At 45.6% G+C, this 113,151-nt stretch carries 119 protein-coding genes, 8 tRNA genes, 3 rRNA genes and 2 pseudogenes (1 of these 132 only partly in view); 113 read left to right on the top strand and 19 right to left on the bottom strand.

The genetic code is table 11. The features are described from left to right. From ICN23_RS04315 to priA, 12 genes are all read left to right on the top strand, one after another. Positions 1 to 532: the 3' portion of a ParB/RepB/Spo0J family partition protein gene (locus ICN23_RS04315; protein WP_216231069.1), read on the top strand. 359 nt of this gene lie to the left of the window's left edge; the window shows 532 of its 891 coding nt (coding positions 360-891); its start codon lies beyond the left edge, outside the window; its stop codon occupies positions 530 to 532. A 69-nt stretch (positions 533 to 601) separates the two neighbouring features. Beyond that, entirely contained in the window at positions 602 to 1,096 is a 495-nt protein-coding gene (locus ICN23_RS04320) for an ATP synthase subunit I (protein WP_216231070.1), read from the top strand. A gap of 40 nt (positions 1,097 to 1,136) precedes the next feature. After that, the gene (gene atpB / locus ICN23_RS04325) at positions 1,137 to 2,012 is read left to right on the top strand and encodes a F0F1 ATP synthase subunit A (RefSeq protein WP_068320055.1); all 876 of its coding nucleotides are present in this window, start codon (positions 1,137 to 1,139) and stop codon (positions 2,010 to 2,012) included. A 45-nt stretch (positions 2,013 to 2,057) separates the two neighbouring features. Then, on the top strand, positions 2,058 to 2,324 hold the full coding sequence (gene atpE, locus ICN23_RS04330; protein WP_012357116.1) for a F0F1 ATP synthase subunit C: 267 nt from the start codon (positions 2,058 to 2,060) through the stop codon (positions 2,322 to 2,324). 63 nt (positions 2,325 to 2,387) lie between these two features. Then, entirely contained in the window at positions 2,388 to 2,858 is a 471-nt protein-coding gene (locus tag ICN23_RS04335; protein WP_072582048.1) for a F0F1 ATP synthase subunit B, read from the top strand. Between the two features lies 1 nt (position 2,859). Continuing rightward, positions 2,860 to 3,396 carry a F0F1 ATP synthase subunit delta gene (locus ICN23_RS04340; RefSeq protein WP_216231072.1) on the top strand — a complete coding sequence of 179 codons (537 nt, stop codon included), beginning with the start codon at positions 2,860 to 2,862 and terminating at the stop codon, positions 3,394 to 3,396. Positions 3,397 to 3,441: 45 nt separating this feature from the next. Beyond that, the gene (gene atpA / locus ICN23_RS04345; RefSeq protein ID WP_215348165.1) at positions 3,442 to 4,983 is read left to right on the top strand and encodes a F0F1 ATP synthase subunit alpha; all 1,542 of its coding nucleotides are present in this window, start codon (positions 3,442 to 3,444) and stop codon (positions 4,981 to 4,983) included. 17 nt (positions 4,984 to 5,000) lie between these two features. Continuing rightward, entirely contained in the window at positions 5,001 to 5,870 is an 870-nt protein-coding gene (gene atpG / locus ICN23_RS04350) for a F0F1 ATP synthase subunit gamma (protein WP_216231073.1), read from the top strand. Positions 5,871 to 5,925: 55 nt separating this feature from the next. After that, positions 5,926 to 7,326: a F0F1 ATP synthase subunit beta gene (gene atpD / locus ICN23_RS04355; protein ID WP_071467468.1), complete on the top strand. Its 1,401-nt coding sequence runs from the start codon at positions 5,926 to 5,928 to the stop codon at positions 7,324 to 7,326. 12 nt (positions 7,327 to 7,338) lie between these two features. Then, on the top strand, positions 7,339 to 7,755 hold the full coding sequence (locus tag ICN23_RS04360; RefSeq protein ID WP_215299186.1) for a F0F1 ATP synthase subunit epsilon: 417 nt from the start codon (positions 7,339 to 7,341) through the stop codon (positions 7,753 to 7,755). A gap of 9 nt (positions 7,756 to 7,764) precedes the next feature. Then, positions 7,765 to 8,883, top strand: coding sequence for a uroporphyrinogen decarboxylase (gene hemE, locus ICN23_RS04365; protein WP_216231911.1), 1,119 nt, complete (start codon positions 7,765 to 7,767; stop codon positions 8,881 to 8,883). A 266-nt stretch (positions 8,884 to 9,149) separates the two neighbouring features. Then, positions 9,150 to 11,276, top strand: a complete 2,127-nt coding sequence (priA, locus tag ICN23_RS04370) for a primosomal protein N' (protein ID WP_216231075.1) — start codon at positions 9,150 to 9,152, stop codon at positions 11,274 to 11,276. A 3-nt stretch (positions 11,277 to 11,279) separates the two neighbouring features. Here the strand turns inward: priA and gcvH are convergent, their stop codons facing one another. Next, positions 11,280 to 11,672 carry a glycine cleavage system protein GcvH gene (gcvH, locus tag ICN23_RS04375; protein WP_255532699.1) on the bottom strand — a complete coding sequence of 131 codons (393 nt, stop codon included), beginning with the start codon at positions 11,670 to 11,672 and terminating at the stop codon, positions 11,280 to 11,282. An 82-nt stretch (positions 11,673 to 11,754) separates the two neighbouring features. On the opposite strand from gcvH, the gene ICN23_RS04380 reads away from it, so the two are divergent. After that, positions 11,755 to 12,399 carry an MBL fold metallo-hydrolase gene (locus ICN23_RS04380; protein WP_216860540.1) on the top strand — a complete coding sequence of 215 codons (645 nt, stop codon included), beginning with the start codon at positions 11,755 to 11,757 and terminating at the stop codon, positions 12,397 to 12,399. 21 nt (positions 12,400 to 12,420) lie between these two features. Here ICN23_RS04380 and ICN23_RS04385 read toward each other — a convergent pair whose 3' ends face one another. From ICN23_RS04385 to ICN23_RS04395, 3 genes are all read right to left on the bottom strand, one after another. Further along, positions 12,421 to 12,606, bottom strand: a complete 186-nt coding sequence (locus tag ICN23_RS04385) for a hypothetical protein (RefSeq protein ID WP_041396810.1) — start codon at positions 12,604 to 12,606, stop codon at positions 12,421 to 12,423. Positions 12,607 to 12,647: 41 nt separating this feature from the next. Beyond that, positions 12,648 to 13,682 (bottom strand): fatty acid desaturase, encoded by a 1,035-nt coding sequence (locus ICN23_RS04390; RefSeq protein ID WP_216231913.1) that lies wholly within the window; start codon positions 13,680 to 13,682, stop codon positions 12,648 to 12,650. Between the two features lie 190 nt (positions 13,683 to 13,872). Then, a tRNA-Arg gene (locus tag ICN23_RS04395) sits at positions 13,873 to 13,948 on the bottom strand. 102 nt (positions 13,949 to 14,050) lie between these two features. On the opposite strand from ICN23_RS04395, the gene ICN23_RS04400 reads away from it, so the two are divergent. After that, a complete protein-coding gene (locus tag ICN23_RS04400) occupies positions 14,051 to 14,551 on the top strand; it encodes a cytochrome c5 family protein (protein ID WP_216231078.1) in 501 nt (166 codons plus the stop codon). Positions 14,552 to 14,605: 54 nt separating this feature from the next. On the opposite strand, the gene rsmI is transcribed toward ICN23_RS04400, so the two are convergent. Further along, positions 14,606 to 15,499, bottom strand: coding sequence for a 16S rRNA (cytidine(1402)-2'-O)-methyltransferase (rsmI, locus tag ICN23_RS04405; RefSeq protein ID WP_216231079.1), 894 nt, complete (start codon positions 15,497 to 15,499; stop codon positions 14,606 to 14,608). 103 nt (positions 15,500 to 15,602) lie between these two features. On the opposite strand from rsmI, the gene ICN23_RS04410 reads away from it, so the two are divergent. Genes ICN23_RS04410 through ICN23_RS04420 form a run of 3 tightly spaced genes read left to right on the top strand, consistent with a single transcriptional unit; the run spans position 15,603 to position 17,261 of the window. Beyond that, positions 15,603 to 16,205, top strand: a complete 603-nt coding sequence (locus tag ICN23_RS04410) for a phosphoheptose isomerase (RefSeq protein ID WP_216231080.1) — start codon at positions 15,603 to 15,605, stop codon at positions 16,203 to 16,205. Positions 16,206 to 16,238: 33 nt separating this feature from the next. Beyond that, positions 16,239 to 16,889: a BON domain-containing protein gene (locus ICN23_RS04415; RefSeq protein ID WP_216231081.1), complete on the top strand. Its 651-nt coding sequence runs from the start codon at positions 16,239 to 16,241 to the stop codon at positions 16,887 to 16,889. Positions 16,890 to 16,907: 18 nt separating this feature from the next. After that, the gene (locus ICN23_RS04420) at positions 16,908 to 17,261 is read left to right on the top strand and encodes a c-type cytochrome (RefSeq protein ID WP_216231082.1); all 354 of its coding nucleotides are present in this window, start codon (positions 16,908 to 16,910) and stop codon (positions 17,259 to 17,261) included. A gap of 11 nt (positions 17,262 to 17,272) precedes the next feature. Here the strand turns inward: ICN23_RS04420 and ICN23_RS04425 are convergent, their stop codons facing one another. Then, on the bottom strand, positions 17,273 to 17,929 hold the full coding sequence (locus tag ICN23_RS04425) for a GNAT family N-acetyltransferase (protein WP_216231083.1): 657 nt from the start codon (positions 17,927 to 17,929) through the stop codon (positions 17,273 to 17,275). A 491-nt stretch (positions 17,930 to 18,420) separates the two neighbouring features. On the opposite strand from ICN23_RS04425, the gene ICN23_RS04430 reads away from it, so the two are divergent. The 53 genes and pseudogenes from ICN23_RS04430 to dsbD all read left to right on the top strand — a co-directional run bounded on the left by ICN23_RS04430 (position 18,421) and on the right by dsbD (position 58,522). Further along, positions 18,421 to 19,953: ribosomal RNA gene (locus tag ICN23_RS04430) — 16S ribosomal RNA — on the top strand. Between the two features lie 59 nt (positions 19,954 to 20,012). Next, positions 20,013 to 20,089, top strand: a tRNA-Ile gene (locus tag ICN23_RS04435). A gap of 30 nt (positions 20,090 to 20,119) precedes the next feature. Next, a tRNA-Ala gene (locus tag ICN23_RS04440) sits at positions 20,120 to 20,195 on the top strand. 266 nt (positions 20,196 to 20,461) lie between these two features. Next, a 23S ribosomal RNA gene (locus tag ICN23_RS04445) occupies positions 20,462 to 23,335 on the top strand. A gap of 106 nt (positions 23,336 to 23,441) precedes the next feature. Continuing rightward, a 5S ribosomal RNA gene (rrf, locus tag ICN23_RS04450) occupies positions 23,442 to 23,555 on the top strand. Together the 16S, 23S and 5S rRNA genes with 5 tRNA genes alongside form the textbook arrangement of a ribosomal RNA operon. Positions 23,556 to 23,660: 105 nt before the next feature. Then, a tRNA-Tyr gene (locus tag ICN23_RS04455) sits at positions 23,661 to 23,745 on the top strand. 5 nt (positions 23,746 to 23,750) lie between these two features. Next, positions 23,751 to 23,824: transfer RNA gene (locus ICN23_RS04460), tRNA-Gly, on the top strand. Between the two features lie 21 nt (positions 23,825 to 23,845). Beyond that, positions 23,846 to 23,920, top strand: a tRNA-Thr gene (locus tag ICN23_RS04465). 64 nt (positions 23,921 to 23,984) lie between these two features. Next, complete coding sequence (gene tuf / locus ICN23_RS04470) at positions 23,985 to 25,175, top strand: elongation factor Tu (RefSeq protein ID WP_071464430.1); 1,191 nt, start codon at positions 23,985 to 23,987, stop codon at positions 25,173 to 25,175. A gap of 14 nt (positions 25,176 to 25,189) precedes the next feature. Next, positions 25,190 to 25,265 (top strand) — tRNA-Trp (locus ICN23_RS04475). Positions 25,266 to 25,285: 20 nt separating this feature from the next. Continuing rightward, positions 25,286 to 25,663: a preprotein translocase subunit SecE gene (gene secE / locus ICN23_RS04480; protein WP_216231084.1), complete on the top strand. Its 378-nt coding sequence runs from the start codon at positions 25,286 to 25,288 to the stop codon at positions 25,661 to 25,663. Between the two features lie 7 nt (positions 25,664 to 25,670). Next, positions 25,671 to 26,243, top strand: a complete 573-nt coding sequence (nusG, locus tag ICN23_RS04485) for a transcription termination/antitermination protein NusG (RefSeq protein WP_114637484.1) — start codon at positions 25,671 to 25,673, stop codon at positions 26,241 to 26,243. A gap of 178 nt (positions 26,244 to 26,421) precedes the next feature. Then, a complete protein-coding gene (gene rplK / locus ICN23_RS04490) occupies positions 26,422 to 26,853 on the top strand; it encodes a 50S ribosomal protein L11 (protein ID WP_068320088.1) in 432 nt (143 codons plus the stop codon). Positions 26,854 to 26,855: 2 nt separating this feature from the next. After that, a complete protein-coding gene (gene rplA, locus ICN23_RS04495; protein ID WP_215348179.1) occupies positions 26,856 to 27,557 on the top strand; it encodes a 50S ribosomal protein L1 in 702 nt (233 codons plus the stop codon). A 237-nt stretch (positions 27,558 to 27,794) separates the two neighbouring features. Next, positions 27,795 to 28,310 (top strand): annotated as a pseudogene (gene rplJ, locus ICN23_RS04500) (50S ribosomal protein L10); the annotation flags it as partial. A 153-nt stretch (positions 28,311 to 28,463) separates the two neighbouring features. After that, positions 28,464 to 28,841 (top strand): 50S ribosomal protein L7/L12, encoded by a 378-nt coding sequence (gene rplL / locus ICN23_RS04505; RefSeq protein WP_216139832.1) that lies wholly within the window; start codon positions 28,464 to 28,466, stop codon positions 28,839 to 28,841. Positions 28,842 to 29,067: 226 nt separating this feature from the next. Beyond that, positions 29,068 to 33,168 (top strand): DNA-directed RNA polymerase subunit beta, encoded by a 4,101-nt coding sequence (rpoB, locus tag ICN23_RS04510; protein ID WP_216231086.1) that lies wholly within the window; start codon positions 29,068 to 29,070, stop codon positions 33,166 to 33,168. Position 33,169: 1 nt separating this feature from the next. Continuing rightward, positions 33,170 to 37,432, top strand: a complete 4,263-nt coding sequence (gene rpoC / locus ICN23_RS04515) for a DNA-directed RNA polymerase subunit beta' (RefSeq protein ID WP_215360610.1) — start codon at positions 33,170 to 33,172, stop codon at positions 37,430 to 37,432. A gap of 177 nt (positions 37,433 to 37,609) precedes the next feature. Next, positions 37,610 to 37,990 (top strand): 30S ribosomal protein S12, encoded by a 381-nt coding sequence (rpsL, locus tag ICN23_RS04520; protein WP_072582063.1) that lies wholly within the window; start codon positions 37,610 to 37,612, stop codon positions 37,988 to 37,990. 161 nt (positions 37,991 to 38,151) lie between these two features. Then, positions 38,152 to 38,622, top strand: a complete 471-nt coding sequence (gene rpsG / locus ICN23_RS04525; protein ID WP_015420229.1) for a 30S ribosomal protein S7 — start codon at positions 38,152 to 38,154, stop codon at positions 38,620 to 38,622. A 27-nt stretch (positions 38,623 to 38,649) separates the two neighbouring features. Beyond that, a complete protein-coding gene (fusA, locus tag ICN23_RS04530) occupies positions 38,650 to 40,752 on the top strand; it encodes an elongation factor G (protein WP_215360611.1) in 2,103 nt (700 codons plus the stop codon). A gap of 50 nt (positions 40,753 to 40,802) precedes the next feature. After that, positions 40,803 to 41,993: an elongation factor Tu gene (gene tuf, locus ICN23_RS04535; RefSeq protein WP_071464430.1), complete on the top strand. Its 1,191-nt coding sequence runs from the start codon at positions 40,803 to 40,805 to the stop codon at positions 41,991 to 41,993. 117 nt (positions 41,994 to 42,110) lie between these two features. Then, a complete protein-coding gene (rpsJ, locus tag ICN23_RS04540) occupies positions 42,111 to 42,422 on the top strand; it encodes a 30S ribosomal protein S10 (RefSeq protein WP_011901899.1) in 312 nt (103 codons plus the stop codon). Positions 42,423 to 42,619: 197 nt separating this feature from the next. Continuing rightward, positions 42,620 to 43,276, top strand: coding sequence for a 50S ribosomal protein L3 (rplC, locus tag ICN23_RS04545; protein ID WP_011901900.1), 657 nt, complete (start codon positions 42,620 to 42,622; stop codon positions 43,274 to 43,276). A gap of 11 nt (positions 43,277 to 43,287) precedes the next feature. Then, entirely contained in the window at positions 43,288 to 43,908 is a 621-nt protein-coding gene (gene rplD / locus ICN23_RS04550; RefSeq protein WP_011901901.1) for a 50S ribosomal protein L4, read from the top strand. Further along, positions 43,905 to 44,219: a 50S ribosomal protein L23 gene (gene rplW / locus ICN23_RS04555; protein ID WP_068320111.1), complete on the top strand. Its 315-nt coding sequence runs from the start codon at positions 43,905 to 43,907 to the stop codon at positions 44,217 to 44,219. The genes rplD and rplW overlap by 4 nt, the downstream gene beginning before the upstream one ends. 2 nt (positions 44,220 to 44,221) lie before the next feature. Next, positions 44,222 to 45,052 (top strand): 50S ribosomal protein L2, encoded by an 831-nt coding sequence (gene rplB, locus ICN23_RS04560; RefSeq protein WP_216231087.1) that lies wholly within the window; start codon positions 44,222 to 44,224, stop codon positions 45,050 to 45,052. A 19-nt stretch (positions 45,053 to 45,071) separates the two neighbouring features. Next, entirely contained in the window at positions 45,072 to 45,350 is a 279-nt protein-coding gene (rpsS, locus tag ICN23_RS04565) for a 30S ribosomal protein S19 (protein WP_011901904.1), read from the top strand. Positions 45,351 to 45,357: 7 nt separating this feature from the next. Then, a complete protein-coding gene (rplV, locus tag ICN23_RS04570; RefSeq protein WP_198929325.1) occupies positions 45,358 to 45,690 on the top strand; it encodes a 50S ribosomal protein L22 in 333 nt (110 codons plus the stop codon). A gap of 8 nt (positions 45,691 to 45,698) precedes the next feature. Further along, positions 45,699 to 46,526, top strand: coding sequence for a 30S ribosomal protein S3 (gene rpsC / locus ICN23_RS04575; protein WP_072582068.1), 828 nt, complete (start codon positions 45,699 to 45,701; stop codon positions 46,524 to 46,526). A gap of 2 nt (positions 46,527 to 46,528) precedes the next feature. Continuing rightward, positions 46,529 to 46,942: a 50S ribosomal protein L16 gene (gene rplP, locus ICN23_RS04580; protein WP_011901907.1), complete on the top strand. Its 414-nt coding sequence runs from the start codon at positions 46,529 to 46,531 to the stop codon at positions 46,940 to 46,942. Positions 46,943 to 46,956: 14 nt separating this feature from the next. Then, on the top strand, positions 46,957 to 47,151 hold the full coding sequence (gene rpmC, locus ICN23_RS04585) for a 50S ribosomal protein L29 (RefSeq protein ID WP_068320118.1): 195 nt from the start codon (positions 46,957 to 46,959) through the stop codon (positions 47,149 to 47,151). Between the two features lie 12 nt (positions 47,152 to 47,163). Continuing rightward, entirely contained in the window at positions 47,164 to 47,433 is a 270-nt protein-coding gene (gene rpsQ, locus ICN23_RS04590) for a 30S ribosomal protein S17 (RefSeq protein ID WP_011901909.1), read from the top strand. Positions 47,434 to 47,616: 183 nt separating this feature from the next. Continuing rightward, positions 47,617 to 47,985, top strand: a complete 369-nt coding sequence (gene rplN / locus ICN23_RS04595; protein ID WP_015420241.1) for a 50S ribosomal protein L14 — start codon at positions 47,617 to 47,619, stop codon at positions 47,983 to 47,985. A gap of 9 nt (positions 47,986 to 47,994) precedes the next feature. After that, the gene (gene rplX, locus ICN23_RS04600) at positions 47,995 to 48,303 is read left to right on the top strand and encodes a 50S ribosomal protein L24 (protein WP_011901911.1); all 309 of its coding nucleotides are present in this window, start codon (positions 47,995 to 47,997) and stop codon (positions 48,301 to 48,303) included. A 16-nt stretch (positions 48,304 to 48,319) separates the two neighbouring features. Continuing rightward, positions 48,320 to 48,862, top strand: a complete 543-nt coding sequence (rplE, locus tag ICN23_RS04605) for a 50S ribosomal protein L5 (protein ID WP_046329383.1) — start codon at positions 48,320 to 48,322, stop codon at positions 48,860 to 48,862. 9 nt (positions 48,863 to 48,871) lie between these two features. Continuing rightward, positions 48,872 to 49,177 carry a 30S ribosomal protein S14 gene (gene rpsN, locus ICN23_RS04610; RefSeq protein WP_071464445.1) on the top strand — a complete coding sequence of 102 codons (306 nt, stop codon included), beginning with the start codon at positions 48,872 to 48,874 and terminating at the stop codon, positions 49,175 to 49,177. A 24-nt stretch (positions 49,178 to 49,201) separates the two neighbouring features. After that, entirely contained in the window at positions 49,202 to 49,597 is a 396-nt protein-coding gene (gene rpsH / locus ICN23_RS04615; RefSeq protein WP_011901914.1) for a 30S ribosomal protein S8, read from the top strand. A gap of 10 nt (positions 49,598 to 49,607) precedes the next feature. Next, positions 49,608 to 50,141, top strand: a complete 534-nt coding sequence (gene rplF / locus ICN23_RS04620; RefSeq protein ID WP_216231088.1) for a 50S ribosomal protein L6 — start codon at positions 49,608 to 49,610, stop codon at positions 50,139 to 50,141. 13 nt (positions 50,142 to 50,154) lie between these two features. After that, positions 50,155 to 50,508 (top strand): 50S ribosomal protein L18, encoded by a 354-nt coding sequence (rplR, locus tag ICN23_RS04625; RefSeq protein ID WP_215360615.1) that lies wholly within the window; start codon positions 50,155 to 50,157, stop codon positions 50,506 to 50,508. Between the two features lie 18 nt (positions 50,509 to 50,526). Continuing rightward, positions 50,527 to 51,045 carry a 30S ribosomal protein S5 gene (gene rpsE / locus ICN23_RS04630; RefSeq protein WP_011901917.1) on the top strand — a complete coding sequence of 173 codons (519 nt, stop codon included), beginning with the start codon at positions 50,527 to 50,529 and terminating at the stop codon, positions 51,043 to 51,045. 24 nt (positions 51,046 to 51,069) lie between these two features. Next, on the top strand, positions 51,070 to 51,258 hold the full coding sequence (gene rpmD / locus ICN23_RS04635) for a 50S ribosomal protein L30 (RefSeq protein WP_015420249.1): 189 nt from the start codon (positions 51,070 to 51,072) through the stop codon (positions 51,256 to 51,258). Positions 51,259 to 51,285: 27 nt separating this feature from the next. Then, positions 51,286 to 51,726 carry a 50S ribosomal protein L15 gene (gene rplO / locus ICN23_RS04640; protein WP_068320126.1) on the top strand — a complete coding sequence of 147 codons (441 nt, stop codon included), beginning with the start codon at positions 51,286 to 51,288 and terminating at the stop codon, positions 51,724 to 51,726. 17 nt (positions 51,727 to 51,743) lie between these two features. After that, positions 51,744 to 53,081: a preprotein translocase subunit SecY gene (secY, locus tag ICN23_RS04645; protein WP_216231089.1), complete on the top strand. Its 1,338-nt coding sequence runs from the start codon at positions 51,744 to 51,746 to the stop codon at positions 53,079 to 53,081. 4 nt (positions 53,082 to 53,085) lie between these two features. Further along, the gene (infA, locus tag ICN23_RS04650; RefSeq protein WP_068320132.1) at positions 53,086 to 53,304 is read left to right on the top strand and encodes a translation initiation factor IF-1; all 219 of its coding nucleotides are present in this window, start codon (positions 53,086 to 53,088) and stop codon (positions 53,302 to 53,304) included. A gap of 34 nt (positions 53,305 to 53,338) precedes the next feature. Beyond that, positions 53,339 to 53,455, top strand: coding sequence for a 50S ribosomal protein L36 (rpmJ, locus tag ICN23_RS04655; RefSeq protein WP_012357167.1), 117 nt, complete (start codon positions 53,339 to 53,341; stop codon positions 53,453 to 53,455). Between the two features lie 24 nt (positions 53,456 to 53,479). After that, entirely contained in the window at positions 53,480 to 53,845 is a 366-nt protein-coding gene (gene rpsM / locus ICN23_RS04660) for a 30S ribosomal protein S13 (protein WP_015420253.1), read from the top strand. An 18-nt stretch (positions 53,846 to 53,863) separates the two neighbouring features. Next, the gene (gene rpsK / locus ICN23_RS04665; RefSeq protein WP_015420254.1) at positions 53,864 to 54,271 is read left to right on the top strand and encodes a 30S ribosomal protein S11; all 408 of its coding nucleotides are present in this window, start codon (positions 53,864 to 53,866) and stop codon (positions 54,269 to 54,271) included. Between the two features lie 118 nt (positions 54,272 to 54,389). Continuing rightward, positions 54,390 to 55,013, top strand: coding sequence for a 30S ribosomal protein S4 (rpsD, locus tag ICN23_RS04670; protein WP_011901924.1), 624 nt, complete (start codon positions 54,390 to 54,392; stop codon positions 55,011 to 55,013). A gap of 23 nt (positions 55,014 to 55,036) precedes the next feature. Then, complete coding sequence (gene rpoA, locus ICN23_RS04675) at positions 55,037 to 56,017, top strand: DNA-directed RNA polymerase subunit alpha (RefSeq protein WP_068320137.1); 981 nt, start codon at positions 55,037 to 55,039, stop codon at positions 56,015 to 56,017. A gap of 16 nt (positions 56,018 to 56,033) precedes the next feature. Next, entirely contained in the window at positions 56,034 to 56,429 is a 396-nt protein-coding gene (gene rplQ, locus ICN23_RS04680) for a 50S ribosomal protein L17 (RefSeq protein WP_087908811.1), read from the top strand. 69 nt (positions 56,430 to 56,498) lie between these two features. Then, entirely contained in the window at positions 56,499 to 56,849 is a 351-nt protein-coding gene (cutA, locus tag ICN23_RS04685; protein ID WP_216231090.1) for a divalent-cation tolerance protein CutA, read from the top strand. After that, positions 56,846 to 58,522: a protein-disulfide reductase DsbD gene (dsbD, locus tag ICN23_RS04690; protein ID WP_216231091.1), complete on the top strand. Its 1,677-nt coding sequence runs from the start codon at positions 56,846 to 56,848 to the stop codon at positions 58,520 to 58,522. The genes cutA and dsbD overlap by 4 nt, the downstream gene beginning before the upstream one ends. Positions 58,523 to 58,554: 32 nt before the next feature. Here the strand turns inward: dsbD and hemB are convergent, their stop codons facing one another. Continuing rightward, entirely contained in the window at positions 58,555 to 59,577 is a 1,023-nt protein-coding gene (hemB, locus tag ICN23_RS04695) for a porphobilinogen synthase (RefSeq protein WP_216231092.1), read from the bottom strand. Further along, on the bottom strand, positions 59,561 to 60,226 hold the full coding sequence (yihA, locus tag ICN23_RS04700) for a ribosome biogenesis GTP-binding protein YihA/YsxC (RefSeq protein WP_216231094.1): 666 nt from the start codon (positions 60,224 to 60,226) through the stop codon (positions 59,561 to 59,563). The genes hemB and yihA overlap by 17 nt, the downstream gene beginning before the upstream one ends. A gap of 114 nt (positions 60,227 to 60,340) precedes the next feature. Between yihA and ICN23_RS04705 the strand changes: the two genes are divergently transcribed. Next, entirely contained in the window at positions 60,341 to 61,066 is a 726-nt protein-coding gene (locus ICN23_RS04705) for a cytochrome c (protein ID WP_216231096.1), read from the top strand. A gap of 91 nt (positions 61,067 to 61,157) precedes the next feature. Here ICN23_RS04705 and lysA read toward each other — a convergent pair whose 3' ends face one another. Together lysA and ICN23_RS10090 are read right to left on the bottom strand one after the other, a co-directional pair. Beyond that, positions 61,158 to 62,456 (bottom strand): diaminopimelate decarboxylase, encoded by a 1,299-nt coding sequence (gene lysA / locus ICN23_RS04710; RefSeq protein ID WP_216860542.1) that lies wholly within the window; start codon positions 62,454 to 62,456, stop codon positions 61,158 to 61,160. Beyond that, entirely contained in the window at positions 62,456 to 62,647 is a 192-nt protein-coding gene (locus ICN23_RS10090; RefSeq protein ID WP_223146560.1) for a lipoprotein, read from the bottom strand. Before ICN23_RS10090 ends, lysA begins: the two co-directional genes overlap by 1 nt. Positions 62,648 to 62,649: 2 nt before the next feature. Between ICN23_RS10090 and cyaY the strand changes: the two genes are divergently transcribed. Beyond that, positions 62,650 to 63,072: an iron donor protein CyaY gene (gene cyaY, locus ICN23_RS04715; RefSeq protein WP_370624753.1), complete on the top strand. Its 423-nt coding sequence runs from the start codon at positions 62,650 to 62,652 to the stop codon at positions 63,070 to 63,072. Here the strand turns inward: cyaY and aroB are convergent. The 4 genes from aroB to ICN23_RS04735 are packed head-to-tail and all read right to left on the bottom strand — an operon-like array spanning position 63,069 to position 66,537. Further along, positions 63,069 to 64,151: a 3-dehydroquinate synthase gene (gene aroB / locus ICN23_RS04720; RefSeq protein WP_216231916.1), complete on the bottom strand. Its 1,083-nt coding sequence runs from the start codon at positions 64,149 to 64,151 to the stop codon at positions 63,069 to 63,071. The two genes, cyaY and aroB, sit on opposite strands and share 4 nt — an antisense overlap. A gap of 8 nt (positions 64,152 to 64,159) precedes the next feature. Beyond that, positions 64,160 to 64,684, bottom strand: coding sequence for a shikimate kinase (locus ICN23_RS04725; RefSeq protein WP_216231097.1), 525 nt, complete (start codon positions 64,682 to 64,684; stop codon positions 64,160 to 64,162). Positions 64,685 to 64,696: 12 nt separating this feature from the next. Beyond that, entirely contained in the window at positions 64,697 to 65,809 is a 1,113-nt protein-coding gene (locus tag ICN23_RS04730) for a secretin and TonB N-terminal domain-containing protein (protein WP_370624754.1), read from the bottom strand. Further along, a complete protein-coding gene (locus tag ICN23_RS04735) occupies positions 65,806 to 66,537 on the bottom strand; it encodes a hypothetical protein (protein WP_216231099.1) in 732 nt (243 codons plus the stop codon). Before ICN23_RS04735 ends, ICN23_RS04730 begins: the two co-directional genes overlap by 4 nt. Before the next feature lie 105 nt (positions 66,538 to 66,642). Between ICN23_RS04735 and ICN23_RS04740 the strand changes: the two genes are divergently transcribed. The 16 genes and pseudogenes from ICN23_RS04740 to hisD all read left to right on the top strand — a co-directional run bounded on the left by ICN23_RS04740 (position 66,643) and on the right by hisD (position 85,173). Continuing rightward, positions 66,643 to 68,979, top strand: a complete 2,337-nt coding sequence (locus tag ICN23_RS04740) for a penicillin-binding protein 1A (protein ID WP_216231100.1) — start codon at positions 66,643 to 66,645, stop codon at positions 68,977 to 68,979. 12 nt (positions 68,980 to 68,991) lie between these two features. Further along, entirely contained in the window at positions 68,992 to 69,696 is a 705-nt protein-coding gene (locus tag ICN23_RS04745) for a transposase (protein WP_216231101.1), read from the top strand. Between the two features lie 193 nt (positions 69,697 to 69,889). Beyond that, positions 69,890 to 74,635, top strand: a complete 4,746-nt coding sequence (locus ICN23_RS04750) for a glutamate synthase-related protein (protein WP_216231104.1) — start codon at positions 69,890 to 69,892, stop codon at positions 74,633 to 74,635. A gap of 47 nt (positions 74,636 to 74,682) precedes the next feature. Then, entirely contained in the window at positions 74,683 to 76,146 is a 1,464-nt protein-coding gene (locus ICN23_RS04755; RefSeq protein WP_216231105.1) for a glutamate synthase subunit beta, read from the top strand. Positions 76,147 to 76,156: 10 nt separating this feature from the next. Next, a complete protein-coding gene (locus tag ICN23_RS04760; protein WP_216231106.1) occupies positions 76,157 to 77,011 on the top strand; it encodes an ABC transporter ATP-binding protein in 855 nt (284 codons plus the stop codon). Beyond that, the gene (mlaE, locus tag ICN23_RS04765; RefSeq protein ID WP_215360631.1) at positions 77,008 to 77,796 is read left to right on the top strand and encodes a lipid asymmetry maintenance ABC transporter permease subunit MlaE; all 789 of its coding nucleotides are present in this window, start codon (positions 77,008 to 77,010) and stop codon (positions 77,794 to 77,796) included. Before ICN23_RS04760 ends, mlaE begins: the two co-directional genes overlap by 4 nt. 21 nt (positions 77,797 to 77,817) lie before the next feature. After that, positions 77,818 to 78,300, top strand: a complete 483-nt coding sequence (gene mlaD, locus ICN23_RS04770; protein WP_216231107.1) for an outer membrane lipid asymmetry maintenance protein MlaD — start codon at positions 77,818 to 77,820, stop codon at positions 78,298 to 78,300. Then, positions 78,297 to 79,049, top strand: a complete 753-nt coding sequence (locus ICN23_RS04775) for a VacJ family lipoprotein (RefSeq protein ID WP_255532701.1) — start codon at positions 78,297 to 78,299, stop codon at positions 79,047 to 79,049. Before mlaD ends, ICN23_RS04775 begins: the two co-directional genes overlap by 4 nt. Before the next feature lie 69 nt (positions 79,050 to 79,118). Beyond that, the gene (locus tag ICN23_RS04780; protein ID WP_216231108.1) at positions 79,119 to 79,760 is read left to right on the top strand and encodes a phospholipid-binding protein MlaC; all 642 of its coding nucleotides are present in this window, start codon (positions 79,119 to 79,121) and stop codon (positions 79,758 to 79,760) included. Between the two features lie 18 nt (positions 79,761 to 79,778). After that, positions 79,779 to 80,036, top strand: a complete 258-nt coding sequence (locus ICN23_RS04785) for a lipid asymmetry maintenance protein MlaB (protein WP_216231109.1) — start codon at positions 79,779 to 79,781, stop codon at positions 80,034 to 80,036. Continuing rightward, positions 80,036 to 80,725 (top strand): annotated as a pseudogene (locus ICN23_RS04790) (ABC transporter ATP-binding protein); the annotation flags it as partial. The gene ICN23_RS04785 and the pseudogene ICN23_RS04790, both read left to right, overlap by 1 nt. Positions 80,726 to 80,790: 65 nt before the next feature. Then, positions 80,791 to 81,579, top strand: a complete 789-nt coding sequence (locus tag ICN23_RS04795) for an ABC transporter permease (RefSeq protein WP_216231111.1) — start codon at positions 80,791 to 80,793, stop codon at positions 81,577 to 81,579. 32 nt (positions 81,580 to 81,611) lie between these two features. Next, positions 81,612 to 81,860, top strand: a complete 249-nt coding sequence (locus ICN23_RS04800; protein WP_068320176.1) for a BolA family protein — start codon at positions 81,612 to 81,614, stop codon at positions 81,858 to 81,860. 42 nt (positions 81,861 to 81,902) lie between these two features. Then, positions 81,903 to 83,177 (top strand): UDP-N-acetylglucosamine 1-carboxyvinyltransferase, encoded by a 1,275-nt coding sequence (murA, locus tag ICN23_RS04805; RefSeq protein ID WP_216231112.1) that lies wholly within the window; start codon positions 81,903 to 81,905, stop codon positions 83,175 to 83,177. Positions 83,178 to 83,197: 20 nt separating this feature from the next. Continuing rightward, positions 83,198 to 83,824, top strand: a complete 627-nt coding sequence (hisG, locus tag ICN23_RS04810; RefSeq protein WP_216231113.1) for an ATP phosphoribosyltransferase — start codon at positions 83,198 to 83,200, stop codon at positions 83,822 to 83,824. Between the two features lie 26 nt (positions 83,825 to 83,850). Then, entirely contained in the window at positions 83,851 to 85,173 is a 1,323-nt protein-coding gene (gene hisD / locus ICN23_RS04815) for a histidinol dehydrogenase (protein WP_216231114.1), read from the top strand. Positions 85,174 to 85,203: 30 nt separating this feature from the next. Here the strand turns inward: hisD and hisC are convergent, their stop codons facing one another. After that, positions 85,204 to 86,271 carry a histidinol-phosphate transaminase gene (gene hisC / locus ICN23_RS04820; RefSeq protein WP_216231115.1) on the bottom strand — a complete coding sequence of 356 codons (1,068 nt, stop codon included), beginning with the start codon at positions 86,269 to 86,271 and terminating at the stop codon, positions 85,204 to 85,206. Between the two features lie 116 nt (positions 86,272 to 86,387). Here hisC and hisB point away from each other — a divergent pair, with 116 nt between their 5' ends. The 10 genes from hisB to tatC are packed head-to-tail and all read left to right on the top strand — an operon-like array spanning position 86,388 to position 92,080. Then, positions 86,388 to 86,975, top strand: a complete 588-nt coding sequence (gene hisB, locus ICN23_RS04825; protein ID WP_216231117.1) for an imidazoleglycerol-phosphate dehydratase HisB — start codon at positions 86,388 to 86,390, stop codon at positions 86,973 to 86,975. A gap of 49 nt (positions 86,976 to 87,024) precedes the next feature. Continuing rightward, positions 87,025 to 87,681, top strand: coding sequence for an imidazole glycerol phosphate synthase subunit HisH (gene hisH / locus ICN23_RS04830; RefSeq protein ID WP_216231119.1), 657 nt, complete (start codon positions 87,025 to 87,027; stop codon positions 87,679 to 87,681). Positions 87,682 to 87,698: 17 nt separating this feature from the next. Continuing rightward, on the top strand, positions 87,699 to 88,460 hold the full coding sequence (gene hisA / locus ICN23_RS04835; protein ID WP_215400629.1) for a 1-(5-phosphoribosyl)-5-[(5-phosphoribosylamino)methylideneamino]imidazole-4-carboxamide isomerase: 762 nt from the start codon (positions 87,699 to 87,701) through the stop codon (positions 88,458 to 88,460). Continuing rightward, positions 88,460 to 89,218, top strand: a complete 759-nt coding sequence (gene hisF / locus ICN23_RS04840) for an imidazole glycerol phosphate synthase subunit HisF (protein ID WP_216231120.1) — start codon at positions 88,460 to 88,462, stop codon at positions 89,216 to 89,218. The genes hisA and hisF overlap by 1 nt, the downstream gene beginning before the upstream one ends. Before the next feature lie 51 nt (positions 89,219 to 89,269). Beyond that, entirely contained in the window at positions 89,270 to 89,683 is a 414-nt protein-coding gene (hisI, locus tag ICN23_RS04845; RefSeq protein ID WP_216231122.1) for a phosphoribosyl-AMP cyclohydrolase, read from the top strand. A gap of 37 nt (positions 89,684 to 89,720) precedes the next feature. Next, positions 89,721 to 90,122 carry a phosphoribosyl-ATP diphosphatase gene (locus ICN23_RS04850; protein WP_215362482.1) on the top strand — a complete coding sequence of 134 codons (402 nt, stop codon included), beginning with the start codon at positions 89,721 to 89,723 and terminating at the stop codon, positions 90,120 to 90,122. A gap of 35 nt (positions 90,123 to 90,157) precedes the next feature. Beyond that, on the top strand, positions 90,158 to 90,514 hold the full coding sequence (locus tag ICN23_RS04855) for a histidine triad nucleotide-binding protein (RefSeq protein WP_216231123.1): 357 nt from the start codon (positions 90,158 to 90,160) through the stop codon (positions 90,512 to 90,514). A 16-nt stretch (positions 90,515 to 90,530) separates the two neighbouring features. Further along, a complete protein-coding gene (gene tatA, locus ICN23_RS04860; protein ID WP_216231124.1) occupies positions 90,531 to 90,752 on the top strand; it encodes a Sec-independent protein translocase subunit TatA in 222 nt (73 codons plus the stop codon). Between the two features lie 57 nt (positions 90,753 to 90,809). Further along, the gene (gene tatB, locus ICN23_RS04865) at positions 90,810 to 91,286 is read left to right on the top strand and encodes a Sec-independent protein translocase protein TatB (RefSeq protein ID WP_216231126.1); all 477 of its coding nucleotides are present in this window, start codon (positions 90,810 to 90,812) and stop codon (positions 91,284 to 91,286) included. A gap of 11 nt (positions 91,287 to 91,297) precedes the next feature. Next, on the top strand, positions 91,298 to 92,080 hold the full coding sequence (tatC, locus tag ICN23_RS04870; protein WP_216231128.1) for a twin-arginine translocase subunit TatC: 783 nt from the start codon (positions 91,298 to 91,300) through the stop codon (positions 92,078 to 92,080). Here the strand turns inward: tatC and ICN23_RS04875 are convergent. After that, positions 92,077 to 93,540, bottom strand: a complete 1,464-nt coding sequence (locus ICN23_RS04875) for a tetratricopeptide repeat protein (protein WP_216231131.1) — start codon at positions 93,538 to 93,540, stop codon at positions 92,077 to 92,079. The two genes, tatC and ICN23_RS04875, sit on opposite strands and share 4 nt — an antisense overlap. 208 nt (positions 93,541 to 93,748) lie before the next feature. On the opposite strand from ICN23_RS04875, the gene ICN23_RS04880 reads away from it, so the two are divergent. Next, positions 93,749 to 94,993, top strand: a complete 1,245-nt coding sequence (locus ICN23_RS04880) for a porin (protein WP_216231132.1) — start codon at positions 93,749 to 93,751, stop codon at positions 94,991 to 94,993. Positions 94,994 to 95,126: 133 nt separating this feature from the next. Then, positions 95,127 to 97,208, top strand: a complete 2,082-nt coding sequence (locus ICN23_RS04885; RefSeq protein ID WP_216231133.1) for a tetratricopeptide repeat protein — start codon at positions 95,127 to 95,129, stop codon at positions 97,206 to 97,208. On the opposite strand, the gene ICN23_RS04890 is transcribed toward ICN23_RS04885, so the two are convergent. Then, positions 97,205 to 98,911, bottom strand: coding sequence for a tetratricopeptide repeat protein (locus tag ICN23_RS04890; protein ID WP_216231134.1), 1,707 nt, complete (start codon positions 98,909 to 98,911; stop codon positions 97,205 to 97,207). The two genes, ICN23_RS04885 and ICN23_RS04890, sit on opposite strands and share 4 nt — an antisense overlap. Positions 98,912 to 99,116: 205 nt before the next feature. Here ICN23_RS04890 and ICN23_RS04895 point away from each other — a divergent pair, with 205 nt between their 5' ends. The 4 genes from ICN23_RS04895 to ICN23_RS04910 are packed head-to-tail and all read left to right on the top strand — an operon-like array spanning position 99,117 to position 102,303. Then, positions 99,117 to 100,037 carry an amino acid ABC transporter substrate-binding protein gene (locus ICN23_RS04895; protein ID WP_216231135.1) on the top strand — a complete coding sequence of 307 codons (921 nt, stop codon included), beginning with the start codon at positions 99,117 to 99,119 and terminating at the stop codon, positions 100,035 to 100,037. A 23-nt stretch (positions 100,038 to 100,060) separates the two neighbouring features. After that, positions 100,061 to 100,852, top strand: a complete 792-nt coding sequence (locus ICN23_RS04900; protein ID WP_216231136.1) for an amino acid ABC transporter permease — start codon at positions 100,061 to 100,063, stop codon at positions 100,850 to 100,852. 11 nt (positions 100,853 to 100,863) lie between these two features. Further along, positions 100,864 to 101,532: an amino acid ABC transporter permease gene (locus tag ICN23_RS04905; RefSeq protein WP_216231137.1), complete on the top strand. Its 669-nt coding sequence runs from the start codon at positions 100,864 to 100,866 to the stop codon at positions 101,530 to 101,532. 36 nt (positions 101,533 to 101,568) lie between these two features. Next, on the top strand, positions 101,569 to 102,303 hold the full coding sequence (locus ICN23_RS04910) for an amino acid ABC transporter ATP-binding protein (RefSeq protein WP_216231138.1): 735 nt from the start codon (positions 101,569 to 101,571) through the stop codon (positions 102,301 to 102,303). A gap of 23 nt (positions 102,304 to 102,326) precedes the next feature. Here the strand turns inward: ICN23_RS04910 and ICN23_RS04915 are convergent, their stop codons facing one another. Continuing rightward, positions 102,327 to 103,505 (bottom strand): Do family serine endopeptidase, encoded by a 1,179-nt coding sequence (locus ICN23_RS04915; RefSeq protein WP_216231139.1) that lies wholly within the window; start codon positions 103,503 to 103,505, stop codon positions 102,327 to 102,329. Between the two features lie 21 nt (positions 103,506 to 103,526). After that, complete coding sequence (gene mscL, locus ICN23_RS04920) at positions 103,527 to 103,949, bottom strand: large conductance mechanosensitive channel protein MscL (protein ID WP_216231140.1); 423 nt, start codon at positions 103,947 to 103,949, stop codon at positions 103,527 to 103,529. 137 nt (positions 103,950 to 104,086) lie between these two features. Between mscL and petA the strand changes: the two genes are divergently transcribed. From petA to ICN23_RS04965, 9 genes are all read left to right on the top strand, one after another. Further along, positions 104,087 to 104,689: a ubiquinol-cytochrome c reductase iron-sulfur subunit gene (gene petA / locus ICN23_RS04925; RefSeq protein WP_216231141.1), complete on the top strand. Its 603-nt coding sequence runs from the start codon at positions 104,087 to 104,089 to the stop codon at positions 104,687 to 104,689. A gap of 10 nt (positions 104,690 to 104,699) precedes the next feature. Continuing rightward, the gene (locus ICN23_RS04930; protein WP_216231143.1) at positions 104,700 to 106,100 is read left to right on the top strand and encodes a cytochrome bc complex cytochrome b subunit; all 1,401 of its coding nucleotides are present in this window, start codon (positions 104,700 to 104,702) and stop codon (positions 106,098 to 106,100) included. Between the two features lie 41 nt (positions 106,101 to 106,141). Then, positions 106,142 to 106,915: a cytochrome c1 gene (locus tag ICN23_RS04935; protein ID WP_370624755.1), complete on the top strand. Its 774-nt coding sequence runs from the start codon at positions 106,142 to 106,144 to the stop codon at positions 106,913 to 106,915. A gap of 99 nt (positions 106,916 to 107,014) precedes the next feature. Beyond that, complete coding sequence (locus ICN23_RS04940) at positions 107,015 to 107,626, top strand: glutathione S-transferase N-terminal domain-containing protein (protein WP_068320223.1); 612 nt, start codon at positions 107,015 to 107,017, stop codon at positions 107,624 to 107,626. A gap of 29 nt (positions 107,627 to 107,655) precedes the next feature. After that, complete coding sequence (locus ICN23_RS04945) at positions 107,656 to 108,063, top strand: ClpXP protease specificity-enhancing factor (RefSeq protein ID WP_216231145.1); 408 nt, start codon at positions 107,656 to 107,658, stop codon at positions 108,061 to 108,063. Between the two features lie 18 nt (positions 108,064 to 108,081). Further along, positions 108,082 to 108,157, top strand: a tRNA-Thr gene (locus ICN23_RS04950). Positions 108,158 to 108,226: 69 nt separating this feature from the next. Continuing rightward, positions 108,227 to 109,720: a tetratricopeptide repeat protein gene (locus tag ICN23_RS04955; RefSeq protein WP_216231147.1), complete on the top strand. Its 1,494-nt coding sequence runs from the start codon at positions 108,227 to 108,229 to the stop codon at positions 109,718 to 109,720. A 93-nt stretch (positions 109,721 to 109,813) separates the two neighbouring features. After that, positions 109,814 to 110,890: a hypothetical protein gene (locus tag ICN23_RS04960; protein ID WP_216231149.1), complete on the top strand. Its 1,077-nt coding sequence runs from the start codon at positions 109,814 to 109,816 to the stop codon at positions 110,888 to 110,890. A gap of 331 nt (positions 110,891 to 111,221) precedes the next feature. Then, complete coding sequence (locus tag ICN23_RS04965; protein WP_216231150.1) at positions 111,222 to 113,102, top strand: tetratricopeptide repeat protein; 1,881 nt, start codon at positions 111,222 to 111,224, stop codon at positions 113,100 to 113,102. Positions 113,103 to 113,151: the final 49 nt, after the last annotated feature.

The raw sequence follows: 113,151 nt of genomic DNA on the forward strand, positions 1-113,151 counted from the left end.
TATGCAGCGTGAAGATTTAAATCCTCTTGAAGAGTCCCAAGGCTTAGCCAGGTTGATCGAGGAGTTTGGTTTTACGCATGAGCAGGCCGCTAAGGCGGTAGGAAAATCTCGCAGCGCCATTACAAACTTGTTACGGCTGGCCCAGCTGGCAAAGCCGGTGCAAGCCATGCTGCTGGCTGGTGACATAGACATGGGACATGCCCGCGCGCTACTTCCGCTTCCAGGTTCTAGTCAGGTTGCTCTAGCCCAAAGAATTTCTGCTCAAGGCCTATCAGTGCGAGAAGCCGAAAGAATGACCGCAGCTTTGGTGATTGCTGGCGGTCAAATAGGCGACAAAAAGGCTAAAAGTAAACCTGGTAGCCCAGCAAAAAGCACCGATCCCGATATGCAGCGTTTAACCCAAGAAATAGCGGATTTAATTGGTTTAAGTACGGAATTTAAGCTTAAAGGCAAGGGCGGAGAGCTCAGAATCCGCTTTAGTCAATTTGATGAGCTTGATTCCTTATTAAAAAAGTTGGGTATTGAGTCATAAATAAGGGCGAAAAATGTCCCCAAATCCTTTGACATATTGCAGTGCACACATTAAACTTTCGGGGCTAAATTGATTCCTCAAAAAAATCAATTTTCCGAGGTAAATGAGTGGGATGAGCCCGAAGAAGAAGTAATTCGGGTCTACAGCAAGGAAGAGATTGTTGCGTTGCAGCAAAGCAATGCGACAAAGTACCGAGCGCTTTCACCTTGGAAAATAGTGTTGGCTCAAATGTTGATTACGGCTATCAGCATGGTGTTTTGGTCAATTTTTGGGGAGCCGGTAGGGGTAAGCCTTTATACTCAGTCGGCCTTTTTAGGTGGTTTAATTAGCGTCTTGCCCGCAACCCTATTTTTAATCAGGTTGGAGTTGGCAAAAAAATCGCAAATATTGAATCCAGGAAGATTTTTGGCGGCATTAGTTTCAGGCGAATTTATCAAAATCGTCGTGACTTTAATGCTGTTTATTGGGATTGCGTATTTAGTCCCAGGCGTGCTTTGGGTCCCATTATTGGTGACTTACCTGCTTGCCTTGAAGTGTGTTTGGCTGGCGTGGTTGTGGCGCTAAGTAGTGACAATTGAGATTGAAACAAAGGACTAGTTAAGAGATGTCTAGCGAAGTAAACCAAGCCCACGGGGCAGCAGAGCAAATGACGCCAACAGCGTATATTTCTGAGCACTTACAAAACCTCAACAATTCAGGTGGACCACAGACGTCTATTATTGATTTCAGCATTATCAATTTAGACACGATTTTTTGGGCATCCCTCATGGGTTTGCTCGCTGTATTTATTTTGTTGATTGCGGCTCGTCGCGCAACCCCTGGCGTACCAGGTCGTTTCCAGTGCTTTGTTGAAATGATTGTTGAAATGGCAGAGACACAATCTAAGAGCATTGTTCATGGCGATCGTTCTTACATTGCTCCGCTTGCACTATTTGTATTCTTTTGGATCATCTTGCTCAACACTTTGGACTTAGTGCCGGTGGATTGGGTGTTAGGCGTAAATCATTTCATTGAAAGTTTTGGCGTGCATGTGCCACACCATAAAGTTGTGCCAACAACTGATCTCAATGCAACGATGGGCATGTCTATGTCTGTTTTGCTCTTAGTCTTCTTTTACAGCTTCAAGGTAAAAGGTTTTGGCGGATTCTTGCATGAGCTCGTTTCTGCACCGTTTGGCGCTAAGTGGTACTTGGCCCCATTTAACCTTGCTTTGAACATCATCGAATATCTTGCAAAAGGTGTTTCATTGGGAATGCGACTTTTCGGCAACATGTATGCCGGCGAGCTGGTTTTCTTGTTGATCGCACTGCTAGGTAGTGTGTGGACATTTAATTTAGATTTATCCCTGTTCGGATTGGTGGGCCATGTTATTGCTGGATCAGCTTGGGCCATCTTCCACATTTTGGTTATTTTGTTGCAAGCCTTTATTTTCATGATGTTGACCTTGGTCTACATCGGGCAAGCGCATAGCCATCACTAAGATTTTTATTTTTAACTTATCTCTTTAACTTCAGGAGTCAGCAACATGCAACAATTTCTCGCAAACATTCAAGGTTTCACAGCAATCGCTATCGGCATCATCATCGGCCTCGGCGCGATCGGTGCTTGTTTAGGTATTGCATTGATGGGCGGTAAGTACATCGAAGCTTGTGCACGTCAACCAGAATTGATGGAGCCACTCCAAACTAAGATGTTCCTTTTGGCTGGTTTGATCGACGCTGCGTTCTTGATCGGCGTTGGTGTTGCAATGTTGTTTGCTTTCGCAAACCCACTGCTCGCAGTTATTAAGTAATTGTTTTGGCGTGGATGACCAAGGGGTCATCCAACTGTTCTCAACAATACTGAAAGGAATATCGTGAATCTGAACGCGACCCTATTCGCGCAAATGATCGTTTTCTTCGTCTTATGGTGGGTTGTTGCACGCTTTGTGTGGCCACCACTTGTTAAGGCGTTAGATGAGCGTTCAAGCAAAATTGCTGATGGTTTAGCTGCTGCCGAGCGCGGTAAAGAAGCACTCGCATTAGCCAGCAATGAAGCTGAGCAAGAATTAACAAAAGCACGCCAAGAAGGTGTTCAACGCGTTGCTGAAGCCGAAAAACGTGCACAAATGTCAGCCGAAGAAATTCGCGCTAACGCACAAGCTGAAGCAGCTCGAATCATTTCTCAAGCGCAGCAAGACGCAGCTCAACAAGTTACTCGCGCACGTGAAGTGTTGCGAGCAGAAGTTGCTGTGCTTGCCGTTAAAGGTGCTGAGCAAATTTTGCGTCGTGAAGTTGATGCAAAAGCGCACGGCCAGTTGCTTGACCAACTAAAGGCAGAACTTTGATATGGCTGATTTAGCCACTATTGCACGTCCTTATGCGGAAGCGCTTTTTCAAAGCGCCAAGCCAGCTGAGCTCGCTGGTTGTTTAGAGCAATTAAACGAATTGGCACAGCTTGCTGCTTTGCCAGAAGTTGCTGCTTTGTCAAACAATCCAAAAGTATCCGCTGATGATTTAAGCAAGTTACTTTCTGGCATGGTGAAGACCAAGTTAGATGGCAAAGTTGCCAGCTTTTTAAATCTTGTGAATCAAAACCACCGCTTAGCAGCCGTTCCTGAAATTGCTCATCAATTTGAAGCAATGAAGAACAAGAGCGAAGGCGCAGCAGAAGTAAACATTACCAGCGCATTCCCTTTAGAGGGTTCTGCGTTGAATGATTTGTTGTCAAGTTTGAAGAAGCGCTTTGGGGGTAAAGAATTGCGCCCAACTATTCAAGTTGACCCAACATTGATTGGCGGTGTTCGCATTCAGGTTGGCGACGAAGTAATGGATAGTTCAGTTAAGGCTCAGTTAGCTCAAATGCAAGCAAGTCTTGGCGCATAAGTGATCCCTATTAAGAACATACGAAATAAGACCCAGGAGTAAGTAATGCAACTCAACCCTTCCGAGATCAGCGAGCTGATCAAAAGCCGAATTAGCGAATTGGGCGTTGACTCCCAAGTTCGCAACGAAGGCACTGTTATTTCAGTGACCGACGGTATTTGCCGCGTACATGGCTTGTCAGGCGTTATGCAGGGCGAAATGTTGGAGTTTCCTAACAACACCATTGGCCTCGCGTTAAACCTAGAGCGTGATTCTGTTGGTGCCGTAGTGTTGGGTGAATACACCCACATTAAAGAAGGCGACCCAGTTAAATGTACTGGCCGCATTTTGGAAGTTCCAGTTGGCCCAGAGTTGCTCGGTCGCGTTGTAAACGCGCTCGGTCAACCGATTGATGGCAAAGGCCCAATCAACACCAAGTTAACTGACTTTATTGAAAAAGTTGCTCCTGGCGTTATCGCACGTCAATCTGTTAGCCAGCCAGTACAAACTGGTTTGAAGGCGATTGATGCGATGGTTCCAATTGGCCGTGGTCAGCGTGAGTTGATCATTGGCGACCGCCAAACTGGTAAGACAGCTGTTGCGGTTGACGCGATCATTAACCAAAAAGGTAAAGGCGTTTATTGCGTTTACGTGGCGATCGGTCAAAAAGCTTCTACTATTGCTAACGTTGTTCGTAAGCTCACAGAATTGGGCGCGATGGAGTACACCGTGGTGGTTGCAGCGAGTGCTTCTGAGTCTGCAGCGATGCAATACCTCTCTGCTTACGCAGGTTGCACTATGGGCGAATACTTCCGTGACCGCGGCGAAGACGCTTTGATTGTTTACGATGACTTGACCAAGCAAGCAGTTGCTTATCGTCAAATCTCCTTGTTGCTCCGCCGCCCACCAGGCCGCGAAGCTTATCCTGGCGACGTGTTCTACCTCCACTCACGCTTGCTTGAGCGTGCTGCTCGTGTAAATGCTGAGTATGTTGAGAAGTTCACTAACGGCGCAGTAAAAGGCAAAACTGGTTCTTTGACCGCATTGCCAATTATTGAAACTCAAGCCGGTGACGTTTCTGCATTCGTTCCAACCAACGTAATTTCGATTACTGACGGTCAGATCTTCTTGGAAACTGACTTGTTCAATGCTGGTGTGCGTCCCGCGATTAACGCCGGTATTTCTGTATCCCGCGTTGGTGGTGCTGCACAAACTAAAGTTATTAAGAAATTGTCTGGCGGTATTCGTACCGACTTAGCGCAATATCGTGAATTGGCAGCGTTTGCACAGTTCGCGTCTGACCTCGACGAAGCAACCCGCAAGCAGTTAGAGCGCGGTCGTCGTGTTACTGAATTGTGTAAGCAAGCTCAATACAAGCCACTCCAAGTTTGGGAAATGGCTGCTTCACTCTATGCTGTTAATAACGGCTACTTCGATGACCTCGAAGTGAAGAACGTATTGGCCTTCGAAAAAGGTTTGCAAGATCATTTGAAATCTAAATACGCTGACTTAGTTGCTCGTATTGAAGAGACTAAAGACTTGAGCAAAGATGACGAAGCTGCATTGCGCGCTGCTATTGAGGATTACAAGCGTTCTGCCTCTTTCTAAGAGGGCTCGCATAAATCATGGCAAGCACAAAAGAGATACGATCTAAGATCAAGAGCGTGCAAAACACGCGCAAGATCACGAAGGCAATGGAAATGGTCGCCGCATCCAAGATGCGTCGCGCCCAGGAGCGCATGCGTAATGCGCGCCCATACGCTGAAAAAATTCGTGAGATTGTTGCCAATCTTTCTAAAGCAAATCCTGAGTTCCGCCCTGCTTACATGGCAACTCGTGAAGTGAAGAAGGTTGGTACGATTTTGGTTACGACAGACAAGGGCCTGTGCGGCGGTTTAAATACCAACGTCTTGCGTTTGATTGCTAACCAAGTGCGCGATTTGCAAGAAAACAATATTGAGATTGCGTACACCGCAATTGGTTCAAAAGGTTTGCAATTTTTGAATCGCTCAAAAGCAAAACTGATTTCTCAAACAATTCAAATTGGCGATACGCCGCATTTGGATGTTTTGATTGGTGCGATTACTGCCCAATTGGAGGCGTTTGAGCGCGGCGAGATTGATGCTGTTTATTTGGCATATACCCGCTTCGTAAATGCAATGAAACAAGAGCCTGTTTTAGAAAAACTCTTGCCTTTGGAGGCAGAAGCTTTGACTCCAGAAGAGAAAACGGGCAACTCTTGGGATTACATCTACGAACCTGACGCAGAGTCCATTTTGAATGGCCTGCTTAAGCGTTACGTTGAAGCAATGATTTATCAGGCGGTTGCTGAAAACATGGCTTCTGAGCAGTCTGCACGTATGGTCTCAATGAAGGCCGCTTCAGATAATGCGAAGAACGTAATTGGCGAATTGCAATTGGATTACAACAAGACACGACAAGCTGCTATTACTAAAGAGCTGTCAGAAATTGTTGGCGGAGCGGCTGCGGTTTAAGCGGTCAGCGTTTAGGAATACGAAAGAATTCAGGAATTAAAAGCGGAGAAATGCGATGAGTAACGGAAATATCGTGCAGTGTATCGGTCCAGTGGTGGACATTCAGTTCCCACGCGACAAAATGCCAAACATTTATGATGCATTGACATTAGTTGATAGCGGCGAAAAATCATTTGCTGAAAAAGGGTTGACCTTTGAAGTTCAGCAACAAATCGGCGACGGCGTAGTTCGCGCGATTGCCATGGGTGCGAGCGATGGCTTGCGTCGTGGCATGGAAGTGAAATCTACAGGTAAGCCAATTTCTGTACCAGTTGGCCCAGCAACTTTGGGCCGCATTATGGACGTTTTGGGTCGCCCAATTGACGACGCTGGTCCGATTGCAACTGAAGAGCGTCGCGCTATTCACCAACCAGCACCGAAGTTTGATGAGCTCTCCCCTTCTGTTGACTTGCTCGAAACAGGCATTAAGGTTATTGACTTAGTTTGCCCATTCGCTAAAGGCGGTAAGGTTGGCTTGTTCGGTGGTGCGGGTGTTGGTAAGACCGTGAACATGATGGAATTGATTAACAACATCGCTAAGCAACACTCAGGTTTATCAGTGTTTGCGGGTGTTGGTGAGCGTACTCGTGAAGGTAATGACTTCTACCACGAGATGAAAGAATCTAACGTTATCGACAAAGTGGCGATGGTGTTTGGTCAGATGAACGAACCTCCAGGTAACCGTTTGCGCGTTGCGTTGACTGGTTTGACAATGGCTGAAGCATTCCGTGACGAAGGCCGTGACATTTTGTTCTTCGTTGACAACATCTACCGTTACACATTGGCCGGTACTGAAGTTTCTGCGTTGCTCGGTCGTATGCCTTCTGCTGTGGGCTACCAGCCTACATTGGCTGAAGAGATGGGTAAATTGCAAGAACGTATTACTTCTACTAAGACTGGTTCTGTTACCTCTATTCAGGCCGTTTACGTTCCTGCGGATGACTTGACCGATCCGTCACCAGCTACAACCTTCTTGCACTTAGACTCCACAGTTGTGTTGTCACGTGACATCGCTGCATTGGGTATTTACCCAGCGGTTGATCCATTGGATTCAACCAGCCGTCAGCTCGACCCACAAGTGGTTGGTCAAGAGCACTATGAAGTTGCTCGTGACGTACAGATGACATTGCAGCGCTACAAAGAATTGCGCGACATTATTGCGATTTTGGGTATGGACGAATTGTCTCCAGAAGACAAATTGGCTGTATCACGTGCTCGTAAGATTCAGCGTTTCTTGTCACAGCCTTTCCACGTTGCTGAAGTGTTTACTGGTTCACCAGGCAAATACGTTCCATTGAAAGAAACTATCCGTGGTTTCAAAATGATCTGCAGCGGCGAATTGGATCACTTGCCTGAGCAAGCGTTCTACATGGTGGGTTCAATTGATGAAGCCATCGAGAAAGCCAAGAAGCTTTAATCTAGGGAAATTATGTCAACCATACGCGTCGATGTAGTAAGTGCTGAGCAGTCTATTTTCAGCGGGGAAGCGAAGTTTGTTGCGCTTCCTGGCGAAAGTGGTGAGCTCGGCATTTTGCGCGGCCACACTCCTTTGATTACACGTATTCGTCCAGGTTCAGTTCGTATTGAAAAAGCTGACGGCGATGAAGAGTTTGTTTTCGTAGCAGGTGGCTATTTAGAAGTTCAGCCTGATCACGTTACCGTATTGGCAGATACTGCCATTCGCGGTCATGACCTCGATGAAGCTAAAGCTACTGAAGCCAAGAAGCGCGCTGAAGAAGCTATGCAAAATCGTGGCACTGACTTTGATTTGGCTTTGGCCCAGTCCGAGTTTGCAATGGCAGCAGCACAGTTGGCTGCAATTGCTCGTTTCCGTCGTAAAAAGTAATAGCCGGTCATCTCCTTGCTGTTAAATGATCGGTTTTTAAAGGCCTGCCTGGGCGAAGCGGTTGATCAAACACCGCTTTGGCTCATGCGTCAAGCTGGCCGCTATCTCCCTGAATACAACGCTACACGCGCTAGAGCTGGAAGTTTTCTAGGGCTCGCAAAAAATCCTGCTTACGCTACGGAAGTAACCCTTCAGCCTTTGGATCGCTATCCATTAGATGCGGCTATTTTGTTCTCCGATATTTTGACCATTCCCGATGCAATGGGGTTGGGCCTGAAATTTACCGCCGGTGAAGGCCCTAGCTTTGATCACCCCCTGCGTACTGAAGAGGCGGTTAAGAAATTACGTCTAGCTGATATGGATCAGCTTAAATATGTTTTTGACGCTGTTTCAGAAATTCGTAAAGCATTAATTCAGGATGGCAAACAGCGCGTTCCATTAATTGGCTTCTCTGGAAGCCCATGGACATTGGCTTGCTACATGATTGATGGCTCTAGTGCTGATGATTTTCGTCATGCTAAAACCATGATGTTTAGTCGCCCTGATTTGATGCAGCATATTCTTGATATTAATGCACAATCGGTTGCCGCCTATTTAACTGAGCAAGTAAAGGCTGGGGCACAGGCGCTAATGATTTTTGATACTTGGGGTGGCATGCTTCCAGATGGCTGGTATCAAAAGATGTCTTTGGCCTCTATGCAAAAAGTGATTGCTATGTTGCCCCGCGAGCATGAAGGCAGAAAAATTCCTGTGATCATGTTTACTAAAGGCGGCGCAATTTGGCTTAATGACATGGCGCAAGTTGGTGCTGATGTGATTGCGATTGACTGGACGATGTCATTAAGTCGCGCAAGAAAACAATTGCTCGCAATGAATAAGCCTTTAGCATTGCAAGGTAATTTGGACCCGCTAATCTTGTTCTCAGAACCAAAGCAAATTGCTGAACAAGCAAGCCTCATTCTGGAAGATTTAGCGAGCGCACCAGCCCTTAAATCTGGTTTACATCCTTTAGATGGCCATGTGTTTAATTTGGGTCACGGCATTTCTCAGTTCACCCCTCCTGAGAGCGTCACTGCACTGGCTGAAGCTGTCATTAATCGCTCTAGGTCACTCAGAACAAAGTCATAATCCTGAGTAGTCGCTAACTTGCCAATAATTTTTTTAACGAAAGTTATGCACAGATAGCGACAAAATTTGAAATTCAGTGAGATTGCGATTAAAGATGAAACTTCACATTCGAATATCTCTATAAGTCATTGATATATATAGAAAATAACAAAAAAGCTTTAAAAGAGTGCAAAAACGGAAAGCTGATAAATTAGTTTATAAATCAGAATCCTCGGATGATATCCACAGACTTATCCACAAGCTAAATAAGAAATCAGACGTAATTCATGGCCCCTCCAATCGTTGTTCAGGTCGTCGTTGACAAGCCCCTTGCCCAGGGCTTTGACTACCTGTGGGATGAGGGGTTACTAGGAGGCCCGCCAACTATTGGTGCGCTGGTAGAGGCCCCCTTTGGGCGAAGCTCGCTTGTCGGAATTGTTATTAAAGTAAGTGCTCACTCTGACTACGAGATTGATAAATTAAAAAAAGTTTCTAAGGTTGCCCCACTGCCCCCTTTAGACCCAGCAGTGCTGCGCTTAATGAACTTTGCTAGTCAGTATTACATCCATGCTCTTGGGGAAACCATTATCCCCACCATTCCACAGATGTGGAAAAAGCCGGATGACTGGGAAAAAATTCCAAAAAAGTTAGTTGCTGACGAAGCAAAGCAAAAGAAAAAAACGAAACAAGAAGCTGTTGAGGGATATGTCGATGAAGGCCATTTAAACGAAGGACAAAAACTTGCATTAGAAAAATTGCGAGCCTGCCCCTCGAATAAATTCAAAGCAATTCTTTTACAAGGACAAACTGGAAGCGGAAAGACTGCAGTATTTTTAAATTGGCTCAGCGGAATTTTGCAGGATGCAGATGCACAAGTGTTGCTCTTGGTACCCGAGATAAATTTAACGCCACAGTTAGAGCGCAGGGTGCGCGCGTATTTCCCAGACAAAAAAATGGTCGTGCTTCACAGTGGCGTAAGTGAAAAAGTCAGAGGTATTGCATGGCACGATGCAATGACTGGCAAAGCGCAAATTATTTTAGGCACACGTCTTGCCGCTTTAACGCCGCTACCCAATCTTCGCGCTATTGTTGTTGATGAAGAGCATGACCCATCCTATAAACAACAAGACGGAATTCGTTACTCTGCACGCGATCTTGCTATTTGGCGAGCTCATGATTTAAATATTCCGATTCTCTTGGCATCCGCCACGCCATCACTTGAAACCTGGATGGCTGCTAGGGCTGGCCGCTATGAAAACATTCGCTTAGATCAGCGTGCACAAGGCGCAAGTCTTCCCAAAGTACATTTAGTGAACACGCGTGATCCACAAACACAATTTAGTCCTGGCGATGTAGAGAAGCCAAAGTCTAAAAGCCTCATTACTAAAACGCTTGCTCATGCGGTCAGTCAGAATTTAGAAAAACAGCAGCAAAGCCTCATACTCATCAATAGACGTGGTTATGCGCCGGTGTTGAGTTGCAGTGCCTGCTCATGGCTATCTAAATGTGAGCAATGTAGTTCATACATGGTGCTTCATAAGGCTGGCGCTTTGACCAGAAAATCAGTTTTGAGTTGCCATCACTGCGGCCTAGCTAAGAGCATCCCGCATCATTGCCCTGAGTGCGGCAATGCTGATCTAAAGACCCTAGGGCAAGGCACCCAAAAGGTTGAAGACTCTATTGAGGAGATGTGGCCCAATGCCCGGGTGCTGAGGGTCGACACGGACTCAAGCAGAAAAAGCAAGGGTGCTGAAGAGCTCTTTCAGGAGATACATGCGGGGAATGTAGATATCGTTGTTGGCACCCAGATGATTGCCAAGGGGCACGATTATCAAAACATCGGCTTAGTGGCCGTATTAGATGCTGACAGTAGATTGTTTTCTCAAGACTTCAGGGCAGCAGAAAGATTATTTGCACAGCTGGTTCAGGTAGCTGGTCGTGCCGGAAGATCTGGCAAAGATGGTGATGCGAGCGGCGCAATTTATATTGAAACCCAGTTTCCGGAGGCAGCAGTCTTCCAGTTTTTGCTGCGTCACGACGTCGATGGATTTTTATCCTTTACGGCAAATGAAAGGAAAGAAGCGGGCCTGCCCCCATTTGCCTATCAGGCATTAGTGCATGCTGAGGCTAAAAGCCTGGATAAGGCCATTCAATTTTTGGGTACCTTGAAGGGATACCTAAAGTCTGGCGGCCACATATCTAAAGGCCTCAGAGTCTATGACCCCGTTCCCAAGGCCATGATGCGCGTGGCAGGTTCAGAGCGTGCCCAACTATTGGTGGAGTCAGATGACCGCAAAAACCTACAAGAAATTTTAGAAGCAGTAGATCGCTATTTGCGTGAGAATTCTCAGGGGCGCATTAGCAAGGAAGGTCGTATCCGTTGGCTTATTGAGCGCGACCCAATTTCAATCTAACTTTTAGGCCCCAGGACCTGCATTATATTTTTCTAAAGTTAAGAGCTGACCTAAATCAGAGGTAAGACTCGCATCAGATATGGGTTTGATTTTGAATAACCAAACACCATAAGGATTTTCATTAACAAGCTCAGGCGATGCATCCACTTCTTCATTAAGAGCAACAATTTCTCCGCTCACGGGCGCATGAATATCGCTCGCAGCTTTTACTGATTCAATCACTGCAATAGCTTCGCCCTGCTTGACTTGTTGACCAAGCTTTGGTGCTTGAAAGAACATGACATCACCAAGCGCCTCTTGGGCGTGGTTGCTGATGCCAACCCAGATTAGGCCATCATCTTCCTGATCGGCCCATTCGTGGGTTTCTGCAAATTTAAAAGTATCTTGGCTGTTCATTGTTTTATCCTTTAAGCACATTTTATGCCCACTCTCATAAAATGAATGATCATCAAATTATGAATTTATCTGCTGGATATATATGCCAATCAAATTAGGAATCGTACCTGTTACGCCTTATGAGCAAAATTGCTCCATCTTGGTTTGCCAAGAGACTGGCGACGCTGCGGTGGTAGATCCAGGTGGAGATATTGAAAAGATCCTCGATGGCGTTAAGCAGATGGGTGGAAGCGTTAAAAAGATCTTGCTCACTCATGGGCATCTTGATCATTGTGCAGCTGCCAAAGACTTGGCTGATCAGCTGGGCGTGCCTATTGAGGGGCCGCAGGAAGACGAGCGATTTTGGATTGATCAATTACCAGAGCAAACGGTGCGCTTTGGTTTTGGACATGCCAAAGTTTTTGAGCCTGATCGTTGGTTGAATAATGGCGATCATGTGCAGGTGGGCAATATTGATCTTGAAGTGTTTCATTGTCCAGGACACACTCCCGGTCACGTTGTATTTTTTGATAAAGAGGATCGTTTGGCAATTGTCGGCGATGTCTTGTTTGCCGGATCAATCGGAAGAACAGACTTTCCACGAGGTAACCACGCAGATTTAAGTAACGCGATTAAAACAAAATTGTGGCCTTTGGGGGATGATGTTCAGTTTGTGCCGGGCCATGGACCCATGTCGACATTCGGCCAAGAACGAAAAACGAATCCCTATGTTGGAGATCGCGCTTAAAACTTTTTACTACTAGTGATATTAGGTTTTTGCTGAACCGGTACGATGTGTACGGTTGTATAAACAGCTAGCGCAGATCCAGCGTTGCTTACGATTGCTTGTTGGAATCCAAGTGCCACCCTCAAGTCGTTTTTCACGGCTGCAAGAAGAGCAAAATTTAAGGCTCTGAGAGGTTTCTTGGGTAGCTGCTGGAGTCGAGGTAGTCATGGGCAATCCGGGTAAGGCAAATCTTATACAGAAGATCTATTTTACCCGTTTTGTCCCGCTGGGGCTGGGCTAAGCACAACCCGGACCGAATCTGCTGTTTTATTGCCATCAAAATCGAGCCATGCCTTGTTTTCAAAGTCGTATAGCTTGCATTTGCGAGCAGTATCGAAATACCAAGCCCAGGAGAACTTTTGTACAAAAATACGCTCTGGAAGGATGGTTTCTAGTGTCTGTTGGGCCTCTGGCAAGCGATAAAGCGGTACGCTCATATCGACGTGGTGGGCAGTGTGCTCCATGATGTGGTGCATCAATTTGCCCCAAATCCAGTTAAAAGTCAGATGTACGGTTGTAGAGACAAACGGTTGAGCACGTAGCCACTCAGATTTCTTGTCATACCAAGATACCTTTGGGTGGGTATGGTGTACGTAGACTACAAATCCAATCATGCCGTTCCAGAACAAAAATGGAACTACAAAACCAGTGATTAAGCCAACCCAGATAGATTGTCCTGTAGCGATAGCGCCAGCGATTAAGCAGCCGATCCAAACAATCGCAAATGCGGTAACAAGCAGATTATCTTTTAGGAAAATTGGACGATCACCGGGTTTATTTTTTGCATTTGGGAAGTACTCACGTCTCCACCAAATTTCAATTAGGTAATAGAAAACAGGACCCCAGCCGCTGCGGTAAAGGCGCTCTAGAGCCTTACGCCATGCGGGAAGCGCGTCGAATTCTGATTTTGATAAAGGCGCCCAAACAAAGTCAAAACCCTTCAAATTTGTTTGGCCATGATGCACAACGTTGTGACCAACATCCCACAAGCTATAGGGTGTGAGTGATGGCAAGAATGCAATACGACCCAACACTTTGTTGAGTTCGCGATTAGGGGTGTAGCTTTGGTGACAAGCGTCATGACCCAGAATAAAGATGCGTCCTGTTACAAAGCCTGCGACCAAACCAAAAATAATTTTGAGCAGAATACTTTCAACAAAAATAGTTCCTGCAATGCAGCCGAGCCATAAGAGAGCATCGATTACTAGGAGCAAGATTGCACGCCCAGTTTCACCCTGTGCCATTGGAATTAGCCAGCTACGAATGATTTTTCGATGCGGTAATGGCGCCTCTGGCGGCAAAGGGTTGGTGAGGGAGGGCTCTGAAAGGGCGGTATTTAGATGTGTAGACACGATAAGAATCAATAAGTTAGGTGCAAATGATAGCGGTTTTCGCAATTTTTCGCATGATGTAAGTCAAAAACCCCTCTGTTTTTGGCGCGCCCGGCAGGAATCGAACCTGCGACCCTTGGCTTCGGAGGCCAATACTCTATCCACTGAGCTACGGGCGCCAGTGAAAATCTGGCTCCTCCCTATTGTAAGTGCCTATAACCCTACTCTCTAGTTATAATCACGGCAAAGCAACCCTAAAACCCGTCAAACGATAAATTCTTATGAGCAACGAGCACGGAAGTCTGATTAAGTCCCCAAAACAACTCATCATCATGGTGTTTGCAAGCTTTTTTGTGCCACTCATCATTATTTTGCTGTTAATGGTGTTTGTGAACAATGGCAAGCGCACCGATTCCTCTGCAAGTGCTGAGCAACTGATTAAGCCAGTAGCGCAGTTGAACTTTAAGGACGCTAGCACTCCTAAGGAGCTGCAAACAGGTGAGCAAGTTTATAAGGCGGTTTGTGCTGCATGCCATGCGAGCGGCGCTGCAGGTGCACCTAAATTTGGTGATGCCGGTGCATGGGCTTCACGTTTAGGCAAAGGCTACGATGGTTTACTGACATCCGTCATTAAAGGTAAAGGCGCTATGCCTGCGCGCGGTGGAGCGGCCCCTGCTGATGTTAGCGATTATGAGTTAGGCCGAGCAGTTGTGTATTTGGCTAACTCTGCTGGTGGAAAATTGCCAGAGCCAAAAGCGCCAGCTGCTCCTGCTGCAAAATAATTTTTTGTTGCGCCCATTTAAAAGCTGGCCATGTGCCAGCTTTTTATTTTTTAGCTATTCGCTTTTTGCATCCAAGGCAATTTGGTAGGCCTCTTTTTTTGTTAATCCCAAATTTTGCGAGAGGACTGAGGCGATTTCTTTGCTTCCCATATAGGGGCTTAGCGCATTGGCCCACAGCAAGAGAGCCGCATGCTCAGGAGCCTCGTCACCATTGGCTGGGCGTCCTGCAACCACAATCACAAATTCGCCCCTAAGACTCTCCGCGCTTTCAAGCCAAGCAGCAACATTTTTTGCTTCTAGGGAAACAATCTCTTCAAATTTTTTGGTGAGCTCACGACAAACTAAAAGCTGACGATCAGAATCTAAATGATTTGCCAGCAAGGCCAAAGTCTCTTTGATATGGTGTGGGGACTCAAAAAAGATGCTGGCTTTTTTGCTGCTAGAAATATCTTGCAAGAAGTTGTCGCGATCTTTGGTTTTGTTGGGCCAAAAACCTAAGAACTGAAAGCGTCCTTCTGCACTATGCATCACGGATCCTGCCGCTGAAATTGCGCTAGATACTGCGCTTGCTCCAGGAACGGGTATGACTCGCAGCCCTGCTTTTTGAACTTCATTTACCAATCTTGCCCCAGGGTCTGAAACGCCTGGTGTGCCGGCATCAGAAATATAGGCCCAACGTTCATTATTGGAAAGGTGCTGGATAACCGTTTGAGCGCCGCTGATTTCGTTGTGCTCATGCAGTGCCAAACACTTCTTATGAATTCCAAACTGCTGGAGTAATGCCGCACTATGCCTTGTATCTTCACAAGCAATTCCATCAACCGCATTTAATACGTGCAGGGCGCGTAAAGTAATGTCGCCTAAATTGCCGATAGGTGTGGCCACCATGTAAAGAGCCCCAGCAGGAAGATCCTGCTGTTTTAAAAAATCAAATGAGCCAAGTTCCATGAAGCTGCCTGATAAAAGTTAGGTAATTAACAAGAGAATACGTTGCTTTTGAGATCGGGTGATTACTGGTGAAATTGGGGCATCTTTGGCGCATAATATTGCTATGGAAAAAGATCTTAACGAACGTTTGCGCAAGCGCGCCTCCCAGCATTTTCTAGACAGCATTGCTGTTAAGCAAGAGGCTGAGAAGCTGCTTCCCGAGCCAGTTGCCCTGGGTGTATTGGCAATGGTCGAATGTCTTCGTGCTGGAGGCAAGGTAATGGCCTGCGGTAATGGCGGTTCGGCAGCAGATGCTCAGCACTTTGCGGCTGAGCTTATTGGCCGATTTGAAAGAGAACGTCAAGAACTGGCAGCGATTGCTTTGACAACTGACACTTCTATTCTGACAGCCGTTGGGAATGATTACAGCTATGACGAAGTTTTTAGCAAACAAGTTCGTGGGCTTGGAAAAAAAGGTGACATCCTGCTGGGAATTTCTACATCCGGTAACTCAAAGAATGTTGTGAAGGCAATTGAAGCTGCAAAAAAGATGGGAATCAAAATTATTGCTTTGACCGGAAATGGCGGCGGAAAAATTGCTCAGCTGTTAGATAAAGATGACATTCATTTGTGCGCACCATCAACTCGCACTGCACGCATACAAGAAACCCATTTGGTTTTACTTCACGCTTTATGTGATGGCGTAGACCATGTTTTGCTTGACTAAAAGTTATTGATACCTCAACACAGAAAAACCCCAATGAAAATTTCATTTCTTAAAAGATTATTTCTCGCCGCTCTTATTGCGTCTCAGGTTTCAGGTTGTGCGGTAGTTGCTGTTGGTGGAGTTGCTGCAGGCGCAACCGTGATGGCAGATCGTCGCACGCCAGCTGTGCAGGCCATCGACAAGGGAATTGAATTAGAGGCAGAGAATGCCCTGTCAAAACGATTCGGTGATAACGCACATATTAATGTCACGTCATTTAACCAAAAAGTATTGCTGACTGGTGAAGTAAAGGATGCTGACATTAAGGCCGCAGCTGGGGCTTATGTAAAAGCAATGAAGAATGCGCGCTCTGTATTTAATGAATTAATTATTGGACCTAATAGCAGCTATACATCTCGTGCAAATGATTCTTATCTCGAGTCTAAGATCAAAACCCAAATGATCTTTACTGATCAACTGCCTTCTAACTCGATGGCGATAGTGGCTGAAGGCAGCAGTGTTTATCTGATGGGTATCTTGACCCAGGGCGAAGCAGATCTTGCGAAGAAGGTTGCCAGCAATACCAATGGTGTCAAAGATGTTTATGTTTACTTTGACATTATTTCTGATGCAGAAAAAGTGCGCTTAGAAAAACAAGGTAAAGCTGATCAAGAACAACCAAACAGCCCGCCAAAATTTCAATAATTTTTTTGAAGGTGGTTAATGTTTAAAAAGCGAGTAGCTGTAGCAACAATTTTTTTGTTTACATCGCTCGCTTTTTTCGCACCTATTGCGCAAGCAAGCGCTGAAGATGAAAAAGCATTCTCCATTGCAAAACAAAACGCTTGCTTAGGTTGTCATGCAATCAATAAAAAAATTGTTGGCCCAAGCTTTCAGGCGGTTGCAGAAAAATATAAGAGCGATCCAAATGCTCAAACATTTTTAAAAAATAAAATTGCCAAAGGGGGCGCGGGCTCTTGGGGCGTTGTGCCAATGCCTGCAAATGCAAAATTGAATGAGGCGGATCTATCTGCATTAACAAGTTGGATATTGCGTGGCGCACCCAACAAAAATTAATGCAGAATTAGTTAACGCGCGAGTCCGGGTCTACCCAAAAACCACCACCATGCTTGATTGGATTGCTTGAGGTTTTTCTTTAGTACGTAATCCATATCAGCCCACTGTTCGTTTGCAGCTTCTTCCACAATGGTTGCGGGACTCGCCGGTGGTAACTTTAAGCAGGCATCGGCATCACCATAAGCAAACTCAACTGTCATGCCAGCCTTTTGCGCCAAATGCATCATTGCCTTATTGTTTGCAAGGCAGTGAACAAACAGTGTTTCAATGCGAGTATTGCGCGAATGGACAGCTGAACGTTGCAATAGCGCTGTGCCTAAGCCCTGTCCACGCCCTTCTGGCAAAACGGAGACACCAAATTCAGCAGCTCTCGCTTGCCCTTTATGTTCTGGCAAATAGGCCAGATGTGCCATGCCAATGAGTTTTAAGTCCAAATCGAATACGCCAAAAATAGAGTCTTTATTGAAATCAAGGTGTTCTACATAGTGGCGAATGACTTCGTCGGGGGTTTGTGTGCCAAAGCGTAAGCGTCTATCTTCATCATTTAGTTGTAGCAAATGATTCAGGATCTCTTGTCTGTAACCTGCATGTAGCTCGCGAACGGGCACAGCCTGCCCTACCGTATATGGGCTAGCAGGTAAGTGACTATTCGCTAATTTATTGTGCATAGCAATATATTAGCAGGAATTAGAATAATTTTCAGGGTTTTCCCTAACATGTGGCTTCTATGCCATAAGCCATGAAACGGGGGCTAAAAAAGAGGATAAATTCCTCAACCCACCCACAAAAAACTTAAAAATAGAGATCATTTAGAAAAAAAGATAAATTTTTTTTGAAAACTAACCCATTGTTTTTATTGAATTAATTTAAAAAGTAGGAAAAAACCCTGCCTTTTTTGAGTAAAAGAGTACGAAAGGTGTTGACGACCCTGAAAAAGTGGGATATAGTCTCACCTCTCTGCTGAATGTTTTTTGAAACAAGAAACAAGTCAGCCCTCTTTAAAAATTAGTCAACCGATAATTGTGGGTACTAAGTGAAAGCATCCAGTCCTTCGGGACAGATGTAAATAAATAGTACTCATAGACAGTAAAAAGATTTGGTTTTATTACCAAGTCAATTTCTTGAATGAGTGCGACGATCCGCAAGGATCACAGGAATTGAACTGAAGAGTTTGATCCTGGCTCAGATTGAACGCTGGCGGCATGCCTTACACATGCAAGTCGAACGGCAGCACGGGTGCTTGCACCTGGTGGCGAGTGGCGAACGGGTGAGTAATACATCGGAACGTACCTTATCGTGGGGGATAACGCAGCGAAAGCTGTGCTAATACCGCATACGCCCTGAGGGGGAAAGCGGGGGATCGAAAGACCTCGCGCGATTAGAGCGGCCGATGCCTGATTAGCTTGTTGGTGGGGTAAAAGCCCACCAAGGCGACGATCAGTAGCTGGTCTGAGAGGACGATCAGCCACACTGGGACTGAGACACGGCCCAGACTCCTACGGGAGGCAGCAGTGGGGAATTTTGGACAATGGGGGCAACCCTGATCCAGCAATGCCGCGTGAGTGAAGAAGGCCTTCGGGTTGTAAAGCTCTTTTGTCAGGGAAGAAACACCGGCTCTAACACAGTCCGGGAATGACGGTACCTGAAGAATAAGCACCGGCTAACTACGTGCCAGCAGCCGCGGTAATACGTAGGGTGCGAGCGTTAATCGGAATTACTGGGCGTAAAGCGTGCGCAGGCGGTTATACAAGACAGGCGTGAAATCCCCGGGCTTAACCTGGGAATGGCGCCTGTGACTGTATAGCTAGAGTGTGTCAGAGGGGGGTAGAATTCCACGTGTAGCAGTGAAATGCGTAGATATGTGGAGGAATACCAATGGCGAAGGCAGCCCCCTGGGATAACACTGACGCTCATGCACGAAAGCGTGGGGAGCAAACAGGATTAGATACCCTGGTAGTCCACGCCCTAAACGATGCTGACTAGTTGTTCGGGATTTACATCCTGAGTAACGTAGCTAACGCGTGAAGTCAGCCGCCTGGGGAGTACGGTCGCAAGATTAAAACTCAAAGGAATTGACGGGGACCCGCACAAGCGGTGGATGATGTGGATTAATTCGATGCAACGCGAAAAACCTTACCTACCCTTGACATGTCACTAACGAAGTAGAGATACATTAGGTGCTCGTAAGAGAAAGTGAACACAGGTGCTGCATGGCTGTCGTCAGCTCGTGTCGTGAGATGTTGGGTTAAGTCCCGCAACGAGCGCAACCCTTGTCTTTAGTTGCTACGCAAGAGCACTCTAAAGAGACTGCCGGTGACAAACCGGAGGAAGGTGGGGATGACGTCAAGTCCTCATGGCCCTTATGGGTAGGGCTTCACACGTCATACAATGGTGCATACAGAGGGTTGCCAACCCGCGAGGGGGAGCTAATCTCAGAAAATGCATCGTAGTCCGGATCGTAGTCTGCAACTCGACTACGTGAAGCTGGAATCGCTAGTAATCGCGGATCAGAATGTCGCGGTGAATACGTTCCCGGGTCTTGTACACACCGCCCGTCATACCATGGGAGTGGGTTTTGCCAGAAGCCGTTAGCCTAACCGCAAGGGGGGCGACTGCCACGGCAGGGTTCATGACTGGGGTAAAGTCGTAACAAGGTAGCCGTATCGGAAGGTGCGGCTGGATCACCTCCTTTCTAGAGAAAAGATGCTGGATCTATAGTGCCCACACTTATCGGTTGACAATAAAAGCCACGGGTCTGTAGCTCAGCTGGTTAGAGCACTGTGTTGATAACGCAGGGGTCGTAGGTTCAAGTCCTACCAGACCCACCACCAGCCAGAAACAAGACTTAGTGGGACGTTGGGGGATTAGCTCAGCTGGGAGAGCACCTGCTTTGCAAGCAGGGGGTCGTCGGTTCGATCCCGTCATCCTCCACCATCATCTAAATGTCAAAACTAAGCAATTTTTAATTGTTTAGTTTTGCCATTTATGGCTGTTCTTTAAAAATTTGAGTAAGCAAAGTGTCAAATGTTTCTTTGAGAGGACATTTGACAATGTAATAAGGGTAAAGATTGAATCATCAATCAGTAATACAAACGAGTTTTACCAAGTTCTTAACAAAGTACTTACAGTTTGGATTACGGCAAACATGTCAGAAGTAGAAGTAAACCTGTAACAGGTACTAGCAATGGTGCTCGTTATAGGATCAAGTGAATAAGTGCACATGATGGATGCCTTGGCGATTACAGGCGACGAAAGACGTTATAACCTGCGATAAGCCCCGGGGAGCTGGTAAATAAGCTTTGATCCGGGGATTTCTGAATGGGGAAACCCACCACTTTTGTGGTATCCATACCTGAATACATAGGGTATGAGAAGCGAACCTCGTGAACTGAAACATCTAAGTAGCGAGAGGAAAAGACATCAACCGAGATTCCCAAAGTAGTGGCGAGCGAAATGGGAAGAGCCTTCTAGTGATAGCTCAGTAATTAACAGAATGGAATGGAAAGTCCAACAATAAAGGGTGATAGTCCCGTATGTGAAAATTATTGGGTGGTACTAGGCTAGAGACAAGTAGGGCGGGACACGTGAAATCCTGTCTGAATATGGGGGGACCATCCTCCAAGGCTAAATACTCGTAATCGACCGATAGTGAACAAGTACCGTGAGGGAAAGGCGAAAAGAACCCCGGGAGGGGAGTGAAATAGATCCTGAAATTGTGTGCATACAAACAGTAGGAGCCTCGTAAGGGGTGACTGCGTACCTTTTGTATAATGGGTCAGCGACTTACATTCAGTAGCAAGCTTAACCGAATAGGGAAGGCGTAGCGAAAGCGAGTCCGAATAGGGCGCTAGTTGCTGGGTGTAGACCCGAAACCAGTTGATCTATCCATGGCCAGGTTGAAGGTGCGGTAACACGTACTGGAGGACCGAACCCACTAACGTTGAAAAGTTAGGGGATGAGCTGTGGATAGGGGTGAAAGGCTAAACAAAACTGGAAATAGCTGGTTCTCTCCGAAAACTATTTAGGTAGTGCCTCGTGTATCACTGTAGGGGGTAGAGCACTGTCATGGTAGTGGGGTCCATTGCGGATTACTGCGCCATAGCAAACTCCGAATACCTACAAGTGCAAGCACGGGAGACAGACATCGGGTGCTAACGTCCGGTGTCAAGAGGGAAACAACCCAGACCGCCAGCTAAGGTCCCTAATATATGCTAAGTGGGAAACGAAGTGGGAAGGCTAAAACAGTCAGGAGGTTGGCTTAGAAGCAGCCATCCTTTAAAGAAAGCGTAATAGCTCACTGATCGAGTCGTCCTGCGCGGAAGATGTAACGGGGCTAAGCATATAACCGAAGCTGCGGATCACAGTAATGTGATGGTAGGAGAGCGTTCTGTAAGCCTGTGAAGGTGTCTTGTAAAGGATGCTGGAGGTATCAGAAGTGCGAATGCTGACATGAGTAGCGATAAAGGGGGTGAAAAGCCCCCTCGCCGTAAGCCCAAGGTTTCCTGTTCAACGTTCATCGGAACAGGGTGAGTCGGCCCCTAAGGCGAGGCAGAGATGCGTAGCTGATGGGAACAAGGTTAATATTCCTTGACCATTGTTAGATGCGATGGGGGGACGGATCGCGGAAAGTTGTCCGGGTGTTGGAAGTCCCGGTTCTTGCGTTGGAGATGGCTATTAGGTAAATCCGGTAGCGTAATTCAAGGGCGTGAGACGAGCGAATTTATTCGCGAAGCAATTGGAAGTGGTTCCAAGAAAAGCCTCTAAGCTTCAGTCTAACAAGACCGTACCGCAAACCGACACAGGTGGGCGAGATGAGTATTCTAAGGCGCTTGAGAGAACTCAGGAGAAGGAACTCGGCAAATTTGCACCGTAACTTCGGGATAAGGTGCGCCCTTGTAGTTTGACCGTGAACAACGGGAGGACGAAAGGGTTGCAATAAAAAGGTGGCTGCGACTGTTTAATAAAAACACAGCACTCTGCAAACACGAAAGTGGACGTATAGGGTGTGACGCCTGCCCGGTGCTGGAAGATTAAATGATGGGGTGCAAGCTCTTGATTGAAGTCCCAGTAAACGGCGGCCGTAACTATAACGGTCCTAAGGTAGCGAAATTCCTTGTCGGGTAAGTTCCGACCTGCACGAATGGCGTAACGATGGCCACACTGTCTCCTCCTGAGACTCAGCGAAGTTGAAATGTTTGTGATGATGCAATCTACCCGTGGCTAGACGGAAAGACCCCATGAACCTTTACTGTAGCTTTGCATTGGACTTTGAATCGGTCTGTGTAGGATAGGTGGGAGGCGTTGATAACAGGATGCTAGTTCTGTTGGAGCCAACCTTGAAATACCACCCTGATTTATTTGAGGTTCTAACCTTGGCCCGTTATCCGGGTCGGGAACAGTGCATGGTAGGCAGTTTGACTGGGGCGGTCTCCTCCCAAAGTGTAACGGAGGAGTACGAAGGTACGCTTGGTACGGTCGGACATCGTACCTAAAGTGCAATGGCAAAAGCGTGCTTAACTGCGAGACCGACAAGTCGAGCAGGTGCGAAAGCAGGTCATAGTGATCCGGTGGTTCTGTATGGAAGGGCCATCGCTCAACGGATAAAAGGTACTCTGGGGATAACAGGCTGATACCGCCCAAGAGTTCATATCGACGGCGGTGTTTGGCACCTCGATGTCGGCTCATCTCATCCTGGGGCTGTAGCCGGTCCCAAGGGTATGGCTGTTCGCCATTTAAAGAGGTACGTGAGCTGGGTTTAAAACGTCGTGAGACAGTTTGGTCCCTATCTGCCATGGGCGTTGGAGATTTGACGGGGGCTGCTCCTAGTACGAGAGGACCGGAGTGGACGTACCGCTGGTGTACCTGTTGTTTCGCCAGAAGCATCGCAGGGTAGCTATGTACGGAAGAGATAACCGCTGAAAGCATCTAAGCGGGAAACTTGCCTGAAGATGAGATCTCCCGTAGGTTTAACCTACATAAAGGGTCGTTGAAGACCACAACGTTGATAGGTCGGGTGTGGAAGTGCAGTAATGCATTAAGCTAACCGATACTAATTGCCCGTTAGGCTTGATCCTATAACCAGCACTATTGTGTTGGATGTTTGCCAGATTTAATCTGCATCCTTATTACATGCTTACTCAAATGGAGTTGTTGATTTAATCAGCAACTCGACCCTCTACGCCCGGTGACCATAGCGAATTGGAACCACTCCTTCCCATCCCGAACAGGACAGTGAAACGATTCTACGCCGATGATAGTGCGGATTACCCGTGTGAAAGTAGGTAACTGCCGGGCACCAATGCGACGCCCAGACCCTTTTAGGTCTGGGCGTTTTTACTTGTGCAAAGCGTTTAGAGTGATTGACAGAAACTCCATTTGGAGTCAGAATATTGGGTTCGCGGAGGGGTGTCCGAGCGGCTAAAGGAGGCAGACTGTAAATCTGTTGGCTACGCCTACGTAGGTTCGAATCCTACCCCCTCCACCAGATGTGCGGGATTAGTTTAATGGTAAAACAGCAGATTTCCAATCTTCGGTCAAGAGTTCGATTCTCTTATCCCGCTCCAGAATTTGTTGCATTAGATTACGCCCATGTGGCTCAGTGGTAGAGCACTCCCTTGGTAAGGGAGAGGTCGGCAGTTCGATCCTGCCCATGGGCACCATGTTTGGTTTTATTAATTATGTATTTCGTGTTTGGTTTAAGAGTTAACTAAAGGCAGATTAAAAATGGCAAAAGAAAAGTTCGAGCGGACAAAACCGCACGTAAACGTAGGCACCATCGGTCACGTTGACCACGGTAAAACCACATTGACAGCAGCAATCGCAACCGTGCTTTCTAAAGCATTCGGTGGCGAAGCGAAAGCATACGATCAGATCGATGCTGCTCCAGAAGAAAAAGCACGTGGTATTACGATTAATACTGCGCACGTTGAGTATGAGACAGCTAACCGTCACTATGCTCACGTCGATTGCCCAGGACATGCTGACTACGTTAAGAACATGATTACTGGTGCTGCTCAGATGGACGGCGCAATTTTAGTTTGCTCTGCTGCTGACGGCCCAATGCCACAAACTCGTGAGCACATCCTCTTGGCACGCCAAGTGGGCGTTCCTTACATCGTAGTGTTCTTGAACAAGTGCGACATGGTTGATGACGCTGAATTGCTCGAGTTAGTTGAAATGGAAGTTCGTGAGCTTCTGTCTAAGTACAACTTCCCTGGCGATGACACACCAATCATCCAAGGTTCTGCTAAGTTAGCGCTCGAAGGCGACGAAGGCCCATTGGGTAAAGAAGCCATCATGAAATTGGCTGAAGCATTAGACACCTACATCCCAACTCCAGAGCGTGCTGTTGACGGCGCGTTCTTGATGCCAGTAGAAGACGTGTTCTCTATCTCCGGTCGCGGTACTGTTGTTACAGGCCGTATCGAGCGCGGTATCGTTAAGGTTGGTGAAGAGATCGAAATCATCGGTATCAAACCAACACTCAAGACCACTTGTACTGGTGTTGAAATGTTCCGCAAATTGCTCGACCAAGGTCAAGCAGGCGATAACGTTGGTATCTTGTTACGCGGTACAAAACGTGAAGAAGTTGAGCGCGGCCAAGTATTGGCTAAGCCAGGTTCAATCACCCCACATACTCACTTTACAGCCGAGGTTTACATCTTGGGTAAAGACGAAGGTGGTCGTCATACTCCATTCTTTAACAACTATCGTCCACAGTTTTACTTCCGCACTACGGACGTAACTGGTTCAATCGAGTTGCCAAAAGACAAAGAAATGGTAATGCCTGGTGATAACGTAACAATTACCGTAAAACTCATCGCTCCTATCGCGATGGAAGAAGGTTTACGTTTTGCGATCCGTGAAGGTGGCCGTACTGTTGGCGCCGGCGTGGTTGCAAAGATTTTGGCTTAAGTAGTTTTTTATAAAGGGGTGTAGCTCAATTGGCAGAGCGTTGGTCTCCAAAACCAAAGGTTGGGGGTTCGATGCCCTCCGCCCCTGCCACGATTTGAACTGAAAGCAATATGTCTCAACAAACAGCAAGTCAATCTGAAGAAAAAAGCAGCTGGGTCTCTGGACTCGCTGCTTTAATCGTTGTCGCCGCGTTGGTGCTTTACTACACGCTGGTTGACCAGTCTATGTTGGTTCGCCTGGCTGTTTTGTTTGGCGGTATTGCGGTTGCAGTTTTAATTGTGGCGATTTCACCGGATGGGCGTCGCTTTATCGCCTATGCCAAAGATTCTTGGTATGAAGTAAAAAAGGTTGTTTGGCCGACTCGTAAAGAGACTACCCAAATGACTCTAGTCGTATTTGGCTTTGTTCTGATCATGTCCTTGTTCTTGTGGATTGCAGACAAATTGATTGAATGGCTAGTTTTTTCAGTCTTTTTAGGCTGGAAGTGAGTAAAAAATGATTGATTCTGAAGTAGCCGCAAATCCACAAGCTACCGGCAATATGCGCTGGTACGTTATTCATGCTTATTCCGGAATGGAAAAGAGCGTGAAAAAAGGCCTTGAAGAGCGTATTGCACGTTCTGGCATGCCTGAGAAATTTGGTCGTATTTTGGTTCCCTCCGAAGAGGTTGTGGAAATCAAATCCGGCACAAAATCAGTTTCTGAGCGCCGCTTCTTCCCAGGATACGTCCTGATCGAGATGGAAATGACCGATGAGAGCTGGCATTTGGTGAAAAACACGCCAAAAGTGACTGGTTTCGTCGGTGGCGTTCGTAACCGCCCAAGCCCGATTTCTACTGCAGAGGTCACTAAAATCATGGATCAAATGCAGGCTGGGGTTGATAAACCTAAGCCTAAGACCTTGTTTGAGGTGGGTGAGATGGTTCGCGTTAAAGAGGGCCCATTTACAGACTTCAACGGAAACGTTGAGGAAGTGAACTATGAGAAGTCAAGATTGCGCGTTTCTGTTACAATTTTTGGCCGCGGTACCCCAGTTGAGCTGGAGTTCGGCCAAGTAGAAAAGATGTAAAAACAAGGACTTAGTCCAGTTTTGCAGTGCAGTAGCGGTAGAAGTAAAAACAGTTTTAGATGGTTATTTAGTTTTTGTATTTAACCGAGGAGCGGAGCTAGAAAGCCAAAAACTAGCGAAGCGTTTACTCAACAGCGGTCTTTCCTAATGAGGTTAGGCGCGCTTTTAGGAGCAACACATGGCAAAGAAGATTATTGGCTTTATTAAGCTGCAGATCCCTGCAGGTAAAGCAAATCCATCACCTCCCGTAGGTCCAGCATTGGGTCAACGCGGCCTCAACATTATGGAATTCTGTAAGGCGTTTAATGCTCAAACTCAGAGCATGGAACCTGGCCTACCAATTCCAGTCGTGATTACAGCGTTCGCTGATAAGAGCTTCACATTCATCATGAAGACTCCTCCAGCAACCATCATGATTAAGAAGGCTGCGAAGATCGAAAAAGGATCACCACGTCCCCATACCGATAAGGTTGGTTCAATTACTCGTGCTCAAGCGGAAGAAATCGCTAAAGCAAAAATGCCAGATTTGACAGCAGCCGATATGGACGCAGCTGTTAGAACTATTGCTGGTAGCGCCCGTTCCATGGGCATCACTGTGGAAGGTCTCTAATCATGACTAAGTTATCTAAACGCGTAAAAGCAATTCAATCTAAAGTTGATCGTAACAAGTTCTATTCATTAGACGACGCATTGAACCTCGTTAAAGAGTGTGCAACTGCTAAGTTTGACGAGTCTATCGACGTTGCTGTTCAGTTGGGTATTGATGCTAAGAAATCTGACCAAGTTGTGCGTGGCGCAGTAGTGCTCCCGGCTGGTACAGGTAAGCATGTTCGTGTTGCTGTTTTTGCACAAGGTGAGAAAGCTGAACAAGCTAAAGCTGCTGGTGCAGAAATCGTTGGCATGGAAGATCTTGCTGAGCAAATTAAAGGCGGCAAAATTGATTTTGATATTTTGATCGCATCTCCAGACACAATGAAAATTGTTGGTACTTTAGGTCAAGTATTGGGCCCACGTGGTTTGATGCCAAATCCAAAAGTTGGAACAGTTACTCCTGACGTTGCTACTGCAGTTAAAAATGCAAAAGCTGGTCAAGTTCAGTTCCGTGTGGACAAAGCCGGTATCGTGCACGCAAGCATTGGCCGTCGTTCATTCGAACCAACTGCATTGAAATCCAACTTGCTCGCATTGCTTGAGGCTTTGAATAAAGCAAAACCTCCTGCATCTAAGGGCATCTATTTAAAGAAGGTTGCCGTAAGCAGCACCATGGGTGCAGGCGTACGCGTAGACCAAGCATCGTTACAGGCTGCAGCTTAATTAGCTTGTAACAAAAAAGAACTTTGGGTCGACTCCCACTCTTTGAGTGAGAGTCGAACATCAAAGACCGTTGGTGAATTAGTTGCTATTACAGAGTTAATTCTTAATCGTTACGAAAGTAATAGCCAGCGCAGATGGCGACCCTGAAAAGATTTTCACAAGAGTATTTGTGAACAAATGATCAGACGCTGGTGTGTAACCCCAACTGGAAACAGTTGGTTTTTATGGAGTTAAACCGTGCCTTTGAATGTACAAGACAAAAAAGCGATTGTTGCTGATGTCGGCGCTCAATTGGCTGGAGCCCAAACTGTCGTGCTCGCTGAATACCGTGGTATTCCAGTAGAGCAGTTGACAAAGCTACGTGCTAGCGCACGTGACCAAGGTGTATATCTTCGCGTTTTGAAGAACACATTGGCACGCCGTGCTGCACAAGGCACACAGTTTGAGCCTCTTGCTGATTCGATGGTTGGCCCCTTGATTTACGGCATTTCTGCTGATCCGATTGCTTCGGCAAAAGTATTGCAGAGCTTTGCTAAGACTCAAGATTTGCTAGTCATTAAAGCTGGCTTATATAACGGCAAGTTGTTAGACGTTGCAGGTGTAAAAGCCCTCGCAACAATTCCAAGCCGCGACGAGTTGTTATCTCAGTTGTTGGGTGTGATGTTGGCACCGGTATCTGCGATGGCTCGCGTATTGGGCGCAGTAGCAGCACAAAAGGCAGCTGGAGCACCCGCTCCCGCAGCAGCACCTGCAGAAGCAGCAGCCCCAGCAGCAGTAGCCGCTGAAGCCGCTCCAGAAGCAGCCGCTGAGCCTGCAGCCGCAGCCCCAGAAGCTGGAACAGAAGCAAACGAAACCCCTGCCGCTGAATAAGCGACAGATTAACTATTTAAGTATTAGGAGCTAAAAATGGCGATTACTAAAGAAGAAATCATTGATGCAGTAGGTAGCATGTCCGTTATGGATTTGAACGACTTGGTTAAAGCGTTCGAAGAGAAGTTTGGTGTTTCAGCTGCAGCTATGGCTGTTGCTGGTCCTGCAGGCGGTGGTGCTGCAGCTGGTGGTGGCGAAGAGCAAACAGAATTCACTGTTAACTTGCTCGAAGCTGGCGCAAACAAGGTTTCAGTAATTAAGGCAGTTCGCGAAATTACTGGTCTTGGCTTGAAAGAAGCTAAGGACTTGGTTGACGGTGCACCGAAGCCAATCAAAGAAGGCGTTGACAAGAAAACTGCTGAAGAAGCTAAGAAGAAGCTTGAAGAAGCTGGCGCTAAAGCAGAACTTAAGTAATAAACACACTGCTGGCGCCTCTCAAAAAGGGGCGTTAGCCATGTTGGGTTTGACCTCTAGAGGTCAAACCCGATTTCATTTCTGATTGAAATCGGGTTTGCCTTCTGATACGACTGCAGAATGCAAGTTTGGTCGGACACTAAATCTATCGGTTTAGTGTTGTCCGCCAGTGATTGGTAGTGGCCAATCGCCAAATCTTTGTACAGTCGCTGAATTCGGAGATGAAATGAACTATAGCTTCACCGAACGCAAGCGAGTCCGTAAAAGCTTTGCTAAGCGAGTAAACAACCACCAGGTTCCGTACCTGATCGCAACGCAGCTGGAATCCTACGCTAAATTTTTACAGGCTGATAAGCCGGCAATGTCTCGTCTTACTGAGGGACTTCAAGCTGCCTTTACATCAGCGTTCCCAATTGTGTCTAACAACGGCTATGCACGTATGGAATACGTGTCTTACCAGTTATCACAGCCACCATTTGACGTTAAAGAATGTCAACAACGTGGCTACACATACCACTCTGCCTTACGCGCAAAAGTTCGCTTGATTATTTATGATCGCGAAGCGCCTACTAAGGTTAAAGAGGTAAAAGAGAGCGAAGTCTACATGGGTGAAATTCCACTCATGACAGAAAACGGCTCTTTTGTGATTAACGGTACTGAGCGCGTGATCGTTTCTCAGTTGCACCGTTCCCCAGGCGTGTTTTTTGAGCACGATAAGGGCAAGACACATAGCTCAGGTAAGTTGCTGTTCTCAGCACGCATCATTCCTTACCGTGGTTCATGGCTCGATTTCGAGTTTGATCCAAAAGATATTCTCTATTTCCGCGTTGACCGTCGTCGTAAGATGCCTGTCACCATTTTGCTTAAAGCAATTGGTTTAAACAACGAACAGATTCTTGCTAACTTCTTTAACTTTGACCATTTCTCATTGACTGCTAATGGCGGTTCAATGGAATTTGTGCCAGAGCGTTTGCGTGGCCAGTTGGCTAGCTTTGACGTGCTCGACAAGAATGGCGTTGTAGTCATTCAAAAAGACAAGCGTATCAATGCAAAGCATATTCGCGAACTCGAAGCTGCAAAAACAAAAACAATCGCTGTACCAGACGACTATTTAATTGGCCGTGTAGTGGCACGCAATATTGTTGATCCAGACTCCGGTGAAATCTTGGCTTACGCCAATGATGAAATCACTGAAGAGTTGTTGGCGACATTGCGCGATGCAGGTATCAAGCAGTTAGAAACCATCTACACCAACGATTTAGATTCTGGCGCATACATTTCACAGACATTGCGTACTGACGAAACTGCGGATCAAATGGCTGCTCGTATCGCCATCTACCGCATGATGCGTCCTGGTGAGCCTCCAACAGAAGATGCTGTTGAAGCCTTGTTCCAACGCTTGTTCTATAGCGAAGATACTTACGATTTGTCACGCGTTGGCCGCATGAAGGTCAACAGCCGTTTGAACCGTCCAGAAATGGAAGGCCCAATGGTTCTGTCAAACGAAGACATCCTCGACACCATTAAGTCTCTCGTAGATTTACGTAACGGCAAAGGCGAAGTAGACGATATCGATCACTTAGGTAATCGTCGTGTACGTTGCGTTGGCGAATTGGCTGAAAACCAATTCCGTGCTGGTTTGTCACGTGTAGAGCGTGCGGTTAAAGAACGTCTCGGCCAAGCCGAAACAGAAAACCTCATGCCGCATGACTTGATTAACAGCAAGCCAATCTCTTCTGCTATTCGTGAGTTCTTCGGTTCTTCACAGTTGTCCCAGTTTATGGACCAAACCAACCCACTCTCAGAGATCACGCACAAGCGCCGTATTTCTGCATTGGGACCTGGTGGTTTGACACGCGAGCGCGCAGGTTTCGAAGTGCGCGACGTGCATCCAACCCACTACGGACGTGTTTGCCCGATCGAAACACCAGAAGGACCAAACATTGGTTTGATCAACTCGCTCGCATTGTTTGCGCGTTTGAACGAGCATGGTTTCCTTGAGACTCCATACCGTAAAGTTGCTAACAGCAAAGTAAGCGACGAAGTGGTTTACCTCTCTGCGATTGAAGAAGCGAAGTATGTGATTGCTCAGGCGAATGCAACGATCGACAAAAACGGTAAATTAGCTGACGAATTGGTTTCTGCTCGTCAAGCTGGTGAAACCATGATGGTTAGCCCAGAGCGTATCGATTTCATCGACGTTGCTCCTAGCCAGATCGTTTCTGCCGCTGCTTCACTCGTTCCATTCTTAGAGCACGATGATGCGAACCGTGCGTTGATGGGTGCGAACATGCAGCGTCAAGCAGTTCCTTGCTTGCGTCCAGATAAGCCGTTAGTTGGAACCGGCTTAGAGCGTATTGTTGCGGTTGACTCCGGCACTGTTGTATTAGCAGCGCGTGGCGGTATTGTTGATTACGTTGATGCGAATCGTGTTGTGATTCGTGTGAACGATGATGAGACTGCAGCTGGTGAAGTTGGTGTGGATATTTATAACCTCATCAAGTACACCCGTTCAAACCAAAACACCAACATTAACCAACGTCCAATCGTGAAGGTTGGCGATCGTGTAGCCCGCGGCGACGTAGTTGCTGACGGTGCATCTACCGATTTGGGTGAATTGGCTTTGGGTCAAAACATGACTGTGGCATTTATGCCATGGAACGGTTACAACTTCGAAGATTCAATCTTGATCTCTGAGAAAGTTGTTGCTGACGACCGCTACACCTCTATTCATATTGAAGAGTTGTCAGTGGTTGCGCGTGATACTAAGCTTGGTTCAGAAGAAATTACTCGCGATATCTCTAATTTGGCAGAGTCACAACTCTCCCGTTTAGATGAAAGCGGTATTGTTTACATCGGTGCTGAAGTTGAAGCTGGTGACGTATTGGTTGGTAAGGTAACTCCAAAGGGCGAGACAACTCTCACTCCTGAAGAGAAGCTCCTCCGTGCGATCTTCGGTGAAAAAGCATCTGACGTAAAAGATACCTCTTTGCGCGTTCCATCAGGAATGATCGGTACTGTTATCGATGTTCAAGTCTTCACTCGTGAAGGTATTGAGCGCGATGCCCGTGCACAGTCAATTATTCAAGAAGAATTGCAACGCTATCGTTTGGACTTAAACGACCAGTTGCGTATTGTTGAAGGCGATGCCTTCATGCGTTTAGAAAAACTGTTGATTGGTAAAGTTGCCAATGGTGGTCCTCAGAAATTAGCTAAAGGCACTAAGATCGACAAGGAATACCTTGCTGGCTTGGATAAATACCATTGGTTTGATGTTCGTCCAGCAGATGATGAGGTTGCCTCACAAGTTGAAGCGATTAAATCTTCTATCGAAGCGAAACGTAAGCAGTTTGATGAAGCCTTTGAAGAGAAGCGCACCAAGCTTACCCAGGGCGATGATTTGCAACCTGGCGTAACGAAGATGGTCAAGGTGTACTTGGCTGTTAAGCGTCGCTTGCAGCCTGGTGACAAGATGGCCGGTCGTCACGGTAACAAAGGTGTGGTTTCTAAAATCGCTCCAGCTGAAGACATGCCATTTATGGCTGACGGACGCCCTGTTGACATCGTCTTGAACCCATTGGGTGTTCCTTCCCGTATGAACGTTGGTCAAATCTTGGAAACCCACTTAGGTTGGGCTGCTCAAGGTATTGGTAAGCGTATCGACGAGATGGTTCGTCAACAAGCCAAACAAGCTGAGTTACGTAAGTTCCTCAAACAGCTTTACAACGAAACAGGTCGCATTGAAGATATCGACAACTTCACTGACGAGCAAATCACAGTGTTGGCTGAGAATCTCCGCCAAGGCTTGCCATTTGCAACACCAGTGTTTGACGGTGCTACAGAAGCAGAAATCGGACGCATGCTCGAGTTGGCTTATCCAGAAGAAGTAGCAACTTCTTTGAAGATGACACCTTCACGTCAGCAAATGATTTTGTGCGATGGCCGAACTGGCGATCAGTTCGAGCGTCCAGTAACTGTTGGCGTAATGCACGTCTTGAAACTCCACCATTTGGTCGATGACAAGATGCATGCTCGTTCAACCGGACCTTACTCTTTAGTAACGCAACAGCCATTGGGCGGTAAAGCTCAGTTCGGTGGTCAGCGCTTTGGTGAGATGGAAGTCTGGGCCCTCGAAGCATACGGTGCTTCATATGTCTTGCAGGAAATGCTGACAGTGAAGTCCGATGACGTCGCAGGCCGTACCAAAGTTTACGAAAACATCGTCAAGGGCGAGCACACGATTGATGCTGGCATGCCCGAATCCTTCAACGTGCTGGTAAAAGAAATCCGTTCGTTGGGTATTGACATTGACATGGAGCGCAACTGATATGAAAGCATTGCTCGATTTATTTAAGCAAACGCAGGGCGAAGAGCAGTTTGATGTCATCAAAATTGGTCTCGCATCTCCTGAGAAAATTCGCTCATGGTCTTTTGGTGAAGTACGCAAACCAGAAACCATCAACTACCGGACTTTTAAGCCCGAGCGTGATGGTTTGTTCTGCGCCAAGATTTTTGGACCAACCAAAGACTACGAGTGCTTATGCGGTAAGTACAAGCGCTTAAAGTTCCGTGGCGTAATCTGCGAGAAGTGCGGCGTTGAAGTTACTCTCGCTAAGGTTCGTCGTGAGCGCATGGGCCACATTGAATTGGCAGCCCCTGTAGCGCACATCTGGTTCTTGAAGTCCCTGCCATCCCGTTTGGGCATGGTTCTCGATATGACATTGCGTGATATCGAGCGCGTTCTCTACTTTGAAGCATATGTAGTAGTTGATCCTGGCATGACTCCTGAAGGCGCGATGAAGCGCGGTCAGATCATGTCTGAAGACGAGTACATTGCTAAGACTGAAGAGTATGGTGACGGTGCGTTCACTGCCATCATGGGCGCGGAAGGTATTCGTGATCTCTTGCGTTCGATTGACATCGATCGTGAAGTAGAGACCATTCGTGCTGACTTGAAAGCTACTGGTAGCGATGCCAAGATCAAGAAATACGCTAAGCGCTTAAAAGTGCTCGAGGCGTTCCAGACTTCAGGTATTAAGCCTGACTGGATGATCATGGAAGTATTGCCAGTATTGCCACCTGAATTGCGCCCATTGGTGCCATTGGATGGCGGTCGCTTTGCTACCTCCGATTTGAACGACCTTTATCGTCGCGTGATTAACCGTAATAACCGTTTAAAGCGTTTGTTAGAGTTGCGCGCCCCAGAGATCATCGTTCGTAACGAAAAACGTATGTTGCAAGAAGCGGTTGACTCATTGCTCGACAACGGTCGTCGCGGTAAGGCTATGACTGGCGCTAATAAGCGTCCTCTCAAGTCCTTGGCTGAGATGATTAAAGGTAAGAGCGGTCGTTTCCGTCAAAACTTGTTGGGTAAACGTGTTGACTACTCAGGTCGTTCAGTCATCGTGGTTGGACCTACATTGAAATTGCATCAGTGCGGCTTACCAAAATTGATGGCCTTGGAATTATTCAAGCCATTCATTTTTAACAAGCTTGAGACTTTGGGAATTGCAACCACTATCAAGGCTGCGAAGAAAGAAGTTGAAAGCCAGACTCCAATCGTTTGGGACATTCTCGAAGAAGTGATTCGTGAACATCCAATCATGTTGAACCGTGCGCCTACATTGCACCGTCTCGGTATTCAGGCCTTCGAGCCAATGCTGATTGAAGGTAAAGCAATCCAATTGCACCCATTAGTCTGCGCGGCATTTAACGCCGACTTTGACGGTGACCAAATGGCGGTTCACGTTCCTTTGTCGCTCGAAGCGCAAATGGAAGCACGTACATTGATGTTGGCTTCGAACAACGTATTGTTCCCAGCTAACGGCGAACCATCAATCGTTCCTTCACAGGACGTGGTGTTGGGTCTGTACTACGCTACACGTGACAAGATCAACGGTAAGGGCGAAGGCATGGTTTTCGCCAACATTACTGAAGTAGTACGTGCATACGAAGCAGGTCAAGTTGAATTGGCTTCTCGTGTTGCTGTGCGTATTACTGAGTATGAGATCGTGGATAAGAAGGCAGAAGGCGATGCGCGTTTTGCTGAGAAGACCAAGATCTATCAAACATCAGTTGGCCGTGCAATCTTGTCTGAGATTTTGCCTAAAGGTATGTCTTTCGAGGAAATCAACAAGCCTTTAAAGAAAAAAGAAATCTCACGTTTGATCAACACATCATTCCGTAAGTGCGGTTTGCGTGAAACAGTCATTTTTGCAGACCGTCTCTTGCAGTCTGGTTTCCGTTTGGCAACCAATGCTGGTATCTCTGTTGCGATCGACGATATGTTGATCCCAACATCTAAAGAGCGCATCATCACCGAAGCTTCTGCCAAGGTTAAAGAGTATGACAAGCAGTTCATGTCAGGTCTCGTAACCAATCAAGAACGTTATAACAACGTGGTTGATATTTGGGGTGCCGCAGGCGACCAAGTTGGTAAGGCGATGATGGATGAGTTGTCACACGTTGACGTACTCGACCGCAACGGTAAGACTGTTCGTCAAGAATCCTTTAACTCCATCTACATGATGGCGGATTCTGGTGCGCGTGGATCTGCAGCGCAGATTCGTCAGTTAGCTGGTATGCGTGGTTTGATGGCTAAGCCTGATGGCTCCATCATTGAAACCCCAATTACTGCGAACTTCCGTGAAGGCTTGAACGTGTTGCAGTACTTCATCTCAACCCACGGTGCTCGTAAAGGTCTGGCTGATACAGCATTGAAGACAGCGAACTCTGGTTACTTGACACGTCGTTTGTGCGACGTTACTCAAGATCTCGTGGTGATCGAAGAGGATTGCGGCGCGACTACTGGCGTAACGATGAAGGCGCTTGTTGAAGGCGGCGAGATTATCGAAGCATTACGTGACCGTATTTTGGGTCGTGTATGTATCGGTGACATCGTTCACCCTGACACACAAGAAGTGATCGTTCCTAACGATACATTGCTTGATGAAGATCACGTTGATCAAATCGTTGCATTAGGCATCGACGAAGTTAAAGTTCGCACAGTATTGTCTTGCTTAACTCGCTTTGGCTTGTGCGCTAAGTGCTACGGACGTGATCTAGGTCGCGGTGGTTTGGTTAACGTTGGTGAGGCAGTTGGTGTTATCGCTGCTCAGTCGATCGGTGAGCCAGGCACACAGTTGACTATGCGTACCTTCCACATCGGTGGTGCAGCGTCACGCGCCTTGGTTGCAAGCAATATTGAAGCCAAATCTAACGGTGCTTTGAAGTTCTCCGGCACGATGCGTGTTGTGAAGAACGCGAAGGGTGAACAGATCGTGATTTCACGTTCTGGCGAAGCCTTGATCGTTGATGAGAATGGTCGCGAGCGCGAGCGTCATAAAGTTCCTTACGGCGCAACTCTCTTGTTGAAAGAAGATGCGGCTGTTAAGGCTGGCGCAAGCTTAGCAACTTGGGATCCATTAACACGCCCGATTATTTCTGAGTACGCTGGTATCGCTCGCTTCGACAACGTCGAAGAAGGTGTAACTGTTGCTAAGCAGGTTGACGAAGTTACCGGTCTTTCCACTTTGGTGGTGATTGACGGTAAGCGTCGTTCAGCGGCAAGCAAAGGCGTTCGCCCAATGATCAACTTGGTTGATGAAAAGGGCAATGAAGTCATGATCGCTGGTACTGATCATCCAGTAAACATTGGCCTCCAGGTAGGCGCTTTGATTACCGTTAAAGATGGTCAGAAGGTTGAAGTCGGTGAAGTATTGGCACGTATTCCAATCGAATCACAGAAGACTCGCGACATTACCGGTGGTTTGCCACGCGTTGCAGAATTGTTCGAAGCACGTTCACCAAAAGATGCAGCTGTATTGGCGAAAGTTACTGGAACAGTTTCCTTCGGTAAAGAAACCAAAGGTAAACAACGTTTGGTGATTACCGATATGGACGGTGAAGCTAATGAATTCTTGATTCCTAAAGAGAAACAAGTTCTCGTTCACGACGGTCAAGTTGTGAACAAGGGCGAGATGATTGTGGAAGGCCCTGCTGATCCACACGACATCTTGACTCTCAAAGGTATCGAAGAGTTGGCAATCTACATCGTTGACGAAGTTCAAGACGTTTACCGTCTCCAGGGTGTGAAGATCAATGACAAGCACATTGAAGTTATCGTGCGTCAGATGTTGCGTCGTGTTCAGGTAACTGATCCAGGCGACACATCATTCATCACTGGTGAGCAAGTTGAGCGTTCTAAGTTGTATGACGCTAACGATGCAGTGATCGCCCAAGGTAAGCACCCAGCTCAGTTCGATAACGTGTTGCTAGGTATTACTAAGGCATCCTTGTCGACCGACAGCTTCATTTCAGCGGCTTCTTTCCAAGAAACCACCCGTGTATTGACCGAAGCCGCAATTATGGGCAAGACCGATACACTCCGTGGCCTCAAGGAAAACGTCATTATTGGTCGTCTGATCCCTGCTGGTACCGGCTTGTCTTATCGCCGTGCACGCAAGGTCAGAGAGCAATTCGAGCGAGATCGCGCTCAAATGATTGCCGCCGAAGAGGAAGCAATGGCCAATATGCCTGTAGAAATCGAGGCTGAAGTCGTTGCTCCTGCTGGGGAGGCTGATCCAAGCTAATTTGGTAATTCTGGCCAGAAATGGCCAGTTTTTTCCCCATTTGGTTGACGGAAAAGGCTGGCCAAGCTAGAATGCTGAGTTCTACTGATTCAGAAGAGGGTCTTTTTGACCTAGAAATTCTCTAAGTCATTGATTTTCTTGAAGAAAGCAACAAAGAAGTACTAACCGAGCTATTTTATGCCAACAATTAATCAATTAATACGCAAGCCAAGATCCAGGCTTATCGTTAAAAGCAAGAGCCCTGCACTGGAAAACAGTCCGCAGCGCCGTGGTGTTTGTACACGTGTGTACACCACTACTCCTAAAAAGCCTAACTCTGCGCTTCGTAAAGTAGCCAAAGTTCGCTTAACCAATGGTTTTGAAGTGATTTCATACATTGGCGGTGAAGGCCATAACCTCCAGGAACACTCAGTAGTGTTGATTCGTGGTGGTCGTGTAAAGGATTTGCCAGGTGTTCGTTACCACATCGTTCGTGGCTCACTTGACTTGCAAGGTGTTAAAGACCGTAAGCAATCACGTTCCAAGTACGGTGCTAAGCGCGCTAAGAAATCTGCTTAATCTTTCAATAGATTTTTGCTGAAGTATTTGTAGTAAGTCTTCGTTTGTCAGACTTTAAAGACAAGTAAGTGGTTGTTCCGTCTAGGAATCTTCTTAGATAGTAGGGCAACCGGAGTGGATGGTTCATGTGAATCATCCCTAACTGAACTGAAGGAGTAGTTATGCCACGTCGTCGTGAAGTTCCCAAACGGGAAATTTTGCCGGATCCAAAATTCGGTAATGTAGAAGTAGCTAAATTCATGAACGTCCTCATGTTGGACGGCAAGAAATCGGTTGCAGAGCGTATCGTTTACGGTGCCTTTGACCACATCGAGAAAAAAGCAAACAAAGAACCACTCGAAGTTTTCTCAACAGCTATGGGCAACGTTAAGCCAATGGTTGAGGTGAAGAGCCGTCGTGTTGGTGGTGCTAACTATCAGGTTCCTGTTGAAGTTCGCCCATCACGCCGTTCTGCTTTGGCAATGCGCTGGGTGCGCGAAGCCGCTAAAAAGCGCGGTGAGAAATCCATGGCTCAACGTTTGGCCAATGAATTATTAGAAGCTGCAGAAGGTCGCGGCGGAGCAATGAAGAAGCGTGAAGAAGTTCACCGTATGGCAGAAGCTAACAAAGCTTTCTCACATTTCCGCTTCTAATCAAATAGTAAAGAAAAGGCACCAACAGTGGCACGTAAAACCCCTATCGACAAATACCGCAATATCGGTATTTCTGCGCACATTGACGCAGGTAAGACAACAACTACAGAACGCGTTTTGTTCTACACCGGTGTTAACCACAAGATCGGTGAAGTGCATGATGGCGCTGCAACCATGGACTGGATGGAGCAAGAGCAAGAGCGTGGTATCACGATTACTTCTGCTGCTACTACAACGTTCTGGAAGGGTATGGCTGGTAATTTCCCAGAGCACCGTATCAATATTATTGATACCCCAGGACACGTAGACTTCACTATTGAAGTTGAGCGTTCAATGCGTGTTTTGGACGGCGCTTGCATGGTTTACTGTGCGGTAGGTGGTGTACAGCCACAATCTGAAACTGTTTGGCGTCAAGCTAACAAGTATCAAGTTCCACGTTTAGCATTCGTAAACAAGATGGACCGTACTGGTGCGAATTTCTTCAAGGTCTACGACCAAATGAGAACTCGCCTTAAAGCGAATCCAATCTTGATCCAAATTCCAATTGGCGCTGAAGAAAACTTCAAAGGCGTTGTGGATTTGGTGAAAATGAAGGCCATCTATTGGGATGAGGCTTCACAAGGTACTAAATTTACTTACGAAGAGATCCCTGCTGAATTGCAAGCTTCTGCTGAAGAGTGGCGCGAGAAGATGCTCGAAGCTGCTGCTGAAAGCTCAGAAGAGTTGATGGAAAAATACCTCGGCGGCGAAGGTTTGACCGAAGAAGAAATCAAAGCAGCATTGCGTCAACGTACTATCGCTAACGAAATCGTTCCAATGTTGTGTGGAACAGCGTTTAAGAACAAAGGCGTTCAGGCAATGTTGGATGCAGTTGTTGAGTTGTTGCCATCCCCATTAGACGTTCCACCAGTTCCATGTGAATTGGAAGACGGCACACCTACAACACGTGAAGCGTCTGATAGTGCTAAGTTCTCAGCATTGGCATTTAAGATCATGACTGACCCATTCGTTGGTCAGCTCATCTTCTTCCGTGTTTACTCAGGTGTAATGAAATCTGGCGACACAATCTACAACCCAATTAAGGGCAAGAAAGAACGTGTTGGTCGTTTGTTGCAGATGCATGCAAACGAACGTGAAGAAATTAAAGAAGTATTCGCTGGCGATATCGCAGCTGCGGTTGGTTTGAAAGACGCAACCACAGGTGAAACATTGTGTGATCCAGATAGCATCGTTATTTTGGAGCGCATGGTATTCCCAGAGCCAGTGATCTCTCAAGCTGTTGAGCCTAAGACAAAAGCTGACCAAGAAAAAATGGGTCTTGCCTTGAATCGCTTGGCACAAGAAGATCCTTCTTTCCGCGTGAAGACTGACGAAGAATCAGGCCAAACAATTATTTCCGGTATGGGCGAGCTCCACTTGGAAATTTTAGTTGACCGTATGAAGCGTGAATTCGGTGTTGAAGCAACTGTTGGTAAGCCACAAGTTGCGTACCGTGAAACGATTCGTAAAGTTTGCGAAGAGATCGAAGGTAAATTCGTTAAGCAGTCTGGTGGCCGCGGTCAATACGGACACGTGGTATTGAAGTTAGAGCCACAAGCCCCAGGAAAAGGTTTTGAATTCGTTGACGCTATTAAGGGCGGTGTAGTTCCACGTGAATACATTCCTGCAGTAGAAAAAGGCATCATCGAAACATTGAACTCCGGTATTTTGGCTGGCTATCCAGTTGTTGATATCAAAGCAACATTGTTCTTCGGTTCATACCATGACGTTGACTCCAATGAAAACGCATTTAAGATGGCGGGTTCTATGGCGTTCAAGGACGGTATGCGTAAAGCGGCCCCTGTGTTGCTTGAACCGATGATGGCTGTTGAAGTAGAAACACCAGAAGATTTCATGGGTAACGTAATGGGTGACCTCTCATCCCGTCGCGGTATTTTGCAAGGTATGGATGACATTCCAGGCGGCGGTAAGATCGTTCGCGCTGAAGTGCCGTTGGCAGAGATGTTTGGTTACTCAACTGGCTTGCGCTCGTTGACCCAAGGTCGCGCTACCTACACCATGGAATTTAAGCATTATTCCGAAGCACCGAAGAACGTTGCTGAAGCAGTTATGGCTGCTAAAGCGAAGTAATTTATCCACATTAATTTTGAATATTGACTAGCTAAAGAAGGCAGACAAAAATGGCAAAAGAAAAGTTCGAGCGGACAAAACCGCACGTAAACGTAGGCACCATCGGTCACGTTGACCACGGTAAAACCACATTGACAGCAGCAATCGCAACCGTGCTTTCTAAAGCATTCGGTGGCGAAGCGAAAGCATACGATCAGATCGATGCTGCTCCAGAAGAAAAAGCACGTGGTATTACGATTAATACTGCGCACGTTGAGTATGAGACAGCTAACCGTCACTATGCTCACGTCGATTGCCCAGGACATGCTGACTACGTTAAGAACATGATTACTGGTGCTGCTCAGATGGACGGCGCAATTTTAGTTTGCTCTGCTGCTGACGGCCCAATGCCACAAACTCGTGAGCACATCCTCTTGGCACGCCAAGTGGGCGTTCCTTACATCGTAGTGTTCTTGAACAAGTGCGACATGGTTGATGACGCTGAATTGCTCGAGTTAGTTGAAATGGAAGTTCGTGAGCTTCTGTCTAAGTACAACTTCCCTGGCGATGACACACCAATCATCCAAGGTTCTGCTAAGTTAGCGCTCGAAGGCGACGAAGGCCCATTGGGTAAAGAAGCCATCATGAAATTGGCTGAAGCATTAGACACCTACATCCCAACTCCAGAGCGTGCTGTTGACGGCGCGTTCTTGATGCCAGTAGAAGACGTGTTCTCTATCTCCGGTCGCGGTACTGTTGTTACAGGCCGTATCGAGCGCGGTATCGTTAAGGTTGGTGAAGAGATCGAAATCATCGGTATCAAACCAACACTCAAGACCACTTGTACTGGTGTTGAAATGTTCCGCAAATTGCTCGACCAAGGTCAAGCAGGCGATAACGTTGGTATCTTGTTACGCGGTACAAAACGTGAAGAAGTTGAGCGCGGCCAAGTATTGGCTAAGCCAGGTTCAATCACCCCACATACTCACTTTACAGCCGAGGTTTACATCTTGGGTAAAGACGAAGGTGGTCGTCATACTCCATTCTTTAACAACTATCGTCCACAGTTTTACTTCCGCACTACGGACGTAACTGGTTCAATCGAGTTGCCAAAAGACAAAGAAATGGTAATGCCTGGTGATAACGTAACAATTACCGTAAAACTCATCGCTCCTATCGCGATGGAAGAAGGTTTACGTTTTGCGATCCGTGAAGGTGGCCGTACTGTTGGCGCCGGCGTGGTTGCAAAGATTTTGGCTTAAGTTTTTACTAGTAATAAATATTTAGCGGTTTGCTAACCGGTGACATCAGTGCTGCTGATGTCACCGTGCTCTTTAGATGTATAACGTGGCAGCACCACAACGCTCTTTGGAATTAATATGCAAAACCAAAAAATTCGTATTCGCCTTAAAGCATTTGATTACCGTTTAATCGACCAGTCTGCAGCTGAAATCGTTGATACAGCTAAGCGTACTGGTGCAGTTGTTAAGGGTCCAGTACCTTTGCCAACTCGTATTGAGCGCTTTGATATCTTGCGTTCACCACACGTGAACAAGACATCTCGTGATCAATTAGAGATCCGTACCCACCTCCGTTTGATGGATATCGTTGATCCTACAGAGAAAACTGTAGATGCTTTGATGAAATTAGACCTCCCAGCAGGTGTGGACGTCGAAATTAAGTTGCAGTAATTTGTTGTTTCCGGTCTTTTTGCTTGTCAAGATCGGTATTTCGGGATAGAATCTAAGGCTTCGCTCAATTATTTGAGCGAAAATCTTAGTTTTATCAGCATCAAAAACGTTGTAAGTTATTGATTTAGAAGTACTTTTACTTGTAAATCACTTAAATTAATTTTGCCGACCAATCGAAGTCGGCGTGGAGCATGAATATGAGCTTAGGCTTAATCGGCCGCAAGGTCGGCATGACCCGTCTATTTACGGACGAAGGGGATTCAATCCCTGTAACCGTAATTGACGTGAGCGACAACAGAATCGCTCAAATCAAGACCCAGGCAACTGATGGCTATGATGCTATCCAGTTGGCACATGGCACACGTAGAGCTACTCGCGTTACTAAAGCAATGGCTGGTCACTTCGCCAAAGCTGGTGTGATGGCTGGTAACGGTCTCAACGAATTCCAATTAGACGCAGCAAAAATCGCAGAAATGACACCAGGACAAGTAATTCCTGCTGACACTGCATTTACTGCTGGTCAAAAAGTGGACGTACAAGGCGTGTCTATCGGTAAGGGCTACGCAGGTACCATCAAGCGTTATCACTTCGCTTCTGGTCGCGCATCCCACGGTAACTCACGTTCACATAACGTACCAGGCTCAATCGGTATGGCGCAAGATCCAGGTCGTGTTTTCCCTGGTAAGCGTATGACCGGTCACTTGGGTGATGTTACACGTACAGTTCAAAATTTAGTCATCGCACGCATTGATGCAGAACGCAATCTCATCATGGTTAAAGGCGCTATTCCAGGTGCCCCAGGCGGTAAAGTTATTGTTACTCCAGCGGTTAAAACACCGTTGAAGAAGAAATAAGGAGAGCGAATATGGAACTTAAGCTTCTCCAAGACAACGGTACTTTAGGTGCAGGCGTACAAGCTTCACCAGAAGTATTCGAACGTGAATATAACGAAGCATTGGTACACCAAGTTGTAGTGGCTTACCAAGCAAATGCACGAAGCGGTAACCGTGCACAAAAAGACCGTGAGCAAGTAAAGCACACAACTAAGAAACCTTGGCGTCAAAAAGGTACTGGTCGTGCACGTGCTGGTATGAGCTCTTCCCCGCTGTGGCGTGGAGGTGGTCGTATATTCCCAAATTCTCCAGAAGAGAATTTCAGCCAGAAAGTAAACAAGAAAATGTACCGCGCTGGTATGAGATCAATTTTGTCTCAGTTAGCTCGCGAAGGTCGTTTGAATGTTGTTGATCAATTTTCTCTTGACGCTCCAAAGACTAAAGTTTTAGCTGACAAAGTTAAAGCAATGGGCTTGGATTCAGTCTTGATTATTGTTGATCAGGTTAGCGAGAACTTGTACTTGGCATCACGTAACTTGCATAAAGTTGCTGTATGTGAGCCACAGCACGCTGATCCATTAGCTTTGGTTCAATACAAAAAAGTATTGGTAAGCAAAGCTGCGATCGCAAAAATTGAGGAGTTGCTGAAATGAGCCAAGTCCGTAAAAATGATCACAACCTGATGAGGGTTCTGCTTGGACCGGTTATCTCTGAAAAAGCCACTATGGTTGCAGAGAAAAACGAACAAGTAGTTTTCCAAGTAGCTCGCGACGCAAATAAGAGCGATGTCAAACAGGCAGTTGAGTTGCTCTTTAAGGTGCAAGTTGACTCAGTTCAAATCGTAAATCAAAAGGGTAAGCCAAAGCGCTATGGCCGTTTTGAAGGTCGTCGTGACCACACTAAGAAGGCCTACGTAAGCTTGAAGCCAGGTCAAGAAATTAACTTTGAAGCGGAGGCGAATTAATCATGCCTTTGATGAAGACAAAACCGACCTCACCAGGTCGTCGTTCAATGGTCAAGGTGGTAAATCCTGACCTGCATAAAGGTAAACCTTTTGCAGCGTTGGTGGAGCCACAATTCCAAAAAGCGGGTCGTAACAATAATGGTCACATCACTACCCGTCATAAGGGTGGTGGACATAAGCATCACTATCGTGTTGTTGATTTCAAACGCAACGACAAAGATGGCATTCCAGCAAAAGTTGAACGCTTGGAATACGATCCAAACCGCAGTGCAAATATTGCATTGATTTTGTTTGCTGATGGTGAGCGTCGCTATATTCTGGCTGCAAAAGGCATGACTGTCGGTCAGGCGTTGATGAGTGGCTCTGAAGCCCCAATCAAATCTGGCAACAACTTGCCGATTCGCAATATTCCAGTTGGTAGCACTATTCACTGTGTAGAAATCATGCCAGGCAAAGGTGCACAAGTTGCACGTTCAGCTGGTGGTTCAGCAGTATTGTTAGCTCGTGAAGGCGTATACGCTCAAGTGCGTTTGCGCTCCGGTGAAGTTCGCCGTGTTCTGATTGAGTGCCGCGCCACCATTGGTGAAGTTGGCAACGAAGAGCATAGCTTGCGTCAAATTGGTAAAGCAGGTGCAAATCGCTGGCGTGGTATTCGCCCAACCGTTCGCGGTGTGGCAATGAACCCAGTAGATCACCCACACGGTGGTGGTGAAGGTAGAACTGGCGAAGGCCGTGTACCTGTATCTCCATGGGGCACTCCAACCAAAGGTTATCGCACACGTCGCAATAAGCGTACAACTTCGATGATCGTTCAACGTCGTCAAAAACGTTAAGCGATAAGGATAAATAGATATGACACGTTCAGCTAAAAAAGGCCCATTCTGCGACGCCAGCTTAGTAAAAAAAGTTGAAGTTGCACAAGCCAACAAAGACAAAAAGCCGATCAAAACTTGGTCACGCCGTTCAACAATTCTCCCAGACTTTATTGGTCTGACGATTGCTGTACATAACGGTCGTCAACACGTTCCGGTATATGTATCAGAAAACATGGTGGGTCATAAGTTAGGCGAATTTGCCTTGACCCGTACTTTCAAAGGTCACGCTGCTGACAAGAAAGTAACGAAGAAGTAAGGGGATGATGATGGAAGTTAAAGCTATTCACAAGGGTGCCCGCATTTCTGCGCAAAAGACACGTTTGGTCGCCGACCAAATTCGTGGTTTGCCGATTGCTCGCGCATTAAACATTTTGAACTTCAGCCCCAAGAAAGCTGCCTTCATTGTGAAGAAAGTTGTTGAGTCCGCAGTGGCCAACGCTGAACACAATAAAGGTGCTGACATTGATGAGCTCAAGGTTTCAGCAATTATTGTTGATAAAGGCACTTCATTGAAGCGCTTTACCGCACGCGCTAAGGGTCGTGGCAATCAAATTGAAAAACAAACTTGTCACATTAGCGTGACCTTGAGTAACTAAGGAAAGATATGGGACAAAAGATAAACCCAACCGGATTCCGACTCGCGGTAACGAAGAATTGGACATCACGTTGGTATGCAAACAATACTGACTTCGCAAAGATGTTGAAAGAGGACGTTGATGTCCGAATCTATCTTAAGAAGAAGTTGAAGAATGCGTCCGTAAGCAAAGTAGTGATTGAGCGTCCTGCAAAGAACGCACGTATCACTATCTATAGCTCACGTCCAGGCGTTGTAATCGGTAAAAAAGGCGAAGATATTGAAGTGCTCCGCCGCGAATTACAAAAGCGCATGGGCGTTCCAGTTCACGTGAACATCGAAGAAATTCGTAAGCCTGAAGTGGATGCGCAATTGATCGCTGACTCTATTACTCAACAGTTAGAGAAGCGCATTATGTTCCGCCGTGCTATGAAGCGTGCAATGCAAAATGCAATGCGTCTTGGTGCACAAGGCATCAAGATCATGTCATCAGGCCGTTTGAATGGTGCTGAGATTGCTCGTCGCGAATGGTACCGTGAAGGTCGCGTTCCACTTCATACATTGAAGGCGGATATCGATTACGCAACCTCCGAAGCTGAAACTACATACGGCATCATCGGTGTAAAAGTTTGGGTATACAAAGGCGACACATTGGGTCGTGGTGCAGAAGCTCAAGTAGCTGCTCCATCTGCTGAACCAGCTGCCGAAGAAAAGAAAACTCGTCGTGCTCCAAGCAAGACAGCTGCTCGTAAACCAGCTGCTGGCACAGACAAGCCATTAGTTGCTGCTAAACCAGCAGTAAAGCGTGTGCGTAAGGTTGAAACACCTGCCGCAGATACGCAGAAGTCAGGAGAGTAAGCATGCTACAACCAAAGCGTCGCAAGTATCGTAAGGAACAAAAAGGCCGTAACACTGGCGTGGCAACACGTGGTAGTTCTGTAGCCTTTGGTGACTTTGGATTGAAGGCCGTTGGCCGTGGTCGTTTGACTGCTCGTCAAATCGAGTCAGCACGTCGTGCAATGACTCGTCACATTAAACGTGGTGGCCGTATTTGGATTCGCATTTTCCCAGATAAGCCAATTTCACAAAAACCTGCTGAAGTACGTATGGGTAACGGTAAAGGTAACCCAGAGTACTACGTAGCTGAAATTCAACCAGGCAAAGTGCTCTACGAGATGGACGGTGTTGATGAGCAATTGGCGCGCGAAGCTTTCAAGCTTGCTGCTGCTAAGTTGCCTTTACAGACCACTTTCGTGATTCGCCACTTAGGTTGATCGGGATAGAGATTATGAAAAATACAGAATTAGCATCAAAAGATCTGAACGCTTTAAATGCAGAGTTGACCGAGTTGCTTAAGACCGGCTTCAAGCTACGCATGCAAAAAGGCACTCAGCAACTCACAAATACCAGCCAATTGGGTAAAAATAAGCGCGACATCGCTCGTGTGAAGACTTTTATCGCCCAAAAGACTGCACAGAAATAAGGAAAAAGGGATATGACAGAATTATCTAAACCCTTGCGCCGTACCCTCGTGGGACGCGTTGTTAGCGACAAAATGCAAAAAACTGTGACGGTGTTGGTTGAGCGTCAAGTTAAGCATCCAGTGATTGGTAAGTACGTTGGCCAGTCCAAAAAGTACCACGCTCATGACGAAGCTGGCACATACAAGATGGGTGATACCGTTGAAATAGCTGAATCTAAGCCAATTTCACGCACTAAATCTTGGGTTGTGACCCGTTTAGTTGAGGCTTCAAAGGGTATTTAAAGAAATATTAGGGATTTTGGCGAAGTTTCTTCCCAAATCCCTGTTTTACGTAGTAGAATAGAAGGCTTCTCTGGTTTTATTGGAGAAGCAGTGTTTTTCATTAATTCCGGGTTTTAGCTTTCGTTAAAGCCCATAGACGGAACCAAGACTGTTTGCCTTTGGCCAATAAGTTGGGGATTAGAAATGATACAAACCGAAAGTAGATTACAGGTTGCCGATAACACAGGCGCCAGTGAAGTGTTGTGCATCAAGGTATTGGGCGGCTCTAAGCGTCGTTACGCCAGTATCGGTGATGTCATTAAAGTGACTGTAAAGTCCGCTGCTCCACGTGGCCGTGTAAAAAAAGGTGACATTTATAACGCCGTAGTAGTGAGAACTGCTAAGGGTGTTCGCCGTCCAGATGGTTCATTGATTAAGTTCGATGGCAACGCTGCGGTATTGCTCAACGCAAAGTTAGAGCCAATTGGCACACGTATCTTTGGACCAGTGACGCGCGAGTTGCGTACTGAAAAGTTCATGAAGATCGTTTCTCTCGCCCCCGAAGTTATTTAAGAGGCTGATATGAAAAAGATTCGTAAAGGTGATTCCGTAGTTCTGTTGACTGGCCGCGATAAGGGCAAGCAAGGAACTGTTACAGCCGTTCTCGAGAACAAATTAGTGATCGAAGGCGTAAACATTTATAAAAAGAGCGTTAAGCCAAATCCAGCAGCCGGTGTTACTGGCGGCATGATTGACAAGACGATGCCTGTTCACATTTCTAATGTGGCTGTGGTTGACGGTAACGGCAAACCATCACGTGTTGGTATCAAACTCGTGGACGGTAAAAAGCAACGTTTCCTCAAAACCACTGGCGCAACTTTAAGCGCATAAGGGGCACGGAGAAATTATGAGCACACGTTTTCAAGAACACTATCAAGCTAAAGTAGTTGCAGATTTGATTGCCAAGTTTGGTTACAAGTCTGTAATGGAAGTTCCACGTATCACTAAGGTAACCCTCAACATGGGTTTAGGCGATGCAGTGAACGACAAGAAAATTATCGAAAATGCAGTTGGCGATTTAACTAAAGTTGCTGGTCAAAAGCCAGTGGTAACTAAAGCGAAAAAAGCGATTGCAGGTTTCAAGATTCGTCAAGGCTATCCAATCGGTGCCATGGTGACATTGCGTGGTGCACGCATGTACGAATTCTTGGATCGTTTCGTTACTGTTGCATTGCCACGCGTACGCGACTTCCGCGGTATTTCTGGTAAAGCATTTGATGGCCGTGGTAACTACAACATCGGCGTTAAAGAACAGATCATTTTCCCTGAAATCGAATACGACAAGATTGATGCCCTCCGTGGTCTCAATATCAGTATTACGACGACTGCTAAAACCGACGAAGAAGCAAAAGCTTTGTTGGCAGCATTCAAATTCCCTTTCCGCAATTAAGAGGCTAACGTGGCAAAACTATCCCTGATTGAGCGCGAGAATAAGCGCGCAAAAACTGTAGAGAAGTACGCTGCCAAGCGTGCTGAACTCAAAGCGATCATTGCTGATCAATCACGCAGCGATGAAGAGCGCTATGAAGCTCGCTTGAAGCTACAGGCACTTCCACGTAATGCAAGCCCGATTCGTCAAAGAAATCGTTGTTCATTAACCGGTCGCCCACGTGGCACATTCCGTAAATTCGGATTGGCTCGTAGCAAGATTCGTGAAATCGCCTTCCGTGGCGAAATCCCCGGTTTAACCAAGGCCAGCTGGTAAGCGGCGAAAGAATTAGGAGAACTCATGAGTATCAGCGATCCAATCGCCGACATGTTGACAAGGATCCGCAATGCGCAAGCAGTGCAGAAACCCGTAGTCTTGATGCCGTCGTCAAAAGTTAAAGTAGCCATCGCAAAAGTTTTGCAAGATGAAGGCTATATCGAAAGTTTCGAAATCAAAGGTGAAGCAGCTAAGCCAGTGCTCCACATTGATCTCAAATACTATGCAGGCCGTCCTGTTATCGAGCGTATCGACCGTGTATCTACACCAAGTCTGCGTATCTATAAAGGCCGTCATGACATTCCAGAAGTAATGAATGGCTTGGGCATTGCAATTATTTCAACCCCTCAAGGCGTAATGACAGACCGTAAAGCACGTGCAACAGGCGTGGGCGGCGAAGTTATTTGCTACGTAGCTTAAGGAGCGAAATATGTCCCGCGTAGGTAAATCACCAATTACAGTTCCTAAAGGCGCTGAAATCAGCATCAACGGTGCAAACATCACAGTTAAGGGTCCATTAGGCACTTTGACACATAACTTGCATCCTTCTGTTGGTTTGAAACAAGAAGATGGCGTATTGACAGTTGTTTTAAATAACGACACACCAGAAGCTGGTGCACAGTCAGGTACAGCACGCGCTTTAGTGAACAACATGGTTGTTGGCGTGACTACTGGCTTTGAGCGCAAGCTTAGCTTGGTAGGCGTTGGTTACCGTGCTGCTGCTCAAGGCGAAACATTGAAATTGCAGTTAGGTTTCTCACACGACATTATTTACAACCTGCCAAAGGGTGTGAAGGCTGAGACTCCAACTCAAACTGAAATCATTATCAAAGGTTCCAACAAGCAGCAAGTTGGCCAGGTCGCAGCTGAAGTTCGCGCATACCGTTCACCAGAGCCATACAAAGGCAAGGGTGTTCGCTACGTGGATGAGGTTGTGCATCTGAAAGAAACTAAGAAGAAGTAAGCGAGATTAGAAAATGAATAAAGACGAATCCAGACAAAGACGCGCTAGGCAGACTCGTATTCGCATTGCCGAGGCATTGGCAAATCGCTTAACAGTTATCCGTAGCAATACTCATATTTCTGCTCAGGTTTATAGCCCATGCGGAACCAAGGTTGTAGCAGCTGCTTCAACAATGGAAAAAGATTTGCGCCAAGCGATCAAAAACGGCGGCAACGCTGAAGCGGCAAAACAAATCGGCAAGTTAGTTGCTGAGCGTGCTGTTAAGGCAGGCGTTGTTGATGTTGCGTTTGATCGCTCCGGTCATCGTTACCACGGCCGTATTAAGGCCTTAGCTGAAGCTGCGCGTGAAGCCGGCCTGAAGTTCTAATAGGGTTTAGGAAAAAACATGGCAAAAATGCAAACTAAGATGCAAAACGAAGAGCGTGATGATGGTCTTCGCGAGAAGATGATCGCTGTTAATCGTGTAACTAAAGTGGTTAAGGGTGGTCGTATTCTCGGCTTCGCTGCACTCACTGTAGTTGGCGATGGCGATGGCCGCATCGGCATGGGTAAAGGTAAGTCAAAAGAAGTTCCGGTTGCTGTTCAAAAGGCAATGGACGAAGCTCGTCGCAAGATGATCAAAGTTACTTTACGTAAAGGTACTTTGCAGCACACTGTTACTGGTCAACATGGCGCGTCACGCGTTTTGATTTCTCCAGCTAAAGACGGTACTGGAATTATTGCTGGCGGCCCAATGCGCGCGATTTTCGACGTAATGGGCGTAACTAACGTGGTAGCTAAGTCACTTGGCTCAACAAACCCATACAACTTGGTTCGTGCAACCATTGACGGTTTGAGCAAGATGAGTACTCCTGCTGAGATTGCTGCGAAGCGCGGTAAGTCAGTTGAAGAGATTCTCGGCTAAGACCAAAAGATTAGGAATCTATAAATGACAACATCTAACTCCAAAGTCAAACTGCAATTAGTACGCAGCTTGATCGGTACACGCGAAAGCCATCGTGCAACTGTACGTGGCTTAGGCCTAGGTCGTATCAATTCAGTTTCTGAATTGGAAGACACTCCAGCTGTTCGCGGCATGATTAATAAAGTTTCTTATCTAGTTAAAGTCATTGGCTAATAACTAGCAAGTAAATAGGCGAAGAATATGCAACTCAACACAATTAAACCTGCAGAAGGCTCTAAGAAAAACCGTCGTCGCGTTGGTCGCGGCATTGGTTCTGGTCTTGGTAAAACTGCTGGCCGTGGTCACAAAGGTCAAAAATCCCGTTCTGGTGGTTTCCACAAGGTTGGATTTGAAGGCGGTCAGATGCCTATGTATCGTCGTTTGCCAAAACGCGGTTTCGTATCTTTGACACGTCGTCACGTTGGCCAAATTACTTTGAACGACTTAGCAAAAATCAACTTGCCAGAAGTGGACCTCTTGGTATTGAAGGCTCACGGCTTTGCTGGTGAGCAGATCAATGCAGTTAAGGTGATCAAGACTGGCGAACTCAAAATTGCTGTAACCCTCAAGGGCATTACAGCTACTGCTGGCGCGAAAGCTGCTATTGAAGCAGCTGGCGGCAAATTGGTTGAGTTAGCTTAATAGGCCTTTTAGTAAATATGGCATTAGCACCTACCAATAACGCAAGCACTGCAGCAGCAGGTGGCAAGTTTGGCGAATTACGCCAACGCTTAGTCTTCCTGGTGTTGGCTTTGCTCGTGTTCCGTTTGGGTGCGCACATTCCCGTTCCTGGCATTGATCCAGACCAATTGGCACAGCTGTTTTCTGGTCAAAAAGACGGTATCTTGGGAATGTTCAATCTATTCTCAGGTGGCGCTTTATCTCGCTTCACCGTATTTGCTTTAGGAATCATGCCTTACATTTCTGCATCGATCATCATGCAGTTAATGACTATTGTTGTACCTTCTTTAGAGGCTTTGAAAAAAGAAGGTCAAGCTGGTCAACGTAAGATTACCCAGTACACCCGCTACGGCACAGTGTTATTGGCTACATTCCAGGCATTAGGTATTTCTGTTGCCTTGCAAGCACAACCGGGTTTGGTTATTAACCCAGGTTTGATGTTTGAATTGAATACTGTAGTGACTTTAGTAACCGGCACAATGTTCTTAATGTGGCTCGGTGAGCAAATTACTGAGCGCGGTTTGGGCAACGGCATTTCTATTATTATTTTCGGTGGCATTGTTTCAGGTCTGCCAAATGCTTTAGCAAGCTTATTAGAGTTGGTTCGTACTGGCTCAATGAATATTGTTTCTGCACTGCTGATCGTTGTAATTTGTGTGGCAGTGACTTATTTTGTGGTGTTTGTCGAGCGCGGTCAGCGCCGCATCTTGGTGAACTATGCAAAGCGTCAAGTTGGTAACAAGATTTACGGCGGCCAGTCTTCTTATTTCCCATTGAAGTTGAATATGGCAGGTGTTATTCCTCCAATTTTTGCTTCTTCAATCATTTTGTTCCCTGCAACGATTGCTGGCTGGTTCACATCAGGCGAGCCAACCAATATGTTCAGCAGAATGATTAAAGACTTGGCTGCAACTTTGGCACCAGGCCAACCTGTGTATACGATTTTGTATGCAGCTGCGATTATTTTCTTCTGTTTTTTCTATACCGCATTGGTATTTAACAGCCGTGAAACAGCTGAGAATTTGAAGAAGAGCGGCGCATTTGTTCCAGGTATTCGTCCTGGCGACCAAACAGCACGTTACATCGACAAGATCTTGGTGCGTTTAACTTTAGCTGGTGCAATTTATATGGTTCTGGTTTGCTTGTTGCCAGAATTCTTGGTGTTGAAGTACAACGTGCCGTTTTATTTCGGTGGTACTTCATTGTTGATTATTGTTGTTGTTGCAATGGATTTCATGGCTCAAGTTCAGTCATTTGTTATGCAACAGCAGTACGGCTCTTTGATGAAAAAAGCCAACTTTAAGATGGGCGCTTAACTGAATGTCTAAAGACGATGTAATTCAGATGGCGGGAGAAGTTGTAGAGAATTTGCCGAACGCGATGTTTCGCGTGAAGCTGGAAAACGGACATGTGGTTCTAGGGCACATTTCTGGAAAGATGCGGATGCATTACATCCGTATTTTGCCGGGAGATAAGGTGACGGTGGAGATGACTCCTTACGACCTGACGCGCGCCAGAATCATTTTCCGTGCGAAGTAAAGATTAAGTAGTACCTATTTTTAAGAGGTGAGTTATGAAAGTTTTAGCATCCGTTAAGTGTATTTGCAGAAATTGCAAGATCATTAAGCGCAAACGCGTTGTGCGCGTGATCTGTTCTTCAGACGCACGTCATAAGCAGCGTCAAGGCTGATCTGGTTAATTAAGAGGAAATCTCATGGCACGTATCGCTGGGGTAAACATCCCAAATCATCAACATACTGTTATCGGTTTAACAGCAATTTTTGGCATTGGCACAACTCGTGCACGCAAAATTTGTGAAACTACAGGTGTTGCAATCGACAAAAAAGTTAAAGACCTTACTGACGGTGACTTGGAAAAGTTGCGTGATGAAGTGGGTAAATTCATTACTGAAGGTGACCTTCGTCGTGAAGTAACTATGAGCATCAAGCGTTTGATGGACTTAGGTTGCTACCGCGGTGTTCGTCATCGTAAGGGCTTGCCTGTACGTGGTCAACGTACTAAGACTAACGCGCGCACCCGTAAGGGCCCACGTAAGTCTGGCGTGCAACTGAAGAAATAATCAAGAAAGTTTATTGACATGGCAAAACAACAATCCGCTTCCGCCGCTTCACAGCGCGCTCGTAAGAAGGTTAAAAAGAACGTTGCTGACGGTATTGCACACGTTCACGCTTCTTTTAACAACACCATTATTACGATCACTGATCGTCAAGGAAATGCGCTTTCATGGGCAACTTCTGGCGGCCAGGGCTTCAAAGGCTCACGTAAATCAACACCTTTTGCTGCTCAGGTAGCTGCAGAAGTTGCTGGTAAGACAGCCATTGAATGCGGCATCAAGAACTTGGAAGTTCAGATCAAAGGCCCAGGCCCAGGTCGTGAATCAGCAGTGCGTGCATTGAACTCATTGGGCATCAAGATCACTGAGATTCAAGACGTAACCCCAGTTCCACATAATGGTTGCCGTCCTCCAAAGCGTCGTCGTATTTAAGCTTGGAAGTTGGCAGTACAACAGTTTCAGTAGTTTTTTATTAAAGCCCACTGTTCGCCTGATTTAAAGGGCGAACTCACCGCCGGTCGCAAGACTGCGGCAAAGAAAGGAAAGCATCGTGGCACGTTACTTAGGGCCTAAGGCCAAATTAGCACGTCGGGAAGGTACCGACTTATTTTTAAAGAGCGCACGTCGCGCCCTGTCAGACAAGTGCAAGTTAGATACTAAGCCTGGTCAACATGGTCGTACATCTGGCTCAAGAACATCTGATTACGGTAATCAATTGCGTGAAAAGCAAAAGGTTAAGCGTATCTATGGCGTATTAGAGCGTCAATTCCGTCGTTACTTCGCAGAAGCTGAGCGTCGTAAGGGCAACACTGGTGAAACATTGCTCCAGTTGCTTGAGTCACGTCTCGACAACGTGGTTTATCGCATGGGCTTTGGTTCAACACGCGCTGAAGCACGTCAGTTGGTTTCTCATTGCGCAATTTTGCTCAATGGTAGCCCTGTCAATATTCCATCTATTCAGGTTAAGCCTGGTGATGTTGTTGCTATTCGTGAAAAAGCGAAGAAGCAAGCGCGTATTACAGAATCACTCAATTTGGTTGGGCAAATGGCAGCTGTTACTTGGGTTTCAGTTGACGCAGCCAAGCTCGAGGGAACATTTAAGCAAGTGCCTGACCGCGAAGATATTAGCGGTGAAATTAATGAAAGTTTGATCGTCGAATTGTATTCACGCTAATTAGGCACTCTCAAGGAAAAAATATGCAAACAAATTTGCTCAAGCCAAAGATTATTTCTGTTGAAGCGCTTACCGCCAACCAAGCTAAGGTTGTTATGGAGCCGTTCGAGCGTGGCTATGGCCACACACTCGGAAATGCATTACGTCGTGTACTTTTGTCCTCGATGGTTGGTTATGCACCAACTGAAGTAGCTATTGCAGGTGTTGTTCATGAGTACTCCACATTAGATGGAGTTCAAGAGGACGTAGTAAATCTCTTGTTGAACCTCAAAGGTATCGTATTTAAGTTGCAGTCACGTGACGAAGTTACTATCAATTTGCGTAAAGAAGGCCCAGGCGTTGTTACTGCAAAAGATATCGATTTGCCACATGATGTAGAAATCATGAACCCTGATCACGTGATCGCTCACTTGTCTGCTGGTGGCAAGTTGGATATGCAGATCAAGGTTGAAAAAGGTCGTGGCTATGTTCCGGGTAACGTACGTCAATACAACGACGAAGCTACTAAGATCATTGGCCGTATCGTGTTGGATGCTTCATTCAGCCCGGTAAGTCGTGTTAGCTACGCTGTTGAATCTGCTCGTGTTGAGCAACGTACCGACCTCGATCGTCTCGTAATGACCATCGAAACAAACGGTGTGTTGTCTCCTGAAGAAGCAATTCGTCAAGCAGCTAGCATCTTGGTTGATCAGTTAGTTGTATTCGCAGCCCTCGAAAGCAGCGAAGTTTCTGGTGATTTAGCACCAAGCCGCTCTTCAATGGTTGATCCAATGTTGATGCGTCCGGTAGATGACCTCGAGTTGACAGTTCGCTCTGCAAACTGCTTGAAGGCTGAGAACATTTACTACATCGGTGACTTGATTCAACGTACAGAGAATGAATTGTTGAAGACGCCTAATCTAGGTCGTAAATCTTTGAATGAAATCAAAGATGTATTGGCGGCTCGTGGCTTAAGTCTTGGCATGAAACTCGAAAGCTGGCCTCCAGCTAACCTCGAGAAATAATTAGAAAGGAAGCATCATGCGTCACGGAAACGGCTTACGCAAACTAAACAGAACATCATCACATCGCTTGGCGATGCTGCGCAACATGTCCAATTCACTTTTGGAGCACGAAGTCATTAAAACGACTTTGCCAAAAGCCAAAGAATTGCGTATGGTTGTTGAGCCTTTGATTACCTTGGGTAAAAAAGACAACTTAGCAAACCGTCGCTTGGCATTCAATCGCACACGTGATCGCGATATCGTAGCCAAGCTCTTCACAGAACTCGGCCCACGTTACGCAACACGTCCAGGTGGCTACCTTCGTATTTTGAAGTTTGGCTTCCGTCACGGCGACAATGCACCTATGGCATTGGTTGAGTTGGTGGATCGCCCCGAAGTTGAAGAAACAGCAGTAGTAGCTGAAGAGGCTTAAGTCTCACGGTTACAGTAAAAAGCCAGGCTTCGGTCTGGCTTTTTTCATTTATCAGGTTATAAATACAGAATGTCTAAAAACATCCCAGTCAATCACAGTAAGCTTTTGGTGGTGGTTACCAGCCTTCCTAGTTTGGATGCTGCTAAGGGCTTAGCCCGTGCCTTAGTTGAGCAGAATTTAGCTGCTTGCGCGCAGCTGACTGAGGGTATTCATTCGATTTATCGCTGGGAAGGCAAAATTTGCGAAGAGCAAGAAGTGTTGTTATCTGCAAAAACTATCGAAGCAAAGTGGCTTGAGATATTGGCTTTTATTCAAAGTGCCCATCCTTATGACCTGCCTGAGATCTTGGCTTTTTCACCAGAGCAGCATGAAAGACAGTACGGCGCATGGGTCGAGTCTGAGGTAAATTCGAAGTCATGAAATTACATTCTTTCTTGGTAAGAATTTTTGCGGTCATGTTACTCCTCTCTGCGCAAGTATTTGCTGCGCAAGATTTCTTGCCTCCAGAAAAAGCATTTCGGGTGGAGGCCACTTGGTTAGAAAATTCCAATCAAGTCGAACTAGAATTTCTGCCTTCTAAAGGTTATTACATCTACCAAGAGTCTTTAAAGTTCCAAGCAGGCTCACAGGCTGAGAAGCTAAGCAATATAAGGCCTGCATTACCACCGGGCATAGAAAAATTTGATGAAACTTTTCAAAAAAAGCTTCAGGTATACAAAGAACCATTCTTAGTTTTTCTAGAGATTAAGCCTGCAGTTGGGCAGCCTGTTCATTTGGAGATCACTCTTCAGGGTTGTGCAGAGGCAGGCATTTGCTACCCACCCATGACCCTTAAATTTTTACTTGCTGGACCCGGGGTCAAGGCTGCACCAATTCCAGATGTATTGGAGGGCGCGCCTTCACCTAGCTTTAAGGGAGGCGTGGAATTTAGTCTGACGGATTTATGGCGTGAGCGTGATGATGTAAATGCTATCGGCCGCTTTTTGGAAAACACTTCAACTGCGTATTTATTTCTAGCCTTCTTTGTATTGGGCCTGGCTTTGGCATTTACGCCTTGCGTGCTTCCCATGTTGCCGATCCTATCCAGCGTCATCTTCGGGACTCAAGGTGGCAAAGCTATTTCAAAGGGCCGCGCTAGCGCCCTAGCATTGGCCTACGTCTTAGGGATGGCTTTGGTATATGCCTTAGCAGGCGTGCTCATGGCGGCTCTGGGGGGCAGCGTACAGCGTGCCCTACAAAGTCCTTTTGCGCTCGCCACCTTTGCCCTCTTGCTATTAGCTCTCTCTGGCAGTCTCTTTGGCTTATATGATCTGCGTCTACCCCAATCATGGCATCAGCATGTTGATAGGCTTGCAGGGCGTCAAAAGGGCGGCAGTGCATTTGGGGCCTTTGCTTTGGGCGGCATTTCTACCTTGGTAGCTAGCCCATGCATTACGGCTCCCTTGGCAGGCGTTCTAGCCTTCATTGCGCAAACCGGCTCTATGAGTTTAGGCGCCGGACTCCTCTTTGTAATGGCGCTAGGAATGGGTCTACCGCTGCTATTTATTGCTGTTGAAGCCCGCATCTTGATTCCATCTACTGGAATCTGGATGGTGTGGTTACAGCGCACTCTAGGTGTTTTATTGGTTGCAACGGCTGCTTGGATTGCCTCGCCATTGCTGCAAAAGAATGACGCTCCTGGAACTGCAAAAACAGTTAATGGTCAGAGTATTCACCAAGTTGGAGACTTGGCGTTTATTGTGATTCAGTCGCCGGCGCAGCTTGATGTTCAATTGAGCAAAGCCAAAGAAGAAAAGAAACTAGTCCTCTTGGATTTTTATGCTGATTGGTGCATTAGTTGCAAAGAAATGGAAGTCAATACTTTTGCAAATCCAGAAGTCAGTAAAGTGCTAAAGCAGTTTGTTTTATTACAGGCTGATGTCACTGCAAACAGCCCCGATAACCAGGCTTTGCTGAAGCGCTTTGGTTTATTTGGTCCCCCAGGCATTCTGATCTTTGATCAAAATTCGCAAGAGCAAAAAGATCAACGTGTGATTGGCTATATGCCACCACAACGTTTTATTGAGCGCTTAAGAAACGTGTTGAAAAACTAAAGCAGCCATACAGCAACCGAGTTACTACTTCATTATTTGTTAGCTGCTTTAATGAGTCGCGCCGCTTCAAGCGCAAAGTAAGTCAGAACACCATCGGCACCAGCACGTTTAAATGCAAGTAGTGATTCCATCATTACAGCATCGTGATCTAACCAACCATTTTGTGCAGCGGCTTTGAGCATGGCATATTCACCACTCACTTGGTATGCATAAGTTGGGTAATCAAACTCTTCGCGTACGCGACGAACAATATCTAAATAAGGCATGCCAGGTTTGACCATCACCATATCAGCACCTTCGCTAATATCGAGGGCAATCTCTCGCAAAGCCTCATCCCCATTGGCGCAATCCATTTGGTAGGTCTTTTTATCTGCCTTGCCTAGGTTCTTGGCAGAGCCTACGGCATCTCTAAATGGACCATAAAACGCAGAAGCATATTTAGCTGAGTAAGCCATGATGCGAGTGTGAATCAATTTCTTTTGTTCAAGCGCTTCACGAATTTTTCCGATGCGACCATCCATCATGTCTGAGGGTGCGACGATATCGACGCCAGCCTCAGCTTGCGCAATCGCTTGTTGAACTAAGATTGCAGTAGTTTCATCATTGAGAATGCGACCTTGCTCATCAAGGACACCATCTTGACCATGACTTGTATAGGGATCAAGTGCTACATCCGTCATGATGCCTAGATTGGGAAAGCGTTTTTTGAGTTCGCGAACGGCAGTTGGAATAAGACCATTTGGATTAAATGCTTCTTTACCATCAGGCGTTTTTAGCGAGGAGTTGATCACCGGAAAGAGTGCAAGAACTGGAATACCTAAATCAACACACTCTTGTGCAACTGGAATGAGTAGATCTAAAGATACGCGATTGACACCAGGCATTGAGACAACGGCTTCGGATTTGCCTTGGCCTTCAAGCAGGAACACTGGGTAGATCAAGTCATTGGCAGAGACGCTGTTCTCTTGCATAAGGCGGCGTGACCAATCATCACGACGCATGCGGCGAGGACGATGCCCCGGAAAATTAAGCAATGAATTAGCTGGTGATTTCATCTTCTTTAGTCTCTGCTTCAAATAACCATTTAATAACAATATTGTCGGCCTCTTCAAGACCGATGCGTTTGGTGCTTGAAAATAATTGTGCCGTAAGTTGCTTGGACTCACCAGTGCCATCGGGCAAAGCTGGGTCGTATTGCTGCAGTTGCTTGCGGACTGCTTCAAGCGCATGCTTGCACTCACTTTTATTGAGTTTGTCGCATTTACTGAGCAAAACGTGGATTGGTTTACCGGTTGGGACAAACCACTCAATCATTTGCTCATCCAAATCGGTGATGCCGCGCCTAGAGTCCACAATAAGGATCATGCCGACTAACTGCTCGCGCTCCTGCAAATAGTCGCTTAGCAGGGCATTCCAGTGGTATTTGGTTTCATGGTTGACAGCTGCATAGCCATAGCCTGGCAAGTCCACTAAGTAGGCTAGGAGGTCATCTTTGGCAAAAAGGCCGAAATAGTTGATATGTTGGGTGCGGCCAGGCGTTTTACTGGCAAAAGCGAGTCTTTTTTGGTTGCAAAGGACGTTTATAGCGCTGGATTTGCCCGCATTTGAGCGTCCGGCAAAGGCTACCTCACGCAGGGGTGTGGCAGGCAGGCAATGGGTGTCATTGACTGTAGTGGCGAAGCGGGCTTGAAAGAGTTTAGACATGTCCAGAAGCTATTGTAAAATCACGCAAAATCATGAAATATCTCATGGTGTTGGGTAAAAGGTTGTAAATGCAGGGCCCAAACACTTTTAGGAATTTTTGCCAAGGTAAACATAATGCGTCAAACCTCTCAAATCTCCAAATTAACTAGCTTACGTGCTGGTTTTGCGGCTCTCTCTATTTTCGCCTTGATTGGCATTTCTGGCACAGTTTTTGCTGCCGATGCGGCTCCGGCTGCACCTGCTGCTGAAGCTAAGGCTGCTGTTCCAGGCAAGCCAAAAGTTGATGCAGCAGCTGGCGAAGCTCTGTACTCTAATGGCGACCCTTCACGCGGCGTTACAGCTTGTCTTACTTGCCACGGCCCTAAAGGTCAAAGCGCAGTTGCTACTTGGCCTAAGTTATCTGCTCAACACGCAGCATATACAGCCAAGCAGTTGAAGAACTTTAAAGAAGGTACTCGTGCTAATCCTGTGATGATGGGTATGTCAGCCACATTGACTGAACAGGATATGCAAAACATTGCAGCTTATTTAGTTAAGCAGCCCGTTTCTTTGGGTGTTGCTCAAGACAAGGCAACCATCGAGTTAGGTCAAAGTATCTACCGCGGCGGTATTGCAGCAAAGGGTGTTCCAGCATGTGCAGCTTGCCATAGCCCAACAGGTGCTGGCATTCCTTCACAGTACCCACGTTTAGGTGGTCAATGGGCTGATTACTCATACGCACAATTGGTTGCATTTAGTAATGGCACTCGCAAGAATGGTCCAATGATGACGGCTATTGCAGGCAAGATGTCAGATTTAGAAATGAAAGCAGTTTCTGACTACATCGCAGGATTACGTTAATTAGTAACAGCATAAAAAACAAAACCCCGCTCATGTAGCGGGGTTTTTTATTGCCTCAAACTTTTACGACGTTATCAACAGATGTAAATTGTTAACTTGGTAAAACTGTTTCCGAAGAGAATAAATCCGCAGTATTTTCACGAGCACGAATGACGTAAGCATTTTTTCCATCAACCATAATCTCAGCAGGTTTAGGGCGCGTATTGTAGTTGGATGCCATTACAAAACCATAAGCGCCAGCAGAAAGAATGGCGAGAAGATCGCCTTCTTCAATAGCTAGATGACGATCTCTTCCTAGCCAGTCACCGGATTCGCAAACAGGGCCAACAATGTCATAAGTTAAGGCTGTAGCTGTTTTATTCTGTACCGGGACAATGCCATGATGCGCTTCATATAAGGCTGGACGCATCAGCTCAGTCATTGCGGCATCCACAATACAAAAGTTCTTTTCAGCACCTGGCTTTAAATATTCCACCGTGGTTAGGAGTACGCCAGCATTACCAACTAATGATCTGCCTGGCTCAAGAACAACATCCAGATGGCCAAAGCCACGTTCAGCCACGCGATTTAATAAAGTGTTTGTAAAGTCGGTAATGTCTGGCGGAGTTTCATCGCTATATGAAATTCCGAGACCGCCACCTAGATCTAGGTGGTGAATAACAATGCCTTCTTTTTTCAGTTGTGCAACAAGGTCCAATACTTTGTCGAGCGCATCTAAGTAAGGTGCAGTAGTGGTAATTTGTGAGCCAATGTGGCAATCAATACCGACAACATCAATTTGAGAAAGTTGTGATGCTTCACGGTATGTTTTTAAAACCTCGTGATAGGCGATGCCAAATTTATTGCCCTTCAATCCAGTAGAAATATAAGGATGAGTTTGTGCATCCACATCCGGATTAACGCGTAAAGAAATAGGGGCGCGCAGATTTAATTCAGATGCAACCCGATTGATTTTATGTAGCTCGGCGATGGACTCAACATTGATGCATTTCACACCAGCTTTTAGGGCTGCGCCAATTTCAGAGGCGGATTTACCTACGCCAGCAAATACCAGGCTTTTCGGATCTGCACCAATGGCTAACGCACGCGCTAATTCGCCGCCGCTAACTAAATCAAACCCAGAGCCCAATTTTTTAAAGCAATCAAGCACTGCTAAATTACTATTGGCTTTCATGGCATAGTGCACGCGCGCACGACGTTTGCCGTTGCTATCAATACAGGCCTTATCGTATGCCTGATAGGCCTCAGTTAATGCTTTTTTGCTATAGACATAGAGCGGGGTGCCAAACTCTTTTGCTAAATCTGCCAGTGGAATTTCTTCGGCAAACCAGTTGCCATTACGTTCCGAAAAACCGGATAACTGAGGAATTGGAAGTGCTTTGCTTGTCATTACTTGGCCGTTGAAGGATTGCTTGGGCTGGCAGGTGTTTGGGGTGGGTAGAGTTTGCCTTTGGGTTCAGGCTCTGTGGGAGCCGGAGGGGCAGATGGCACATTGGGCAAAAATAGCGGTCCTCTTACCCCACACCCAACAAGGGATATTAAAAAGCTAAGGCAGAGGGCTCTATTAAGAATCGCTATCATGAATGTCTCTAAAACGAATGATTGAATATAGCATGCAGGACTCCAGTATGAATCCAAATAATTCAGGCACAGAAACCATTGATGACAAGCAGTTTTATCAACTGGGAAGTCACCTACTACATTCTATAGAGGCGGCGCTAGAAGCTGCAGATGATGCGCTAGATCTGGATTTAGACGTCGAGCGCCAGGGCGGTAACGTCATCAATATTCGTTTTAAGGATAGAAGCGTCATCGTGGTGAATACTCAGCCACCTTTGCATGAAATTTGGGTAGCCGCAAAATCAGGCGGATATCACTATCGCTGGGCTGGCACTGTGGCCAAGCCTTTATGGCTAGATACTAAAACAGGCAAAGAGCTTTTAAGTGATTTATCAGAGTTTGCTACTGCTCAGGCAGGCCAAGAAATAAAGATTGCTCTTATTTAAGCGGCACCAGTAGCTTTCAATGTTTCAATGACCTGGTCGTCAGCGACGCTCTTAATCTGGGCTTTACCAATCTTTTCTAAAACAACGTAACGAATTTGCCCGCCCTCAGTTTTTTTATCAACCTGCATCAGCTCCATGTAGCGATCCCCACCAAACTTAGGTGGGGTAATTGGTAGATTCATCGATTGGATGATTTTGGTGAGGCGCTGGACATCGGCTTCACTGATGTAGTTAAGGCGGCGCGATAAATCGGCACCTAACACCATGCCGCAACCAACCGCTTCGCCATGCAACCATTCGCCGTAACCCATGCCTGCTTCAATTGCATGTCCAAAAGTGTGACCAAAGTTCAGAGTTGCACGAATGCCCCCCTCTCTTTCATCTGCAGACACTACTGCAGATTTAATTTCGCACGAACGCAAAACTGCGTGACCCATGGCGTCAGTGTCACAAGCCAATAATGCCTTTGCATTAGCCTCGATCCAATTTAAAAACTGCGCATCGGCAATAGCACCATGTTTAACCACTTCCGCAAGACCGGCGGAGAGTTCTCTTGGGGGTAAAGTCTTTAAAGTATTAAGGTCTGCAATCACAGCAACGGGCTGATGAAAGGCGCCAATCATATTTTTACCAAGCGGATGGTTGATGCCAGTCTTTCCGCCTACAGATGAATCCACCTGAGCTAGCAAGGTTGTTGGTACTTGAATAAAGCGAATGCCACGCATGAAGCTGGCTGCAGCAAATCCAGTCATATCACCAATGACTCCACCGCCTAAGGCAACCAGCATTGTTTGACGATCAGCGCCAAACTTCAACAGGTCATCAAAAATAAGCTGAAGGTTTTTCCAGTCTTTATAAGACTCTCCGTCAGGTAACGCAATCGTTCTAACAGGCTTGCCAAAAGTATTTAGAGTCTTGGTCAGACGCTCTGCGTAAATTGGGGCAACCGTAGTGTTGCTGACGATGTAGATAGAGGTTGCTTTTGCACAGGCGCTAAATAGGTTAGGCTGATCAATGAGGTCTGTGCCAATATAAATTGGATAACTGCGATTACCAAGATCAACTTCAAGTGTTTTCATCATATTCTTCAAGCGGAAAGTTCAAGCTGCATAATTAAGGTGTTGACCAATTGATTAACACTTGGTTTACCAGTTTCAATAACGTGGTCAGCAATTTCGCGATAGAGGGGATCGCGAATAGCGTATAAATTTTCTAGAATTTTTTTGGCATCGCCATTTTTAAGAAGTGGACGCCCTTCACCACCTTTAGTGCGATGCCAAAGCTCAATTGGATTTGCGTGCAAATAAATGACGGTCCCATGATCGCTGAGTGCTTGACGATTTTCTGGCAATAAAACAGCGCCACCACCAGTTGCCAAAATAATGTCTCTTTCATTGGTGATTTCACGAATGGCTTGAGCCTCTCTTTTGCGAAAACCCTCTTCACCTTCCATTTCAAAAATGACGGGAATTTTTACGCCGCAGCGTTCTTCGATGACATGGTCGGCATCTAGAAATCGACGCCCTAATTTTTTGGCTAGGACTTTACCGACGGTCGACTTCCCGGCGCCCATCAGGCCGATTAGAAAGATATTGTTTGTCGAAGAGTTCACCCCTCGATTTTATTAGGGTTTGTCGAGAACAGTCGGAGTTAAAAAGACTAGCAGCTCAGTTTTATCTTGCAATTTGGATTTATGGCGAAAAAAATGGCCAATCAGCGGAATATCCCCCAATAAAGGGATCTTGACTTCATCCTCTCGTTCGGTTGTCTGAAAGATGCCGCCAATGATCGCTGTTCCACCATTTTCAACAGTGACCTCGGAACTGAGGCTTTTGGTGTCTATGGCATACCCTTGCTCTGTTTTCATGCCCACTGTGTCCTTATTGATTCCTACTAGCATTGAAATCTTGCCATCTGGATGAATTTTGGGAAGGACTTCGAGGCGTAAATTAGCCTTTCTAAATTGCAATTTACTGCCGTTTTGATTGGAGGTTTGATAGGGAAGTTCGGTGCCTTGTTCAATTGTTGCTTTGACTTGGTCGCCCGTCATAATGCGGGGATTGGACAGTATTTTTCCTTGACCCTCTGATTCCAGGGCAGATAGTTCTGCTTGCAGAATACGGTTAGCATTTTTAGACACTAAAGTTGCAGCCACGGTTGCTGGATTGAAGCCGCTTAACCCAGCGCCACCTAAGTCAAGATTACCTGTCAGCTTTTGATTGCCGGCTCCATTTGCTTGATATCCCAGTTTGACCCCTAGCTCTCTAGCAAAGCGTTCATCTGCCTCCACAATCCGAGCCTCTATCAGAATCTGTCTTGGACTGTTGATGTGATCTCCACCAAATGGAAGAGCTGCATCCTCACGACGAAACTTTTGGAAGGCCTGGATTTCTGCATGGGGTCCGATCCAATAGATATCACCATTGCGTACGAGTCTCAAACCACGGCTGGCAATAATAGAGTCCAGCGCGGTCTGCCAGGGAGTCTTATGGAGGTCGACTGAAATCTTTCCTTTGATTGATTCACTTAATAAAAAATTGGTATTCCCCAATTTAGCTAAAACCAGCAAAAGATCTCTTATTTCTATCTCAGTAAATTGCAGGCTAATTGGTCTCAACAGGTGATTTTGTGAGGGCGCGTTTCCGCCTGCTAGATTGGGTAAAAAAAGCATCAACAAAGCAAGCAAAGTAGTGATGCTGTTTAAGTGGCATTGAAGAAAATGCAGGGTGCGTTTCATTCGCTGTGGGGGGTCTTCAGAACTAGCGATTTGCCCTGGGGGTGACTAAAGGTTGCCATGCCACTTTCAATGCTGTTAAGCCGCCAGTCACCCAAAACTCGAGTCCCTTTTTCGAAAGCGGCATTCCCCTTTCCTGTGCTGAAAAATGCTTGATGAGAGTCGCCCATTTGAGCGGCCCCCAGGTAGCGCCAGCGGCGTAATTCAGTCTCCTGGGAGGGCACCGCTGGCCTGCTGGAAACTTTAATTTCAGGCTTTCGATTCATTAATGAGTGAATACTCACTTCTATTTCTTCTATTGCCATATATAAATCTTCCTGATTTTCATGAAATTCATTACGCATGAAGGCTATTTCCTTTTTTAGCTCAGATATGAGTTTTTGAGATTCCTCCTGAGCGCTTTTGGAGCTCTGATCAAGGGCGTTATAGGTGATAAAGCTAACAACTGCTACTACTATCAAGACCCCAAAAAAGAGGGCAATCAATCCGCCTAGATTTTGAATGGAGCTCGGGATTTGAAGCTTGGATAAGGGGTTAAGGAAAGAGCGATGATTACTCTGGACTGAGTCACCTCGGGGCGTGCTTTGTTGGGGCCGAGGTTTGCGAATTCCATGGGGGTCGGGTATGGCAGGATCATCGCCAAGCTCGCTCAAAATTTCGTCAAAGGATTCGCTGGAAATGTGTCGTGCAGGCATGGCCATATTCTTCAGTTTTGCAGCCTGAAAAGACATCGTTCTAGTTTGAAGACTGCGTCAGAAATTGGGTCTTGATGCATCTCAAAACGAGGGTTTTGGAGCTTTTAGGTAAATTGACTAAGCACCCTATAATTTGGGCATATGGCCTTAACTCCTAAAGACAAGCCGCCCCTGAATCAACGTCCCGTTCGTCCATTCGAAAGACGTCCTCGGCATACACGAGTTGAGTCTGGTTTACCGCGCAAGAAATCAAGCAATCCGCTGGTAAAGGCCTTATTAATTATTGGCGTTGTTTTTGCTTTAGTGGTTACCTTGCTGATGGGCTATGCCTTTTTGGTAGCAAAACCTAATCTGCCGAAGATCTCTGCATTAACCGACTACAACCCCAAGACACCTTTGCGTATCTATACGGCTGACAAAGTACTCATTGGTGAATTTGGCGAGGAGCGTCGTAAGGTAATCCCATTAAATGAAATTCCTCAAAGTATGCGAAATGCTGTTTTAGCAATTGAGGATGATCGCTTCTATTCTCACGGTGGCGTGGACTACGTAGGAATTTTGCGAGCAACGTTAACCAACTTACGTGGCAACCTCTCGCAGGGTGCCTCAACTATCACCATGCAGGTGGCACGCAACTTTTTCCTGAGCAACGAGAAAACTTTTAGTCGAAAAATCTATGAAGTTTTATTGGCCTGGGAAATTGAGTCGCAGTTAACCAAGGACAAGATTCTTGAAATCTATATGAATCAGATTTTCTTGGGGCAGCGGGCTTACGGCTTCTCAAGCGCAGCACAGATTTATTTTGGTAAAGAATTAAAAGACATCACGATTGCTGAGTCGGCTATGTTGGCGGGCTTGCCAAAGGCGCCTTCAGCTTACAACCCAGTTAGCAATTTCCGTCGCGCAAAGATTCGTCAAGAGTACATTCTTCAACGCATGCGTGATCTGGGATACATCACGCCAGAGGAATACCAAAAAGCGATGATTGAGGAATTACATATTCGCGGCTTGGGCAATGAGTTTGCGGTCCGCGCAGACTTCCCGGCTGAGATGGTGCGCCAGTTACTGTTTACGCAATATGGTGAAGCTATCTACTCCCAAGGAATTGATGTTTACACCACCATTTTGAAGGCCGATCAAGACGCAGCTTATAAGGCGGTACGTAAAGGAATTTTTGAATATGACCTACGCCATGCTTATCGTGGGCCAGAAGGTTTTATAGATCTTCCGCAAGATCCTGTAAAACGCCAGCGTGCAATTGATGAGGCGCTACTTGCTTATCCTCAGTTAGATGATTTGCAGTCCGGTGTTGTGCTTGACGTTAAGCCCAAGGAAATGCAGGTCATGATTTCAACTGGTGACACCATCACTATTAAGGGTGAGGGCATGAAGTTGGCATCCGCATCCCTTACCGATAGCACTCAGCCTAAGAAGCGGTTGCGACCAGGTGCGGTGGTACGACTATTGTCAGATGGCGGGATTTGGAAGTTAGCGCAACTGCCACAGGTTGAGGCTGCGTTTGTGTCCATGAATGCAGAGACTGGTGCAATCCTGTCTCTGGTGGGTGGTTTTGATTTCCGTCGCAATCAATTTAATCATGTGACGCAAGCGTTGCGTCAACCGGGTTCTTCTTTTAAGCCATTTATTTATGCGGCAGCGATTGAAAAAGGTTTTTCACCCAGCACAATGGTGAATGATGCGCCCTTATCAATCGGTAGCATGGAAACCGGTAGCCAGGCCTGGGAACCAAAAAACTATGATGGTAAGTATGAAGGCATGATGCGCTTGCGCAATGCGCTGGCTAAGTCGAAGAACTTAGTTTCAGTACGGATCATCCGAGCGATTGGTCCTTCTTATGCGCAGGAATACATTCAACGTTTTGGTTTTGAACCAGAAAAGCATCCCCCTTACTTAACGATGGCTTTGGGTGCGGGTTCGGTTACGCCTTTACAAATGGCTTCTGCTTATAGTGTTTTTGCAAATGGCGGCTACCGCGTAGATCCATTCTTGATTGATAAGATGGTCGACTCTAAAGGCACTGTCATGTTTGAAGCAAAACCTACTCATGCTCGTGAAGATGCGCCACGTGTATTAGATGCGCGTACTGCTTTTGTAATGGATAGTATGTTGCAAGAGGTAACTAAGTCAGGTACTGCAGCTTCTGCTCGCGGTAAGTTAGGGCGCAATGATATTGCAGGTAAAACAGGCACAACGAACGATTCTCATGATGCTTGGTTTGCAGGATACAACCCGAAAGTGGTTGCTGTTGCATGGATTGGTTTTGATAAGCCAGCGAGCTTGGGCGATCGTGAAACCGGTGGCGGCCTTGCTCTACCAATGTGGATTTCTTATATGGGTACAGCATTAAGAGAGATTCCTCAGCAGGCTCGTGAAGTTCCAAGTGGTGTTACACAAGTTGATGGCGACTGGTTTATTCCAGAGTTTTCTAACAGTGGTGGTGCGCGCGAACTGCAATAGTTCGCTTTTAAGATGGCACGGCAAGCGCGCACTGTAATACCCGGCCAAGCAATGCATGTGATGGTCCGCGGTAATAACCGTGAAACCCTTTTTTTTAGCGATGAAGATCGTCGCACTTATTTAGAGTGGTTGCGTGAGGCGGCCAGGCAATTTGGTTGCGCAGTTCATGCCTTTGCTTTGATGCCCAATCATGTTCATCTGTTGATGACTCCACAGAGCGAAGATTCTCTTGCAAAAACAATGCAATCCCTGGGGCGACGTTACGCACAGTATTTCAATCAACAGCATCGTCGCTCGGGGACTATTTGGGAGGGTAGGTATCGCTCATCCTTAATAGACCCAGATTATTTTTTGCGTTGTCAGCGCTATATCGAGCTCAATCCGGTGAGAGCCGGTTTTGAATCCAATCCTCAAAGTTCTACTTGGACTAGTTTTTCAGCACATATTGGTGAGAGTTCGGAGTCTTGGTTGGTAGATCATCAATATTTTTGGAGGTTGGGCAATACCCCCTTTGAAAGGCAGATGAACTGGGCAAGCTTTGTTAAGGAAGGCGCCCCCCATTGGGAGGACCGTCAAATTACTGAATCGCTCATTCGATCCAAGCCTTGGGTGAGTGACATTTATGCAAAAAAGCTCTTCAAGGATGCCCCAGAGATGACTGTCATTCGGCATCGAGGGCGGCCAAGAAAAGTAAATGCTGTAAATTCAACAGCTTAGAGCAATAAAAACCCCCTGAATTCACTTTAGGGCATTGAATATTATGACTCTGTCCCCATATAAGTAATTGATATTGGTGCGGCATGCAAATAAATGGGACAGACTCATTTTATTTCTATTGCATCGGTATGGGTATTCACCTATATTTGATCCTCCAAAAGTAATTAGGCCTTTGTCGCCCCTCGGAAATACTATGACTACACAATTAAATACTGATCTTCGTCCAATCGCTCAAGGTTTATATGACCCTAGTAATGAGCATGATGCTTGCGGCGTAGGATTCGTGGCACACATCAAAGGCAAGAAATCTCATGAGATCGTTTCTCAGGGATTAAAGATTCTTGAAAATTTAGATCACCGGGGAGCGGTAGGTGCCGATCCTCTGATGGGTGACGGCGCCGGTATCTTGATTCAGATTCCGGATACTTTGTATCGTGAAGAGATGGCTAAGCAGGGTGTGACCTTACCACCATTAGGTGAATATGGCGTCGGCATGATTTTCTTGCCAAAGGAACACGCTTCACGTTTAGCGTGTGAACAAGAATTAGAGCGTACCGTTCGTTTAGAAGGACAGGTAGTTTTAGGTTGGAGAGATGTTCCGGTAGATGTGAAGTTACCGATGTCTCCAACAGTGCAAATGACAGAGCCATTTATTCGTCAAATTTTCATTGGCCGTGGTCGTGACATCATGACGACTGATGCACTCGAGCGTAAGTTATATGTGATTCGTAAGACAGCAAGTCACGCTATTCAAGATTTACACCTGAAGCATGGCAAGGAATATTTTGTTGCTTCAATGTCTGCTAGAACCATTGTTTATAAGGGTTTGCTGTTAGCTAACCAAGTAGGAGCTTATTACCAAGATCTACAGGATAAGCGTACTGTGTCGGCGCTTGCATTAGTGCATCAACGCTTCTCAACCAACACTTTCCCGGCTTGGGAATTAGCGCATCCGTATCGCATGATTGCTCACAACGGTGAGATCAATACTGTTAAAGGAAATGTGAATTGGGTGAATGCACGTGAAGGCGCAATTAGCTCCCCAGTGCTTGGCGATGATTTGCAAAAACTCTGGCCATTAATTTATCCAGGTCAGTCAGATACCGCTTGTTTTGATAACTGCTTAGAGTTGTTGGTGATGTCTGGTTATCCATTGGCTCAAGCCATGATGATGATGATTCCAGAGGCGTGGGAGCAGCACACATTAATGGATGACAATCGTCGCGCTTTCTATGAATACCACGCGGCAATGATGGAGCCATGGGATGGCCCAGCAGCAATGGCCTTTACCGATGGTCGTCAAATTGGCGCAACATTGGATCGCAATGGATTGCGCCCAGCACGCTATTACGTTACTGATGATGACCTCGTCATCATGGGATCTGAGGCCGGTGTATTGCCGATTCCTGAGAGCAAGATCGTACAAAAATGGCGCTTGCAACCAGGCAAGATGTTCATGATCGACATGGAACAAGGTCGCATCATTGATGACGTTGAATTAAAGAATGCAGTTTCCAAGGCTAAGCCTTATAAGAGTTGGATCGACGCTGTTCGTGTGAAGTTAGATGAAGTTGATGCCAGCAAAGTGGACTTGGTTGATGAGAAAACAACTATTCGTCCGGCTGCTAAATTGTTAGATCGCCAACAAGCATTTGGTTACACCCAGGAAGACATTAAGTTCCTCATGGCGCCAATGGCTATGAATGGCGAAGAGGCTATTGGTTCAATGGGCAATGACAGTCCGTTGGCAGTTCTTTCTAATAAGAACAAGCCGCTCTATAACTACTTCAAGCAATTGTTCGCGCAAGTTACCAATCCTCCGATTGATCCAATTCGCGAGAACATGGTGATGTCATTGGTCTCTTTCATTGGACCTAAGCCTAACTTGTTAGACACTAACAACATCAATCCACCAATGCGCTTAGAAGTGAGTCAGCCCATTTTGGATTTTGATGACATTACTAAGATTCGTCACATTGGTCATTACACCAATGGTAAGTTCCGCTCTTATGAATTGGATATTTGCTATCCAGCTTCATGGGGTAAGGCTGGCATTGAAGCGCGCTTAGCTTCACTGTGTGCTGAAGCAGCAGATGCAGTGCGTTCCGGTTACAACATCCTGATCGTGAGCGATCGTCAGGTTGACGAAAAGCATGTGGCTATTCCAGCGTTATTGGCAACTTCCGCAATCCACCAGCATTTAGTTCAAAAAGGTTTACGCACTAGCGTTGGCCTAGTAGTAGAGACTGGAAGTGCGCGTGAGACACACCACTTTGCGCTCTTGGCTGGTTATGGCGCAGAAGCAGTTCACCCATATCTCGCAATGGAAACCTTGGCAGAGATGGCAAAAGGTTTATCCGGTGATTTGTCTGCTGAAAAAGCAGTGAAAAACTTTGTGAAAGCAATTGGTAAGGGCTTGCAAAAAGTCATGTCCAAAATGGGCATCTCTACTTACATGTCTTATACCGGATCACAGATTTTTGAGGCCATTGGTTTAAATCACGACATCATTGATCAATACTTCAAAGGTACGCCATCAAATGTTGGTGGTATCGGTGTGTTTGAAGTTGCTGAAGAAGCATTACGTATGCACTCATCAGCATTTGGCAATGACCCCGTGTTAACCAATATGCTTGATGCTGGCGGTGAGTACGCTTTCCGTATTCGTGGGGAGAACCATATGTGGACTCCAGACACGATTGCGAAGTTGCAGCATTCCACACGTATTGGTGCAGAAAAGGGCTACCAGACTTATAAAGAGTACGCCAACATCATCAATGATCAAACTAAGCGTCAAATGACTTTGCGTGGTTTATTTGAATTCAAGATTGATCCAGCAAAAGCGATTCCATTGGACGAGGTAGAATCTGCAAAAGAAATCGTGAAGCGTTTTGCAACGGGCGCGATGTCTTTGGGTTCAATCTCTACAGAAGCGCACGCTACTTTGGCAATTGCTATGAACCGTATTGGCGGTAAGTCCAATACTGGTGAAGGTGGCGAAGATCCAAACCGTTATGTGAATGAACTCAAAGGCATTCCAATTAAGAAGGGCGAGTCTTTAGCCAGTATCTTGGGTAGCGATGTTGTTGAAGCAAATATCCCATTGCAAGATGGCGACTCTTTGCGTTCTAAGATTAAGCAAGTTGCTTCTGGTCGCTTTGGCGTCACCACTGAGTATCTACGTTCTGCGGACCAGATTCAGATCAAGATGGCGCAAGGTGCGAAGCCTGGTGAGGGCGGTCAATTGCCAGGTGGCAAAGTTTCTGACTACATTGGTAAATTGCGTTTCTCAGTGCCAGGCGTTGGCTTGATTTCTCCTCCTCCGCACCACGATATTTATTCGATTGAAGATATTGCACAGTTGATTCATGACTTGAAGAACGTCAATCCAAAAGCCGACGTTTCTGTGAAGTTGGTATCTGAGGTAGGTGTTGGAACTGTTGCAGCTGGTGTTGCTAAGGCAAAAGCGGATCACGTGGTGATCGCTGGCCACGATGGTGGTACTGGCGCATCCCCATTGTCTTCAATCAAGCACGCTGGTTCTCCATGGGAACTCGGCCTGGCTGAAACACAGCAGACATTGGTTCTGAATGGCTTGCGTAGTCGTATTCGTGTTCAAGCTGATGGCCAAATGAAGACTGGTCGCGACGTAGTGATTGGCGCTTTGTTAGGTGCAGACGAATTTGGTTTCGCGACAGCTCCATTGGTGGTTGAGGGTTGCATCATGATGCGTAAGTGCCATTTAAATACCTGCCCAGTTGGTGTTGCTACACAAGATCCAGAATTGCGTAAGAAATTCTCTGGCAAGCCAGAACACGTTGTGAACTTCTTCTTCTTTATTGCTGAAGAAGCCCGCGAAATCATGGCGCAATTGGGCATCCGCAAGTTTGATGACTTAATTGGTCGTGTTGATTTATTGGATACCCGTAAAGGTATTGAGAACTGGAAAGTGCACGGCTTAGATTTCAGTAAGATTTTTGCCGAGCCACAAGTTGCCGCTGAAGTTCCACGTTATCAAGTGTTGACACAGGATCATGGTTTAACCAACGCACTTGACAATATCTTGATCGAAAAGAGTGAGCCTGCATTAGAGCGTGGTGAGAAAGTATCTTTCATTGTTCCAGTGAAGAACGTAAACCGTACTGTAGGCGCGATGCTTTCTGGTGAAGTAGCTCAACGTTATGGTCATGCAGGTTTACCAGATGACACTATCCACATTCAGTTGAATGGCACGGCTGGTCAAAGCTTTGCAGCTTTCTTAGCGCGTGGCATCACTTTAGATTTGGTTGGTGACGGTAATGACTACGTTGGTAAAGGTCTATCCGGTGGCCGCGTAATTGTTCGTGCTCCCCATGAATTCCGTGGCGATACTGCGAAGAACATCATTGTGGGTAATACCGTTCTCTACGGCGCGATTGCTGGTGAGGCATTCTTTAACGGTGTAGCCGGTGAGCGTTTCGCAGTGCGTAACTCTGGTGCAACAACGGTTGTTGAAGGTACTGGTGACCATGGTTGTGAGTACATGACCGGTGGCACAGTAGTCGTATTAGGCGCAACAGGACGTAACTTTGCCGCAGGTATGAGCGGTGGTATTGCTTATGTTTACGACGAAGATGGTTTGTTCGATAAGCGTTGCAATACCAGCATGGCCACTTTGGAAAAGGTGCTACCTTCTGCTGAGCAGATTGCCAAGATGCCTAAGTCTGAGTGGCATGCCCCTGTCGATGTTAAAGATGGTGGCGAGCGCTTAACTGACGAGCAAATCTTGAAGGGCTTGATTGAACGTCATTTCCGTCACACCGGCTCTGAGCGCGCTAAAGCAATCTTGGCTGATTGGGAAAATGCCCGCAGTCGTTTTGTGAAGGTTCTCCCAACTGAGTACAAACGTGCTCTCGGTGAGTTGTGGGAAAAAGCCCAAAACAAAACTGTTGCAGCTTAAGCCGCTGAATTAATAAAGACATTAAGAAAAGATACTAAGGATTCGATATGGGTAAAGTCACTGGATTTATGGAGTTTGAGCGCGTAGATGAAACATACGAAGCGCCAGTTAAACGTCTCCATCATTACAAAGAGTTTGTTGCCGCTTTAACCGATGAAGAAGCGAAAGTTCAAGGTGCGCGCTGCATGGATTGCGGTATACCATTTTGTAATAACGGCTGCCCAGTCAATAACATCATCCCTGATTTCAATGACTTGGTATTTCACAACGATTGGAAGAATGCATTAGATGTTTTGCAATCAACCAATAACTTCCCAGAATTCACGGGCCGCATTTGCCCAGCTCCTTGCGAAGCTGCTTGTACTCTAGGCATTAATAGCACTGCGGTAGGCATCAAATCTATTGAGCACGCCATCATTGATAAAGGATGGGATAGCGGTTGGGTTAAGCCTCAGCCATCCAAGACCAAGACCGGTAAAAAAGTAGCGGTAGTTGGCGGCGGCCCTGCAGGCATGGCAGCTGCACAGCAATTGGCACGTGTGGGTCACGATGTGACTGTGTTTGAGAAGAATGATCGCGTTGGCGGCTTGCTGCGCTACGGTATTCCTGATTTCAAAATGGAAAAGTGGTTGATTGACCGTCGCGTAGAGCAGATGCAAGCTGAAGGCGTGAAGTTTGAAACTGGTGTTTTTGTTGGTAAAGAAGCGATTGGTGCTGAAGTAAAAAATTACTCCAACAAAACAGTTTCACCCGAGCAGTTGATGAAGGATTTTGATGCTGTAGTGATCACTGGTGGCGCAGAGCAGCCACGTGATTTGCCAGTCCCAGGTCGTGAGTTAGCAGGTGTGCACTATGCGTTGGAATTCTTGATTCCACAGAATAAAGAAAATGCAGGCGATTTCAAGAACGAAATTCGTGCAACCGATAAGCATGTTGTAGTTATCGGTGGTGGAGATACGGGTTCTGATTGTGTGGGCACATCAAATCGCCACGGCGCAACCAAGATTACTCAGTTCGAGTTGCTCCCGCAGCCTCCTGAAGAAGAAAACAAGCCTTTAGTATGGCCATATTGGCCAACGAAGTTGCGTACATCTTCGTCTCATGAAGAGGGTTGTGATCGCGACTGGTCAGTTGGAACAAAGCGCTTTGAAGGTAAAGACGGCAAAGTAGAGAAATTGATCGGCGTTCGTTTGGAGTGGAAAGACGGCAAGATGTCAGAAGTGCCAAATTCTGAATTTGAGATCAAAGCAGATCTGGTACTTTTGGCAATGGGCTTTGTATCCCCAGTGCAGCAGGTCCTCAATGCCTTTGGCGTAGAAAAAGATGCGCGCGGCAATGCTAAAGCGACTGTAGATGGTCAAAATGCCTATCAAACGAATGTTCCTAAGGTATTTGCGGCTGGAGATATGCGTCGCGGACAGTCCTTGGTTGTTTGGGCGATCCGTGAAGGCCGTCAATGCGCCCGTTCAGTAGATGAGTATTTAATGGGGTCTTCTGTTTTACCTCGATAATGTCGAGGATATGAACAGTGGCCAGCCAAACTCCTTGGATGTAAGCAAGCAAGCTACAGGCGAAGTTGTCGTCTCTATTAAAGACGTCAACTTTTCTTATGCTCCAGGAGAGCGGCAAATTTTGTCGGGACTCAATATGGAGTTTCGACGCGGCCAAGTAGTGGCAGTGATGGGTGGTTCGGGCTGCGGTAAGACTACTATCCTTCGTTTGATCGGCGGTCAATATACCGCCCAATCAGGCCAAGTTATATTTGAAGGGCAAGACATTGGCAAGATGGGCGGCGCTGAGTTGATGGCAGCTCGTCGACGAATGGGCATGTTATTTCAGTTTGGCGCTTTGTTCACCGATCTTAGTGTTTTTGAAAACGTTGCCTTTCCTTTGCGTGAACATACTGATTTAAGCGAAGAACTTTTGCACTCATTAGTGTTGATGAAACTCAATGCGGTGGGTTTGAGAGGCGCGCGCGATTTAATGCCTGCACAAATTTCTGGCGGCATGGCGAGACGGGTTGCGCTTGCAAGGGCGATTGCTTTAGATCCGCCGCTCATCATGTATGACGAGCCATTTGCTGGTCTTGATCCTATTTCGCTTGGTATTACAGCACGCTTGATTCGTGATCTTAATAACGCCCTGGGAGCCACGAGTTTATTGGTTACTCATGATGTTGAAGAAACCTTTGCCATTGCAGATTATGTTTACTTCATCGCGAATGGCCGCATTGGTGCAGAAGGAACTCCCGAGGAGTTAAGTCGTTCAACGGATCCTTTTGTTAGACAGTTTTTAGATGCAGCTCCAGATGGCCCTGTGCCTTTCCACTATCCAGGAAAAAGTTTGGAAGAAGATTTTGGAGTGAGATCTCTATGACTGCACTATTAAATCTCTTTGGCGATCTTGGGTTTTTTGTTCGCCGTAATTTAAGCAGTCTTGGATTGGCTGCCCGCATGTTTGTCGCAGTGATCGTGCGCTCAGGATTCTTACTCAAGAGACCACGTTTAGTGATTGATCAAATTTTGTTTGTTGGCAATCATTCTTTTGTCATCATTGCAGTCTCAGGTTTGTTCGTTGGTTTTGTTTTGGGCTTACAGGGCTACTACACCTTAAATCGTTATGGCTCAGAACAAGCGCTTGGTTTATTAGTCGCTTTGTCTTTGACTCGTGAGCTGGGTCCAGTCATTACGGCCTTATTGTTTGCCGGTAGAGCCGGAACTTCATTAACGGCTGAGATTGGCCTAATGAAAGCTGGGGAACAATTGACTGCTATGGAGATGATGGCGGTGGACCCCTTGGGGCGTGTAATTGCACCACGACTCTGGGCGGGCATTATTTCCATGCCTATCTTGGCAACGATCTTTACTGCAGTAGGTGTTTTGGGTGGTTATTTAGTTGGCGTTCCACTGATTGGGGTTGATTCGGGTGCTTTTTGGTCTCAGATGCAGGGTGGGGTAGACCTGTTTTCAGATATTGGCAATGGCTTGATTAAAAGCATGGTGTTTGGTGTGGCGGTAACTTTTATTGCCCTTTACCAAGGCTATGAATCCAAACCTACGCCGGAAGGCGTTTCGCAAGCGACTACCCGTACGGTAGTGATCTCTTCTTTATCGGTTTTAGCTTTAGATTTCTTGCTAACCGCGATGATGTTCTCAAATTAGAAAGAATAAACTGGGGCTCTTATGAGAAAAAGTGCAATTGATGTGTGGGTAGGAATCTTTGTTGCCATTGGTTTGCTGGCGGCGCTATTCCTCGCGCTGAAGGTTGGAAATATGAATGCAGTGTCATTCGCTCCAACATACAAAATTTCTGCACGCTTTGACAACATCGGCGGCCTGAAACCTCGTGCACCTGTTAAAAGTGCTGGCGTGGTCGTTGGCAGAATCGCCAATATTACTTTTGACGATAAGACATATCAAGCAACAGTAGTGATGACGATTGAAGACTCTTACAAGTTTCCAAAGGATTCTTCAGCCAAGATTTTGACATCTGGCTTATTGGGCGAGCAATACATTGGTCTTGAGGCAGGCGGCTCTGATGATATGTTGGCGAATGGCGAGAAGATTTCTCAAACTCAGTCAGCGATTGTTTTGGAAAATCTGATCAGTCAGTTTCTCTATAACAAAGCGGCAGATAGCGGTCAGGAAAAGGGCGCAGCAAAATGATGTTGTCTGTTGTGCGTAAACTCAAGGCAGCCATCTTGCTGAGTTTGGTTGCTGTCATGGTTGGTTGCGCTTCGATTCCAGCTGGCTCAGAGCGTTCCCCCCAGGATCCTTGGGAGCCATTCAATCGCTCCGTATTTGAATTTAATGAAGGCTTGGATGCTTACGTACTCAAGCCAGTGGTTGCTGGGTATCGCTTTGTTTTGCCTGAATTTGTTCGCGAGGGCATTTACAACTTCTTTAGTAACTACAGTGATATCTACACTGCGCTGTATAACTTGCTACAAGGCAAGCCTGGATATGCATTTAGCGATCTGATGCGAGTGATGGTGAATACAACCATGGGCTTGGGTGGTCTGATCGATCTAGCTACACCAGGCGGACTTGAAAAGCACAAAGAAGATTGGGGTCAGACTTTAGGTGTATGGGGTGTTCCTTCTGGCCCTTATGTTGTTTTGCCTTTCTTTGGCCCAAGTAATGTGCGCGATACTTTTGGAACGGTTGCCGATTTAGAGTCCGATTACTTATTTAGACTCTTGCCAAATGTTGCCCTACGCAATAGTTTGACTGGTTTACGCGTCGTCAATGCGCGAAATACGTATTACGAGGCTGGCGATTTATTGGATGGCGCTGCAATTGATAAATATAGCTTCATGCGTGATGCTTATATTCAAAGACGGGCATATCAAATCAATGAGGGTCGTGATGATGAAGAGCCTCTCATGCCGGTTTATGAAAATCCGTATCAATGAGCAGTCAGCTAATGTGTTTTGAAGCGACTAAAATGAGTCTCAATACAAAAAAGATGGCGGGCAGGGAATATGAAAATTTTTAAAAGAATCTACAGCTTAGTTTTGGTGAGCACACTATTCGCATCAACTACCATTTTTGCTCAAACCCCTGATCCATCAACGCCACCGGATGCTTTAATTAAGATGGTCGTTACAGAAGTAATGGCAACAGTGAAAGCCGACCCCGATATTCAAAAGGGCAATATTCCTAAGATTGTGGATTTAGTTGAAAAGAAAATTGTTCCCTATACCGATATGCGTCGTACGACTGAAATGGCTATGGGACCTAATTGGAAAAAAGCAACGCCCGAGCAGCAGGCGCAATTAACCTCCGAGTTTAAGAATTTATTGATTCGCACTTACTCTGGCGCATTGAGCCAATTGCGGGATCAGACTGTGCAATTCAAGGCGTTACGTGCAGCTCCAGACGACAAAGAGGTAGTTGTTAAAACGGTCGTGCTCGGTCGTGGCGATCCGGTTCCTTTGGACTACCGCCTAGAGAAAACAGCTAATGGTTGGAAAGTCTATGACATGAACATCATGGGTGTTTGGTTGGTTGAAGCCTACCGCAATCAGTTTTCTAACCAAATCAGCCAAAACGGCATAGAAGGCTTGGTGAAGTTCTTACAGGATCGCAATAAACAATTAGCCACTGCTAAACCAAGCAATTAATTAGTAAGCAAATACATCATGCCCTTTCTTTTGCCAAAAACCGTTACACAAGAAAATGCCTTGCAGTTGCAAAAAGAAGGCTTGCTGAATAGCCCTAGCTTGCAATCGATTGATTGTTCGGCGCTAAAAGATTTTGACTCGACTGTATTGACTGTTTTGTTGGCATGGCAGAAAAAGCTTATGACTGAAGGAAAGTCTATTTCAGTGGAGCGCGCACCAGAGAAGTTGAAGGTCTTGGCTGGTGTTTATGGTGTTGCAGCATTGCTAGGTTTGTAATGGCAATTCATCCTGCAATATCTATTCAAAATATATCTAAGCAATACGGAGCACTCCAAGCATTAGATGATGTTTCTCTAGGGATTGAGCCTGGTGAGTTTTTTGGTTTATTGGGCCCCAATGGTGCTGGCAAAACTACTCTCATTTCTATTTTGGCTGGCTTGGTTAGACCTAGCCACGGTCATGCGGCCATTATGGGCGCCGATGTTCAAAAAGGTTTTCATGATGCGCGCCGTATGTTAGGCGTTGTTCCTCAAGAGTTGGTTTTTGATCCCTTCTTTACTGTGCGTGAGACTTTACGGTTCCAGTCCGGATACTTCGGGATACGCAATAACGATACATGGATTGACGAGATCATGGCTAATCTTGATCTCACCTCCAAGGCGGATAGCAATATGCGCTCTTTGTCTGGCGGTATGAAGCGTAGAGTACTTGTTGCACAAGCATTGGTGCATAGACCGCCAGTCATTATTTTGGATGAGCCTACCGCTGGTGTTGATGTAGAGTTGCGTCAATCGCTCTGGCAATTTATTAGTAGACTCAATCAGGATGGTCACACGATTGTTTTGACAACGCATTATTTGGAAGAAGCTGAAGCTCTATGTCAGCGCATAGCCATGCTGAAGCAAGGCAAGATAGTGGCTTTAGATACCACTGCTAATTTATTAAGTCGCTATGGATCTGTCAAAAAAGACGGAGAAGGCAAAACCGATTTAGAAGAGGTCTTTGTCAATATTATGTCCGGAGGTGCTTTATGAAGCATGGGCTAAATAGACCTGTATTGGAGTATGGCAGCGGTTTTCCAACTCTTCTCTTTAAAGAAGTAAAGCGTTTCTATAAGGTTGCGTTCCAGACGATTGCAGCCCCGGTTCTAACCGCTGTGTTGTATCTGATGATCTTTGGTCATGTACTTGAGGGCAAAGAGATCTATGGCCGTCTTAGTTATACGGCTTTCTTGATTCCTGGCTTAGTCATGATGAGTGTTTTGCAAAATGCGTTTGCAAATACTTCTTCTTCTTTGATTCAATCCAAGGTAACAGGTAACTTGGTATTTGTTTTATTAGCCCCCTTGAGTCATTTTGAGTTTTATGCTGCCTATATTCTGGCTGCGGTATTCAGGGGTATTGTGGTTGGACTGGGTGTACTCCTGATTACTTCTTGGTTTGCATTCCCTGCGCTCGAATATCCATTATGGATTTTGGTGTTCGCATTCTTGGGCGCGGCAATATTGGGAAGCTTAGGATTGATAGCTGGCATCTGGGCGGACAAGTACGACCAGTTGGCTGCTTTTCAGAACTTCATCATCATGCCTGCCACCATGTTATCTGGCGTTTTCTACTCTATTCATTCGTTACCGCCAGCATGGCAAGTGGTATCCCACTTCAACCCTTTCTTTTATATGATTGATGGGTTCCGCTACGGTTTTTTTGGGGTCTCTGATAACTCCCCTTGGAGTAGTTTGGCGATTGTGTTTTGCTTCTTTGTAGTGGTCTCAATCATTGCATTGCGCTTGCTACAAAAGGGCTATAAGCTCCGTTACTAATTACCGATACCCTGGATTCATTAGGAGAAAAAATGTTACCTACCCCTGAACAAATTGAAGGCTATATCAAGCAAGGTATTCAGTGCACTCATATTCAAGTGGAAGGCGATGGCCAGCATTTTTTTGCAACTATTGTGAGTCCCGAGTTTGAAGGTAAGCGTTTAGTGCAGCGTCATCAATTGGTTTATGGTGCTATGGGTGATCGCATGAAGGCAGAAGTACATGCTTTATCCATTAAGGCATTCACACCAGAAGAATTTGCTCAGAATTCAGCAGCATAAAAATCACATTATTAATTATTAAGTTTTTACTGGAATCGTTTCATGGATAAATTACGAATGGTTGGCGGAACTCCTCTTAACGGAGAGGTAGTGATTGCTGGCGCTAAAAATGCCGCCTTGCCAATTTTGTGTGCTTGTCTATTGACTGATCAACCAGTTGTTTTACGCAATGTTCCTGACTTGCAAGACGTGCGCACCATGCTCAAGCTTTTGCAGGAGATTGGTGTCACAGTAGACTTTCCAAATGCTAGCGATCGTAGTCATATGGTCTTGAATGCAGCAGTCATCAAAAGCTCCGAAGCCACCTATGAGATGGTAAAAACGATGCGTGCTTCTATTTTGGTGCTTGGACCACTCTTGGCCAGAATGCATAGTGCAAAGGTGTCATTGCCGGGTGGCTGCGCGATTGGTGCACGTCCGGTAGATCAGCATATCAAGGGCCTCAAGGCCATGGGCGCGAGCATCAAAATTAAGAGCGGCTACATCCAGGCTGAAACAAAGCCTCAATCAGATCGATTGAAAGGCGCTTCGATCTTGACCGACATGATTACCGTGACCGGCACCGAAAATTTATTGATGGCCGCAACTTTGGCTTCGGGTACAACAGTTTTAGAGAATGCTGCGCGTGAACCTGAGGTTGGCGACTTAGCGGAATTGCTAGTGAAAATGGGCGCCAAGATTTCTGGCATCGGTAGCGATCGTTTGGTAATTGAGGGTGTCGAAAAATTGCATGGTGCAGAACATTCGGTAATTCCGGATCGTATTGAGGCTGGAACATTTTTATGTGCAGTGGCTGCGACAGGTGGTGAGATCACAGTCAAGCACTGCCGCCCTGATACCTTAGACGCGGTGATTGTGAAATTGAAAGAAGCTGGTCTGAAAATGGAGATTGGCTCCGATTGGATTAAGGCATCCATGCAGGATCGTCCTAAAGCGGTCAATTTCCGCACCTCTGAATATCCAGCTTTTCCAACGGATATGCAGGCGCAGCTCATGACAGTGAATGCAATTGCAGCTGGCAGTTCAATGATTACGGAGACGATTTTTGAGAATCGCTTTATGCATGTGCAAGAGCTCAATCGTCTGGGTGCGGATATTGCAATTGAAGGCAATACTGCAATTGCCCAAGGAGTCGAAAAACTCTCCGGTGCCATCGTAATGGCTACAGACCTACGTGCCTCAGCTAGCTTGGTGATTGCCGGATTGGCTGCCCAAGGAGAAACCCAGGTGGACCGGATTTACCACTTGGATCGTGGCTATGACCGTATGGAACAGAAGTTAACCCTTTTAGGTGCCAAGATTGAGCGCATCAAGTAAGGCTGATGGATAATTAGTCCATGAAATTGACTTTAGCCCTCTCTAAGGGTCGCATCTTCGAAGAAACCACAGAGATCTTATCCAAGGTCGGCATTGTGCCGCTGGAGGATCCGGAGAAATCTCGCAAACTCATCATTGAGACTACCAATCCAGATATCCGCTTAATTATTGTCCGCGCTTCTGACGTTCCAACATACGTGCAATTTGGTGGCGCTGATTTTGGTGTTGCTGGTTTGGACGTATTAATGGAAAAAGGCAGCGATGGTTTATATGTCCCTTATGACTTAGACATCGCAAAGTGTCGTATGTCTGTAGCGGTGCGCGAAGGGTTTGACTATGCTGCAGCAGTTAAGCAAGGTTCACGACTAAAAGTTGCTACAAAGTATGTCAACTGCGCACGTGATCACTTCGCCAATAAAGGCGTACATATCGATACGATTCATCTATATGGATCAATGGAGCTTGCTCCATTGGTAGGTCTAGCCGATGCTATTGTTGACTTGGTTTCTACAGGCAATACGCTAAAAGCGAATGGTTTAGTTGAGGTTGAGCCGATTGCTAATATAAGCGCTCGATTGGTGGTGAATCAAGCGTCTTATAAGCGTAAGCGTGCTCAGCTACAACCTATTTTTGAGTTGCTGAAGTAACCAGTAGCCCACGAGAAGTCTTATTCATGTCTGCAAACGTCAACGTTAAGCGCCTCAATAGTAAGGATGCGGGCTTCAGAGAGATTCTGTTGTCCAGCCTTTCTTTGCCATCGGCTGATGATGAGGCAATAGATGCTGCAGTAGTCAAAATTTTGGCTGCAGTGAAAGATAAAGGCGACGAAGCAGTTCTTGGTTTTACAAAACAGTTTGATCGTTTAAATGTTGCAAGTGTTTCTGAATTAGAAATTCCTCGCAAAGATTTAGAGCAGGCTTATCAATCTTTATCTGTTGAGCAAAAAAGTGCCCTAGACGTTGCTGCGCAAAGAGTTCGCGCTTATCACGAGCATCAAAAGATTGAAGCGGGTTGTCATTCTTGGGAATATGAAGAGAAAGATGGTACGCGCTTAGGTCAAAAAGTAACCCCCTTAGATCGCGTTGGTATTTATGTGCCGGGTGGTAAGGCGGCTTACCCATCTTCGGTATTGATGAACGCAATTCCTGCCAAGGTAGCAGGTGTTGCTGAGGTCATCATGGTGGTGCCCACTCCAGATGGAGCGCGCAATCCATTAGTCCTAGCGGCAGCTTTTCTCGCTGGGGTTGATCGTGTCTTTACGATCGGCGGAGCGCAAGCGGTTGGTGCTCTGGCCTATGGAACCAAAACAATTCCTTCGGTCGACAAAATTGTGGGGCCGGGCAATGCCTATGTAGCTGCAGCAAAGCGCCGGGTATTTGGTACGGTAGGCATCGACATGATCGCTGGCCCATCAGAAATATTAGTGCTCTGCGATGGATCTACTAACCCTGATTGGGTTGCAATGGATTTGTTCTCACAGGCTGAACATGATGAGCAAGCGCAATCCATTTTGCTTTGTCCAGATGCTGCATATATTGAGCAAGTACAGGCTAGCATTAATAAGCTCTTGCCAGAAATGCCAAGAGCCAAAGTGATTGAAACCTCACTTATAAATCGGGCCTTATTGATTCAGGTTAAAGATATGGCAGAAGCATGTGAAATTGCGGATGCTATTGCTGCCGAGCATTTGGAGATTTGTGCTGCAGATCCACGCAAGTGGGCCGAGCAAATTCGTCATGCTGGCGCTATCTTCATGGGTAGCTACACCAGTGAATCACTTGGTGATTACTGTGCCGGACCCAACCACGTGTTGCCGACTGCGCGTACTGCACGCTTCTCTTCACCATTGGGCGTTTACGACTTCATCAAGCGCTCAAGCATGATTGAAGTGAGTGAGGCAGGTGCACAAACTTTGGGTGCAGTGGCTAGTACTTTGGCTCACGGAGAAGGCTTACAAGCCCACGCCCGCGCAGCTGAGATGCGCCTTAAGAAGTAAGTTCAAAAACGTTCGAACTTACTAAATAAATTAACTCAGTATTTCCTTTAGAGCGGCGACGAGTTCGCCGCTTTGTTCATCAGTGCCAATCGTAATACGCAAGAAATCTTCTATGCGTGCAGACTTAAAGTGGCGCACGATGATGCCGCGATCACGTAATGCTTGATAGAGCTCTACACCAGCATGCTTTGGATGCCGCGTAAAAATAAAGTTTGCAGTTGAAGGTAGTGTTTCAAATCCCAAAGTATGTAGCTGCTCAACTAACTGAGTGCGAGTTTGAATAACCTTGGCAGAAGTTTCTTCCAGATGCGCTTGATCTTTAATGGCTGCAATCGCACCTGCTTGAGCAAGTCGTCCTAACGGATAAGAGTTAAAGCTATTTTTTACTCGCTCTAATCCTTCAATTAAATCTGGATGACCAACAGCAAAGCCAACGCGCAGGCCGGCTAAGGCACGTGATTTAGAAAGCGTGTGAACAACTAATAAATTTTCTGGGCAGTGTTTGCCGCGCAATAATGGAATGCAAGACTCCGTACCGTAATCTACATAGGCCTCATCAATCACCACTACAGAGTCTTTGTTTCGAGACAGCAAAGCTTCGATTTCAGAACGAGGGATTGATCTACCGGTTGGAGCATTTGGGTTCGGAAAAATAATCCCACCGTTAGGAGTTTGATAATCAGCCGTGTTGATCTCAAACTGGTCACCCAATGAGACCGTTTGGTAATCAATTCCAAATAGCTTGCAGTAGACCGGATAGAAGCTATACGTAATATCCGGAAAATGGACTGGCTTACTTTGTTTAAGTAGTCCAGCAAATACGTGAGCTAAAACCTCATCTGAGCCATTGCCTAGAAAAACTTGGTTTGGCTCTAAGCCATGTAATTTGGCAATAGCTTGTTTGAGGGCTGCACCCTCTGGATCTGGGTAGAGACGCAAATCTGCGGTATTTTGACTTTCAATGGCAGTAATTGCTTTTGGCGATGGCCCATAAGGGCTTTCGTTGGTGTTGAGTTTGACCAGCCGCTGCATTTGCGGTTGCTCCCCCGGAACGTAAGGGGTTAGGGTTTTAACAACAGGGCTCCAAAAACGGCTCATGTGGGGTCTCAAGTCAACAATCGGGATGAAAGTGCAGCAATATCGATATTTAAATCTTCTCTAGGAATGATATTATGAGGCTTCAATCAACACTTCGCCTCGCGGCGCAATGAAGCATGCGGCAAGCCGACGTTACCCGAAACACTTCGGAAACCAAAATTCAGATTTCCATCAATTTGGATGGTACCGGTAAGGCTGAACTAGCCTCCGGCGTTCCTTTTCTTGACCATATGTTGGATCAGATTGCCCGTCACGGCATGATTGACCTCAAAGTGGTTGCTAATGGCGATACCCATATTGATGATCACCACACCGTTGAGGATGTAGGGATCACCTTAGGCCAAGCCTTTGCTAAGGCCGTAGGAGATAAAGCTGGCATCACTCGTTATGGCCATTCTTATGTGCCCTTGGATGAAACCCTTTCTCGTGTAGTGGTCGATTTCTCTGGCCGCCCTGGCTTGGAATTTAACGTGCCATTTACTCGTGCTCGTGTGGGTGACTTTGACGTCGATCTCAGTATTGAGTTCTTCCGTGGTTTTGTGAATCACGCAGGAGTGACTTTGCATATCGATAATTTGCGTGGCATTAATGCGCATCACCAGATTGAAACTGTCTTCAAGGCCTTTGGACGCGCTTTGCGTATGGCTTTGGCAGTGGATCCTCGTGCTTCTGGTTCTATTCCTTCAACCAAAGGCAGCCTCTAATCTAGATCTTCTAGTTGCCCGTTAGATAACAGCAAAGATAGGCTCAATTTTGGCGCAAACCATTGCGATCGTTGATTATGGAATGGGTAATCTCCGTTCTGTGTATCAAGCATTTCATCATGTCGCACCTGATGATCATGTGTTGATCGCACATCAACCAGAAGAGATTCGTACGGCTGATCGAGTAGTGTTGCCTGGTCAAGGTGCGATGCCCGACTGCATGAAGCACCTAGACGACTCTGGTTTATTAGAAGCCTTGTTAGAAGCATCTACAAATAAGCCGCTCTTGGGGGTATGTGTTGGCGAACAAATGCTATTTGATAAAAGTGCAGAGGTTCGCGCTACTGAGCAATGGACACCATGCCTGGGCTTAATTCCTGGGGAAGTGCGTCGCTTTGATTTAATAGGTAAGAAGCAACCGGATGGATCTGCCTATAAAGTGCCACATATGGGCTGGAATCAAGTTCGTCAGGATCAAAAGCACCCGCTATGGGATGGAATACCTGATTTGACGAGCTTTTATTTCGTGCACAGCTACTATGTTGTGCCGCAGCGTAAGGAAGATATCGCTGGCTCTACTGAATATGGCGATTGGTTTACTTCTGCGGTGGCGCGAGATAATATTTTTGCAACTCAATTTCATCCAGAAAAAAGTGCAGAATACGGATTAAAGCTTTATCAAAACTTTGTTTCTTGGCAACCTTAATTTAATTACTCTTTGCTATGCTGCTGATTCCCGCAATTGATCTAAAAGATGGCCACTGTGTTCGACTCGAACAGGGTGACATGGATAAAGCCACAGTTTTTTCTGAAGACCCAGGTGCAATGGCGGCACATTGGATTAGCAAGGGAGCGCGCCGTTTGCACTTAGTGGATCTCAATGGCGCATTTGCGGGTAAGTTAAAAAATGAATCTGCTATTAAATCTATTCTGAAAGCAGTCGGAGATGAAATCCCCGTTCAGCTAGGTGGCGGTATTCGCGATCTCGAAACTATTGAACGTTTATTAGATGACGGAATTAGCACTGTCATTATTGGTACTGCAGCCGTTAAGAATCCAGGATTTGTACAAGATGCTTGCACGGCTTTTCCAGGACATGTCATGGTTGGCTTAGATGCGCGTGATGGCAAAGTTGCAACGGACGGTTGGAGCAAAATTACTGGCCACGAGGTCATTGACCTTGCCAAGAAATTTGAAGACTGGGGCGTTGAAGCCATTATCTATACTGATATTGGTCGTGACGGTATGCTCAAGGGCGTCAATATTGATGCCACAGTAAAGTTGGCCCAGGCTATTCGTATTCCGGTAATTGCAAGTGGTGGCTTATCAAATAATCAAGACATTGATGCACTTTGTAAAGCGGAAGAAGAAGGTGTGATGGGCGTGATTGCTGGCCGCTCAATTTATGCTGGCGATCTTGATCTTGCAGCTGCTCAAAAATATGCCGATGAGTTGACGCTGAAATATAAAAAGAAAATTATCTAGTGTTAACTAAGCGAATTATTCCTTGTCTTGATGTCACTGCAGGGCGCGTAGTTAAGGGTGTGAACTTCGTTGGTCTGCGTGATGCAGGCGATCCTGTTGAAATCGCTAAACGTTATGACACACAAGGTGCAGACGAGCTAACCTTTTTAGACATTACCGCCACATCTGATGGGCGCGATCTAATTTTGCACATCATTGAAGATGTGGCTTCACAAGTATTTATTCCTTTGACGGTTGGCGGTGGTGTGCGCGCAGTTGCTGATGTACGTCGTTTGCTAAATGCTGGCGCAGATAAAGTCAGCATGAATTCTTCTGCTGTGGCTAATCCAGATTTGGTTTCTGATGCAGCTGCGTATTACGGCTCGCAATGTATTGTGGTGGCAATTGATGCCAAACAAACAGAGGCAGGTAATTGGGAAGTATTTACCCATGGCGGCAGAACTGCTACTGGTATGGATGTAGTTGAATGGGCCAAAGAAGTTGCTAAGCGTGGTGCGGGTGAGATTCTATTAACCAGTATGAATCGTGATGGCAGCAAAGATGGATTTGACTTGGCGCTTACTGCTGCTGTAAGTGATGCAGTATCCGTTCCAGTTATTGCTTCTGGCGGGGTTGGTAATTTGCAGCATTTAGTTGATGGCATCACCAAGGGGCATGCAGACGCTGTCCTGGCGGCAAGCATTTTCCACTATGGTGAATACACCGTTGGACAGGCAAAGGAATATATGGCCGCCCATGGAATACCGGTTCGGATTTAATTAATCCCAGGCTTTTTAGTAAATTTGCGCCATTGCCTGTAAAGTTTAGGTATGAGCAAATCTCAAAGCACCTTCAAACCCATTCAAGATCTTCAGGCTGGATCATGGCTTGATGCTGTCTCATGGAATGAGCAAGGATTGGTTCCCGCCATTGCCCAGGAGGCAGGTAGTAAAGATATCTTGATGATGGCTTGGATGAATCGAGATGCACTTTTAGAAACTTTGCGTTTGGGCGAAGCGGTCTATTGGACTCGCTCTAGACAAAAGTTATGGCACAAAGGCGAAGAGTCTGGCCATACCCAAAAAGTAAAAGAAATTCGTCTGGATTGTGATGGCGATACGATTTTGCTTTTGGTTGAGCAAAAAGATGGCATTGCTTGCCATACCGGTGAGCATAGTTGCTTCTTTTTGCAGTGGGACTCAGTAAAGACTGCCTGGGTTGATGAGTCCGAGAACAAAAAGTAAAGAGCAAGCTTTAACTTAAACGACATAAAATGATTAAATGACTAGTTCTGCAAATAAACCTTCTAATTTAGACTCTGCATTTGCCCATTTAGCAGATGTAGTTGATCAACGTCGTGATGCGTTTAAGGCTGGGCAAGCAGATCCTAAAACCTCCTATACCGCTTTGCTCTTCTCGAAGGGTGACGATGGAATCCTGAAAAAGATTGGGGAGGAGGCGACTGAAGCGGTAATGGCTGCAAAAGATGCGCGTAACTCAAATTTGGCGGCTGACCAGCAAAAGTTGCTAGTTGGTGAAATGGCTGATTTATGGTTTCACTGCTTAATTGCCCTGTCTCAATTTAACCTCCGCCCAGAAGATGTGATTGCCGAGCTTGATCGCCGTTTAGGAACCTCGGGTATTGAAGAGAAGGCTGCTAGAAAAGCGGCTGGCAAAGAGTAATCGCGGAATAACTCTGAAATAACTACGGAATAAGCATGTCACACGACCCTAATTGCCTGTTTTGCAAGATTTCTGCGGGTTTAATCCCCTCCCAGAAGGTCTACGAGGATGAGGAAATCTACGCTTTTAAAGATATCAATCCTGCAGCCCCAATCCATTTTTTGATGATTCCTAAAAAACATATACCCATGTTGGAGTCTTCGGAAAGCGTAGATATCCCTTTGCTGGGTAGAATGATGGAATTAGCACCCCGTCTTGCCAAAGAGCAGGGTTGTCGTCCCGGCAAGGATGGCGGCTTTAGATTGATGGTAAACAATGGTGCGGATGGTGGGCAGGAGGTTTATCACTTGCACTTACATGTGATGGGCGGTCCCCGCCCCTGGAAAAAATAATCCAAGGAGATTAAAGATGGGTTCATTTAGCATTTGGCATTGGTTAATTGTTTTGGTTATCGTGATGTTGGTATTTGGTACCAAAAAATTGCGTAACATCGGTCAAGATTTGGGCGGCGCTGTTAAGGGTTTCAAAGACGGCATGAAAACCCCTGAAGAGTCTAAAGAGCAAATTCAACAAAGTTCTGCAACAGCAGAAAAGACTGTTGATGTTCAGGCTAAAGACGTCAACAAATAATCAATCAATATTTGAAGCGCAATAGAAGCTCATGCAGCTAAAAAATGACTGAGTTAAATGATTGATCTTGGAGTTTCAAAGCTTGCGCTAATTGCCGTAGTTGCCTTGGTCGTTGTTGGACCAGAGCGTTTGCCAAAAGTAGCCCGCATGGCAGGAAATTTATTTGGGCGCGCGCAACGCTACATGGCTGATGTCAAGTCTGAAGTCAACCGCCAAATGGAAGTCGAAGAGTTTAAAAAGTTTCGAGAAGAGACTACTGCTACGCTCAAAGAAGTTGAAAACAGTATTGGCTCCACCGTTCAAGAGGCCGGCGCTAACTTGAGTGATCAGGCTGACATCTTTGAAACTCATTTTGAAAAACCGCCACTGAATGAAAAAGAAGTATTCGGTAAAAGTAAGCGCCAGGGACGCAATAGCTGGGGTGTGCGTCGTGCCGCAAGGCCAGTTTGGTTTAAGCGCTCCGCAGGAATTCGTACTCGTGTGCAATCTGGGGCTGCCAGAATGAAGCGTTTTCATCATACCGCTGGTAAATAAAACATAAACGTATGACTGAAAAGAATTCAACTGAAGACTCGGGGTTACAAGAAACATTTCTATCCCACTTATTTGAATTGCGTGATCGCGTAATCAAGTCTGCATTAGCAATCATTGTAGTTTTTGTGTGCCTCGTTTATTGGGCCCCAGATATTTTTCATTTGTTTGCACAGCCTTTACTTGAATCATTGCCAGCAGGCGGCAAGATGATTGTGACCGACGTCACGGGTTCATTCTTTGTGCCGATGAAGGTCACCATGCTCGTGGCTTTTTTGATTGCATTGCCGGTGGTGATGTATCAGCTATGGGCATTTATTGCGCCAGGCCTCTATCTTCATGAAAGAAGGTTGATACTTCCTCTAGTGGTGAGTAGCTACAGCTTATTTATTATTGGTATGGCCTTCGCCTACTTTTTGGTATTCCCTACGGTGTTTAACTTTATGGCCAGCTATAACGCTCCATTGGGCGCAGAGATGTCTACTGATATCGATAAATATCTTGGCTTTGCGATGAATACCTTTTTGGCATTTGGTCTTACTTTTGAAGTTCCTGTGGTGGTGGTTGTTTTAGTGCGCATGGGCATGGTGCCGCTGGCCAAGCTAAGAGAGATTCGTCCATATGTGATTGTTGGTGCCTTTGTGATTTCAGCAATCGTGACTCCGCCAGACGTACTCTCTCAATTACTTCTAGCTGTCCCTATGACACTGCTCTACGAGCTGGGTCTTTTGATTGCCCGTTTTTATGAGCCCAAGCCATCAGAGGATGATGTTTCGCCAGAGGGTTCTACTAATTAATTAGTACTTGCTTCGGTCGCTTGAGCTGCAAAGGTTGTCTTCAACCAGTCGGTTACTCGATCAAAACGATAGCGTCTTTGGCGAAGATTGCCCTCCAGATCTATTTCAGAGCCAGCAAAAGCTTTGCCAGCCGCTAATAGGGCGCGACGTTGTTGAATAGTTTCAATCTGAATCAATCTAGGCAATATCTTCGGTAGCTCCCAGCGAATATCGACGACAACACAGTGCTCATGTTGCAGTTGACCCACTTCGCATAACAATAATTCTGCTTTGCTGAAATTAAATTGGTTTGCAATGATGAGTCGATGGCAGAGCAAGAGCCAATCTTCATCCAACTTATGTTCGGCGTGGTGATTGAGTGCCTGCTCTGCAAATTGAGCTAACTCAAACCATTCGTTTTTCTTTGGATCTGGGCAACCTTCCAAAATCTTGCTCAGCAAATCTTTTGCTTCTGGTACGCCTTGTTGATGCGCCTGCCAAACCCAGTAAGAGGCTTGTAGTCCACGAACTTTTTCTTCGGACTTTTCGCGTTTGCGCCAAAGATTAGCGCCTTTACGCAACTGTGCTTGCGCATGACCAAGGTCAGCGGCGCGATCAAAACAGCGATCACTTTCTGCCGCGTTGTATCCAGAGAACTGTGGACGTCGATAAATTTCGCCAAGTGCATACCAAGCATCTCGATCACCATCTTTCGCGGCAAGCTCTAACCAGTGAGCTGCTTTTTTAAGGGAGGCATTGGATTTTGTTTCGGCTGACTCAACCCTATCGTCGAGTTGTGCAAGTTTTAAGCCCAAAGTAAGTTTTGCAATCGTTAGGCCAAGTTCAGCTGCTCGAACTAAAGCCTCTTCATTTTGTTCGTCTAACCAAACCTTCCACAAGGAAGAGAGTGCCTCATTTTTTGGTTGGAGTTTGATGAGCAATTCTTTTGCATTGGATGCGAAAGTTGAGCTTCCTTCTGCTAGTTCGGCCAAATAATTCCTCGCTAGTTTTTGAAGGCCACCAAAATCTAACCCAGAAATTTTTTCATTAGAAGTAATCCCGCTAGATTTTTTAAGCCAATCGGATAACTGGGATTGAATTTCTTGATGCTGTGGATTGAGAAGTAAATTCACTAGCTGCCACTTTGCTGCTGAGGCATGCTCTAAATCATGATTAGATTCAGCAAGCCTCCAAAATGAGTCCCAGCCAAACCCAAATGCAGGAGAGTTGAAGGTTTCAACCAAAGGGATGGAGGCAATTTGTCCTAATGTGTTGAAAATTTCAGCGCTACTTGAGCTTTGATCTTCAAGTATTTGATTTGCAATGGAAAAGTAGGATTTTTCTAGCCAAATCAAGGCGTTAGATGGTTGAATTGGGGTTTTATAGGCGCCCGTTAGGTAGGCGTTAGCCAAATTTTGTTGCGCAGATACATCACCCAATCGGGCTGAACTCAGTATTTTTAAGAATTCGCGGCTTGCCATATGACAATTTTGGCATCTGAGGCCGATAAAAGACAGAAAAGAGAGAGCTTGTTGCCGAGATACAACGAAGAAAGCCAAAAAACTACCTTTTGACAAGCAAAAAGAGCTCCTAAATACCCTGACCCCCAGTCTAGTAGGGCAAAAGAAGCAAAATTCATAGGTCCCAGTTTTATTTGGGCATTACTTTTAATTTTTGGAGATTTAAAGAATGAAAAAATCGCTATTCGCTCTCGCAGCTACAACAGCATTTGCTGGTGCAGCTCAAGCTCAATCAAGCGTAACCGTATATGGCCTGTTGGACATGGGTTATGTTGGTTACAACACACGTGTTGCAAACGGCACAGCTGTTAACAAAACAACAGGTAACGCATTCTCAGCTTCTGGTGAGTCCACATCACGTTTAGGCTTCAAAGGTACTGAAGACTTAGGTGGTGGTACTTCTGCATTCTTTACTGTTGAACTTGGTTTGAACCCTAACGGCGCGCAAAACGTTAACACTGGCGCTACACAAAACCGTCAAACTTTTGTTGGTTTGAAAAAGAATGGTATTGGCCAATTCGCATTGGGTACTCAGTACACAATCGTTCACAACGCTGTTGCAGCTACTGACCCAGGTCAAGCTAATAACATCGCTGGTAACCTTGTTTACCCTGCAATTACTGAAGGCACTGGCTCTACAGAGAACTCAACTGGTGCAGCTTACACAGTTCGTACAAATAACCAACTGTCTTTGAATAGCGCTACTTTTGCTGGCTTCCAAGCAAATGCTATGTTGGTAATGAACAACAAGAATCAAAATCAAACCATCGCCGTATCTGGAGTTACCTCTACAACAACCGGCGGTTTAAACAACCAAAACGGTTGGGGCTTGGGTTTGAATTACACATTCCAAAAGTTCTATGCAACTGCTAACTACCAAGCTTTGACCTCAAAGCAGTCTACACAGACATACGTATCTACCGGTACTACACTTGCTACTGAACTCCCTGTTGGCGCTCCTGCAGCTGGCTATGCAGGCGGTGCATCCACTCCTGGTACTAACGTACAAGATAACCAGTGGTATGTTGCTGCTACTTATGACTTCGGTATTTTGAAGGCATATGCTCAGTACATCAACCGCAAGATCTCTGCACAACAAGATAATTCTTATTATTTGAGCCGTTCTGCAGAGCAGATTGGTGTACGTAGCTACATCACTCCAACTGTTGAAGCTTGGGCATCTGGTGGTTTGGGACGTTACACTGGTTTTGGTTCCAATGCAGCTAACTTGACAGCGTGGCAGATTGGTTCTAATTACTGGTTGAGCAAGCGTACTAACTTGTATGCTATCTACGGCCAAACAGGTACTTCAAACGTATCAACTCCTAACTACATGACTGGTTCTGCGGCTAACGTAAATCCAATTTCTACAAACGTAAGCAACTACGCAATTGGCGTGCGTCACACTTTCTAATTTGAAGCTAGCGTAAGCTAGTTAGAATTAGTTGTAGATTGGGTAGCAAATCAACCCACCATGTATTCATGGTGGGTTTTTTTCTTTTATAGTCCTCTGGGGAATAATTGAGGTCCTCGATTAAGATAGTTAAATGACTTCGCATTTAGCCTGTTTACTTCAAAAAGCAGTACAAGATATTCAGGCTAACGATTTAGCCTCTGCAAAATTGCATTTGAGTGAAATATTAAAAGCCGAAAAGAGTCAGCCTGATGCATTACGCCTTCTGGGCGTGGTTGCAGCCCTCCACAAGGATTGGGATCAAGCATTAGGATGGGTTGATTTGGCTCTAAAAGCCAGCCCCCAGAATGGCATTGCCCATAGTAATCGCGGAAATATTCTTATTGAATTAGGGCGCCAAGAGGAAGCGCTCAGCTCTTATAAAAAAGCAATTGATTTAGAGCCGCTATACGCTGAGGCCTATTGCAATCAGGGCAATACGCTTCAAGCATTAGGTCGTTATCAAGAAGCATTGGTCTCCTACGAAAAAGCGGTGGAGTTAGATCCAAACTATGCCCAGGCTTTTTACGGTGTTGCGCGCCTTTTCAGTTTGAGAATGCAATTAGAAAACGCACTCGGATGTTGTGATCAAGCCTTAAGGATTAATCCAGGCTATGAAGCCGCCCAATTATTAAGGGCAAATATTTTTTCTCAAGTAAAAGACTATCGAAATGCACTCGATGCATATGATCAAGTTTTGCTTATTAATGCTAAATCTGCCGAAGCATGGATTGCTAAAGGGCATATTTATTCCGAAATGAAGGAATTTTTAGAGGCAAGAGTAGCGTTTATCAGGGCGTTTTCCATTCAACCGGACGCGGAATTTTTGTTCGGTACCATGATTCAAAATGAGCTGCAAATGTGTGTGTGGGACTCCCTTGACCAAAAGAGAGAGCAGCTTGTTCAGGAGATCCAGGCTGGTCACAAGATAGCTACCCCGTATAACCTAATTTCTTTTTTGGATGATAGGGCATTAATTAAGCGCTCCATTGAGATATATACACGAGCCTTACAGGGCGATATTCAGCGAGAACAACAAAAAATTCTAGGCCCAAAGAAAAAAATTCGACTGGGCTATTTTTCGGCTGATTTTCATAATCATCCAACAGCCCACTTAATTGCTGAGTTATTTGAATGTCATGATAAGGAGCAATTTGAGCTAATTGCATTTGTTTTTGGAAGGAATATTCCGGATGCAATGCGATCAAGATTAAAAAGTGCATTCGATCATTTTATTGATCTGAATGGCATGACTGATGTAGAGGCGGCAACCTTATCGCGCGAGATGCAGATTGATATTGCAATTGATCTTAAAGGGTTAACAGAAGAAAGCCGCCCTAAAATCTTTATGCATGGCGCAGCCCCAATACAAATTTCATATCTGGCCTTTCCCGGAACAATGGGTAACTCGTGCTATGACTATATTGTTGCTGATCGTGTCGTCATTCCCGAGGAATATAAGGATGGAATGGTAGAAAAGATTATTTATATGCCAAATAGCTATCAAGTGAACGATAGAAACCGGCATATATCAACTACCATTAAAACTAGAGAAGAGCTTGGGTTGCCGTCTTCAGGATTTATATTTTGTTGCTTTAATAATAATTACAAAATCACACCATTTGTAATGGATGGATGGGTGAGAATATTAAGAGCTGTTGAGGGCAGTGTTCTATGGCTATATCAAGATAATCCATACGCCGTGAACAATTTAAGGTTAGAGGCTGAAAAGCGCGGCTTAGATACAAATCGTTTAATTTTTGCAAATCGAGTAGAGTTATCCGATCATTTGGCTAGATATAAGGTGGCTGATTTATTTCTAGATACAACCCCTTGCAATGCTCATACGACAGCTAGCGATGCTCTTTGGGCTGGCTTGCCGGTGTTGACGCTAATTGGGGAATCTTTTGGGGCTCGGGTGGCTGCGAGTTTATTGCATGCGATTGACCTCCCGGATTTGGTGGTTAATACACAAGAGGAATACGAGAAGTTCGCAATAGAGTTGGCTAATAACCCAGCCCAATTGAGTGAAATCAAATTACGTTTACAGAAAAATATCCTGACAAAGCCCCTCTTTGATACGCCGTTATTTACTAAGCATCTTGAGAAAGGTTTTTTGGAGGCATATCAACTTCATCAGGCAGGAAAACCTATTGATCATATTTACGTAAATTAAATTGCCGTCCGATTTAATGCTGCAAGATCCGCCAACTCACTTTTGACCTTGGCGATAACACTTTGCCAATCTCCAGGTAAGGGTTGATTGAAGATTTTGGCACTAGGGTACCAGTGTGTTTTTTCTTGTTGAATGAGCCAGCGCCAGCAAGTATCAAAACGGTTCAGAATCCACACTGGCTTTCCGAGTGCGCCAGCCAAATGGGCAGTTGAGGTATCCACTGATATAACAAGATCGAGATTTTCTACTAAAGCGGCAGTGTCTTCAAAAGTATTGAGCTCAGAGGTAAAAATGGACAGATTATTTTTTGGCCATAATGTTGAGTAGTATTCTAGAAGTTCCGACTCCGCAGGCTCACCTTTTTGTAGATTGAAGAAATGAACGCCTGGAACATCATTTAGCATCGCAATATCTGAAAGCTGAATATTACGTCGTTCGTACCATGACTCAGTTTTTTCAGGTCTAAATCCACCATTCCATACTAGCCCCACTTTTAACCCTTTTATATTGCAAAGCCTATTTGCCCACATTAACTTTTTATCTGGATTGCTTCTCAAATAGGGTATCTGAATCTGCGGCTTTATGTTGGATTGCTGAAATAAAAGAGGAAGACTTAAAAGCGGAATTTGAGCATCAAAATTATTTTTTTGGATTTGATCTATTGAAGTAATATTTTCGATAGCCCGCATTGATTGCAGCAAGCCAATTAATTGTGGTTGCGTTGCCAATGTAATTTTGGCGCCTAAGTTTTTAAGAGGTATAACGTATCGGCTAAATTGAATGCTATCCCCAAGACCTTGCTCCGACCATACTAAGATATCTTTGCCGCTAACACCATTTATATCTAAGAGCGGTGGAATTTCACTGAATAGTTTCTTTGGCGCATTTTCCCTGAGCCAGCGATACTCATAATTTGCCCATCCATTGATAAAGTCACCTTGTATCAATTGAAGAAGTGAAAGGTTGTAGAGTGTATCTGGATCATTGGCTTTTATGGCTAGCGCTTTCTGAAATGCCGACATTGCCTGATCATATTTTCCAAGAACTATAAGCGTATTAGCCACATTGCAATGCGCTTCATGATAGCGATGGTCAAGTTTTATAGCCTTCTCATAACAATCTACCGCCTGTTGCTGTCTATCCATTGCATCTAGTGTTACGCCTTTATTAAGCCATACGCTAGGATCCAAGGGGTTGTTTGCGATAGCAAGATCTAGGCAATCAAGTGATTTTTGGTACTTGCCAAGATTTTTTAAAGCTGCCCCCCAGTTAGCCTGTAGCTCAAAAGAGTTTGGATTAATCAGGCTTGCTTGTTCAAAGTATTGCGCCGCCTCATTAAATTGAAATAGCTGTGCGTGTGCCAAGCCAAGATTGTGTAAAACCTCAAAAAAAGAGGGGGTTGTCTCGAGTACTGATTTATAAAGCTGGATTGCCTTCTGGTGAGCGCCATGCTTTAAGTAGAGATCAGCGAGGTTAAATTTGAGGGAGGGGCTGCAACTCAGGATACTCATGGCATCAAGGAGCAACTTCATGGCGCTCTCATCATCTCCTTCATGCTCGTAAATGAGCGCCAAATACTCGATTACCTCCTGATTGTTTGGTGTCTCCGCTATCATTTCGCTCAGGAGTGCTTTAGCAGATTCAATTTCTCCCTGTTTAAGCCAATTTTGAATTAGCTGTATGTGCCTGGAGGGGTCATTCATATTGTGGAAAGCGGCCCAAGTAATTGTGATGGAGATTGAGGACGATATTCAAGAAATAGCTTTAACTTTTGCTTTAGGTAAGTAAAAACCCCTATTATTGCGTATAGTCAGAATTTTAAATATACAGACTCAATGTATAGTCTAAATATATCAAGATATAAATGATAAATTTATTATCCCTTTCAATATAAAAGAGAGACTACTAATGAAAAATAAACAAATTGCCACTTTCTTTGCGGCTAGTGCTTTAGTTTTTGGATTTGGCGCAATTGGTGCCGCCCAGGCTGCTAGTGCCACCATGGATAAGATTAAGTCTAGCGGCGCAGTCACTATGGGCGTGCGTGAATCTTCTATTCCTATGTCCTATACCACTGGTGATAGCCGATTCGATGGCTATCATGTAGAAATCTGCCGCATGATTTTGGGAGATATCAAGGATAAGCTGGGTATGAGCACATTGCGCATCAATTATCAGCCGGTGACTTCGCAAAATCGTGTGCCATTGGTGCAAAACGGTACAGTGGATATTGAGTGCGGCACAACCACCAACAATACTGCTCGCGCAAAAGACGTTGGTTTTGCCAACACTCTGTACGTTGAAGAAGTGCGCATTGCAGTTAAGGCCAATTCAGGCATTACATCTATCTCTCAGTTGGCAGGTAAAAAGGTTGCTACAACTACTGGAACTACCTCCGTTCAGCTCTTGCGTAAGCATGAAAAAGCAAACGGCGTGAACTTTGATGAAGTATTTGGTAAAGATCATGCAGATAGCTTCTTGCTGTTGGAGTCAGGCCGTGCAGATGCTTTCGTAATGGATGGCTCAATTTTGGCGGGTAATATTGCTAACTCTAAGAATCCAAAAGATTTCAAAATTGTTGGCGAAGTGCTTGCTACTGAACCAATCGCCATCATGGTTCCGAAGAATGACCCTGAGTTCAAGGCTGCCGTGAATGCTGCTATTGCGAAGATTGTTGCTAATGGCAAGATGCCTGGACTTTGGAATAAGTGGTTCTTGTCACCAATTCCACCAAAAAATATCGTAGTAGGTCTTGAGCTATCCCCAGCCACTAAAAATGCTTGGGCCAACCTCAACGACAAGCCTGCGGAAGACTACAACAAGAAGTAATTTAATAAAAATAAGTTTCTTATATGGCATTAGATTTAGGTGTTTTTTGTAAAAGCACCTTAGATGGAGAAGTAGTTGAACACTGCTTCTCCTCTATCTTTGGACTTGCTCAAAATGCGGATCCCAGTTATCTAGACTGGCTGATGAAGGCCTGGGGCTGGACGCTGGCTGTTGCAGGTCTAGGACTTACGATTGCTTTGATTTTGGGTGCCGTTATGGGTACGCTAAGAACGCTACCTGATAACGGAAGAGTGAGCAGGGTATTGGTCAGACTCTCAACCGCCTGGGTTGAACTGTTCCGAAACATTCCTGTCTTGGTTCAGGTATTTCTTTGGTACCACGTTATTCCCGCTTTTGTTCTTCCCTTAAAAGCGCTTCCTTCGTATTGGCTCGTCAGCATTGCTTTAGGATTTTTTACATCTGCACGAATTGCAGAGCAGGTGCGTGCTGGTATTCAGTCTTTACCAAGTGGTCAAAGAGCTGCGGCAACCGCACTTGGACTAACAACGCCTCAAGCTTATCGATATGTCATCTTGCCTATGGCATTGCGTATCGTTATTCCTCCGCTGACCTCGGAGAGTATGAATGTGATTAAAAATTCATCCGTTGCATTTGCGGTGTCCGTTCCCGAACTCACTTTATTTGCTATGCAAGCCCAAGAGGAAACCTCTCATGGCGTTGAGATTTATTTAGCAGTGACTGCGCTGTATGCCTTATCTGCTTTTGCAGTCAATCGAGTGATGACGTTGATTGAAAAAAGAAGCCGAATTCCAGGGTTCTCCGCCGCATCCAATGATGCAAGTCTGGCTCATTAAATGGTGATGATATGTTGAGCTTAGATCTAAGTTTTTACAATTGGGAGCTGTTTACAAATTACATTCTGAAAGGTTTGTTATTTAGCGTACAGCTGACAGTCATTGCCACTATTGGTGGCATCGTAGTGGGTACTTTTTTAGCGCTGATGAGGCTTTCCGGTAAGCCGTTTTTAGTTTATCCCGCTACTTTTTACATCAACACAATGCGCTCCATTCCATTGGTCATGGTGATCCTTTGGTTCTTCTTGTTGATTCCGATGTTGATCGGTAGGCCCATTGGAGCAGATTTATCTGCAACGATTACCTTCATTGCATTTGAAGCAGCTTTCTTTTCAGAGATTGTCAGGGCGGGTATTCAGTCGGTGCCTAAGGGTCAGATGTATGCAGGCGAAGCCTTAGGAATGACCTATGGACAAAACATGCGTCTGGTAGTTTTACCGCAAGCATTTAGAAACATGATCCCTGTTTTTATGACGCAGACCATCATCTTGTTTCAAGATACGTCCTTGGTCTACGCGATTGGAGCCTATGATTTATTAAAAGGTTTTGAGATTGCAGGTAAAAATTATGGTCGTCCAATAGAAACCTATATTTTGGCTGCCGCTACCTATTTCATCATCTGCTTCTCTCTATCTAAAGCAGTACGCGCTATACAGGCAAAAGTTGCCATTATTCGTTAATTATTTTTTTGATCGCTACACACTACATAGACCATCATGATTGAACTTCAAAACGTTTCTAAATGGTATGGCTCCTTTCAGGTTCTGACGGACTGCACTACGTCAATCAAAAAAGGTGAGGTGGTGGTTATTTGCGGCCCTTCTGGTTCTGGGAAGTCGACTTTAATTAAAACCATCAATGCATTGGAGCCATTTCAGTCGGGCCAAATTTCAGTTGATGGCATTAATCTTCATGACCCTAAAACCAATCTGCCTAAATTGCGTGCTCGGGTAGGTATGGTATTTCAGCACTTTGAACTTTTCCCGCACCTTTCTATCACCGAGAATCTCACGCTTGCCCAAATTAAAGTATTGGGACGCACGGCTGATGAAGCAAAAACTCATGGCCTTAAGTATCTCGAGCGAGTTGGATTAATTGCGCAGAAAGATAAGTTTCCAGGTCAGCTATCTGGCGGCCAGCAACAACGCGTTGCCATCGCGCGTGCTTTGAGTATGGATCCAATTGTGATGCTGTTTGATGAGCCTACCTCTGCCCTTGACCCTGAAATGGTTGGTGAGGTGTTAGATGTGATGGTGAAGCTTGCCAATGAGGGTATGACGATGTGTTGCGTTACTCATGAAATGGGTTTTGCACGCAAGGTTAGTCATCGAGTGATCTTCATGGATCAGGGGCGCATTATTGAAGATTGCAGCAAGGATGAATTCTTCGGCAATCCAGATGCGCGTTCGCCGAGAGCAAAAGACTTTTTATCTAAAATACTGGCTGGATAAATTTAGCGGAATAGACTCCGCCGTTAATTCATTGTTTTTGGTTTGGGCCTTTTGCCGGCCTGAACCTTAAGCTCTAATTCTTTATCTTTGCGTAAGATTTTGAGAGTAGCCTCATTGCCTGGGCTAATTTGTGCAATCTGATTGAGTAGCTGTCTGACATCTTTGGTGCTATTGCCATTGACAGCAACTAAAACATCCCCAGGCTTGATGCCGCCCTTGGCTGCGGGCCCACCCTCCAGAACTCCAGATAAAAGAACACCAGCGGTATTTTTAGGTAATCCTAGCGATTCAGAAAGCTCCTTTGAGAGGTTTTGAGGTTCCACCCCAATCCAGCCCCTTGTCACGCTGCCGTTACTTAGGATCGATTCCATGACCTGCTTTGCAAGGTTAACTGGGATGGCAAAACCAATCCCCATAGATCCTCCATTTTTGGAATAAATGGCAGTGTTAATTCCAATTAAATGGCCTCGTGTGTCTACTAATGCACCGCCGGAATTTCCGGGATTAATTGCAGCATCCGTTTGAATAAAGTTTTCAAAAGTATTGATGCCTACATGATCACGACCCAGGGCAGAAATAATTCCTGAGGTCACTGTTTGTCCAACTCCAAATGGATTTCCAATAGCGAGCACAACATCACCCACATGAATGGATTCCACTTTTCCTAGCGTGATTGGTGTTGGTAATTGTTTGGCATCAATCTTTAAAACAGCAATGTCAGTTTCTGGGTCGCTGCCAATTATTTTGGCTTTTACTTTTCTTCCATCGGCAAGTGCTACATCAATTTCATCTGCATCACTAATGACATGATGATTGGTGAGAATAATGCCTTCGGGGCTTACTAGTACCCCAGAACCCAGGCTGGAGCTGGGCTCCGCGTCTGGTGGTTGATCGCCAAAAAAGAATTTAAAAAAAGGATCGGCCGAATTATTCCCATTACCTTTGCGAGTTTTGGGTGTTACATTTGCCTTGCTTGTAAAAATATTGACTACTGCAGGCATCGATTTTTTGACAGCCTCATGATACGAGCCAGGACTGACTGCGGAGTTGTCGTAAGCGCCTTCCTTAAGGGTGACGCTCTCCACCATCGAGCCCATTTGTCCATTCGATAGCCAACTAGGTTTAAGAGTGGCAACAATGAACAATGCAGCCATCAAAATGGTTACTGATTGTGCAAATAGCAACCAGATTCGATTTAACATTTTGGATTGAGCGTAGGCAGATTATTTTTTGAGGCTGTCACGAATCTCGCGAAGCAAAATCACATCCTCTGGAACTGGCGGAGGAGGGGGTGCATCCATTAAACGAATTCTATTTACCACTTTGACCATTTGGAAGATGACGAAGGCCAAAAGAATGAAATTGATCGAAATGGTGATGAAGTTGCCATAGGCAAAAATGGGTACCCCAGCCTTTTTGAGGGCATCAAAGGTTCTTGGGACGCCCTCTGGGATATGGCCAAGGACAAGAAAAAGGTTCGTAAAGTCGATATGACCACCTAAAAGGGTCGAAATCACGGGCATAACGATGTCATTTACCAGGGAATCGACAATTTTCCCGAAAGCGCCGCCAATAATGACGCCGACTGCCAAATCAATCACATTGCCCTTTACAGCAAAGTCCCGAAACTCCTTTAAAACGCTCATAAATGCTTTCCTTTGAACATGGATCCAGATTAACCCGAAATTAACCCCATAACTTTCTTGCTTACCCCACTTTTTACTTTAAAATCCTATCTTTAAGCAATTTCCACCCATAAATACCCTTTTTAGGAATTTTGTAAATGAGTGACAAGCCCTGTATGGACAAGGATCGCCGTAATTGGTTGATCGCCACTTCGGCGGTTGGCGGCGTAGGCGCAGCTGCAGCCCTTTACCCTTTTGTGGACAGTTTTGAGCCTTCTGAGCGTGCTAAAGCCGCCGGAGCCGCTGTTGAAATCGATATCGCTGGCATGCAGCCGGACGAAATGAGAATGGTTGAATGGCGCGGTAAGCCTGTTTGGGTGGTTCGTCGTACCCCTGAGCAAGTTGCTGAGTTATCAAAGATTGATAGTGAATTGGCTGACCCAGATTCTTTGCGTGACCCAGCTCAATTTACGCCTCCTTACGCCCAGAATCAGTGGCGCTCCATTAAGCCGGAGTACCTTGTAGTTGTTGGCATTTGCACCCACTTGGGCTGCTCTCCTACTGCTAAGTTTGAATCAGGCGCACAACCTTCTTTGCCTAACAATTGGCCAGGCGGCTTCCTTTGCCCATGCCATGGTTCGACATTTGATATGGCCGGCCGTGTATTTAAGAACAAACCAGCCCCAGACAATATGGAAGTACCGCCGCATATGTATTTGAGCGATACCAAGATTCTGGTTGGCGAAGATAAGAAGGCCTAAGGAGAGATAAATGGCATTTCACGAAAAAGAAGTTCCTGCAGACGCTTCAGCCGCCGTAAAGCTAATGGCATGGGTTGACTCACGTTTGCCTGTTACAGACGCATTCAAGCGTCATATGAGTGAGTACTACGCTCCTAAGAACCTGAATTTTTTCTACATCTTTGGTGCATTGGCGATCGTTGTTTTGGCAATTCAGATCATTACTGGAATTTTCCTAGTGATGAACTACAAGCCAGACGCAGCTAAGGCATTTGAGTCTGTCGAATACATCATGCGCGAAGTGCCATGGGGTTGGTTGATTCGCTACATGCATTCAACTGGCGCCTCCATGTTCTTCGTAGTGGTTTATCTGCATATGTTCCGTGGCTTAATCTACGGTTCCTATCGCAAGCCACGTGAATTGATCTGGATTTTCGGTTGCGCAATTTTCTTGTGCTTGATGGGTGAGGCGTTCTTTGGTTACTTGCTCCCTTGGGGTCAAATGTCCTATTGGGGTGCACAAGTAATTGTGAACTTGTTCTCAGCGATTCCATTCATTGGCCCAGATCTATCTTTGTGGTTGCGTGGCGACTATGTTGTTGGTGATGCTACCCTCAATCGTTTCTTTGCATTCCATGTGATTGCTATTCCATTGGTATTGATTGGACTAGTTGCTGCTCATATTCTTGCCTTGCATGAAGTGGGCTCAAACAATCCAGATGGCGTAGAAATTAAAGAGAATTTAGATGCAAACGGTCATCCAGTTGATGGCATTCCGTTCCATCCTTATTACAGCGTTCACGACGTCATGTACTTGGGCGGATTCTTAATGGTATTTGCTTGTGTCGTATTCTTTGCGCCAGAGATGGGTGGATACTTCTTGGAAGCAAATAACTTTATTCCGGCTAATCCATTCGTAACGCCAACACATATTGCTCCGGTCTGGTATTTCACGCCGTTCTACTCCATGTTGCGTGCAACGACCACTAACTTCCTATTGCCTTTGTGGATCTTCTTGGCAGTCATTCTTGGAATGTTTGCGAGAAGTTCAAGCGATAAAAAAGTGAAGGGCGCATGTGCCGCAATCGCAGTGATATTGGCCGCAGGCTTCTACCTGTTTGATGCTAAGTTTTGGGGTGTTGTGATCATGGGCGGTTCTGTTGTGATCATGTTCTTCTTGCCTTGGCTTGATAAGTCACCAGTGAAATCAATTCGCTATCGTCCACAGTTCCATAAATATATTTATGGTGTGTTCGTTGTGAGTTTCATTATCTTGGGTTACTTAGGTATTGAGCCACCATCACCAGTATTCGAAAAGATTTCTCAGATTTGTACGATTTATTATCTGGGCTTTTTCTTGGCAATGCCTTTCTGGAGCAAGCTTGGTACGTTCAAGCCAGTTCCAACGCGCGTTACTTTTAAGCCCCATTAATTCACGCCTGAGATATCAGCAAAGAGAAACTAGGAACTAGCATGAAACGAATTCTGCAAACTTTGATGGGCGTCTGCCAAGCAACAGTATTGGTTGCGGCCCTCGGCTTTGGTGTTAATGCCAATGCAAATGAAGGTGGCTTTCCTTTAGATAAAGCCCCTGATCGTGTAAGTAGCAATGCCTCATTGCAAAATGGCGCAAAGATTTTTGTGAACTATTGCTTAAATTGCCACTCAGCAACAAGCATGCGTTACAACCGCTTGCGCGATATCGGTTTGACAGATCAGCAAATTAAAGACAATTTGATTTTGACTGATGCCAAGGTTGGCGATCTGATGACGATTTCCATGACACCTAAAGAAGGTAAGGCATGGTTTGGTAAGACTCCACCAGATTTATCTGTTGAGGCTCGTGCCCGTGGTATCGACTGGCTCTATACCTACTTCCGCACTTTCTATAAAGACGACAACACTCAGACCGGATGGAACAACTTGGTATATCCAAACGTGGGTATGCCGCATGTTTTATGGCAGTTGCAGGGTGAGCGTGCTGCGAAGTTCGAAGAGCGCAAAGATCCTCATGACGACAGCAGGGTTGAAAAAGTATTTGTAGGCTTTGAGCAATTAACCCCAGGCACAATGAAGTCACAAGAGTATGACGACAATATCGCCGACTTAGTTGCCTTCATGTCATGGATGGCTGAGCCAGTGCAATTAGAGCGTAAACGCCTTGGCGTAGTGGTGCTCTTGTTCTTGGCAATCTTTACCATTTTGGCTTGGCGTTTGAACAAGGCCTACTGGAAAGATATTCACTAATTGAATGAAATGGGCTCTACAAGTAGAGCCCATTGGTGATGAGATTTAACGCTGATGTGCGTTTGTTGTATTGAAGTAGAAATTTAAGGAAATAAATTTATGATGGTGTTGTACTCGGGTACTAATTGCCCATTCTCGCAACGCTGCCGTTTGGTGCTTTTTGAAAAAGGCATGGATTTTGAAATCCGCGATGTCGACTTGTTTAACAAGCCTGAAGACATCTCCGTAATGAACCCTTATGGCCAAGTTCCAATCTTGGTTGAGCGCGACCTAATTTTGTATGAATCAAACATCATCAATGAATATATTGATGAGCGTTTTCCTCATCCACAGTTGATGCCGCCTGATCCCGTAGCACGCGCACGCGCACGCCTCTTCCTTTTCAATTTTGAGAAAGAATTGTTTGTGCACGTTGCTGCTTTAGAGAACGAAAAGGGTAAGGCTGCTGAGAAGGTTCATGAAAAAGCGCGCTTAGCGATTCGTGATCGCTTAACTCAGTTGGCGCCTATTTTTGTAAAAAATAAGTATATGTTGGGTGATGAGTTCTCAATGTTGGATGTTGCGATTGCACCATTGCTATGGCGTCTTGAGCATTACGGCATTGATCTTTCACGCAATGCTGCTGCTCTCTTGAAATACGCTGAGCGTATTTTTAGTAGACCTGCTTACATCGAAGCTTTGACTCCTTCTGAGAAGGTAATGCGCCGCTAAGCTTTTCTAGCGGTTCACTATTAGTCAGTATGTCTGACGTCCCAAGCAACAAACCCTACCTAATCCGTGCCCTACATCAGTGGTGCACGGATTTTGGTTTTACGCCCTTCATGGCTGTTTTTGTTGATGCCAGGGTGGAAGTGCCTATGGAGTTTGTTAAGAACGATGAAATTGTCCTTAACCTGTCACTTGAGGCCTGTCATCAGCTACAGATGGAGAATGACTGGATCAGCTTTCAGGCGAGATTTGGGGGCATTCCTAGAAAGATTATGGTTCCCGTTAGCCATGTTTTGGCTATCTACTCTAGGGAAAATGGCCAGGGCATGTCTTTCCCATTTGACCCCGCTCAGGCCCGCGATCTACATATCGCAGATTCCGGGGATCAGACCCCAGAAAAACCAAAAACAAGTAGACCTAGCTTGAAGATTGTGAAATAGGATAAAATATATCCCGTTGCCCCTTTAGCTCATCTGGTAGAGCAACTGATTTGTAATCAGTAGGTGGTCTGTTCGAGTCGGACAAGGGGCACCATTAATTTTCTGTATGTTTCCCCAACATACTATTACACCTCCTCTCTTTGGCTTTGGTTAGTTTTAGCTTATGAATCTTGCCGCCCAAATACTTTTAAAAAATGCATTTGATTGCATTGCCAAAGATAAGCTTGATGAGTCCGAGGAGTTGCTTAAAAAGGCATTGAATTGTGCGCCAAATAACCACGATATTTTAAGGTGCATGTCGGTAGTTGCAGCGCTTAAAACTGATTATGCTAGAGCTCTCAGTTTGATTAACCAAGTTATTGCTATTGCCCCTCATGACGGTGTGGCCCACAGCAACCGAGGTAATATCCTTCAGGCTTTAGGTCAACATGAAGATGCTTTATTAAGTTTTAACGAGGCAATTCGTTTGCTTCCAACTTATGCTGAGGCTTACAACAACAAAGCAAACGTTTTACAAGAGCTATATCGTTTTGAGGACGCATTAGTTTGGTATGACAAGGCTATTGCAATAGATCCAAGTTATGCAAAGGCATATAAAAACAAAGGCAATGCTCTGGAGTGGCTTCGTAGGCACGAAGAGGCTATGGCATGTTTTGATATAGCAACCTCTGTAGATCCCAGCTACGTTGACGCTTATTGGCAAAAAGGTTTAAGTCAATTAGCTAGCGGAAATTTTCAATTGGGGTGGCAAAATTACGAGGCTAGATGGACAAAATCTATTCCAGTAAAATTTCAGCACGCAGGAGTAGCTAGACTAGAGAGCCTTAACAATCTCCATGGTAAGAAGTTAATTGTCTGGGCAGAGCAAGGTCTTGGCGATTCAATTCAATTTTGCAGATACATAAAGCCTTTATCGCAGACTGGCGCACAAATCACTTTTTTAGTGCCCGATCAGTTGTTGGATATTTTCAATCCATTGCGTGCTTTTTGTGACCTGAGATCAGGTTTGGTTTATACCCCAAAAGATTTTGATTTTCAAACACCGTTAATGTCATTACCTTTGTTATTTGGGACGGATTTGAATACCATTCCGCAGGAAATTCCATATTTAGAAGTTAAAGAAGAGAAGAAAAAGCTATTACAAAAGGCGCTCCATCCATCAACTAACTTAAGGGTTGGTGTTGTCTGGAGTGGCGGTCATCGACCTATACATTTGGATGGATATTTAGAGGGCGAGCGCCGAAATATAGCGCTCGATCAAATTGCATTTCTTGGCGACCTTAATGGAATTGATTTTTATAGCCTACAAAAGGGTGATCCGGCAGAATCTGAGCTAGCCGCAAAGAAGAAAATTCTTTGGCCAGATATTATTAATTGTGCTCCCTTAATTAATGATTTTACGGATACCGCAGCCTTGCTAGATTCTCTGGATCTGCTGATCTCTGTGGACACTTCAACAGCCCATCTGGCAGGCGCTCTCGGAAAACCCGTGTGGATATTGAATCGCTACGACTCTTGTTGGCGCTGGTTGCGAGGTAGAGACGATAGTCCTTGGTATCCTACGGCCAAAATCTATCATCAAATGAAAGCTGCCGATTGGACTGAGGTTATTGAGCGCGTTAAGGTTGATTTAGCCAAATTAGTTGAAAGTCGCTAGACTAAGACTGACTTATCAGCTGATTTTATGGGGATAAGATAGGTCTGTAGTGTTTGGCAAGGCCATCCTTAACCTTGGCACTAAAATATCTCCATGGCATATAAAAAAATTGGATTTGATGCGGGCTTAATGTCTCTTAGGGGCACCCATATTGCTATTTTTGACTACGCACTCCAAAATCAACAATTGCTAGGCAATGAATCCGTAGTTTTTTACGATCGTCGCTCTGAGCAGATACAGCCATCTGTATTTGAAAAATTTCAAAAAGAATTTAAGTTAACTCCTTACGACCATTTTTCTGAGTTAAATTCTATTGCCGATAGTGGCTTAATTGATGCAATGTATCTGATTAAATCGGGTGAACGTGATCAATATCTATTGCCTGGTGTTCCCAATTTGATTCATGCGGTCTTTCCGCAAAAGGTGGATGAGATGCATGGTGATATTTATGCCTATGTATCCCAGTGGTTGAGTGAGGAGTGTTCAAATGGAAAGATTCCTTTTGTACCGCACATCATCGATTTACCAGTTCAGGGAAGTTCACAAAGAGCGGCTCTTGGTATTCCCGAAGATGCTGTCGTATTCGGGTGTTATGGTGGAAGCGATAGCTTTAACCTCGATTTTGTGAAGAAGGTAATTGCAGAAGTTGTTGCTAAAAATACCCAGATCTATTTTCTGTTCATGAACATTGATCGGTTTATTGATCATTCCCAGGTGATATTCCTGCCAGGCAATTCTGATCCCGTTTTTAAATCTAGCTTTATTAATACCTGCGATGCCATGATTCATGCAAGAGGTATTGGTGAGAGTTTTGGTCTGGCTTGTGGAGAGTTTTCTATGCACAACAAGCCTGTTATCACTTACGCACTTTCTCCCCAGAGAAATCACATTGATGTTTTGGGATCTAAGGCTATTTTGTACAAAGGCCCTAAGGATCTCAGCGAGATTTTCTTAAACTTTGATAAAGCAGCATCTCAAAAACAAAATTGGGACTGTTATTCTAGGGATTTCTCACCCCCTGCAGTGATGAAAAAATTTCAGTCTGTTTTTTTAAGTGATGATGCGACTAAGCGAGCAGAAATCAATATCAGCAACTTTGATAAGGCAGTCATACAGGGAAGGCGCTTTAGAAAGAAGCTTCGTAGCCTATCTCGCAAGTTGTATTTGTAGGGTGCGCTAAAGGCCACATCGATAGCCGATAGGGCTGTGTTGGGGTTAGTTGATGGTGCGGTGCAGTATTTAAGGCATGAGAAGTTTTCAGTCACTTGAATGGAGTGCTTAATTGACTAGTTGTACCTCTTAGACTCGCTGAAAAACATCTGAACTCGGATCAAATCACCGCCATCTAGTGCAGTAGCAGATTTACAATCAGTAGGTGATCTGCCCGAGTCAGACAAAGAGCGCCGCAGATGAATAAAACCTGCAGGCAGTTTTCATGCAGAAGTTTTTCATCTATGTACATCATGAAGCACTCTTCTTGTGAGAGTTATAAAATAGCAGGATGAATCCTCAACTCATCCAGCTAACAAGGCAAGCAGTTACTTATCTTCAACAGGGAAAGCTGGATGATGCTGAGCGACTGCTTAAGCAAGTATTCAAGTTGGCACCAAAACATCCAGAGGTATTGCGATTACTAGCTGTAATCCTTGCTCAAAAGAGGGAATTAGCCGACGCTCTAAAAATGATTGATAGTTCGATCAAAATCGATAATAAGAATTATTTAGCCCACAGTAACAAGGGCAATATCCTAAAAGATCTGAATCAATACAAAGCCGCTCTAGAGAGTTACAACAGAGCAATTGCACTCCAGCCAAATTATGCGGAAGCCCATAACAATAAGGGAAACCTATTGATGGACATGAATCAATTAGAACCCGCATTAGAGAGTTACAACAGGGCAATTGCACTTCAGCCAAATTATGCAGATGCGTATAGCAATATGGGTAATGCATTCAGAAAGCAGAATTCTTTAGATGAGGCGTTGGAGGCTTATGAAAGATCGATGGCTGTTGGGGGGAGCATTGATCCAATATTGGGTTCTTACGTTAATTTAAAAATGCAATTGTGTGACTGGGAGGGAATTGAGGATCTACTTAGCAATATTCAAGCAGGTGATATTCAGAGAAAAGATCGATTTTTCCCTTTTAATTTATTGGCAATTTGTGATGATCCTTACGTTGTTAAGCAAGTAACGGCTGAATATATGGCGGCGCTTCATCCAGTTAGATCGGATTTAGGATCTATTCCGAGCAGACCAAGGAAAGAAAAAATTCGAATTGGATACTTTTCACCTGATTTTAAAAATCATCCTGTTGCTTATCTAATGGCAGAGATAATTGAATTACATAATAGAGATAAGTTTGAGGTTATTGCATTTTCTATCAGTCATGATGGTTTAGAAGATGAGATGCGGCAAAGGCTAGAGTTGGGTTTTGATCAATTTATTGATGTATTTGGTAAAAGTGATAAAGAAGTCGCATTGTTATCAAGGGAATTAGAAATTGATATAGCAGTAGATCTTGGGGGTTTAACTGAGGGAACTAATCCCAGCATATTTGCATTTAGAGCGGCACCAATTCAAATTGGTTATATAGGATATTTGAGCACCATGGCCGCCCCATATATGGACTACATTGTTTCTGATTCCACTTTAATCCCAGAAGAGATGAAAGATGCTTACTCAGAAAAGATTATTTATCTCCCTAGCTATCAGGCGAATGATTCCAAAAGATCTGTTATTAAAGGGGTAATTTCGCGCGAAGATTTTGGTCTACCAAGTAAAGGATTTATTTTTTGTAGCTTTAATAGCAGCTATAAGTTGACCCCTCGAATTTTTGATAGTTGGGCCAGAATTCTGAACCAGGTTGAGGGCAGCGTACTCTACCTTTATGCTGAGAATAATAGTGTTAAAAAAAATCTTTCCCAAGAAATTGAAAAACGGGGAGTCAGAAGTGACCGCCTAATTTTTGGAGGGCGACTTACTCGAGAAGACTATCTTTCTCGCTATATGGTGGCGGATCTTTATTTGGATACCTCACCATATAACGCTGGCACGACCGCAAGTGATGCATTATGGATGGGGTTGCCGGTCATCACATTTACTGGAAGATCCTTTTCGGCTCGTATGTGCTCTAGTATCTTGAAAGCAGTAGGCCTACCTGAGCTTGTTGCCGACTCATCAAAATCTTACGAGGATTTAGCTATTTCTTTGGCTAGCAATCCTGAGAAAATGAAGGCTATTAAAAATAAATTAAGCTCTAGTATTGGTAAGGCGCCCTTATTTAACTCTGAGCTTTTTACGCAAAATCTAGAAGCAGCCTTTCAAATTGTGTACGATAGATATCAAGACAATTTACCTGCTGAGAATATTTACATAGCTTAGCCGTTACACGGTAGCGACAATATAGAGGTGAAGCCATTAAAATACAATT

Source organism: Polynucleobacter sp. MWH-Jannik1A5 (assembly GCF_018881795.1).
Taxonomy (GTDB): domain Bacteria; phylum Pseudomonadota; class Gammaproteobacteria; order Burkholderiales; family Burkholderiaceae; genus Polynucleobacter.

Bases quoted from the DNA above. Each gene is read 5' to 3' on its own strand.
- atpD (WP_071467468.1), top strand. From the start codon at position 5,926: ATGAGTAACGGAAATATCGTGCAGTGTATCGGTCCAGTGGTGGACATT.
- ICN23_RS04735 (WP_216231099.1), bottom strand. From the start codon at position 66,537: ATGTCTTTTCAGGCTGCAAAACTGAAGAATATGGCCATGCCTGCACGA.
- rplQ (WP_087908811.1), top strand. From the start codon at position 56,034: ATGCGTCACGGAAACGGCTTACGCAAACTAAACAGAACATCATCACAT.
- cutA (WP_216231090.1), top strand. From the start codon at position 56,499: ATGTCTAAAAACATCCCAGTCAATCACAGTAAGCTTTTGGTGGTGGTT.
- aroB (WP_216231916.1), bottom strand. From the start codon at position 64,151: ATGAAAACACTTGAAGTTGATCTTGGTAATCGCAGTTATCCAATTTAT.
- atpE (WP_012357116.1), top strand. From the start codon at position 2,058: ATGCAACAATTTCTCGCAAACATTCAAGGTTTCACAGCAATCGCTATC.
- nusG (WP_114637484.1), top strand. From the start codon at position 25,671: ATGATTGATTCTGAAGTAGCCGCAAATCCACAAGCTACCGGCAATATG.
- rplE (WP_046329383.1), top strand. From the start codon at position 48,320: ATGAGCACACGTTTTCAAGAACACTATCAAGCTAAAGTAGTTGCAGAT.
- rpsH (WP_011901914.1), top strand. From the start codon at position 49,202: ATGAGTATCAGCGATCCAATCGCCGACATGTTGACAAGGATCCGCAAT.
- ICN23_RS04875 (WP_216231131.1), bottom strand. From the start codon at position 93,540: ATGGCAAGCCGCGAATTCTTAAAAATACTGAGTTCAGCCCGATTGGGT.
- ICN23_RS04730 (WP_370624754.1), bottom strand. From the start codon at position 65,809: ATGAAACGCACCCTGCATTTTCTTCAATGCCACTTAAACAGCATCACT.
- hemB (WP_216231092.1), bottom strand. From the start codon at position 59,577: ATGAAATCACCAGCTAATTCATTGCTTAATTTTCCGGGGCATCGTCCT.
- ICN23_RS04900 (WP_216231136.1), top strand. From the start codon at position 100,061: ATGGCATTAGATTTAGGTGTTTTTTGTAAAAGCACCTTAGATGGAGAA.
- rplV (WP_198929325.1), top strand. From the start codon at position 45,358: ATGATGGAAGTTAAAGCTATTCACAAGGGTGCCCGCATTTCTGCGCAA.
- ICN23_RS04855 (WP_216231123.1), top strand. From the start codon at position 90,158: ATGTCACACGACCCTAATTGCCTGTTTTGCAAGATTTCTGCGGGTTTA.
- rpmC (WP_068320118.1), top strand. From the start codon at position 46,957: ATGAAAAATACAGAATTAGCATCAAAAGATCTGAACGCTTTAAATGCA.
- ICN23_RS04410 (WP_216231080.1), top strand. From the start codon at position 15,603: ATGGAAAAAGATCTTAACGAACGTTTGCGCAAGCGCGCCTCCCAGCAT.
- ICN23_RS04850 (WP_215362482.1), top strand. From the start codon at position 89,721: ATGACTAGTTCTGCAAATAAACCTTCTAATTTAGACTCTGCATTTGCC.
- hisB (WP_216231117.1), top strand. From the start codon at position 86,388: ATGCGGCAAGCCGACGTTACCCGAAACACTTCGGAAACCAAAATTCAG.
- ICN23_RS04390 (WP_216231913.1), bottom strand. From the start codon at position 13,682: ATGGCACAGGGTGAAACTGGGCGTGCAATCTTGCTCCTAGTAATCGAT.
- rpmJ (WP_012357167.1), top strand. From the start codon at position 53,339: ATGAAAGTTTTAGCATCCGTTAAGTGTATTTGCAGAAATTGCAAGATC.
- ICN23_RS04800 (WP_068320176.1), top strand. From the start codon at position 81,612: ATGTTACCTACCCCTGAACAAATTGAAGGCTATATCAAGCAAGGTATT.
- dsbD (WP_216231091.1), top strand. From the start codon at position 56,846: ATGAAATTACATTCTTTCTTGGTAAGAATTTTTGCGGTCATGTTACTC.
- rpoB (WP_216231086.1), top strand. From the start codon at position 29,068: ATGAACTATAGCTTCACCGAACGCAAGCGAGTCCGTAAAAGCTTTGCT.
- mscL (WP_216231140.1), bottom strand. From the start codon at position 103,949: ATGAGCGTTTTAAAGGAGTTTCGGGACTTTGCTGTAAAGGGCAATGTG.
- rpsQ (WP_011901909.1), top strand. From the start codon at position 47,164: ATGACAGAATTATCTAAACCCTTGCGCCGTACCCTCGTGGGACGCGTT.
- ICN23_RS04745 (WP_216231101.1), top strand. From the start codon at position 68,992: ATGGCACGGCAAGCGCGCACTGTAATACCCGGCCAAGCAATGCATGTG.
- ICN23_RS10090 (WP_223146560.1), bottom strand. From the start codon at position 62,647: ATGATAGCGATTCTTAATAGAGCCCTCTGCCTTAGCTTTTTAATATCC.
- ICN23_RS04420 (WP_216231082.1), top strand. From the start codon at position 16,908: ATGTTTAAAAAGCGAGTAGCTGTAGCAACAATTTTTTTGTTTACATCG.
- atpA (WP_215348165.1), top strand. From the start codon at position 3,442: ATGCAACTCAACCCTTCCGAGATCAGCGAGCTGATCAAAAGCCGAATT.
- tuf (WP_071464430.1), top strand. From the start codon at position 40,803: ATGGCAAAAGAAAAGTTCGAGCGGACAAAACCGCACGTAAACGTAGGC.
- priA (WP_216231075.1), top strand. From the start codon at position 9,150: ATGGCCCCTCCAATCGTTGTTCAGGTCGTCGTTGACAAGCCCCTTGCC.
- rplF (WP_216231088.1), top strand. From the start codon at position 49,608: ATGTCCCGCGTAGGTAAATCACCAATTACAGTTCCTAAAGGCGCTGAA.
- ICN23_RS04940 (WP_068320223.1), top strand. From the start codon at position 107,015: ATGATGGTGTTGTACTCGGGTACTAATTGCCCATTCTCGCAACGCTGC.
- hisC (WP_216231115.1), bottom strand. From the start codon at position 86,271: ATGAGCCGTTTTTGGAGCCCTGTTGTTAAAACCCTAACCCCTTACGTT.
- secE (WP_216231084.1), top strand. From the start codon at position 25,286: ATGTCTCAACAAACAGCAAGTCAATCTGAAGAAAAAAGCAGCTGGGTC.
- yihA (WP_216231094.1), bottom strand. From the start codon at position 60,226: ATGTCTAAACTCTTTCAAGCCCGCTTCGCCACTACAGTCAATGACACC.
- ICN23_RS04775 (WP_255532701.1), top strand. From the start codon at position 78,297: ATGATGTTGTCTGTTGTGCGTAAACTCAAGGCAGCCATCTTGCTGAGT.
- ICN23_RS04760 (WP_216231106.1), top strand. From the start codon at position 76,157: ATGAACAGTGGCCAGCCAAACTCCTTGGATGTAAGCAAGCAAGCTACA.
- ICN23_RS04360 (WP_215299186.1), top strand. From the start codon at position 7,339: ATGTCAACCATACGCGTCGATGTAGTAAGTGCTGAGCAGTCTATTTTC.
- ICN23_RS04885 (WP_216231133.1), top strand. From the start codon at position 95,127: ATGACTTCGCATTTAGCCTGTTTACTTCAAAAAGCAGTACAAGATATT.
- rplD (WP_011901901.1), top strand. From the start codon at position 43,288: ATGGAACTTAAGCTTCTCCAAGACAACGGTACTTTAGGTGCAGGCGTA.
- ICN23_RS04425 (WP_216231083.1), bottom strand. From the start codon at position 17,929: ATGCACAATAAATTAGCGAATAGTCACTTACCTGCTAGCCCATATACG.
- atpB (WP_068320055.1), top strand. From the start codon at position 1,137: ATGTCTAGCGAAGTAAACCAAGCCCACGGGGCAGCAGAGCAAATGACG.
- atpG (WP_216231073.1), top strand. From the start codon at position 5,001: ATGGCAAGCACAAAAGAGATACGATCTAAGATCAAGAGCGTGCAAAAC.
- rpsC (WP_072582068.1), top strand. From the start codon at position 45,699: ATGGGACAAAAGATAAACCCAACCGGATTCCGACTCGCGGTAACGAAG.
- rpsS (WP_011901904.1), top strand. From the start codon at position 45,072: ATGACACGTTCAGCTAAAAAAGGCCCATTCTGCGACGCCAGCTTAGTA.
- ICN23_RS04385 (WP_041396810.1), bottom strand. From the start codon at position 12,606: ATGACTACCTCGACTCCAGCAGCTACCCAAGAAACCTCTCAGAGCCTT.
- ICN23_RS04380 (WP_216860540.1), top strand. From the start codon at position 11,755: ATGCCAATCAAATTAGGAATCGTACCTGTTACGCCTTATGAGCAAAAT.
- rpoA (WP_068320137.1), top strand. From the start codon at position 55,037: ATGCAAACAAATTTGCTCAAGCCAAAGATTATTTCTGTTGAAGCGCTT.
- rplC (WP_011901900.1), top strand. From the start codon at position 42,620: ATGAGCTTAGGCTTAATCGGCCGCAAGGTCGGCATGACCCGTCTATTT.
- rplK (WP_068320088.1), top strand. From the start codon at position 26,422: ATGGCAAAGAAGATTATTGGCTTTATTAAGCTGCAGATCCCTGCAGGT.
- gcvH (WP_255532699.1), bottom strand. From the start codon at position 11,672: ATGAACAGCCAAGATACTTTTAAATTTGCAGAAACCCACGAATGGGCC.
- ICN23_RS04400 (WP_216231078.1), top strand. From the start codon at position 14,051: ATGAGCAACGAGCACGGAAGTCTGATTAAGTCCCCAAAACAACTCATC.
- ICN23_RS04780 (WP_216231108.1), top strand. From the start codon at position 79,119: ATGAAAATTTTTAAAAGAATCTACAGCTTAGTTTTGGTGAGCACACTA.
- rpsK (WP_015420254.1), top strand. From the start codon at position 53,864: ATGGCAAAACAACAATCCGCTTCCGCCGCTTCACAGCGCGCTCGTAAG.
- ICN23_RS04705 (WP_216231096.1), top strand. From the start codon at position 60,341: ATGCGTCAAACCTCTCAAATCTCCAAATTAACTAGCTTACGTGCTGGT.
- tatC (WP_216231128.1), top strand. From the start codon at position 91,298: ATGACTGAAAAGAATTCAACTGAAGACTCGGGGTTACAAGAAACATTT.
- secY (WP_216231089.1), top strand. From the start codon at position 51,744: ATGGCATTAGCACCTACCAATAACGCAAGCACTGCAGCAGCAGGTGGC.
- ICN23_RS04945 (WP_216231145.1), top strand. From the start codon at position 107,656: ATGTCTGACGTCCCAAGCAACAAACCCTACCTAATCCGTGCCCTACAT.
- mlaD (WP_216231107.1), top strand. From the start codon at position 77,818: ATGAGAAAAAGTGCAATTGATGTGTGGGTAGGAATCTTTGTTGCCATT.
- murA (WP_216231112.1), top strand. From the start codon at position 81,903: ATGGATAAATTACGAATGGTTGGCGGAACTCCTCTTAACGGAGAGGTA.
- ICN23_RS04960 (WP_216231149.1), top strand. From the start codon at position 109,814: ATGGCATATAAAAAAATTGGATTTGATGCGGGCTTAATGTCTCTTAGG.
- rplA (WP_215348179.1), top strand. From the start codon at position 26,856: ATGACTAAGTTATCTAAACGCGTAAAAGCAATTCAATCTAAAGTTGAT.
- ICN23_RS04915 (WP_216231139.1), bottom strand. From the start codon at position 103,505: ATGTTAAATCGAATCTGGTTGCTATTTGCACAATCAGTAACCATTTTG.
- petA (WP_216231141.1), top strand. From the start codon at position 104,087: ATGAGTGACAAGCCCTGTATGGACAAGGATCGCCGTAATTGGTTGATC.
- rplR (WP_215360615.1), top strand. From the start codon at position 50,155: ATGAATAAAGACGAATCCAGACAAAGACGCGCTAGGCAGACTCGTATT.
- ICN23_RS04895 (WP_216231135.1), top strand. From the start codon at position 99,117: ATGAAAAATAAACAAATTGCCACTTTCTTTGCGGCTAGTGCTTTAGTT.
- rpoC (WP_215360610.1), top strand. From the start codon at position 33,170: ATGAAAGCATTGCTCGATTTATTTAAGCAAACGCAGGGCGAAGAGCAG.
- tatA (WP_216231124.1), top strand. From the start codon at position 90,531: ATGGGTTCATTTAGCATTTGGCATTGGTTAATTGTTTTGGTTATCGTG.
- rplW (WP_068320111.1), top strand. From the start codon at position 43,905: ATGAGCCAAGTCCGTAAAAATGATCACAACCTGATGAGGGTTCTGCTT.
- ICN23_RS04750 (WP_216231104.1), top strand. From the start codon at position 69,890: ATGACTACACAATTAAATACTGATCTTCGTCCAATCGCTCAAGGTTTA.
- hisD (WP_216231114.1), top strand. From the start codon at position 83,851: ATGTCTGCAAACGTCAACGTTAAGCGCCTCAATAGTAAGGATGCGGGC.
- ICN23_RS04340 (WP_216231072.1), top strand. From the start codon at position 2,860: ATGGCTGATTTAGCCACTATTGCACGTCCTTATGCGGAAGCGCTTTTT.
- ICN23_RS04905 (WP_216231137.1), top strand. From the start codon at position 100,864: ATGTTGAGCTTAGATCTAAGTTTTTACAATTGGGAGCTGTTTACAAAT.
- rplN (WP_015420241.1), top strand. From the start codon at position 47,617: ATGATACAAACCGAAAGTAGATTACAGGTTGCCGATAACACAGGCGCC.
- rplP (WP_011901907.1), top strand. From the start codon at position 46,529: ATGCTACAACCAAAGCGTCGCAAGTATCGTAAGGAACAAAAAGGCCGT.
- rplL (WP_216139832.1), top strand. From the start codon at position 28,464: ATGGCGATTACTAAAGAAGAAATCATTGATGCAGTAGGTAGCATGTCC.
- hisI (WP_216231122.1), top strand. From the start codon at position 89,270: ATGAGCAAATCTCAAAGCACCTTCAAACCCATTCAAGATCTTCAGGCT.
- hisG (WP_216231113.1), top strand. From the start codon at position 83,198: ATGAAATTGACTTTAGCCCTCTCTAAGGGTCGCATCTTCGAAGAAACC.
- rpsE (WP_011901917.1), top strand. From the start codon at position 50,527: ATGGCAAAAATGCAAACTAAGATGCAAAACGAAGAGCGTGATGATGGT.
- ICN23_RS04910 (WP_216231138.1), top strand. From the start codon at position 101,569: ATGATTGAACTTCAAAACGTTTCTAAATGGTATGGCTCCTTTCAGGTT.
- ICN23_RS04930 (WP_216231143.1), top strand. From the start codon at position 104,700: ATGGCATTTCACGAAAAAGAAGTTCCTGCAGACGCTTCAGCCGCCGTA.
- tatB (WP_216231126.1), top strand. From the start codon at position 90,810: ATGATTGATCTTGGAGTTTCAAAGCTTGCGCTAATTGCCGTAGTTGCC.
- hisA (WP_215400629.1), top strand. From the start codon at position 87,699: ATGCTGCTGATTCCCGCAATTGATCTAAAAGATGGCCACTGTGTTCGA.
- rpsG (WP_015420229.1), top strand. From the start codon at position 38,152: ATGCCACGTCGTCGTGAAGTTCCCAAACGGGAAATTTTGCCGGATCCA.
- ICN23_RS04965 (WP_216231150.1), top strand. From the start codon at position 111,222: ATGAATCCTCAACTCATCCAGCTAACAAGGCAAGCAGTTACTTATCTT.
- infA (WP_068320132.1), top strand. From the start codon at position 53,086: ATGTCTAAAGACGATGTAATTCAGATGGCGGGAGAAGTTGTAGAGAAT.
- rplX (WP_011901911.1), top strand. From the start codon at position 47,995: ATGAAAAAGATTCGTAAAGGTGATTCCGTAGTTCTGTTGACTGGCCGC.
- ICN23_RS04890 (WP_216231134.1), bottom strand. From the start codon at position 98,911: ATGAATGACCCCTCCAGGCACATACAGCTAATTCAAAATTGGCTTAAA.
- rsmI (WP_216231079.1), bottom strand. From the start codon at position 15,499: ATGGAACTTGGCTCATTTGATTTTTTAAAACAGCAGGATCTTCCTGCT.
- cyaY (WP_370624753.1), top strand. From the start codon at position 62,650: ATGTCTCTAAAACGAATGATTGAATATAGCATGCAGGACTCCAGTATG.
- ICN23_RS04880 (WP_216231132.1), top strand. From the start codon at position 93,749: ATGAAAAAATCGCTATTCGCTCTCGCAGCTACAACAGCATTTGCTGGT.
- rpsL (WP_072582063.1), top strand. From the start codon at position 37,610: ATGCCAACAATTAATCAATTAATACGCAAGCCAAGATCCAGGCTTATC.
- rplO (WP_068320126.1), top strand. From the start codon at position 51,286: ATGCAACTCAACACAATTAAACCTGCAGAAGGCTCTAAGAAAAACCGT.
- ICN23_RS04935 (WP_370624755.1), top strand. From the start codon at position 106,142: ATGAAACGAATTCTGCAAACTTTGATGGGCGTCTGCCAAGCAACAGTA.
- ICN23_RS04785 (WP_216231109.1), top strand. From the start codon at position 79,779: ATGCCCTTTCTTTTGCCAAAAACCGTTACACAAGAAAATGCCTTGCAG.
- ICN23_RS04415 (WP_216231081.1), top strand. From the start codon at position 16,239: ATGAAAATTTCATTTCTTAAAAGATTATTTCTCGCCGCTCTTATTGCG.
- mlaE (WP_215360631.1), top strand. From the start codon at position 77,008: ATGACTGCACTATTAAATCTCTTTGGCGATCTTGGGTTTTTTGTTCGC.
- lysA (WP_216860542.1), bottom strand. From the start codon at position 62,456: ATGACAAGCAAAGCACTTCCAATTCCTCAGTTATCCGGTTTTTCGGAA.
- ICN23_RS04955 (WP_216231147.1), top strand. From the start codon at position 108,227: ATGAATCTTGCCGCCCAAATACTTTTAAAAAATGCATTTGATTGCATT.
- rplB (WP_216231087.1), top strand. From the start codon at position 44,222: ATGCCTTTGATGAAGACAAAACCGACCTCACCAGGTCGTCGTTCAATG.
- rpsJ (WP_011901899.1), top strand. From the start codon at position 42,111: ATGCAAAACCAAAAAATTCGTATTCGCCTTAAAGCATTTGATTACCGT.
- ICN23_RS04740 (WP_216231100.1), top strand. From the start codon at position 66,643: ATGGCCTTAACTCCTAAAGACAAGCCGCCCCTGAATCAACGTCCCGTT.
- ICN23_RS04755 (WP_216231105.1), top strand. From the start codon at position 74,683: ATGGGTAAAGTCACTGGATTTATGGAGTTTGAGCGCGTAGATGAAACA.
- rpmD (WP_015420249.1), top strand. From the start codon at position 51,070: ATGACAACATCTAACTCCAAAGTCAAACTGCAATTAGTACGCAGCTTG.
- tuf (WP_071464430.1), top strand. From the start codon at position 23,985: ATGGCAAAAGAAAAGTTCGAGCGGACAAAACCGCACGTAAACGTAGGC.
- ICN23_RS04795 (WP_216231111.1), top strand. From the start codon at position 80,791: ATGAAGCATGGGCTAAATAGACCTGTATTGGAGTATGGCAGCGGTTTT.
- rpsM (WP_015420253.1), top strand. From the start codon at position 53,480: ATGGCACGTATCGCTGGGGTAAACATCCCAAATCATCAACATACTGTT.